A 115,343-nucleotide genomic window follows, 5' to 3' on the forward strand; every position below is an offset into this window, starting at 1 on the left:
CATGTATGGCTGAAACCTACCGCCAGGTCAAGGAACGCATCCGTGCTCTCGAGGCCGAGGCGGCACAGTTGCGACGCCAGGAATTGCGCCAGATCATCGTGGACATGCGCCGCAAGATCAGGGATTACGGTATCACACCAGACCAGCTCTTCGGCCCGGATCTGTCGGATTTCGTCAGGTATCGCAATCCCGAGACCGGTGACACATGGAATGGAATGGGACGTCCGCCGAACTGGATCAGAGGAAAAGATCGGGAGCAATTCCGCGTTGAATGATGGTATCGGCGAGCTTTAGGGCTACGTCGAAAAAGGTCAACGCCGTTAGCCGGTGAATCGTGAAATGCAGATGAAACAACAGTGACGATTGGCTCATGGAATATATCCACCAACCGACACTGGCCCAGGTGCGACACCGTCAGGAGACAAGGCGCTGGCATTGGGTTGGACGGAAACGGCGATCCGTACGCTGGACCGGGATCCCGGTCAGTCGGGGGCGCAGATGACGGGCCGCAGGGACTTCAAGACGCTGGCGGCATTTACTGAGCGCTTCACCCTATCGCAAACGCCTCGCTGCCCGGTTCGTCGCTCGGCTGGGCGGGCGTCGCATCGTAGTTCCATCGGGTTTCCACACACGGCCTGGACCCATTGCTTTCATTCAAAAACACCAATGTTGCGGTAGGCTGCTCAATGGCTCGCACGGCGACACCATGGGCCATTGGGCAGCGATACCGATTACTTACCGACCGCTTCGATGGCCGGGAATTTATAACTGCCTTCCTGCACCGCTTTGCTCGGGCCGTACATGCGCATGATGATATAGGCGTCGTTCTCGGGGATGGGCAGGTAGTTGGGATTGTTAGCGTCGCCCTTGGCGCTCATTTCGATGGTATACATGCCATCGGCGTCTGGCTTTAACGTGCGGTCGCCACGACTGTGACGGTTCAGTTCGTTGTGGGCCATCAGGCGATTGTTCGAGGAGTACACCGTGAAGGACCAGAACTGGCTGACGTCGGGCGCCTTGAAGTGCATGCGGTACTTCTGGCCATTGGCGCCGCTGATGTGCTTGCCGGTGCTATCAGTTTCCGATTTGAGGTAGACGCTTTCATCGGGCGGCAGACCCCACTGACCCAGGTATGTACCTTCGGCAAACAGGTCGCGCTCACCGTCACCCAACTGCTCCCGAGTACCCAGCAATTTGCCGGCGTTGGTCATCTTCGGCGCCAGTTCCTTGATGTGCTTCATACCCAGTTCTTCACCCTTTTTTGCCGCGGCGAGTTGGTCCTGGGTGAAGTTCTCTTTGCACGGCGCAAGCCCGATGTCTTTATACTGATCCAGCCACTTCTTGTCGGCGCTGCCCATGCTGCCGTCACAAAGCACAGCGTTGACCCGTTGCAGCCAGTTGGACTTGGCCGGATCGAGATAAGTGCGCTGTTTCTCTTTTGGCCCCGGCTCGCCCAGGTAGGCGGAAAGTGTCCGGACATTCCAGTCGTCCATGTACTTGAGCGCGACTTTTTCGTCTTCGGGACCGATGGCCATGATCCGGCCCATCACTTTCACCAGGTTGGAGTCAACCCGGATCACCTCGTCCACGCTGGGCGGGACTTCGCCTTTCCAGTCCTTGGAGGCGAACATGAAGTGACCACCCCTGGTGCCTCGGGTGCGGGCGCCGATCATGGACGTGGTGTAATGGCCCATGTCCATGGTGTGCAGCACCCAGTAACGTCCTTTGTCCATGTCGGGAACACTGATGATCACCGGTTCCGACGCCACGTCCAACCAACCCATGAGGTGCAGAGTGTCGTTATTGATGGTGGGGTGCGCGGTGTACGTGTCATCGGCCAGGTGGCGGATGTTCTGGAAGCGGTTCAACGGCGTGTTGGTTTTGACCGCCGTTTCGTAAAAAAACTTGTAGGCTTCGTCTATTGAGTAGGCGTAGATGAAAGCGTCTTCGGCGAGCTTGTCTGAAATCTTTGCAAAAGCCGGAACGGCAATTGAAAGCAGGATTGCGGTGAGTATGGCTCTTTTCATGAGTGCTCCTGATGGGTTAATGGCCTTAGCCTGTTTGCAGGCGTCGAATCTGCAAATACGATTATCCAAACGTATTTCCGGCAATCAACATCGATCCATATTGCATGAGAATTCTGGCTCTGGTCGAAACCAAAATAAGTGTAGCGCCTGATATCGAGAGCGTTCGGGAAAGTCGCGTCTGATTCCAACTGAGGCGCAGTGCGATTTCACACAAACCAGCAGGGTCGAGGTGCGCCAAAACGGGCGGCATTGGCCTGCAGTCTGCGGCCATTCTCCCCCCCCCGCCGTGGTCCTGGACAGCGAGCGTCGTTTCGCCTGACTCGATACGGGCTTCTCTGCTGGTCGCGATGGACCTCGCTCTCATTACCAATAATCGCGGTTGTCAACAAAACACACGCCCGTGTCCAAGGCCACTTATGGCTGGTTGCCGGAGACTGGAGACAGGCGCGCTGAGCACCCGGCGCGACATCTGGAGGGGGCCATTTTGAATGGTAGACCTAATGCCCCCCGCCCGCGTCGACTTAATTCAGCCTGACTACCCAGGGAGGCGTCCAGCCACCGTTGTTGACTTCCGGCTTCGGCCAATAGGTGCGGATGGTCATTTCGAACTCGCCTTTCGGCGCCGGTAGCCAGTTGGACTCCTTGTCCTTACCGGGTGAATCGTTCTGGATGTATATCGTCAGCGATCCATCGGGGTTGTACGCCATGTTCTTGAGGTTCTTGGTACCAACCGAATAACGCTTCAGGTCGTTTGCCTCGAAGAAGTGTTCCGGCCCGTACATGGTCAATGACCAGAAGCCGTTCACCGGAGGCGTCTTGCCTTTGGGAAAGGTCAATGTATAGCGATTGCTGCCGTTGAGACGTTGCCCGCTTCCATCGACCTCGATGAAGAAGTAGCGTGTCTCTTCCGGCTTGTTCGTGTACATGTTCGACTTGGCCGTCGCCGTACGCGTCAGGTAGTCGTAGCCGAAAGCGGCCGCGTTGCGAGGAGTATTCCAGCCCCCGTCAAGCGTGATCCCGTTAGTTCGGAAGTTGAATAATGGGCCTATTACGTTCTTGTCCGTATCGACGGCGGCCTGCTTAAGCACTTTCATCAATTCAGGATCCTTGGCCGCCGCATCCAGCAAGGTGTGGATCGTGGCGTACCGACTCTCTTCGCCCGGCAGTGGAGGTACCTGTTTGAGGATCTCGGGCAACTCGTCAAAGAAGGTCTCGGGATTTACCCAGGACGTCTCGGACTTCGAGTTCGGATCCGCTGACGTCGGTGCTGGGAAACTCGGCGCCTTGCTCCAATCCGTGGTCTTCTTCTTCCCGTCATACTTGCTTAGCGGATAGAAGACGACCTGATCAAGCACCGGCTGGATCGCGGCACGATCGGCATCGCTATCGTCCAGGAAGATACGTGGGCCCATCGCAACGAGGTCCATCGGCGCATGAATCACGCCGTTAATGCCTTTGGGCACCGTTCCCTTCCAGTTCGGGCCCACAATCAGGTAGTTACCCGGCTTGGTGCCGTATTGCTTGCCGACTCGCGAGAACTCGTCGCTGCGGGCGTCGTACAAAGCATAAACCCAGAACCGGGTGCCAAAGTCCGGTACCTGCACCACGACAGGATCCTTGTCAACGGCCGCATAGCCGAAGCCATACACCACATCCTGGTTCGGGTGTGCGATGAAGCGCTGTTCGGGCGCGATGTAGTGGCTCATCATCGAGACATAGCCGGTGGGCGCGACTGGGACGATTCCCCCCTGCAACCCGGGCTCCGGTGCAGCAGCGAATGATGCTCGCCGGTGGAACGAGTTGACGATTGCCCAACCCCAGAGGTAGGTATCTTTCGCGATGACCTCAGCGACTTCTTTGGTAACCACGACCCCCGACGGAACCGCTGGAACGGATGCGGCGGACTTGGGCGGGGCGCTCTGAAGCGCTGCTGGCGCTGCGTGGACTGCAGCACTCAAAGCCACAGCGGTTGCGACTATCGAGTTCCGAATGCTAACCATTGTGTATCTCTCCTGGTTGAGATCCAAGTGATTCCGTTTTCACGTTAAAGTTAGCCAGGCGCGTGACCTGGTTGGTCAACTCGTCCATGCCCGGCCTTCGCACCTTGACAGCCGCCGAAGGTCCTGTTTCGCTTGAACTCGTTGATTTCTCCTATTCCTGCTGACGATGAGAAATGTCATTCAAAATGAATACTTGGCTCGAAGAAGCCGTTTCAGATCGGGAACGACACCTCGATCGTCACGGCGTGCTTCCTTTTACGCGGTTCTGAAAGCCGCGCCTGCCCAGAAATGATTGCGCGTCTGGCGGCCGAGCCGGAATTGCGTAATGTCCGTGGCCGACGGAGCTTGCTTAGGTAAGCTAGTTGAAAACTGGCGAATGCGGTATCCAAAAAGCGAAATTGTTGGAGTAATAATGACCCAATCACCCCGTTGGACGCTCGGCGCTGTCGTTCCGAAAGTCTGCTTTTAACTTGCAGGCAGGAGGCGGCCGCGCGATCGGTCTAGAATTTTGCGCGGCGATTCGCCAAAGGCCTTGCGATACGGTTCCGAGAATCGCGACATATGGCGAAAACTCCATTTCGACGCAACTTCGGCAACGATACACGTCGGCCCAGTGAGCAGACAGTCACGCAACGTGCCGTTCAGTCGCGCGTTCATGAACTACCTTCCTGGTGTTATGCCGCGTACCGCGGCGGAAAATCAACTGGAGCGCGCTCAAGCTGTATCCGCTTTGTCGCGCGATGTCGAGCGGAATATCGGCCTCCTCATCTGGGAGGACCAGCCGTTGGCACGCGGTGTTCAAATGATAATCGCGGTGTTCGGCTGCGAAATTTTCCCACCGCGAGCGCTCCGAATCGATCAGTGCATCGGCGTACTCTGCCACCAACGAGCAGGAGAGTTCAGTTGCCAGAGCAGACGTTCTTCCGGGACGGCGAAATTGACCCACCGAGACGAGGCGAAGGCGTGGTAAAGAAGCTCCGCACCGGCCGGGTAAATCTGAATCTCGTCCTGTCCGATCAGTGCGGTGTTATAGCAGGTAACGTCGCTGCCCTGCGCCATAAAGCCGATGCAAATCGTGTCACGTGGCATGCTGCCTTGCGCAACCAGGGAGAAGCGTAGGTGCCCGTTTCCAGTCTGATCTCTCCGGTCGTCAGACGCTGATGTTCCATCGTCGTCAGCTTCGATGACAGCGGACGGTGCTCGAAGCTTCTACCATAAACCACATTGAAGGCCTGGCAGGTTCGAAGCTCAAATAGACGTGCCTCAAATAGCCCAATTGCAACGGCATGGCAATTCTTCTCAAAGATTTCGCTTTCCGGATAGCGCTCACCCCCGGCATCCGCTATTTTTAGTTCGTGCACCTCGACGTCGGGATCAAACTGATGGCTGAAAATTATCGTGATGTCAAAAAACGCATCCGTGCCCTCGAAGCCGCGGCGGAACAGTTGCGCCGTCGGGAATTACACCAGATTCTTACCGACATGCGCCAGACCATCAGACGTTACAGTATCACGCCGGACCAGTTCTTCGGCCCCGACCTCCCGGATCTTGTACGGTATCGCAATCCCGATTCAGGCGAGACGTGGAACGGGATGGGACGGCCGCCGAACTGGATTCGAGGCGGGGAACGAGGTCCTTTTCGTATCGACTGAAATATGGCATCAATATAGCGATACAGGCTGCTTATCACGCCAATCCTAGGAGAACCACGCAATGACGAAGCTCAAAATGACGATGCTGGCCACGATGCTTGTTGGCGTTTTCTCGGCTCATGCCGCAGAAAACGTTACACCGGAAAATTATGCGCGGGCGGAAGTGGACGAGTCTTTCAGTAGCATCGTCAAAGACGTTGGATCGAACCGGTTTCGGCACGACCGCTCGCTTATGCCGCTTGACAAACAGCCTGCGGTCACCATGAATCGTGACACGGTGTATTCATTTGGCATATTTTACGCGCCGGCTGGCACGACGATTACTCTGCCCAAATCGAAGGATAACCGGTACCAGTCGGCCATGATCCTTCAGAACGACGATTACACCGACCAGGTGTTCTATGCGCCAGGCACGTTCGCAATCAAGGCAAAGACGGAATTCATCGCTGTGGTGGCGAGGACGCAGGTCGACCCGGGCAATCCCGATGACATCAAGTATGTTCACGTTCTGCAGGATGGCATCGTCGTGAAATTGCCTCCTGGCAAGAAAGCGAAGGAATACAAGGCGCCCGACTGGAACCTGGACCAGCTCAAGGCATTACGGAAGAAGTATCAGGAAGAGGCCAAGGCGCTGCCTAACTTCAACAAGACCTCTGGTCCGCGCGGAGTTGTCGATCCGCACATGTTGCGGATTGGCGCTTCGATTGCGCTAGGACTGCTTCCACCGCAGGACGCAGTGTACCTTTACCGCGACTACCACCTGAGTGGCGATAAATGCTACCAGGCTACATACACCAAGCCAGACTTCAAGGAAGGAGGCTTTTTTTCATTCACGATGTACGGATCCGATAAATATCTGCATAGTGAGGACTCGAACCTTAATAATCGCGCCATCAAATTCAACGATGACGGCACCTTCACCGTTCGCTACGGGCCGAAGGCAGCATGCGGCGATGCGAAAAACTGGTTGCCAACTCCCGGTGACAACTGGTATCTCGGCATGCGCATTTATCGGCCCGGCGCATCCGTCATCGATGGCACATACACGATTCCGGAGCCCAGGCCGATTCAATAAGCCCGTTGGGCCGACGACGCAGTCGCATCGCCATGCTCAGATTGTTCTCTCGCTGATAAGGTGATTCGACGATGGGGATCTCTCGCAAGCGATCATGGACAGGATCTCCCCCGATCTACCCGTCACTATCCAGATCACCATCATGCCTCACGCGCGCGCGGGACAGGGAACGGCCGTCGCGAGCCGCTTACTATTTGATGGCGCTCAGCGACGCTAAAGGTGAGCCGCTGGCAGCCGGAAAGACTTACCGTGTGACCGTGCCTGCGAATATGCCCGTCAAACAATTCTGGGCACTGACGGTGTACGACAAAGCCACCAATTCATTCATTTACACGCCGTCCAATAAGACAACGATTTCGTCGTACGATCTCCCGAAACTGAAGAAGAATTCGGATGGCAGCGTGACGCTATATGTGGGAACTTCGGCACCGGCAGGCTTCGAAGACAATTGGATTCCGACTGGCGGAAAGCGGCCATTACCGGCAATCCGGCTCTATGGCCCCACTGATGCGTTCAACAACAGGACGTTCAAAATGCCTGACTTCGAATTGACCACAGAGTAGAAAAAGGAAAATACTCGTCCGTGCAGAAATCTGTCAGATCCGCAATGCCGCGCCGGGTGGTGCCGGGACTTTCGGCACTATCCCGACGCGCAGCTCACGAGCGATGTTCCGTACAAGCTACTAGCGCGAACCCTTTGAAAAGTCGGTGGTCCCTTGTGTCTGCCGACTTTTTTAGGCAGCCACCTCGCGAAAAAAGCCTGACGTTGCTCGTCCAGCCGCGTTGTAGTTCTCGTTTCATTAGATTGATAGATGTGTGGGTCATCTCGATTACGCAGGTGATGACTGATATCCATGCAAACCTGTGGCAGCGTCACGCGGTTTTTGTGTTCGGCGCTCATGCCACAGTAGCCCCCCCCGCAAACGAGCATTCCATCTGGGCCGTTTCAATGATTCCGCGCTACCCGGATTAAGGGGCCGGCGACAGATCGCGTCCCATACGCGAGTAAGAAGAAATCTCGCTGTGCCTCAACATGCACGCAATTGCTCAAGTGGTGATGACGTCGGGCCCCAGGGCGACGCCAATTTTTTCCGTGCGGTACGTCGGATTCCTCGCTGGATCCGCATGCCATTCGGTCTGCTGCTTGCCCATCTTGTCGAGCGCGGAAGTTGGGTAAGCTTCTGTTCTCGATCGACCGCTTAGACCGGGAAGGAGAATAGTTGATGATTCAAGACCATTCATCGCAGCGGCGCCCGCGCAGCCCATGGAAGACTCGCTATTTCATTGATACCGAATTCACCGACTTCAGTCTTGAAAGCCGTCAACTGATCAGTATTGCTATTGTGGGCGAAGACGGGCGTGAGTTTTATGGCGAATGCATGGATTTTGACAAGTCCCTTTGCACCAGCTTTGTAAGCGAAATCGTGCTCCCTCAACTTGGGCGTATCCCTGGCCGATCAATGCCGTCCGCAAGGTTACGCGAGGAACTTGTTGCGTGGTTGCTGAATACGCCGTTACGGCCGCAGCCAGTGCTTAGCTATGATTCCGATTGTGACTACCAGCTAATGGTTGGCCTGCTCGGAAAATCCTTGCCGCGCGGATGGCGCCATGAGAACGTTTTCCTCAAAATTAATCCTGAACGTTTTGCTCAGTACATTCTTGTGCACGGTGGCGAGCACCACGCATTGCAGGACGCCCGGGCGAATGCTTTCGCGTTCATCTAGTCAGCGACTACACGCGAGATATAATCTCGGCGGCTGAAAAGGAAGAGGGCGGCATACGATGCCGCCCGAACCTCCTAAGCTTCACGTCAGCTTACGGTTTACGCCACTTATCTGGGCCACCTTTGCCCGTGTGGCGTACGCGTTCGACAAGCGGTGGCGTCCCCTGATTCAACTCTGTGGCACGCTCAATCGCTTCGCGCTGCGTCGGCAAAACGTCGCTGGCGCGCTGCGAGTTTGGACGCCGCACAGCATAGTCCCCCTCGGGACGACGCTCGACGAAGATTTTTTTTGTCATACTTAGCTCCATATCAATCGATCAAGTTGGAGGGGGAATCCCCCTCCAGGTTCTACGCTGTTTTCACACCGTTACTTCGGCTGCGTATTACGCAGCACGATGCGAAACGGTTGGCCATTGGCGCGCCTGATAACGCGTCCTTTGACCGTGATGGTCATCCGATAGATGACCTGTTCTTCGCTGTTGCTAGTCGCCATATGTGGCTCCCAAATCAGCGATCTCAGCATGGAACTTGATGTTGACAGTGCTGCCCAATAGACATACTATCTCCGCTCTCACACAGTTTTAACATCAAGACGCGTCACTCATGAGATCGTTGAGTGGCTCGTTTTCGAATATCGCTTTGCTTCGAGGCCTTCAGCGCGCTAACGCTCAGGGCCTTTTTATTCGCCGTCGAAATCCAACGTCAGTTGCCTGATGGACGGGAATCCCATTCTCGAAAGCAAGTAGTCTGCGAAGGCGTCCGCCTGCCATTCCGCATCCTCCCCCTGGGAAGGCACCGCACTTTTCTCGTTGTGCAGCACCGCCTTGTGCCCAAGCATCAAATGCCCGATCTCATGACAGATGGTGCTGATCGCCGCCTCGTCCCCGTGGCACGCCTTGATATAGGTGCTCTCGGGAAGGAGGATCGTAAATGTCCCCGGCTCGCAAATTGCGTCCGTGAACAGCAACCACTCGCTGTCCGCGATCGGATCGACACAAATCGAGCGCAGCGCCAACGACTCGATGAACTCAGCGAAGTGAAGCCGTGTCTTGCCGCCGACATGGAACAGTCGGCAGAACGTCTTCGCACTGTCAGCGATCTCGACGGCAGATCGGTGTACCACTCGGTTACCTCGCATCACATACGGTCGCTTCTCAGCACCCTGCGTCATTATTCTTTTTTCCGCTTGTTGATCTTATCGAGCAACTGGGCAATCTGCTTCAGTTCCTCGGCCGTAAAACTCGACTTCGCAAAGCCCGCCACCAGCATCTGCTGCTGAAGGGGGAGGCCGTCCACCGGAATGGCCTCATTCGACACCGCGGCCAGCTCGTCCAAATCAGCGATCGGGTGTCCTTTCTGCTCGAAAAACAGTCCAATTTTCTCGACCCACTGCGCGTTCACCTTCTTGCGGCCCGTCTCCAGGGCGCTAAGAAAGGACGCCGTCGTCCCCAGATCTGCCGCCATCGACAGCAGCGTCTGCCCAATATCGACCCGCGCCTTCCGCACAGCCTTGCCAAATGCGGTGAGTGCCATTTTTCCCCCGATGCCAAAACAATCGTGCTCCAGTGTAGCAAAGATCAAGGCATCACAGCAACCGACTTCTAGAAAAAAATCAACCAAATAGGTTGAATATTTTTAGCGTAATCTTGGGTTTTGAATGACCAATTGTGCCTGAGTCAGTAGTACTATGCACAGGTTATCCACAGATGGCGCCGAATGTGGTGCCAAATATGGCACTTTCAAATGACTCCTAATCAACAACTGGAATTCTTGCAGGCCGCGAGCAACGAAGAGATTGCGAAATTTCTGGCGATGCGAGTACGCGGCGAGCGGAGCCGAAGCGGGCGGTCTCAAGCGGCCTTCGCAGAAAAGGCCGGCATTTCCCTGAGAACCTACAAGCGCTTCGAACTGAGCGGAACGGGAAGCATCGACACGCTGGTCCGGATAATGATGGCGCTTGACCATGCGCGCGGCTTCTTCACGCTGTTCCCGCATCCTAAGCCCGCATCCGCCCCCAGCTTGATCGAACGCCTCAAGATGAACGGCGCCAACCTGGCGACAGGAATCCGGGAGTAGGTGACGTCGAAAACGCGGGAAGACCCGCGCCTTGTCATTGACAGCGCAACAAGGCGACAAGTCATCAGACCTCCCTTTCAGGGCAACGCTAGCGCCCTGAAGCTGAAATGGGACTGATGATTAGTGTCATAAGCATCAGTGCCGATTTTGCTCAATATATCTGACACCAACGCAAGGTCCAAACGCTATCCTTTTGCAAATCAATGCCCTAGCGGCGTTCTACCCGACCCCGTTGGTAAGCCGGGCAGGAGGTCGTCGTGCAACGCCCCTATGGGCCGAGCCCAAACTGGGGAAGCATTCCCGCAAGACAGGTAATCCGTGCAAGACCATGCAGCACGCTACATTTCGCACCCCCGACGTGACGGATGTCGCCTTCAGCAGCACCGAAGGGCGCATCCCCCCATCCCAGGCCACTCGCGAGCACCTCGGCCTCGAGCACTTCGCGCTCTTTCGCGGCTATCTGGAAGGCCTGCCGCTCGAGCGTTTGGCCGACCAGTACTTGGAAACTGGCCTCGATCTACGTCGAGCCAAAACGACACTGCGCTGGATACGAGAGCAATTGGTCACGGCCGCACGGCGCGAACGGGATTTCACCGGCGCACGGGTGCTCGGCATCGCACCGCAAACGCTCATCGATTCATCTTTGCTCGCCGGGGACGCGACACACGCGAGCAGCATTCCTACGTTGGAAGCCTTTGCCGAAGCCTACGATCCCTACGAGTGCTTTAGCCAAAAAGAGCTGCTAGCACTCTTTCAAGAAGCCCACCCGGAGGTCCGCGCCGACCGACGTCAAGCGCGTAACGACCGATTGCGAGCGAGCCAAATGCGAGCGCTGGTGCGACTACAGCAGCTTTTGGTGGTTAAGCCTCAAATACATCACCACGTGCGCGGCTGGTTCCATCAGGCCATTGCCGGTCGGCTTGAGACCGTTGGCATCCTCACGCTGCTGGATCTGATTGCCTTTATCCGTACTCACGGACCGAGCTGGCACGCCCGCGTACACCGAATGGGACCGGTCGCAGCCACTCGCCTGCAGCGATGGTTAGACGCGCATGAGGGCTCGCTAGGACAGAGCGTACCTGCTTATGCCTTGGTGCCGCGCCGCGCTGCGGGACTTGACGTGCAGCGGTTGTTGCGGCCCCAATTGGGCGGCGTAGCGCCCCTTGAATTCCTGAGTGTGCCCACCGGATTGGGTGGGCAGGATGGCCACAATCGCATGATCGGCGGCACTTGTCGACTGATGGCCGCAGACGACCTTAGCGCCGTGCAGGCCTGGCTCGCAACGCTGCACCCGATCGGCGGCAATACATGGCGATCGTATCGCAGCCACGCCGAGCGTTTCTTGAATTGGGCTTGGTTTGAGCGGGGCAAGGCCTTGTCCGATGTGGGCGTGGAGGACTGCGCGGCGTACCGGGAGTTTCTCGCCGCACCCGCACCACACTGGATTGCGTCACGGCACCTGCCTCGCTATAGCGCCACCTGGCGCCCCTTCGCGTGGGCACTCGCACCTGCGAGCATCCGCCTATCGATGACAGTATTACAGCGCCAGTTCAACTGGCTTATGGCCGTGCAGTTCCTGCGTTACAACCCATGGTTGCTCATCGCCAAACCGAAACCGGGACACCCGCATCGTGGCGCTAATCGCGGCCGCAGTCTCTCGCAGGGCGATTGGGGTTTGCTCAAAGACTACCTAGATCGCCTGAACCCCGTCGACCCGATAGCGCAACGCCGTCAATTCGTGCTGCGCTTTGCCTACGCCACGGGCCTGCGGTTGTCTGAACTTGCCAGTGCAAGAGTAGGGGACTTGTCATGCGAGAAGCTCGATGGGCTCGGTATGCGCTGGCGTCTGGTCGTCACAGGCAAAGGCGAGAATACACGCGTGGTCGAGCTGGCCACCGTTCTGGTGCAGATGCTCCAACGCTATCTTACGCAGCGTGGACTCGGGGAGCTCATCGAGCACGTCGATCCGGATGTCCCGCTCATTGGCCGCTTGGGCAAGGATGCGCAGCGGCATCCCCGTCAGCCTTTGTCTCCCAGTGGGCTCGCCCATATGCTTCGTCAAACGCTCACAGAGGCGGCAAGCGTTTATGAAACCGTCAATCCCGGCGCTGCCAACCAAATCCGTCAAGCCACCCCCCACTGGCTGCGGCATACGTTCGGCACGCACGCCGTGGCGCGCGGTGCCGCGCTTGACGTGGTGAAAGACCAGATGGGGCATGCGAGCCTGGCCACGACATCACAATACTTGCACCCCGAGAGACGCAAGCGGGCCGAGGACATGGATAACGCGTTTGGCGCACACCTGTAGCCCGCGTTCGCCGCCTGCCGGCGCGGGCAAACGTGTGTCGGACTTGACCTTGCACGCGTTACGACCTATCGATATAGGAGACGGATCACAACGATCCGAAAGGAGACGCATACGAGCGCCAACATGAAAATACAAACGGGCTCTGCCGTTGGCGCGACAGAACCCGCTGATTACCACTAGCACACCCCCTTGACCGGTGGGGCACTCGCTTTGAACATAGGTCGCGTAAGCAGCCATGTCAAGGCTGGACTGGTGCGTCTCGCTTTCTTCACTTAGGAAGCGCTGTGGTACTGCCTTCATGAGGCGTGCGTCTTTCCACTGAGCGTGGGAGACTCGCCATGACCAGCATTTCCTCACGTCCCGCATCCAACGCACGCCCAGGGACTCGCATGCGCGCGGCACTAGCCGACGCGTACGACAAGCGTGGGCATCGTAAAGCCAACCTCTTCTACGCCTACAGTCCAAAATCGGATCGCGACTGGGTCCTCAGTGGAAAACTGGAATTGGCCCACTTTGTAGTCGCTGAGTCGACACCGGACATCGTTGCAGTGAACTACGCGCCAGCACCACGTCAATTGCCGGCTGACGTGCACAGTTCATCATTCATCTGGTGCGCGGAAGTGCTCCGACGCGATGGGACCTGGGAGTGGCGTTGCCTGGGGGATGTTACCGACCCGGCAAAGGAGCAAGCCTGCGTACGACTTGCCCAAGCATGTGAGGCCGAGCACTGTCGCCTGAGTGAGCACGACTTGCATGCCAACAGCGCACATCTTCAGAACTGGTTACGCATTATTCACTGGCTTGCGCTATACCGCGGTATTCCGTTGACGCACGAATCGATGGCCGTAGGGGCACTCCTCGACGCAGGGCAGGGCACCTCGCTAATGGATATCGCACGGTTGGACCCGATAGGCAAAGGTGACGCCTATATTGCCGCGGCGTTTCGACTCGTTCAGACCGGATGCATCACGATCGCATTGGCCAACAAACCGCTTTCGCTGCGCACCGAAATTTTGCGAGCGGGAGAGTCGTCGTGAGCCGGCCACTAACCGCTCGGACCCTCCCATGGGAGTGGCGCAACGTCGAAGACTGGCGACGTGTGGACGCAAGTCAACTCGCTGAGCCTGTGCGAGATCGCTTCGAGCGCTTGTCAGCCGGCATCGCGTTGTATGTGGAAACCGGTCACCTTACTCGTTCGGCAAAAATTGCTCAAGTGTCTCGCAGCGTATTGATAAGGCAACTCAATCGATGCGTAACGCTCGCAGATGACGGGCGTCTGTATGGCTGGGCGGGGTTACTTCACGGGATGCGCACATGCGACTATCGACGAAAAAAATCGCCACCGAATCACAATGACAATGACAGGAACGGGCACGCCGGCGCATTCACACAGTTTCTCACTGAGCATCCTGAGATTCAGGACAAGCTCGATGCGCTCATTCTTGGGCGTCGTATTTCTGGGGAAGTCGCCGAAGCTAGGGTATCTGCAAAAACAGCTTGGTCAAGGCTCTGCGGCTGGTGTTTCGACGCTGGCGTCGACCAGCAGAGCTACCCGCTGAACACGAAAAGCCAAGGACGCAGATCCGTGGCACGTTACATCGATCAGCTTGTCCAGCGCTCGCCGCACGGTGCAGTTGACACCCGATTCGGAGAGAATGCCGCTTACAAACTGCGCTTTGGTACCGCCCGCAGCTCACCGATTAGTGCATTGGCCCCCTTCGATATCGCACAGTGTGATGCACACAAAATTGATTGTATCGGCACGCTGGAGATTACCGGCCCGGTAGGACCTCAGTTTGTGCCCATTGAACGACTATGGCTCATCGCGTATCTGGACAGCTACTCACGATGCGTGTTGGGCTACTCAGTGGGCATTACCACGCAGCCGTCGGCCCAAACGATAGAAGCGGCATTTGTGGCGGCTAACGTCCCATGGCAGCCGATGGAAGCATCCATATTGGGCATAAAGTATGCCCAAGGTGCTGGATTTCCCTCGGGCCTCATCCCTGAGTTGGCCCAATGCAGCCCCTGTGTGCTTAATCTAGACAATGCTATGCAGCACTACAGCCACGTTATCGCTGAGCATCTGCGTCGTCGGCTCGGCTGCATCATTGCGTATGGGGGACTGGCCGATTGGGGACACAACGCACTGCTTGAGCGCTGGTTCAAAACGTTGGAAACGCGAGGCTTCCAACGACTCCCGTCAACCACCGGATCTCATCCGGGCGACACGCGTGCACGTACCCCAGTGCGTACCGCGAGCCGGCTGGGGATTACTTACCAGCAACTGCTCTATCTCGCGGATGTACTGTGCGCCAACTACAACGCGACCCCACATCGGTCGCTTGGAGGTCAGTCGCCTTTAGAAGTACTTCGTGCCTTCGCTCAACGCGAACTCGATGCCCCCTTGCTGCCGGCCTTGCCTGCGCCTTCGTGGAACTCACCTGCACTGGGGGTGGAAATCGTCATGCCTGTCGTACGCGGCTCAATACGGCAGGGCCGTCGACCCTATGTCGAATTTGGTGGCGCACGCTACAGCAACGAAAATCTGCAGAGCGCGTGGCATTTAATCGGCAAAAGGATTGTAGTGCATGTGCCGCGCGATGCACGCACCTGCGACGCGTATTTTAGCAATGGCTTTGCTCTTGGTGAATTGACGATACTGCACTCAGGGTGGGGGAGATATGCACACACGCTGGAGATGCGAAGGAAAATCCAAGCCAGTGATGACGTCAAAGTACTCGATGACGATCCCATCCAAGGATTTTCGCGCACGCTGGCCACTCGTGTCGAAAAACGCTCTCGCAAGCGACCCAACAAGATTTCTCATGATGCAACCTTTCTTGCCGACCTGGAGCGCGAGAGCGGCGTCACCGTTGCCACTACGACCGCCCCGAAACGATCTACCCAAGAACCGCACATTCGTCCCTTGACCCATCGACTCAAACCAGTCGTTTGGAAGGGCCGCTAGGGAAGGGGTGATGGTTATGACATCCTTGCCCGCTAACCGGCTACTGACGCTGCCTGAGCTTCTGCAACTGCGCGACGAAAAGCTGCACACTCACCCACTGATCAAGGACCAGGTGATCGCGCCAACGCCCGCGATTAAAGAAGCTTTCGATATCGTCGAAGACGCATTGCTTCATTACGAATCGGGAGTTTGCTTCGTCGCTGAGTCTCGCTTTGGCAAGACGTTCGCCATCAACCTGATAGATGCCACAGTCACGCAACATTTCGCGAACATTCCACGATTGCGTGTGAACGCGAAGGAGCACGACCACCCCACTGAGCGCTCGTTATTCACTGATCTCCTGCTTGATCTCGGCCATGGTAGTCCCAACACAGGCACCGCCATAGCACGCCGCATCCGGGTATTTTCACTGATGCTCGCTGCCGCACAGACAAGCTCGAGCGATCGAATTCTGCTATTCGTCGACGAAGCGCAGAACTGGAAAACGGCAGATCTCACGCACATGCGCGACTTGTCCAACGACCTGACGCGCCATGGTATCTCCCTCGTTGTGGTGCTGTTCGGTCACCACCAGCTCAACACGCTTCGAGCCGACCTGCGCACCGCTAGACGAACCGACTTAATTGGTAGATTCCTGCTCTCGCCCTACGCGTTTCATGGAATCCGTTCGGAACAGGATTTGCTTGCAACGCTGCAGTGCTATGACGATCCCGATATCTTTGAATTTCCGTCTCGCAGCAGGGTATGCATATCCTCGTTCTTCCTACCACGCGCCTACGATTCAGGTTGGCGGATCCACCGTGAAGCACGGGCATGCTGGGATGCTTTTAGGAGTTTCGGCATTCACCACACTGGTCCGGACGCAGAGATCGGCATGAAATGGGTTGGGGGAGCTATTCGTGACTTTCTGTGCACCCATATGGACGAGGATTGCAGCGGTTTCGAATCGTCACGAGACGCCTGGCTACACGCGGTGCAACGCAGTGGCTTCGAGGCGACACTCTCGCAAGATACGCTGGGACTATGAGAGCGTTGATCACATCAACCGGTAGTAAGACCGCTCAGTGCCCACTGCGTGACGGGTTGGCCTGGTCGCCAGCGTGGTTCGTGGTCGGCGAAAGCGCTTATGCGTGCTTAGGGAAGCTTGCGATTGCCAATGCCATGGGCGCCGCGGAATTGTGCACCGACGTATTCGGCAGACCACTAGCCCCCAACGACTATTCCCGGAGGCATCCACGTGACCTGCTGTGGGGAGAGTGGATGACGCAACGCAAATCTGAAGGTGCCTTGATCCAACAAATCCGCGAAGGGGTACTACAGCCGGAACCTGGCCGCTGGGCGAGTTGGCTGGCCAGCGACGAGGCACTCAGATTTTGTCCAACCTGCCTAAGCCTTGGGTTTCATCACGCGGCTTGCCAAATTGAAGGACTCCAAAAGTGCCCGATCCACGGGGACCCGCTATGCTCAAAGTGTGCTCACTGTGGCGCTCCCACACCTCGGTATGCACTGACACGTGCGACATTTGATGCGCCGTTCCGCTGCCCCTCATGCTGGAATTGGTATGGCGCTCCCTGGAAACCAACGTCGAAGGAAAACCCACTTTCCGACATCGTTTCCGGTAGTACATACGAATCGTTAGCGACGTGGCTAACCGGACTCTCTGCGCTGAGCCTCACCTGGCCCAATCAGTCAACTTGGTCCTGTTCATCCTCCGACGTTGAGCGAGAGCGCCGGAAGTCGACGTTTCACGCGCTATGCCTAGTAAGTGAAACACAGGTGTCCGCAGCCATTCTGGCCCCATCACACCAGATATGCATTCTCGGTACGTTGCTAACATCACAGCCGTTGAACTTTGAGCGGAGCCTGATCCGCCACCAATGTCAGATGTCGCTGTATCGTGCGTTGCGCCGATGGCTGTGGCGTACGCTAGGGTTCGGTGCCGACTCGTCGAAACGAAGCTACGTCACCCGCTGGCTGGAAGAACACGAAGACGGTGCGATGCTCATCCCCCCTGGTGATGAGCCCCCTGAAATCAGTGCTTTTATGCTCTGGCGCCAACGATTTGAAGACACACTAGGCGCACTCCCTTCTGACTCACCGACGGTCTTACGCAGTCGAATGGCTACTTGGCCTGTCGACGTTATCGCTAGCTTGGACACTTGGGTCAGGTTTTGCGCCATGAGTTTTCTGGCAGATTACGCCGTGTGCGTGCAATGGCAAAAGCGACTAACGACACTGGATTCAACAGGGCCGGGCAACCCCCGTTGGATGGAGCTGGTCAATGAGTTTCGCCCAAAACTCAATTCGTCGAATCCGCCATGGCCATGTCACTTGAGCTATGCCTATCAATCGGCGACGCCCAGCACTGCCCCGCAGCAGATCTGGATCTTCGTTTGCGCAGGGGAGGGCTATAACGAGTGGATTCACCAGGCATCACGGATTCTTGCCGCGATTCCAAGCGTAGCTGCACGTTTGTCCAAGCGGCATAAGAGTGCCAACTACGAGGCCGCCTCGCGGCAGATCAACGAGGGCAACGGCAATACTACCGCCACAACTAGGCTGAATCGCCCGCAGCACCTAACGGATATGCACCCGGGTCCAGAACTCGATGGTCATGATGGCGTGTTTCGCGCGCCGGAAGGTCCGTCGATACCGTTGCAAAACGATCTACAAGCGATCAACGCGTGGCTAGACACCTTTCGAGATCAACCTGCAGCGGCAATCAGTTACCGGCTCGCGCTCGAAAAAATCGTGAATTGGGCGTACGTGCAGCGAGGCAAGGCGATGAGCTCGCTCGACAGAGCTGATTTCGATGCGTTTGAGTCATTCCTACTGAATCCTAGTCCACGGACCTTATGGATTATGGGCAGCGGCTCCGGCGGAGAGTGGGCGCCATTTCGTGGCCCCCTCGCACCGGCAAGTATTCGCTTGACGATGATCGCGATTCGCCTGCTCTATGAGTGGTTAAGCAACATACGTTACGCAACGAACCGCTTCGAGATCCGTCCGTATCGAATAGGACCGTTGGCCGACGCGAATCCGATGACTGCTGGCACGAATCGCAAAATTCACAGCGAGCCCATAAGCAGCTCGGCAATGAGCTATCTCTGGCGTGCAATTGAAAACGACGACACGCGTGAAGGGGTGCGCCGCCAGCTAGTGATTTCACTGTGCTACTACGGTACGCTCAGCCTTCCTGAAGTTCAGGCATTGTCGGGCGAGGACATTGCTCGAAATCAAACCGTCCTTAAAGCTCAGCACAGAAAGCCTGGATGTCAAATCGTGTACGTGGTGCCGCCGTTAAGCGAGCTGCTGAGGCAATGGATCGATCTGACGGGAGTTAAAACTGCATCGGATGACTTGTGGACGACTGCCGATCCCACGCGTGAATCCACCTCAGAGCCTCTTCTCGGTATGGGGCTCGCCGGAATTCAACAGATTGCACGACATGTGTTTCGCGACGCAGCGTCACTTGCCACCATCGCTTCCGACGCTCACACAGCAGAACTACTATTGAATGCGGGGGCCCGACGACTAGCGAACACATTTTTGCAGCAGGTGGAAGATGCCGGGGGAGACAACTGGAGGCTCTTTGGGAGGGCCTACAACATTCCATCGTCGACCCTTGCATATCTGGGCCCTCGGGGCAAACTTTCGCCTGAAAATCTGTCTGCGAATCTAGACAGAATTTCGCACCTGTGGCGCCAGCGTTAGGGTGATCCGAACGAGTGAGAGGGGATAGCACGTAACCCCGACATGCGGAGGAGGGCGGACGCCCTGAACTCGAAATACAACGTATGCAGGAGGTATCAAGATCGGACTTCTGCCCAGTCTGGCCAGCCCATATGCCGAGCCGGCGCTCGACTGTTTGCCCATCCGACCAACGCCCCGTATCTGGTCGTTTGAGTCTGGACTGCTCAAACCAAATGCCCGCATGTGTACACTGGCATGTGAAGAACTTGCGGTCGACGTCCAGCATACTTTGATGGTCGGCGATTCGCGTGCATGTGATTACGAGGTCGCGACCTCTGTGGGTATTCCGGCTGCTCTCGTTGACCGTTCGGGCACACGGCATTTCGGGATCGATTGCATCAGCTCGCTAAAGCAGTTACTGCCAACCATCCACGCCACGGGAAAGCTATAAGTGCCCGTCAAACCGCCATGGACACAATTTCACTACGATTCTGCGAATGATCATTTCTGCGACAGAATTCCGCTGCAAATCTGCAAACTCAATGAAGTTGCACATTTATGTCCGAAAAAGCGGGGTTCATTACCCTAAATTGCGTCCGCCGACTGCTGTTTGCTTCAGTCTCACAGGTGCCTCCGGGAAGATTTCTGAACGGAATCTTCCTCAAAAATACGATTTAACATAATGTACATTATGCGAATATTGAGTGTGTGCTTGAACGGTAGAATCTGAGCCCGTTCGGTTAGATCACACAGGCCCGCGCCCTAATTTCGGTAAACTGTCGGTTTCCAGGACGCCTCACGTCCCGCAGCTTACTTAGTCCGCACATGTCGAATACCCACGAAATCCGCCCCGGTCAGTCTATCGAGCTGCTCAAGGAACTCCATATCCTGACGCGTGACGGCAAGATGAATCAGGACAGCCGGCGCAAGCTCAAGCAGGTCTACCACCTGTTCCAGTTCATCGAACCACTGCTGCAAGAAGTCAAAACCGAAAAAGGCCGCGTGACGCTGGCCGACCACGGTGCGGGCAAGTCGTACCTCGGCTTCATCCTCTACGATCTGTTCTTCAAAGCGCTCGCCGACGACTCGCACATCTACGGCATCGAGACCCGCGAGGAACTCGTCACGACCTCGCAAGCCCTGGCCGCACGGCTGGGCTTCTCGGGAATGTCGTTCCTCAACCTGTCAGTCGCCGATTCGATCACGTCACCCGCGCTGCCGTCGACCATCGACGTCGTTACCGCGCTGCACGCCTGCAATACCGCCACCGACGACGCCATCCGTTTCGCGCTGGCCAAGCAGGCTCGCCACATCGTGCTCGTGCCGTGCTGTCAGGCCGAAGTCGCTGGCGTGCTGCGCAAGCATAAAGGCAAGCAACTGGCGGGCAACGCACTGACCGAAATCTGGCGCCACCCGCTGCATACGCGCGAGTTCGGCAGCCAGATAACCAATGTGCTGCGCTGCCTGCAACTGGAAGCCCATGGCTACCACGTCACGGTGACCGAATTGGTCGGCTGGGAACACTCGATGAAAAACGAGCTGATCATCGCCCAGTACAAGAACCTGCCACGCCGCCGTCCCGCCGAACGCCTCGAAGAAGTGCTGGCATCGCTCGGTCTGGAAGAACTGCGCGAGCGCTTCTCCACCGCACCGGCAACGGCACCGGTGGTGCAGCCGGCGTAACCGGCATAGCCGCAATCCCCCCGAGATAGCCAAAGTCATCAGCAACGGCCGCCGCGCAAAGGCGCGATGGCCGATCGCGGGCGGCGTACCCTCAGGTACGCCCCGCTTTCAACTCCCCCGACGCCGGTAGCCCGGTTGCTCGAACGGATGTGCCAGCACAAATGCCGATAACTTGAAGCACTGCTTCCCTAATGCGGCGACCTTCGGAAACGCGATGAGGTCCATGTCGTACACATGGGCCAGCGCGATCTGGCCGGCGATCCCAATATCGGCAAGGGTTGGCGCGGCGCCCAGTGCAAATGGTTCAGCGGGACGTTGACTCAATAGCCGCTCGTACGTTGCCAGCCCTTCCCTAACCCAGTGCCGGCACCACGCCTCAATGGCCGCGCCGTCAGCGCCAAACGCCTGCCCGAGATGCTTGCGAACACGTGGCACGGTCAACGGATGCGAGTCCGCAATCGACACGGATGCCAGTGCCCGCGCATAGGCCCGTTCCTTCAAATCTTCCGGCAGCAATCGCGGCTCGGGGTACGCCTCGTCGAGGTACTCCATGATCGCCAGCGACTGAAACACACGATGGCCGTCGTGGACCAACGTGGGCACCACGTGCTCCGCGTTGACCGCCGCGTACTCGGCGTCAAACTGACGCCCCGACAAAATGTCGACTTCAATTTCTTCGAATGGCAGGTTCTTGAGCGCAAGCGCCACCCGAACGCGGAACGCCGCATTCGATCGCCAAAAACCGTAGAGCTGGATTGTCATCGGATCAGTCCTCTTTTACTTTTTAAACGGTTGCAATTGCAATCGATAAGATCATGCCACTCTACAATTGCAGTTGCAACTCACCAGATTCGAGAGGATCGACACATCGATTAAGGGACGCTTGACATTACCTGACTTATCAAATACTGTTCAGGCAATTAAAATCCGAGTCCGGATCTGGCGTGAATCACTACGACCGCAACAACTTCCAACTGACGCAGAGCGTTGGCTTCTACCTGAGCAAAGCCCGCAACCTGTTGGCGGCAGAAATGGATCAGGCACTGAAGCCGCTCGACCTCACCGGGCCGCAGATGGGCATCTTGCGCACGCTCGGGGTCGGCGAGATCACCACCCCGCTTGAAATGAGCAAGATGCTCGGGATGGATTCCGGCTCGACCACGCGGATGCTCGACAAGCTCGAAGCCAAAGGTCTGATCTCCCGCCATCGCAGTACCGATGACCGCCGCGTCGTCAAACTGGCACTGACCCCTGCCGGCAAACAGGTCGACGAACAGATTCCCGACATTGCACCGCACGTCCTGAATCACCGGCTGAAGGACTTCTCCGCCGAAGAGTTCAAGCAGTTTCTCAACTTGCTCAAAAAATTCGTGGGCGACTGATCCACGCGTTTTTTTCGGAATTTATCTGACATGTCAGACATTGATAAGACAATAAGCTCCCCTTCAGCTCCTGCGCCAGCACCGCGCAAGCCTGTCGAACTGCCACCCCTCAAAGGCGGCAAACTGGCCCTCGCCAGTTTCGCTGTGGCGCTGGCAACGTTCATGAATGTGCTGGATTCTTCGATCGCCAACGTGGCCATTCCAACCATCTCGGGAAATCTCGGGGTCTCAGTCGACGAAGGCACCTGGGTCATCACACTGTTCGCAGCGGCCAACGCCGTGTCGATTCCGCTGACCGGCTGGCTGACGCAGCGCGTCGGGCAAGTGCGGCTATTCGTGATCTCGATTCTGCTTTTCGTCTTGTCGTCGTGGCTGTGCGGCATTGCGCCGAACCTGCCGACCTTGCTTGCCGCGCGCGTGCTGCAAGGGGCCGTCGCCGGTCCGATGACACCGCTCTCGCAAGCGATCCTGCTTGGCTCTTATCCCAAGCAGAAAAGCTCGACGGCGCTAGCTCTTTGGGCCATGACCGCTACCGTCGGCCCCATTGCCGGCCCAGCCCTCGGCGGGTGGATGACCGACAACTATTCATGGTCCTGGATCTTCTATATCAACATCCCTGTCGGCCTGTTTGCCGCTGCCGCGACGTGGATCATATACCGCGATCGCGAGTCCGAGCGCCGCAAGCTGCCGATTGACGTGGTCGGCCTGTCGTTGCTGGTGATGTGGGTCGCCGCGTTGCAGATCATGCTCGACAAGGGCAAGGATCTCGACTGGTTCCACTCGACGACCGTCGTGGTGCTGGGACTGGTCGCCGTGATCGGCTTCGCCTTCTTCATCATCTGGGAATTTACCGACGCCCATCCAATTGTCGATTTGCGGCTGTTCAAAGGCCGCAACTTCCTCGCTGGCACGGTGGCGATTTCCGTGGCGTACGGCATCTTTTTCGCGAATCTCGTCGTGTTGCCGCAATGGATGCAGCAATACCTCGGCTATCCCGCCCTGCAAGCGGGTCTCGCCACCGCGCCGCTCGGGATCTTCGCCGTCCTGCTCACACCCATGCTCGGACGCATCATCCCGAAAACCGACCTGCGCATACTCGCCACGCTGGCCTTCGTGGGATTTGCCGGTGTGTTCTTCATGCGTGCGCAATTCACTACGGGCATCGACATGCACTCGCTGGTGCTTCCCACGTTATTGCAGGGCATTCCGACCGCACTCTTCTTCGTCCCGTTGACCGCGATTTTGCTGTCCGGATTGCCCCCGGAGAAGATCCCTGCAGCGGCGGGTCTGTCGAACTTTGTCCGCACATTCTGCGGGGCGATGAGCACCTCGCTGACGGCCACTGCATGGAGCGACCGCACCATCCTCCACCATGCGCGCCTCACCGAGCAGATCGTGGTCGGCAGTCCATCGGTTCAGTCCACCATCAACACTTTGCAGACCGTGAACGGGTTCTCGTACGCGCAGGCGCTGGCGTCCATCGAGAACAGCCTGAATCTTCAGGCGGTCATGCTGGGACTGGACGATATTTTCTGGATCTCCGGCGTGATCTTCGTGCTGATCATTCCGCTGATCTGGTTCACGAAACCCGACAAGAACGCTGCAAGTGGCCCGGTGGCGGCTCACTGAGGTGCCGTTGTTGATATATTTCCATGTTTCGACTATATTCGAAACATGGAAACGAATAACGCCCTCGAAGCGCTGGCTGCGCTTGCTCACTCCGTCCGTCTAACGGTGTTCCGGCTGCTGGTGCAGGCCGGACCTGACGGTTTGCCCGCTGGCCGTATCGCCGAATTGATGGACATGCCAGCGTCGTCGCTGTCGTTCCATCTCAAGGAACTGCACCGCGCCGAGCTGCTCGCGAGCCGCCAAGACGGCCGCTCCATCATCTACATGGCGCGCTTCGAGACCATGAACGGCCTGCTCGGCTATCTCACGGAAAATTGCTGCGGCGGCGTCCCGTGCTTGCCCGATTCGGCGTGCACCGTCCCGATGAAGCCGAAATCATGAGCACCACGCCAACACCCGCATCGCCAGCCTCGGCAGCCGCGTCCAATGCCATCGGTTTCTTCGAGCGCTATCTGACGGCTTGGGTCGCGCTGTGTATCGTCGCCGGCATTCTACTGGGGCAATGGCTGCCGGGCCTGTTCCGTACGGTCGGGGCCATGGAAGTCGCACAGGTGAATCTGCCCGTGGGCGTGCTCATCTGGGTGATGATCATCCCGATGCTGATCAAGATCGACTTCAGCGCGATGGGGCAAGTGACCGGCCATTGGCGGGGCATCGGCGTCACGCTGTTTGTGAACTGGTTCGTCAAACCGTTCTCGATGGCGTTTCTGGGCTGGATCTTCATACGCCATCTGTTTGCCGCGTGGCTGCCGTCCGATCAGATCGACAGTTACATCGCGGGTCTCATCTTGCTCGCCGCCGCGCCCTGCACCGCCATGGTCTTCGTGTGGGCGCAGCTTTGCAAAGGCGATCCGTACTTCACGCTGTCGCAGGTGGCGCTTAACGACGCGATCATGATCGTCGCCTTCGCCCCGGTGGTGGCGCTGCTCCTCGGGCTGTCGTCGATCACCGTCCCGTGGGACACCTTGATGACCTCGGTCGGCCTCTACATCGTCATCCCCGTGGTGATCGCTCAGATCCTGCGAAAGGCGCTGCTTGCCCGTGGAGAAGCGACGTATCAACGCGTCGTCAGTGCCTTGGGGCCGTACTCGATCACGGCACTGCTCGCCACACTCGTGCTGTTGTTTGGCTTTCAGGGCAACGCCATCGTCCGGCAGCCGCTGATCATCCTTCTGTTGGCGGTCCCGATTCTCGTGCAGGTGCTGCTCAATTCCGGGTTGGCGTACTGGCTCAACCGCAAGCTGGGCGTGGCGCACTGTGTCGCCGGTCCGTCCGCGTTGATCGGCGCGAGCAATTTCTTCGAACTGGCCGTTGCCACGGCGATCAGTCTCTTCGGTTTTCAGTCAGGGGCAGCACTCGCCACGGTCGTCGGCGTGTTGATCGAAGTGCCCGTCATGCTCCTCGTGGTCGCCGTCGTCAATCGCTCGCAACGCTGGTACGAAACGCAATAAGTCCGTGCAATAAGTCTACGCAGCAAGGCAAAGCACTAAGGAAACGTCATGTCCGTCACCATCTTTCACAATCCCGCGTGCGGCACGTCGCGCAACACGCTGGCGATGATTCGCAACGCGGGTATCGAACCCACGATCGTCGAGTACCTGAACACGCCGCCCGACCGGCATACCTTGCAAACCATGATTCGCGACGCGGGACTCACCGTGCGCGAAGCCATTCGGGAGAAAGGCACGCCCTACGACGAGTTGGGTCTTGCTGCCCCGTCGCTTAGCGATGATCAGTTGCTCGACGCCATGCTCGCGCATCCGGTCCTGATCAATCGTCCGTTCGTCGTGACGGACTTGGGCACGCGCCTCTGCCGTCCGTCCGAGCGCGTGCTCGATATCCTGCCGTCGCCGCAACAAGGCGCGTTCACCAAAGAAGACGGTGAAGCCGTCATCGACGCCCAAGGCAGGAGAATCGGATGAACCTCGATATGCCCAACGTGAACCACCCGGCGCTCGATGTGCCAGACCTTCGCAAGCTCGAACCCGCCGACGTCAGCACCCATGCGCCGCGCATTCTTTTGCTCTACGGGTCGCTGCGCGAGACGTCCTACAGTCGTTTGCTGGTACAGGAAGCCGAGCGCATCCTTCAGCACTTCGGGGCTGAGACCCGCATCTTCGATCCGCACGGGTTGCCGATGACGGACAGCGTGTCGGCCGATCATCCGAAGGTGGTCGAACTGCGCAAGCTCTCTGAGTGGTCGGAAGGTCAGGTGTGGTGCAGTCCGGAACGTCATGGCACCCTGAGCGCCGTCTTCAAGAATCAGATCGACTGGCTGCCGCTCGAAATGGGCGGTATTCGCCCGACGCAGGGCCGCACGCTTGCCGTGATGCAGGTCTGCGGCGGCTCGCAGTCGTTCAATTCGGTCAATGCGCTGCGCGTGCTCGGACGCTGGATGCGCATGGTGACGATTCCGAATCAGTCGTCGGTCGCGAAGGCGTATCAGGAGTTCGATGCGAATGGCCGCATGAAGCCGTCGCCCTATTACGACCGGGTGGTCGACGTCATGGAGGAACTGATCAAGTTCACATTGCTGGTACGTGACCGCTCCGACTACCTGACGGACCGGTACAGCGAGCGCAAGGAAGCAGCACCGGCCGTGGCAACGGCACTCGCCACGGCGGCCATGAGCCACGAGCAAGACAAATAAGCGCTGCGCCATCAAAGAGAAAGCCAACGTGGCCACCCACGTTGGCTTTCGTGCTTCATCCCGTCGTCATCGCCACGTCCACTATTTGCCGCAGACCTTCATATCGGCGGGCTTGCCTTGGCTCATGCAGCTTTTGGTCTCCGTACCGCCTTTGTAGTTGACTGAGAGACCGTCGGGCGTACCGTTGGCATCGGCATGATCGACGGCAATCAATGTCGTGCCGATGTAGAACGCCTTTTCAAGGCGCGGACCGCGCGCCGTCTTCACGGGCCGCTTCAGGAAGACTCTCGAACCGTCTCCTGTCACGAGAATCGTCGCGCTATTCATGAAATCGCCCACCGGCGCTTCGGCGCTACTGGCAACCGCCGTCGTCGGTATAGCGGTCCCGCCGCCGTCTTTCGACCCCTCGACCGATTTACGCAACTCCAGCCGATGCACCAGCTTGCCGTCTGCGATCTCCGCGACGATGCGCCCGGTCTGCTGAGAACTCCCGCGATAGCTCGGCCCCCACGACTCGCGCACCGCTTCGTAGACCAATTCGACTTGTCCGTCCAGCTTGCCGGCTTTGCAACTGGCCGACACCGGGCGAACGACCACGTTGGTGTAGCGATGACCGTAACCCGTCGGGCCGTCGCCTGCCGAGTAATCAGAGGTCCCCGTCAACGACGTCAGTTGGGCCGCAGGTACCTGACAAGGCCAATCGCCTGACTTGGCGGTGTCGACGTAGAAGAACACGTTCTGCGCATCCGCATAACGTTGGTACTGAGCGTCGGCTTCCCGCAACAATCGTGTTTGCGTTGCGTCCTTTACCGTCGGCAGTTGCAGCGGCTCGGCCTGCGCGCCGACGCTTGCCAACAGCAGGCCGGCGGCGAAAGCACCCAACACTTGTCTTGCCACATCGCGTTGTTGTACTGGCATCTCACACTCCCTGTGAATTGACATACACGACCTACGAGTTGCGGCCCTGCGTCCGGTTTGGTTTTCCGCCGTCTGCGCGCGATTCACCGAACCTGAGCACACATTACGGAACCGCAGTCACTCACGCAATACTCGCTTTCAAGGTAGTTGGTCTGGCTTTGGTGCACTACGGCTCGCTTGAGGTGCGCGCGCGTGCCCATGGTGCCCGCGCGCACCAACACGAACAAAAACTGCGCGGCCACAGCGCACCAACTTCGCCCGCAAAACCGCCAAAGCCTTTACCCGCAAGCCTTGGCACGCTTCTTGTTAATACAAATGCAAACTTGTACACAAGAAGGAGTACCAAATGCGTGGATGGACCATCGGCGAGTGGCTTGAGGCGTATCGCGGCGGGGCAACCCCGGAAGCCCTACTCACTACATTGCGTCAGACGCTGCGCTCGCCAGACCCCGCGTGGATCTCCGTGGTGTCGGAAAAGGCACTCGCAGACCAACTCTTGCGTCTTGCCGACCGGTTAGGCGCTGTGGATGGGGACATCAGCCTACTGCCGCTCTACGGCGTGCCGTTTGCCGCCAAGGACAACATTGACGCGTTCGGCTTCGACACCACGGCCGGCTGTCCAGCCTTTGCCTACACGCCGGATCGCGACGCGACGGTCATCGCACGACTGGTCGACGCCGGCGCCATCGTCATCGGCAAGACCAATCTCGATCAGTTCGCCACCGGACTCGTCGGCGTGCGCTCCCCCTACGGCATTCCCACCAACGCGTTCGATCCCGACTACATCAGCGGCGGCTCCAGTTCAGGCTCGGCCTCGGTGGTCGCACGCGGCCTGGTTCCGTTCTCGCTCGGCACCGACACGGCAGGCTCCGGGCGCGTGCCGGCAGGGCTGAACAACATCGTCGGCCTCAAGCCCACGCGCGGCGCGTTCAGCAATACCGGGGTGGTGCCCGCCTGCCGCACGCTCGACTGCGTGTCTGTTTTTGCGACGACGCTCAGCGATGCCACGCGGGTGTATGACGTCGCCGCTGCGCTCGATCCCGCCGATGGCCTGTCGCGTGAAGCGCCATCGTCCGCCTTGGTTTGGGGCGTGCCCGATGCCCCACGTTTTGCCATTCCCCAGCAGCCCGAATTCTTCGGCGACGCGTTGGCAGAACAAGCCTTCCGCGACGCAGTGGCCGCCATGCAGGCGCAAGGCGCGACCTGTGTGCCGATCGACTTCTCGCTGTTCGACGAGGTCGCGGCGTTGCTTTACGACGGCGCATGGGTCGCCGAGCGGTACGCAGCGGTGCGGGACTTCGCACAGTCCAACGAGGCCGACATTCATCCGGTCGTGCGCGACATCATCTTCAAGGCGACGCAGTTCTCCGCCGCCGATGCGTTCGACGGCGTGTATCGCCTTGCCGACCTCAAGCGGCGTGCCGACGCCCTCCTCGCGCAATTCGACGCCCTGCTCGTCCCCACAGCCCCCACGCACTACCGAATCGCCGAACTGCTCGACGACCCCGTGCGCCTGAACAGCAATCAGGGCAAGTACACCAACTTCGTCAATCTGCTGGACTGGAGCGCCATCTCCGTGCCCGCCAGTATTCGAAGCGACGGCCTGCCGTTCGGCATCACGCTGATCGCCGACGCCTGGCGCGAACGTGCGCTCGCCGCCTACGCTGCCAAGTGGCATCAACGCACCGAGCTGCCGCGCGGCGCGACCGGCCTGCCGCTGCCGAAGGACGTGTCGCTCCCTGCACGTGCCGAGGGTGCAGCAACCATTCGGGTGGCCGTCGTCGGCGCCCATCTGCGCGGCATGCCGCTCAATCACGAGCTGACGTCGCGCAACGCGCGCTTCGTCGAAGCCACGACGACCAGCGCGGACTACCGGCTTTACGCACTCGCCAACACGTCGCCACCCAAGCCCGGGCTGGCCCGTGCCGACAGCGGCGCGCCGATTCGCGTCGAGTTGTGGGATGTGCCCGCCGAAACCTTCGGCACGTTTGTCACAGGCATTCCGGCGCCGCTGGGCATCGGCACGCTGGAACTCGCCGACGGGCGACGCGTGAAGGGCTTCATCTGCGAGCCGTTTGCGCTCCGCGAGGCGAAAGACATTACCGAATTCGGCGGCTGGGCCGACTACCTGCAAGCGATGCGCAACATCGCCACCGCGACCGCGCACTGACCCCGGAGCCCGCCATGTTTCATACCGTTCTGGTCGCCAACCGTGGCGAGATCGCGTGTCGCATTGCCCGCACGCTGGCGCGCATGGGCATTAGCAGCGTGGCCGTCTATTCCGACGCCGACCGCAACAGCCTGCACGTTGGTGCCGCCGACATCGCCATCCCGCTCGGCGGCAACACGGCGGCAGAGAGTTATCTGCGCACCGACCTGATCCTTGCTGCGGCAAAGTCGAGCGGCGCGCAGGCCATCATTCCCGGTTACGGGTTCCTCTCGGAGAACGCCGAATTTGCCGCCGAGTGCGAAGCGCAAGGCATCGCGTTCGTCGGACCGACGCCCGCGCAAATGTCGCAGTTCGGTCTGAAGCACGCCGCCCGAGCGTTGGCAGAACAAGCGGGCGTGCCGCTGACGCCGGGCTCAGGCCTGCTCGAAGACATCGACGCGGCACACGCAGCGGCCGACGCCATCGGCTACCCGGTCATGCTCAAGAGCACCGCCGGAGGCGGCGGCATCGGGCTCACTCGCTGCGACGACGCAGCGGAACTGACGGCGGCCTTCGCCTCGGTGCAACGTCTGGGGAAATCGTTCTTTGCGAACGCGGGCGTTTTCGTGGAGCGCTTCGTCGACCGGGCCCGCCACGTGGAAGTGCAAATCTTCGGCGATGGCCAAGGGAACGTCATCACGCTAGGCGAGCGCGACTGCTCGTTGCAGCGGCGGAACCAGAAAGTCGTCGAAGAAACACCCGCGCCCAATCTGCCCGCCGAGATACGAGAACAATTGCTGGCCGCTGCCCGCCGACTCGGTCAATCGGTCGCTTACCGATCCGCTGGCACAGTGGAGTTCATTTACGACGCCGCGCAGGCGCAGTTCTACTTCCTCGAAGTCAACACGCGGCTTCAGGTGGAACACGCCATTACCGAGGCAGTCACCGGCATCGATCTGGTGGAATGGATGATCCGGACGGCGGCGGGTGAGCCGCCATCGCTGACGCAGGACATCACCGGGCGTGGCGCGTCCATCGAAGTGCGCGTCTACGCCGAGAATCCGCTGAAGCACTTCGCCCCGAGCCCCGGCGTATTGACGGAGGCCGTATTCCCGGCCGGCGTTCGCGTCGATACATGGGTGTCGACCGGCACGGAAGTCTCGGCACATTACGACCCGATGATCGCCAAGATCATCGCCTTTGGCGACGACCGCCCGGCCGCCATCGCCAACCTGCAACAGGCCTTGTCGCAGACACGCCTTGGCGGCATCGCGACGAACCTTGACTACCTTCGCGCCGTGGTCGCCTCCGAGACCTTCGGCACCGGCAATGTCTCGACGCGCGCGCTCGACACGTTTGCTTACGCGCCAAACGCCATCGAAGTCATCGAGCCGGGCACTTACACCACCGTTCAGGACTATCCGGGACGCGTCGGCTATTGGGACATCGGCGTGCCGCCGTCCGGCCCGATGGACGATTGGGCGTTTCGCGTGGGCAACACCATCGTGGGCAACGTGGCGCAGGCCGCTGGCATTGAGGCGACCGTCGTCGGCCCGACGCTGCGCTTCTGGCAAGACACCGTCATCGCGCTGACCGGCGCACCGACCGACGCCACGCTGGACGGCGAAACCGTCGCGTTCTGGGCCCCGATTACCGTCAAGTCTGGCCAGACGCTGCGCATGGGCAAGACACTCAGCGGCTGCCGCACCTATCTCGCCGTGCGCAATGGGCTCGACGTGCCGGTCTATCTGGGCAGTCGTGCCACGTTTGCGCTGGGGCAATTCGGTGGACACGGCGGGCGTACCTTGCGCCCCTCCGACATCCTGCCGATTGCCGACCCAACGGCTCCGGCGAGCGCCGGCCTCGCGCCCCGGCATGCACCGGTCGCGTTACCGCAAGCGTTGGTGCCGGCCTACGGCAAGACGTGGGACATCGGCGTGCTCTACGGCCCTCATGGCGCGCCGGACTTCTTTACACCCGCGTCGATTACTGCGTTCTTCGAAGCCGAATGGGAGGTGCACTACAACTCGAACCGGCTGGGCGTCCGGCTCAATGGCCCGTAACCCGAGTGGGCGCGTGCCGACGGCGGCGAAGCGGGCCTGCATCCGTCGAACATCCACGATTGCGAATACGCCGTCGGCAGCATCAACTTCACGGGCGATATGCCGGTGATCCTCACCCGTGACGGCCCCAGTCTCGGCGGCTTCGTTTGCCCCGTCACCATCGCAAAAGCCGAGTTGTGGAAGGTAGGCCAAGTCAAGCCGGGCGACAAAATCCGCTTCCGTCCGATGTCGTTTGACGATGCACTTGCCCTCGAACGCGCCCAAGATGCGCTGCTCGACCACGGCTTCGACACGGACGGCATTGCGACCGCTTTGACCCCAAGCTTCACCTCACCCGGCACGTCGCCGATCCTGCATGAGACGGCCGCCCATGGCGAGCGCCCCAAGACCGTGGTCCGGCAAGCCGGTGACAAGCACGTGCTCGTGGAATTCGGCGAGAACGTGCTCGACCTCAACCTGCGCTTTCGTATTCACGCGCTCATGACCTCGCTGCGCGAGCAGGCGCATGACGGCATTCTCGAGCTGTCGCCCGGCGTACGCTCGCTGCAAATTCGCTACGACAGCCGGGTGATCGATCAACGGGCACTCGTAGGTATCGTCGCGGCGACTGATGACGGCTTGAGCGACATCCGGACGATGCGCGTACCCAGCCGCGTCGTGTACCTGCCGATGGCCTATGAAGACTCCGCCACGCTCGACGCTGTTGCCCGCTACCGTCAGTCGGTGCGCGATACCGCACCGTGGCTGCCGAGCAATACCGAGTTCATCCGCCGCATCAATGGGCTCGCGACGCCAGACGACGTGCGTAACACCGTGTTCGAAGCCAGCTACATGGTGCTGGGGCTGGGTGACGTCTATCTCGGCGCCCCATGTGCCGTGCCGGTCGACCCGCGCCATCGCCTGATGACGTCCAAATACAACCCGGCGCGCACTTACACCGCCGAGGGCACCGTGGGCATCGGCGGCGTGTACATGTGCATCTACGGGATGGATTCGCCGGGCGGCTATCAGCTCATTGGCCGCACGCTGCCGATCTGGAACAAGTTTCTCAAGAACGAGGTGTTCATCGACGGCAAGCCGTGGTTGCTGCGGTTCTTCGATCAGGTGCGCTTCTATCCGGTCACGGAAGCCGAACTCGACAAGCTTCGGCAGGACTTCCGCGAGGGCCGTCAAAGCGTGCGTATCGAAGACGAGACCTTCGATCTGGGCGAGTACAACGCGTTTCTCGAACGCATTTCCCCCGAGCTGGCAACCTTCAAGGCCGCGCAAAAGACCGCGTTCGATGCCGAGGTCCAGCGGTGGAACCATGAATCGGCGCACGCGCCCAAGGCCACTGAGCGCGGCGACCCGGCTGCCGAGATTCGTATCGACGGCTCGGTGGTCGCAGCCGATATCAGCGGCAGCGTGTGGAAGCTGGTCGCACAACCGGGCGAACGGGTGAGCGCGGGCGATCCGCTGCTGATTCTGGAGGCAATGAAAATGGAGTTCCATATTGCCGCACCCCGCGACGGCATCGTCGACACGTTCCACTGCCGGCCCGGCATGATGATTCACGCGGGCGATCCGCTCGTCTCGATTAGCTGACCCTTTCTTAGCTGCCCCTTCACTACCTGTCTTTGCCATGAACGAAAACAATGCCCTTCTGCCGGAGAAGCAAGGTCCGGCGAGCAGTGCCCACTCGATTGCGGCACAGGTCTATGCGTCGCTCAAAGCCGACATCTTCGACTTTCGCCTGCTGCCCGGCGACCGCTTCAGCGAAGGCGACGTCGCAACCCGCATGCAAATCAGCCGGACACCCGTGCGGCAGGCGCTGTTCTGGTTGCAGCGCGAAGGGTACGTCGATGTTCATTTCAAGAGCGGGTGGCAAGTCCGCGCGTTCGACTTCAAGTATTTCGAAGACCTGTACGAGATTCGCATCGTGATGGAGTCGGCCGCCATCGCCCGCATCATCGAAGGTGCGATGGTGCCGTCGCTGGCGGCCTTGCGCGCCATCTGGTGCGTCGCGCCGGAGCAGCGCGAGGCCGACCCGGCAACGGTGGCTTCGCTCGATGAGGCCTTTCACGCCGGACTGGTCACGGCGACGGGCAACATCGAGATGTCGCGCATGCATCAGGACGTCACCGAGCGCATCCGCATCATCCGCCGACTCGACTTCACGAAAGTGCCACGCATCGCCGCCACCTACGAGGAGCACGCGGCCATTCTCGACGCCATTCAGGACGGCAACGTCGCGCTGGCGCAATCACGGATCAAGGCGCACATCGCCGAGAGTCAGGCGGAGGTGAAGCGCATCACGCTGTACATGCTGCAATCGGCCCGGCAGCGCTATGCGGCCGACGAGTGAGCGATTCAACCCAACGATGAGTCATCCACAACAGGCCATGGGCACCAAAATCCCCGACAACGCAGATAACGGACTGCTATACTCCGCACGATGAAATTCCTGCGGATTTGCTGCCTCTTTCTGCTTTGCGCCGTGCTGCCCATCAGTGGGCTGGCGGCCAGCGGCTTGACCGGCGCTTGTCCGATGCAGATGTCACCGTCGGTGGACGATGGCGACATGGCCGCGATGGCAGCCATGGCAGCAGATATGCCCGGCTGCGATTCGATGAAAGCCCCCGACGGCGTCAAACTCAAAGCGCCGTTCTGCAAGGCCACCACCCAGTGCCAACTGGGCAGCCTGTATCACCCGGTCGACCTGCCGTCGGCCACCCGCCCCTTCGGCCCCATGACCGCCGTCACGTTCGCTTACGCCGACACCCTCAGCGTGCGCGCCCCCGACGGCCCGTGGCGCCCGCCCACATCGCTCTGACCCCAGCCAGTTGTTAATCAAGGTTCGTCGCGCAAGCGGCGAAGTTGCTCCATGCGGAGCGCGAATCCCTATGGGGTTCGTCGATTCGGGGTTCTACCATGCATCCGATTCCCGGTGCGTCCATTCGCTGGCGCACCCGAACGCACTCGTGCGTTCTCTTCATCACGCTCGCTCTCGTTGGCGCCAGTGCACCCCGTGCATTCGCACAAGAGACCAGCGCGTCACAATCCGTTCCCTTCACGCTTGAGGCCGCGCTTCAGTCGGCGGTGACACGCTCTGCCAGCATGCAGGCAGCGCAGGCGTCCGTCCGGTCCAGTGCCGAGGCCGCCGTGAAAGCCGGGCAACTGCCCGATCCGACGCTCAAAGCAGGCATCGACAACCTGCCCATCAACGGCGACCAGCGCTTTACCGTCGGGCAGGACTTCATGACGATGCGCCGTATCGGCATCGAACAGGAGTGGGTCTCGTCAGAGAAGCGGGAACTGCGCACCGCGCTGGGCAACCGCAGAGTCGACCGCGATCGCGCGGCGTATCTCATGCAAGTGGCCAATGTCCGGCAGCAGACCGCGACTGCGTGGCTCAATGCCGTCTATGCCAAACGGGCCCTCACGTTGCAACAGGCGCTGGTCATGCACATGACCCACGAACTGGGCGCGACGCGGGCGTCGTATCGCGGTGCCAAAGCCTCGGCCGCCGACGTGGCGCAAGCGCAGGCGATGCTCGGTCAGGCGCAGGATCAACGCCTCAAAGCGCAGCAAACGCTCCAGTCCACGCTCATCGCCTTGTCTCGCTGGACCACGGCCACGGTCGGCGACGTGGTCGGCGACCCGCCCGCCACCGACTCGGTGGTGCCGTCGTTACCGCCGGAGCAATTGGATCGGGTGCAACCCGCCCTGATTTCGGCCGAAGCCGACATCGCCGCCGCTGACGCCGATACCTCGGTTGCACGCAGCGACCGCACACCGAACTGGAGCTGGGAGGTCGCGTATCAGCAACGCGGCAGCCAGTACTCGAACATGGTGTCGGTCGGCGTGAGCATTCCACTGCCCATTCACCGTGGCAGCCGGCAAGACCGCGATGTGGCGGAAAAGGCCGAGTTAGGCACGCGTGCACGGCTGGTGTACGAGGACACGCAACGTCAAGTGCAAGCCGACATCCACAACCTCGCCACTCTCATCGAGAACGGCCACCAGCGTCTGACTAATCTGAACGGCACGCTGCTGCCTGCTGCCGATCAGCGCGTGCAGTTAGCCACCGCGGCCTATCAGGCGGGTAACGGCGCACTGACCGACATCTTCGCGGCCAAGCGGGCGCAGTTGGAAGCGCAGTTGCAGGCGCTGGACGTGCAGCGCGACACCTCGCTGGCGTGGGCACAACTCGAATATCAAGTGGTCCCGCCCAGCATGGCGGCGGACCAATGAGGGAGACGAACATGAACAAGAAACCTCTGGTCATCGGCATCGCCGGGTTATTTGCCGCCGCTGCGCTGCTTGGCACGGGCTACGTCGCAGGCAAACGCGAAGCGGCGCCGATGTCGGTAACTGCAATGGCTGACGGCAAGGCCGACGCCGCGCCGACCGGCACTGCCGCGCGCAAAGTGCTGTACTGGCACGATCCGATGCAACCGAATCAGCACTTCGACAAGCCCGGCAAGTCGCCCTTCATGGACATGCAACTGGTACCCGTCTATGCCGACGAAGCGGCCTCGAACGGTATCAAGATCAATGCCGATCTACAGCAGAATCTGGGCATCCGCTACGCCACGGTCCGCCGGCAGGCGGTGAGCGAAAGCTTCGAGGCGGTGGGCAGTACCCAGTTCGATGAGTCGCAAGCGGATGTTGTCCAGTCGCGCGTGACCGGCTACATCGACCGACTGTATGCGAGTGCGCCGATGCAACGGGTGAAGCAAGGGGCACCGATTGCGTCGCTGTACGTGCCGGACTGGCTGCCGCCGCAAGAGGAATACCTCGCGCTCAAACGCAGCCACATGGACGACGGCATGCTCGCCGCTGCACGCGCCCGCATGCGCGCTTTGTCCATTCCAGACGGATTGATTGCGGCGCTGGATCGGACTGGCACTGTGCAAACCCATGTCGTGTTGCCCGCCCCGCGTGCCGGCGTGCTGACCGAGTTGAACGTGCGCAACGGCGCGATGGTCACGCCGGGACAGACGCTGGCGAAGGTCGCTGGCCTCGCGAAGCTCTGGGTCATCGTCGACATTCCGGAGGCGATGGCCGCCCGCGTGCAGCCGGGCATGACCGTCGACGCCACGTTGGCCACCGACGCCTCACAACACCTCACCGGCCGGATTCGCGAAATCCTGCCCGGCATCAATCCGAACAGCCGCACGCTGGCCGCCCGCCTCGAACTCGACAACGCCGACGGCAAGCTCACACCCGGCATGTGGCTCCGGGTTCGCATCGCGGGCCAAGCATCCGCCCCGCGCTTGCTCGTGCCTTCCGAGGCAATCATCGCCACCGGCAAACGCACAGTCGTCATCGTGCAGAACAGCGACGGCCGTCTGCAACCGGTCAACGTCACGGTCGGCAGCGACTTCGGCAACGACACGGAGATCGTCAGCGGACTGAGCGACGGCCAGCGCGTCGTGGCGTCGGGCCAGTTCCTCATCGACTCGGAAGCCAGCCTGAAATCGGTGTTGCCCGTTGCAGACGCCCCGCCGCCCATGATGCCCACGATGCCCATGACACCGGACAAGCCTGCCAGTGCATCGGCGGCAGCCGCGGCGAGTGCATCACCAACGTACGAAACCACGGGCAAAGTCGAATCGGTTACCCCCGAGGGCATCACGTTTTCGCATCAACCCGTACCGGCGCTCGGCTGGCCCGCGATGACGATGTCATTCGGCAAAGCATCGCCGACGGCCTTTGCCGAGGTGAAACCGGGCCAGACGCTGCACTTCGTGTTCCGGCAGACCGATGAGGGATTCCAGTTGACGAAGGTCGAGCCTGTCGGCGGAGGCCAGCGATGATTGCCCGCATCATTCATTGGTCGATCCACAACCGCTTTCTGGTGTTGCTGGCGACCGTACTCGTCGCGGCGTGGGGGGTGTACTCGCTTGCGCGAACGCCGCTCGATGCCCTCCCCGACCTGTCGGACACACAGGTCATCATCAAGGCGTCGTATCCGGGCAAGGCACCGCAGGTCATCGAAGATCAGGTGACCTATCCGCTGACGACAACGTTGCTCGGCGTGCCCGGTGCCAAGACGATTCGCGCGTATTCGTCGTTCGGCGACGCATTCATCTACGTACTCTTCGACGACAAGACCGACCAGTACTGGGCGCGCTCGCGCGTGCTCGAGTACCTCAATCAAGTGCAAAGCCGCTTGCCGCAAGGCGCGACCGTAGCACTCGGGCCGGATGCCACGGGCGTGGGCTGGGTCTACGAGTACGCACTGGTCGACCGCACCGGCAAACATGATCTGGGACAGTTGCGCGCGCTCAACGACTGGTTCATCAAGTTCGAGCTGAAGTCGGTGCCGGACGTTGCCGAGGTGGCCTCGCTTGGCGGGATGGTCCGGCAGTATCAGGTGGTCCTCGATGCGGACAAGCTGCGCGCCTACGGCATCACGCACAGCGCCGTGATCGACGCGTTGAAGAAGGCCAATCAGGCATCGGGCGGCTCGGTGGTGGAAATGGCCGAATCGGAATACATGGTCCGCTCCACCGGCTATCTGCAAACGCTCGACGATTTCCGCCACATCCCGCTGCGCAGCGACGACGCAGGCACGCCGGTACTGCTCGGCGATGTCGCACGCATCCAGATCGGTCCGGAAATGCGGCGCGGCATCGCCGAATTGAACGGCGAAGGCGAAGTGGCCGGCGGGGTCATCGTCATGCGCTCGGGCAAGAACGCGTTGACGACGATCGACGGCGTCAAGGCTCGACTGGCTGACCTGAAGAAGTCGCTGCCGCCGGGCGTCGAGGTGGTCACGACGTACGACCGGTCACAACTGATCGAGCGCGCGGTCGACAACCTCAAAGACAAGCTGATCGAAGAGTTCATCATCGTCGGGCTGGTCTGCGCGGTCTTCCTGTTTCATTTGCGCAGTGCGTTTGTCGCCATCCTGTCGTTGCCGCTGGGCGTGCTGGCCGCCTTCATCGTCATGCGCTATCAGGGCGTGAACGCCAATCTGATGTCGTTGGGCGGCATTGCCATCGCCATTGGCGCCATGATCGACGCGGCTATCGTCATGATCGAGAACGCCCACAAGCATCTGGAAGCGTTCGAGCACGCGCACCCCGGCACGCCCCTCACCGGCGCGAAACGATGGCAGTTGATCGCCGGCTCGGCGGCCGAAGTGGGGCCTGCGCTGTTCTTTTCGCTGCTCATCATCACGCTGTCGTTCATCCCGGTGTTCTCGCTCGAAGGACAGGAAGGCAAACTGTTCTCGCCGCTCGCGTTCACCAAGACCTACACGATCGCGGCGGCGGCCGGGCTGTCGGTAACGCTCGTGCCGGTGCTGATGGGCTACCTGATTCGCGGGCGCATTCCACACGAGGCGTCCAATCCCATCAACCGGGTCTTGATCCGGCTTTACCGGCCATTGCTGGAGCGAACTCTGCGGCGTCCATGGGTCACCATCGGCATCGCCGTCGTGGCGCTGATGCTGACGGCGATCCCCATTTCGCGACTGGGTGGCGAGTTTCTGCCGCCGCTCGACGAAGGCGACCTGCTCTACATGCCGACCGCGTTGCCGGGCATTTCGGCAGCCAAAGCCACGGAATTGCTCCAGCAGACGGACCGCCTGATCAAGACCGTGCCGGAAGTTGCGACCGTCTTCGGCAAATCGGGGCGAGCGGATACGGCCACGGACCCGGCGCCGCTGGAAATGTTCGAGACGACGATTCAGTTCAAGCCGCGCAGCGAATGGCGGCCGGGCATGACGCCGGAGAAGCTGGTCGACGAACTGGACCGCACGGTCAAGGTGCCGGGCTTGTCGAACGTCTGGGTGCCGCCGATCCGGAACCGGCTCGATATGCTCTCCACTGGCATCAAGACCCCCGTGGGTGTGAAGATCTCCGGCCCGGACCTGACGCAGATCGACAAGATCGCCACGCAAGTCGAGGCGGCGGTGAAACCTGTGCCGGGTGTGACGTCGGCGCTTGCCGAGCGTCTGAACGGTGGCCGCTACATCGACGTGGACGTCAACCGGCAGGCGGCGGCTCGCTATAACTTGTCGGTGGCAGACGTGCAGTCGGTGGTGTCGTCGGCGGTCGGTGGCGAGAACGTCGGTGAAGTGATTGCGGGCCGGGAGCGGTTTCCCATCAACGTGCGCTATCCCCGGGAAGTTCGCGATTCGCTTGAGTCGCTTCGGCAACTCCCGGTCGTCACCGACCGGGGCGCGCAGATCCGGCTGGCCGATGTGGCCGATATCAAGCTGACCGACGGGCCGCCGATGATCCGCAGCGAAAACGCCCGGCTGGCCGGCTATGTCTATGTGGACATTCGGGACACCGACCTCCAGTCGGCGGTCAAGGCCATGCAGCACGCGGTCGCACAGAAGGTCGTGCTGCCGCCGGGATATTCCATCGCGTGGTCCGGTCAGTTCGAATATCTGGAGCGAGCCGCCACGACACTGCGCACAGTGATTCCGATCACGCTCGCGGTCATCTTCATCCTGCTGTTCCTCACGTTCAACTCGGCGGCAGACGCCGCCCTGCTGATGTCGACGGTGCCCTTCGCACTGGTTGGCGGCTTCTGGCTCATCTGGATGCTGGGTCACGCCGTGTCGGTCGCCACGTCGGTCGGCTTCATCGCGCTGGCCGGTGTCGCGGCGGAATTCGGCGTGGTGATGCTGCTGTATCTGAAAGGCGCCCTCGACCGCCGGCTGGCCCTTGGCGAACCGTTGAGCGAAGCCATGCTCAGTGACGCCATTCGCGAAGGCGCTGTGTTGCGGGTGCGTCCGAAAGCCATGACGGTGGCCGTCGTCCTCGCCGGTCTCGTCCCGATCATGGTCGGACATGGCACCGGTTCGGAAGTCATGCAGCGTATTGCCGCACCGATGGTCGGCGGCATGGTCACGGCACCGCTGCTGTCGATGTTCGTTATTCCCGCCGCCTGGTTCTTACTCCAGCGTCGCCGCTTGCGACAAGCGCAACGCGCTGGCCCCGATGCAACACCCCCGGCTGTTTCCTCTGGCACGGACGTGCCTTCCCTTACCTCTGGAGAAATGCAATGAAGATGAAGTCAATGACGATGCTTGCGATGGCGGTACTTGCCGCGAGTTCCACCGCCGCCTTTGCAGCAGGCGACATGAGCAACATGGGCAATATGAACGGCATGGCCATGTCGCCGTCGGCGCAAGGCACCAAGCCCGCCGCCGCAGGGCAGCTCACGGATGCCGTGGTGCGCAAGACGGACACCGCGACGGGCATGGTCACCATCAAGCACGGGCCGCTGGAAAACGTCGGCATGCCGGCGATGACGATGGCGTTCAAGACCCGCGACGCCGCCATGGCCGCGCAGGTGCATGAGGGCGACAAGGTCAAGGTGCGCGTGGAAAACGTCAACGGCACCATGACCATCGTTCGGATGGAAAAGCAGAACTAAGACGAGGAACCGGGGGCGACGTGCCACAACGTGGCGTCGCCGCCTGGTTCTGTCAGTTGATGCGCAGCAACGACCGGATTAAAGCCGGTCGCTCTCGTCCCGCGACGACGCACCGGCTTCGCTGCGCGACTTGGCCTGTGTGATGTTGCTGTACGGCGGCACGTCTTGCGTGAGCCAGACGTTCCCGCCGATCACCGAACCCTGACCGATGGTCACACGACCGAGAATCGTCGCGCCCGCGTAGATGACCACGTTGTCTTCCACAATCGGATGGCGCGCGAGGCCCTTGCGCGGATTGCCGTCGTCGTCCGCCGGGAAGCGCTTGGCACCGAGCGTCACCGCCTGATACACCCGTACGCGCTGGCCCAGAATGGCCGTCTCGCCAATCACCACACCCGTGCCGTGATCGATGAAGAAACCCGCGCCGATCTGTGCGCCCGGGTGAATATCGATGCCTGTTTCGGAGTGCGCCTGCTCGGCAATGATGCGGGCGAGCAGCGGCAGTTCGAGCCGGTACAGTTCATGCGCGAGACGATGGTGAATCATCGCGAGAATGCCCGGATAGCACAGCAGTACCTCGTCGACGCTGCCCGCCGCCGGATCCCCCTGATAGGCCGCCAGCACGTCGCAGTCGAGCAGTTCGCGAATCTGCGGCAGGCGCCGTGCAAACTCCTGAACCGCCACATGGGCGCGCTCTTCCACCAGCGTCGCGTCGATGTCGGTGTCGTGCCTGTCCTTGTATCGCCACTCGAGCCGCACCTGCTCCGCCAAGCCGTTCAGTGCACTGGCAAGCGCATGACCGACGTAGTAGTTTTCGCCCTGCTGATGGAGTTCGAGCGGGCCGAGCCGCATCGGAAACAGTACGCCCTTGAGCAACCCGACAACGTCGGCGAGTCGCTCGCGCGACGGCAGGTCGCGCCCGCCGGGTTCGAGAAAACGCCGCTGCCGTTCGCGCCAGCGAACACGTGCGGCGTGCAATGAGGTAACGACGTCGTCAATATCAAACGCTGCCACGAGTGATGCTCCTGCTTTTGAAATTGCCGTCGACGGCAATCAAATGTCGAATTGATGCGCGTGCCGCTACCGGTCGCCGGGCGTGGCGCTCACTTCACGCCGTCTGCATGCCCCAGCGCCGCACGGTCACGCGCGCCAGCGTGTCGAATACGAGATGCTCGACGATGAGCCCGATCACGATCACCGTCAGCAAACCGGCAAAGACGCGATCGGTATAAAGCTCGTTGCGGTTCTGGTAGATGTACCACCCCAGTCCGCCACCGCCCGTATTCGCACCGAACACCAGTTCCGCAGCGATCAGCGTGCGCCATGCAAACGCCCAGCCGACCCGCAGCCCGGACAGTACCGAGGGCAATGCCGCCGGGGTGAGAATCCACGCCACCTGCCGCAATCCGGAGAGTCCGTAGTTGCGCCCGATCATGCGCAGCGTCGGCGAAACCGCCTCGAAACCTGTGTAGATGCTCAACGCCAGCGGCCATAGTACCGCGTGTACGAGAACAAAGAGCAGGCTGCCTGTGCCCAGCCCAAACCACAGCAGTGCCAACGGCAGCAACGCAATCGAGGGCAACGGGTTGAACATGCCGGTCAGCAGCGCCAGCAGGTCACGCCCGGTCGCGCTGGCCATCGCCAGCGACGTCAGTGCGAAGGCGCAAAGCACCCCTAGCGCATAGCCGCGAAGCAAGACCCATAGCGACGCGGCGGTACGGCTCAATAGCTCGCCGCTGACCCAGCCGTCCCACCACGCGCGGGCCGTGGCGCCCGCCCCCGGCAGGAGCAGATCGTTGTCGACCAGACGTGCTGCGACTTCCCACAGCACGATCAACACGATGCCGATGGCGAGCTTGCGCCAGACGGAGACGGGGATCGCCCAACGGTTCGGCTGGGTATCGACGGAGACGTTCGACTCAGCCGCCGTCTCGACGACCGCTTCGCGCGTGCTGGCACGACGCGGTGTACGCGGATAAATGCGCTCCTGACGCTGCGCGGGCCGCAGGCGGACGACTTCGGAGGGCAACTGGCTCACAACGCCTCCTTGGCGTACTGGCGCGGCACGGGCTCATCCTCGCCGAACAACAGATCGTGAATGCGGGTTGCGGCTCGCTGAAACGCGGGTGTGCCCACGTCGTCGAGCGCGAACGCACCCGCATCGAGTTCTGCACGCAGACGGCCGGGCTGGGCGTCGAGCAAGACAATACGGTTGCCCACGATCAGGGCCTCTTCAATGGAATGGGTGACGAAGATAAGCGTCACGCGCGTGCCGTCCCACAGTCGCAGAAGCTCCTCCTGCATGCGGGTGCGGGTCAGCGCATCGAGCGCGGCGAACGGTTCGTCCATGAGCAGCACACGCGGGCGCACCGCGAGCGCGCGGGCAATCGCCACGCGCTGCTTCATGCCGCCGGACAGCGTGTGCGGAAACGCGTTGGCGTAGCGCGAGAGTCCGACTTTATCCAGCGTCTCCAGTGCCCGCTCACGCGCGTCCGTCCGGGAAAGCCTCAACGCCGCGCGCAACGGAAACATGACGTTCTGCACGACCGTCTTCCACGGCGCCAGTTGATCGAACTCCTGAAACACGACCATGCGGTCGATGCCGGGCTTGTCGATGCGCTGTCCGTCGAGCCTAATCTCGCCGCGCGTCGGGCTCACGAACCCGGCAATCGTCTTGAGCAAGGTCGATTTGCCGCAGCCCGACGGCCCGAGCAGCACGAAGCGATCGCCGTCATGGACATCGAACGACACATCGCTCACGGCCTGCACACGCCGCCCATGGCTGCGAAATTCGATGTCGAGGCCGCTAACCTCAAGCACCGCCGCCATCTCAGCTCCCTTGCCCCAGCGCGGGTTCTGCGAAGAAGTAATCACGCCACGACGCCGGCTTGTGACGCACGGCACCCACGCGTTGCATGAACTGCGCCAGTCCCAGCGTGTTTTGCGGCGTGATCGAGAAGTCGACCTTCGGGTCTTTGATGATGCTCACCAGCAGCTTCTTGTCGGTCTTCGCCTGATTCACCCGGATGTAGATATCGGCGGCGGCCTCTGGCTGGTGTTTGACGAAGTCCGCCGCCCGGGCGAGCGCGAGCACGAAGGCGCGATACGTCTTGGGGTTGTCGTTGCGGTATTTCTCGGTCGTGTAGAGCACCGTGGCCGAACTCGGGCCGCCGAGCACCTCGTACGAATCGAGCACGATGTGGGCGTTCGGGTTGGCGGCCAGTTCCTGTTCCTGAAACGGCGGTGTGCCGAAGTGGCCCGTGATCTCGGTGCCGCCCGCAATGATCGCGGCGGCAGCATCAGGATGCGCCATGGTCTGCGTGAGCTTGTCGAGCCGGTCGAATGCCCCGTCGCCCCATTGTTTGGCTGCCGCGTATTGCAGCACGCGCGACTGGACCGAGACGCTCACGGCGGGCAGCGCGATGCGGTCCTTCTCGGTGAAGTCGGCGATCGTGCGCACCTTCGGATTGTTGCTGATGAGGTAGTACGGCAGGCTGCCCAGCGACGCCACGCCCTTCACGTTCTGGCGGCCATACGTCCGGTCCCAGACGGTGATGAGCGGCCCGACACCGGCCCCAGCGATATCGATCGCGCCCGAGAGCAAAGCGTCGTTGATGGCGGCCCCGCCCGAAAGCTTCGCCCAGTCGACCTTGACGTCCACGCCCAGCTTGCGGCCCTCCTGCTCGATGAGCTGCTGATCGCGTACCACATTGAGCAACAGATAGACGATACCGAATTGCTCGGCAATACGGATACGGCCTTCCGCGTGCGCCGCAGGCACTGCGGTGGCAAACGACAGGCCCACCAACAACAGGCGTAGCGCGTGTCGACGAATACCGGACGGTTTGAAACGTTGGATCAGATGCGAAGGCGCGAGCTTGTGCAGCGTGTGCAGGAAGGAATGGGCAAAACGCATGGCGGAGGGCGTCCTCAAGGGCGTGCGGGATGTGTGCAGAGAAGCCCGAAAGTAGCGGTGCCGCGCTGTCGCGGTCAACGAAGCAAATCAGACAAGGTTATGGCGCTCAGGCATAAGCCGTGAGCCCTTTGCCCGCACCATTCGGCCGCCCCGGCCCATCGGTCGCTCATGGCCACCGCAAAGTCGAATCGGTGCTTTGCGTAGCAGAAATCACGCGAAGGACTGTCGGCTTGGTGACAGATCGTTACGCGTCATCGCGCCCAGAATGACCTTCATCGACGCCCTCACTGATGGCGCGCAGTTGCGCCAGATCGAGCAGCGTGATGCGCCCGTACCGAATCCGCACGATGTGCCGGTCCAGAAACCAGCGGAATTCGCGATTGAGGTACTGGCGCGAGGCCATCAGCAGTGCCGCGAGGTCTTCCTGCGACAACCGCAGGCTGAGCGCGATACCGCCAGCCCCGCCGTGGGTATCAGCCGTCTCGGGCACGCCATAGCGCTTGGCCAGCGCGAGCAACTGATAGGCAAGACGCGTGCGGAACGGAGTCAGGCTATGCCGCCCCAGTCGGTCGTGAAGCCCGCGTGCACGCCCGGCAATCAGGCGCAGCAACGTGGCCGTGAGCGTCGGGTCGCGCGCCAGTTGGGTATGGAGCGTATGGGCAGGGATATGAAACAGCCGCGTGAGACCCCGCGCCCGCTGATTGTGGACTGAGGTTTCGCCGGTCAGGACGGCAATGAAGTTGGCGACCTCGCCGGGCGGGATGAAGTCTTCGACAGCACGTCCGCCCTCGGGGCTCGACCACTCCCATTCGAGCACGCCGCTGAGGATGACGTGAATGTCCGGGCAGGCCTCGCCCGCGCCGTAGATGAGCGTGCCATCGGGATAGGTCCGCAGATGGCCCGCGCAGACAAGCGCTTCGAGCACGTCGTCAGGCCAGTTGCGCAGGCCGGCGTTGTTGCGAAACGCGGTCCAGACGATGTCGCGCTGTTGCGCCGTCAGGTCGCGCCCGCTCGACTGCAACGGCAAATGGCTCGCCGCCTGAAGGGCGATTCGCTGACCGGCATTGGCGTAGCACGGTGCGGCGTGAGGGTCGGTCGTGGGGGGCGTATCAAGTGCGTCGGGTGCAGGTGCTTCCATGTCGCCACTGGCTGATAGAGAGAGGAATCGAGGGGTGCGGTGATGCGGGGAATTGACCACATTACCCCGTTTCGCGCGCCTGCCAAGTGACGAATCGGCATATGGAAATTCATGCGGGACGGGTGCCGTCCCGCGTTTCGAATAGTGATCATCAGGAGGTGGTGCCAATGAGTGAAACCAATGCGCAGGTGAGAAAACCCGCAAATGCGGTGTCCGATGCCTTCGTCGGCAAGCGTCTCGACGCCGACGTGCTGGTGATTGGCGGCGGCCCCGCCGGGACGTGGGCCGCCATCAGCGCGGCGGCCAACGGGGCGCGCGTGGTGCTGGCCGACAAGGGCTACTGCGGCACGTCCGGGGCGACAGCGCCGTCAGGGACCGCGGTTTGGTATGTGCCGCCGACGGGTGACGCCCGCGAACGGGCCAAGGCGAGTCGCTTCGAGATGGGCGGGCAACTGGCCGAATCCGTCTGGATGGACCGCGTGCTTGAACAGACATGGACCAATGTTCAGCAACTGGCGCAATGGGGTTATCCGTTTCCGGTCGATGAATTCGGCGAAGAACAGCGCACCTCGGTACAAGGGCCTGAGTACATGCGTCTGAAGCGCAAGCGCGTGAAGGAAGCCGGTGCGCGCATTCTCGATCACAGCCCTGCCCTCGAACTGCTTGTGAACGATGACGGCGCCGTCGCGGGCGCGGCGGGCGTGAACCGTCAGACCGGCGAGACGTGGCGCGTTCGCGCTGGCGCCGTCGTCATCGCCACTGGCGGCTGTGCGTTCCTGAGCCGGGCGCTGGGCTGCAACGTCCTCACCGGCGACGGCCAACTGATGGCCGCCGAAGCCGGGGCCGAGCTCTCCGGCATGGAATTCTCGAACGCCTACGGGCTCGGGCCGGCGTTCGCGTCGGTCACCAAGTCGATGTTCTACAAGTGGGCGACGTTCTACGACGAAGACGGCGTGAAGATCGACGGTGCGGGCTCGGCGCGCGGGCGCGGCGTCATTGCCCGCGAACTCCAGACGCGCAAGGTGTTCGGTTGCCTCGATCTGGCCGATGAACAGATTCGTGCGTGGATGCGCACCGCCCAGCCCAACTTCTTCCTGCCCTTTGATCGGCTGGGTATCGATCCTTTCACGCAGCATTTCCCGGTGACCTTGCGATTGGAAGGCACCGTGCGCGGCACGGGCGGCCTGAACGTCACGGGCAACGACTGCGCGACCTCCGTTGCCGGACTCTATGCCGCAGGCGACGCGGCCACGCGCGAACTGATTTGCGGTGGATTTACCGGGGGCGGCAGTCACAACGCGGCATGGGCAATGTCGTCGGGCTTCTGGGCAGGGGCCGGTGCCGCCGGTCACGCCCGGGCGAATCGCGACGCGACCCCGGGCACGCTGTATCACGCGGGCACCGTTGCCCTTCAAACCACCTCGGCGCATGCCCGCATCGACAGCGAGCACATCGTGAAAGCGGTGCAAGACGAAGTGTTTCCGTATGAGCGCAACTGGTGGCGCAGTGCCGACGGGCTCGAAGACTCGCTCGGGCGGCTCGACACGCTGTGGGCACAACTGCGCGCGAGTGCCCCGGCGCAAACGGCAGCCGAAGCCGTGCGCGCCCGCGAGGCCGCAGCCATGGTGGCGACGGCGCGCTGGATGTACCGCTCGGCGCAGCAACGAACCGAGACGCGCGGCATGCATCGCCGCGTCGACTATGCCGCCACCGACGACGGCCAGCATCACCGCCTCATCAGCGGCGGTCTCGATGACATCTGGGTGCGCCGGCAAGCGGTGAAGTCAGCGGTTCTCACCCCGGAAAACGACGGAGTGTTCGCATGATCGAAATCGTGAACGAAGCGCGCTGCACCGGCTGCAACATCTGCGTGCGCGCCTGCCCGACGAACGTGTTCGACGCGGTGAAGGACGGTATTCCGCAAATTGCCCGGCCCGACGACTGCCAGACATGCTTCATGTGCGAACTGTATTGCCCGGAAGACGCGCTGTTTGTCGCCGCCCACGCCGACCGGCACATCACGGCCGACGAGGCGAGCGTGCTGAAAGAGTCGCTGTGGGGCAGCTACCGCGATGCGGTCGGCTGGGGGCCGGGGCGGCGCTCTACGGCGGCGCTCGACGCCAGTTATGTTCTGTTGACGAAGGCACATTGATGACGCAAAACAAGCTCTCCCCGGTCTTGCTGACGGACTCGCAAACCGATGATCTGACCGCCCACGAGGCGGTCTCCACCACGCGTCGCGCCCTGCTCAAAGGCGCGCTCGCCAGTGGCCTGCTGCTCGCTGGCGGTACCGCACGCGCCGCGACCAACAACGGCAAGACGCTGCGCTTCGGCGTGATCGGCCCGGCACGGGCGCCGGCGGCACCCACCGGGTATGCGCTCTCACGCGGTTACTTGCTGCGCGAACTGGCCCCGCTCGGCTTCACGGAAGTGCGGTTCGACATGTTCCAGAACGGCCCCGATCTCAACGAAGCGTTCTTCTCTGGCACGCTAGACGTGGGCATCTACGGCGACACGCCTGCGGTCGTCGCACGCTCACAGGGGCTCAAGGGGCGCCTGATCGGCTTTGAGGAAATCGGGCTGGCGAGTTGGCTGCTGACACCGCGCGGTGGCGTCAAGAGCATCAAGGAACTGGAAGGCAAGTCAATCGGCGTGCCGCTGGGCTCTTACATCCACCGGTATCTGCTCGGTGTGCTCGATGGCGCAGGCCTCACGGGGCGCACGCGCGTGGTTCACATGCTCGGCCGCGACGCCGGTGCAGCGCTGGAACACGGCTCATTGGGGGCGTATGCGGCGCAATCGGATCTCGGGCCGACACTGGCCGCGGCAGGCTATCCAGTGATCGACCGCGCCAACGACCACCCGGAGTTGCTGGGGTCGTCAGTCATCGTAGCGTCGAACGACGTGCTGGCTCGCGCACCGCAGTTGCCCGCCGCGTGGAACCGCGCCCGGCGTGCTGCGCTCGCCGATATCGACCGCGACCCGCAGGCGTATTTCAACTTCCACAAGCAAACGAGCGGCATCGCGGAGGACGCGATCCGGATCTCGCATCCGATCTCCAACTATCCGGCCGATCCCCTGCCCGCCTCGGGAATTCAGATTCTCGACGGGGTCAAACGCTTCCTGCTGAACGGCAAACTCATTCGCAACGATTTCGCGTTGCAGCAGTGGCAAACCTGACGGCAGCCACCGGCGGCCCCACCCGGCATCAAGCCGGATGGATCGCGCCGGTCGCCACCACCGGACCGGTCGGCTGGCCGGTCGGTGATCCGCCCGGTGGCTCGATCGAGACGGCGAAGACCGCCTTCGTGTCGATCTGCGCGAGGATGGCCGGCGGCAGCGCCATGGACGCCGGTTGATCTGACGCGAAGACGCCCAGCGGAATCGGTTTCGCGTTCGGCGGAATCAGCCAGAGTTCGGTCGCGCGGTCGGCGGCGATGGCCGGCTTGTCGGCGGGTACCACCACCATGCGGGCGTTCTGGACGTCGACGGTCGCCGTCCAGTGCGCCACGCCATCGGCACGCGCCAGCGTCGCCACCATATAGGTGCTGGCCACCGTCGCGCTCGGGGCTTGCGGGCCGACATGGGTCGTTAGATTCACCGCCAGCAATGCCAGTGCCGCAACGCTCGCACCGGCACCTACCCAGCGCCAGAGCGCCAGGTTGTTCCACCAGCTTTCGCTGGCCGGACGATTAGCGCTTTGATTGCCGGTTTGATTGGCGGCCTGATCGATTCGGAAGCCCAGATCGCTCCGGATACGCAGCCAGACACGCGGCGGCACCGCTTGCGGCGGCAAGTCTTCGACGAGGGGCGCAAAGTATTGCTGCCAGCGCTCCAGCACGGCTTGCAGTTGCGGGTCGGCGTTTGCGGCCTGCTCCAGCGCACGGCGCTCGTCCAGGTCGAGAACACCCAGCGCGTACTCTGCGCAGCGCACTTCGTCATCGCGGTTGATCGGCGTATTCATTGTTCGAGGCACACTTTCAACTGCATCAGACTGCGGCGAATCCAGCTTTTCAACGTGCCGAGCGGCACGCTCAGATGCGCCGCCAGTTCGCTATACGTTGCACCGCTGAAAAAGGCCTCGCGCACGGCGGCGCGTTGCTTGCCCTCGAGCTTTTCCATGCACGACTCCAGCCGCTGGCGATCTTCGCTCGCTTCGGCAAGGGCTGCGGGGCTGGGGTTGTCGTCGGGAATTTCGATGGCCTGCTCGTCATCGAGCGCGGCCTCGCGGTGTTGGCGCAGACGGTCGATCGTCCGGTTGCGCGCCAGGGCGATCAGCCAAGTCATCGCGTTGCCACGGGTCGCGTCATACGCGTCGGCGCGTCGCCAGACGGTGACGAACACGTCCTGAAGCATGTCTTCGGCTTCTGCCTGCTCGCGAACCATGCGCAGGATCACGCCAAACAGGTGGGACGACGTCAGCTTGTACAACTCGCCGAACGCCTCCTGACTGCCCTGCCCGACCTTTAACAGCGTCTGGTTCAGGTGCTCGCGCCGCACATCTTGTGGGTCAGACGCCCCGGCGCGGGACGTCTCGACATCGCCTGGCCGTCCAGTGGTCCCTGGTATGTCAGTCATGTCGTGAGGGCGAACGGAATCGCCGTGACGTGTTGGTTTCCGGAAATATAGCACCTTCGCGTCGGACTGCCGCCGCCGGGATCGACTGGAGAGTTGGAGATCGGGCATGGTCGTCGGGGCATGGTGTGGATGCCCATACATACGTGCCGGATCCCCATTCGGATGCAACCACCGGTCACATCACGCCGATCAGAGCGTCACGACCTCCAGAATGGCGTCGGCAAAGGCTTTGGGCGCTTCCTGCGGCAAGTTATGGCCCACGCCATTGCCAATATCGCGGTGCAGGTACTTGCCGGTGAACTTCTTGGCGTAAGCGGCGGGCGGCGGATGCGGTGCGCCATTGGCCTCGCCTTCCAGCGTGATCGTCGGCACGGTGATGACCGGGGCGCCTGCCAGACGTTGCTCGAGCGCATCAAAACGCGCCTCGCCCTTCGCCAGCCCCAGCCGCCACCGGTAGTTGTGGATCACGATCGCGACGTGGTCGGGGTTGCGGAACGACGCCGCCGAACGCGCATAGGTTGCATCGTCGAAATGCCACTGCGGCGATGCGGTCTGCCAGATCAGCTTGTTGAATGCGTCGGTGTTCTCCGCATAGCCCTTGGCACCACGCTCGGTGGCGAAGTAGTACTGGTACCACCATTGCAGTTCGGCCTGTGGCGGCAACGGCTGGCGATTGGCCTCCTGGCTGCCGATCAGATAACCGCTCACGGACACCAGCGCCTTCACACGCTCGGGCCAGATCGCAGCAACGATATTGGCCGTGCGCGCGCCCCAGTCGTAACCGCCAAGCACCGCCTGATCGATTTTCAGCGCGTCCATGAGGGCAATGACGTCTGCCGCGACGACCGCCTGCTGACCGTTGCGCGGTGTCGCCGCCGACAGCAGACGCGTGGAACCGTAACCCCGCAGGTACGGCACGATCACGCGATAGCCGGCCGCCGCCAGCAACGGGGCAACGTCCACATAGCTGTAGATGTCGTACGGCCAACCGTGCAGCAGAATCACCACCTTGCCATCCTTCGGACCCGCTTCGGCATAGCCGACGTTCAGATCACCGGCGTCGATCTGACGAATGGCGTCGAACGAGGTGTGCCCGCCCGCCAGCGCGCCGGAAAGCGACGGCGTTTGTGCGCGGGCCAGATTGCTGAGACCGAGGTCGGCGAGCGTCATGCCCGCAAGGGTGGTACCGAGAATGCGACGACGGCGAAGGTTGACCGGATTCGACATGAGTGATGTCCTCTCTGAGTTGGGTGTCGGGGGCGTCCGGCGCATCGTTCGGGAGAGCCCCCGGAAAGGGCTATCGGGATGCGTCCCGGACGCCTGATCAGAGTTATATCCGGCCCCGCCGGGCCATTTATGTCCGAATGTATCTGCCGTTACCGACGACACATACGAATTCAAAAAAGCCCGTCTGGCACCTTACTTCACGCTGGCCACGGCGTCGAGAATGACCTTGGCCACATCGGCGGGACGCGATTGCTGCGGCACGTGACTGGACGGCACCTCCGTCACCTTCGCCCCGATACGCTTGGCCATGGCGCGCTGCGCATCAGGCGCGATCATGCGATCGTTCTGGCTGATGACGAACCACGACGGCTTCTGATGCCACGACGCGACGCTCACTTTTTCGCCGAATGCCGTCGCTTTGATCGGCCCCTGCGTGGCGGCCATGACGTTCGCTTGCTTGACCGGCACGTCCTGTGCGAAGTATTTCGCCACGTCTGCCGGGGGCAGGCTAAGCCAGCCGCTGGCATCGGCGGTGATGTGGTCGGTGCCCGGCGCCTTGGGCAGCGTCTCGCCCAGCGTGGCGACCGACTCACCGGCGTCCGGCGCGAATGCCGCGACGTAGACGAGGCTGGCAACCTTGGCGTCCTTGCCTGCCTCGGTAATCACGGCGCCACCCCACGAATGGCCGACCAGCACGACTTTGCCGGGTTGGTTGTCGATAGCGCGCGTGGCGGCGGCAACGTCGCCCGCCAGCGAATCGAGCGGGTTCTGTACGGCGGTAACCTTGACGCCCTTGTCCTGCAACAGGGCAACGACCTTGGCCCAGTCCGAACCGTCGGCGAACGCGCCGTGCACGATCACGACGGACGGTTGGGTCTCGGCAGCGCTGGCCGGGACGACGACACCTGCGAGGCCCATCAGGCCGGTGCTCAGCAAGAGGGCTGCGATAGAATGGCGTTTCATCGAAAACTCCTTTGATCAGGGGAACGAACCACGACGTTGGCTCGACTGGTTGCCAGTGTCGTCGCGCGGCGGTCCGCCCGGTATCGGACGATTGTCCGATGCGAGCAACGTCGCCAAGCCCCTGCCTTCACCCCCGCCACCTCGCCTGCCCCCACTCACAAATCATGTCTTCGAGCACCGCGGGACTCACCGATGCCGTTCTCGCGCTCGCCTTCATCGGCGACCTGAGCATGGGCCGTTCAACGGACCACTCGCGCCGCGCCGCCTGTCTGGCCGGTTGGCTGGCCGACGCCTCGGGCGACACGACAGCGGCACAGAACGACGCACGGGCAACAGCGCTGCTGCGCTGGTCCGGCTGCACGGCCAACGCGAGCGGGTTTGCCGAACTGCTCGGCGACGATGTCGCTTCGCGCGAAGCGATGATGGCGCAGACGCTGCCGCCGCTCAGTGCCCACACGCAATCGCTGATCGTGCCGTTGGCATTGATCCATTGCGAGATTTCGGGCGACGTGGCGGTCACGCTTGGCATGCCCGCACCGGTGGTCGACGCCTTGCGCCAGATATTCGAACGCTTCGACGGCAAGGGCATGCCAGCCGGGCGCCTTGGCGATGCCATCCCATCTACCGTCTTCATCGTCAACGTCGCCAGCGATCTGGAAATCCTCTCGCGGGCGCATGGTCGCGAACACGCTTACGCGTTCCTGCGCAGTCAGGCAGACGCCAAGTACCCCGGCAAGCTGGTGGATCTGGCACTTCGCCACGCCGATCAGTGGCTCGATGCGCTGGAGGCGTCCGAACCCGATACCGCCGCGTGGCAACTCGCCGACCCGGCATCGACCGCGCGCGTGCCGCTAAGCCTGCTCGCCGACGTCACCGAGCTCAAATTGCCGTGGATGGCGGGTTTCTCTCGCCGCGTGGCCGGGCTCGCGACACGTACCGCACAGTGTCTCGGCATGAGCGGCGACGTGCAGGCGCAACTCGACGCGGCAGCCTTGTTGCACGGTATCGGGCGCGCCGCCCTGCCGAACCGGCTTTGGGACACGCCGGGCAAACTCTCCGCCGATCAGTGGGAACAGGTGCGTCTGGTGCCGTACTGGAGCGCACGGGCGGCCAAGCAGATCGAGGGCTTGCGAACGGCGGCCGATCTCGCTTCACACGCCTACGAGCGTCTGGACGGAAATGGCTACTTCCGGGGCGTGTCGGGCGACGCGTTGAGCGCGCCGGCTCGCGTGCTTGCCACGACCGTTGCCTTCGAAGCGCTTTGTGCGGTGCGGCCATGGCGCCCCGCCTATTCGGTCGACGCCGCCGCGCGCTTACTGACAGCCGATGCGAGCGCGGGCAAATTCGATGCGGCGGTGGCGCAAGCCGTCATCGCCGTGGCAGAAGGTAAAGAAGGTCAGGCAGCGGTACGTCCTGCGCCATCGACGACCGGTTCGCTGCTCTCGCCGCGCGAAGTTGAAGTGCTGCGCCAGATCAGTACCGGCATGAGCAACAAGGAGGCCGCGCGCGCGTTGGCATTAAGCCCGAGCACGGTGCGCACGCACGTGGAAAGCATCTTTCGCAAGCTCGATTGCTCCACGCGTGCTGCCGCCACACTCAAGGCGCTGACCGCAGGTTTGCTCTGAGTCTCGTGATAGCATTCACGCTTCTTGCGGCCCCCCGGAGTCGGGCGCCGCGCAATACCCCTCTAGCCCTCGACCGAGTCCGATGACCCGCACCTCACGCAGACGCTTATGCGCATGGCTCGGCCTCGCCGCCATGTGGCTCGCTATCTGCGTGCCTGCGATCAGTCAGGTGCTCGCGGCACATCGCGCCGCCGCTGAGCGGCCCATCGATGCCGCGTTCTGTACGGTTGACGGCAAGACACAAAGTGTTGTGCTGTTCTCACGTACGCAGGCAACCGACGGCGTATCCGGCACAGCCCATCACGACCCGGCCAGTCACGCCACACATGCGTCGCACGCTTCACACGCCGATCAAGGCGATGTTTGCGGCTATTGCTCGTTGCTCGCGAATCATCCGCCGCTCACGCTGCCTGCCCTGACGGGGGCACTGTCGTTCGCGTGGATTGCACGCGCCGGCCCCGCTGTCGTCGTCACGCCCTCTGCCTCCCGCCTCGCCTTTGCGCCGCCTGCGCGCGCCCCGCCCGTCTTTTCCTGAGATTGCCTCACGAACGACCCTCCCCCGATGACGGTGGCGGTGCGTCGTTCCCTTGCTACGCCCGGTGTCGCCGCATGGCGCGACAGACCGGCGTTAGCTCACACAATCGTCTCGGAATCGACTCATGCAAGTTCCCTACACTCCGGCGCGAGAAGCGCAATCGGCCGGCGCGGCCGGTCAATATCGCACCCTCTGGCGCTGGCATTTCTACGCGGGCCTGTTCGTCATGCCATGGCTCATGGTGCTGGCGATCACCGGCACGCTGTATGTCTTCCAGCCGCAAATCGAGTCGTGGCTGTATCACGACCGTTTGATCGTCGCCGCACAGAACACACCGCAACTGGCCCAACAAACGCTGATGGAACGTGCCGCCGCGTCGTTGCCAACGGGCGCGCAAATCAGTTCGGTGGAGGTCAATCGCGACCCGGCACGCAGTGCGGAATTCATTTTTAAACTGCCCGGCGGCGAGCGCGAAAGCGTCTACGTCAATCCGTACACGGGCACTGTGCTCGGCACGCTGAGCGTGCAGAACCGGTTGATGGCACAGGTGCGTCAGTTGCATCGATCGCTCATGCTGGGCAAGCCGGGCGAATTGCTCATGGAGCTCGCCGGCTGCTGGACACTCGTGATGCTGGCGACCGGCGTCGCGCTCTGGTGGCCGCGCGGTGGCACCTCATGGGCCAATGCGTTGCGTCCTCGCTTGCAGTTGCGCGGTCGCCCGCTGCTGCGGAATCTGCACGGTGTTGCGGGCTTGTGGCTCGCGGCGGGTGGGCTCGCATTCGTGCTGACGGGCCTGCCATGGTCGGGCTCGTGGGGCAAGCAGTTCAAGGCGCTGGCGACGCAAGCGGGCATGGGCTCGCCACCCGGCGCTTGGGGCGAAGCACCGGTGCGCTCGCAAATTCCCGCCCGGCCGATGAAGATGGACGATCTTCCGCTCGCGCAAATGCCATGGGCGGTCGGCGATACGAACGTGCCGACGTCTGCGCCCATGGGCCATGAAGGCCACGCCGGGCACGAAGGTCATGCGGGTCACGAAGGCATGGGCGCGATGGGCATGTCACCGACACAACTGCGCGCCGAGGGCGCACTGCCGATCGATCGCGTCATCGATATCGCCGCACGCAACGGCGTCGCCAGCGGCTACAGCCTTGTAGTGCCGTCACGCCCCGACGGCGTCTATACGGTGTCGTACTTCCCCGCCGACCCACGCGTGGAGCGCACGCTGCACATCGATCAGTACAGCGGAAAAGTGCTGAACGACATCGATTACGACGCCTACGGCGGCGTCGCTCAAGCAATCTCGTACGGCACCTCGCTGCACATGGGACGGTATTTCGGCGCGGCCAACCAGTGGCTGTGTGCGCTGATCTCGATGGGGCTTTTTGCGATGGCGGCAACGGGGGCGGCGATGTGGTGGATCCGGCGGCCCGCACGCTCGCTGGGGGCACCGTCACGCAGTCAGACGCGTCCGCCCATGCGCGGCTGGACGCTCAGCATGTGGGTACTGGGGTGCGTGTTCCCGCTGATGGGCGTGACGATGGCAGTCGTCTGGGCCGTCGACCGGGTGATCTTCAAGCGTCAGCGCACGTCCGTGCCGCAGTGATCTCGGTGCTGCCGATCATGCGGCGTCAGTCGCCGTGCGAAGGCGGCGCACCGACGTAAGCAGCGCGGGGTCGAATCAGGCGCGTGCTCTCGCGTTGCTCAAGGGCGTGGGCAATCCAGCCGATCGTGCGGCCTAGCGCGAACAGGCCGAACGCTGCGCCCAGCGGCAGTTGCAAATGCCGACGCACCGCCACGAGTGCGAAATCGAGCGATGGCCGCTGGCCCAGCAGCGCGTCGGCGGTGTCGATGATGGTTTGCCATGCCGGATGCGCGGGCAGCACGCGTGCAAGCATCGCACTCGCGCGCACGTCACCTGCCGGATAGAGGTGATGGCCGAAGCCGGGCAACTTCTCGCCGCGCGCCAGTCGCGCGCTCATGCGTGCCGCGATATCGACTTCGCCGACCTCCTCCCACATCGCCTCGTTGCGCGCCGTCGTGCCGCCGTGACGCGTGCCGGTGAGCGCCGCGAGCCCGGCGATCACCGATGCACGCAGACTGGCGCCGGTCGACGCCACACATCGCGCCGTGAAACTCGACGCATTCAACTCGTGATCGGCGCACAGCACGAGCGCCATGCGAATCAGATCAGCGCCCTCGGCATCGTCGATCCCCCAGGCGCTTGCGCACTGCTCGTGAATCGGCGCAGTGCTTGGTGCCGTACCCAACAGACATGCCGTCATCAAGCGCAACAGCGCGCCGCTGCCCTGCGCAACGCGTGTGGGGTCGCGCTGCCAGATCGCCGTCGGCGCATCGTCACTGGCAACGGTAAAGCACGGCAGCAGCGCGGCTTCGGCGCGTCGGTCCCGGTAGCTCTCCAACGTCAACACGGGCCATTCGGACGCCTTTGGCAAGCCACCCTCACCAAACGCCGTCGCCTCGCCGCATTGCCATAACCACGCTGCCGTGGCTTCGACGGTCGCCGTTTGCGCCATCGTCAGCGCATCACGTCCCCGGTAATAGCAGCGGCCGTCTTCGATCAACGTGATCGCCGATTCGAGCACGGGCGTGCCCCAGTCCAAAGCCGCTTTGGCGACCTCTTTCGGTTTCCGTCCGCGCGTGCGCTGTGCGGCAAGTCGCTCAACGTCTACGACGCGGTAACGCCGTTCGCGATGTGTCTTGCCCGGTTCGGCATGCAGCAGCCCCCGGCTCACATAGGCGTAGAGCGTTTGCAACGACACGCCCAAGTGCTCGGCAGCTTGCTTCGCAGTGAAATAATTTGTCATGACATCAATGACTTAGCAATTTTTTTGAAGACATCACTTCACAGATGAATTCGCAATAGATTGACTAAGTTAATCAATATTGACAATAAAATCCATCGGCATAAGCTTCAATCCGCCGGCAGTCTCGCATCGCGACTCATGCGATGTTTCCATCGATTCACTCGAGGACTTCCTCATGCGTGTTACCGAATCCAGCGGACATGGCGCCACCCGGCGCCCCGATGCCGTATCGCTCGCCGAAGATTCCACCTTTGTCGTCAACTACTTGCGCGAGATGCTTCGTGCAGTCGATCAGGGCGCGTCGTTGCCTTCGCTCGCCACCCCATCGCTCACGCTCAGCGGTCATGGCGCATTGCCTTGTGCGTTTCCGTTCACCGATTTCGCGACCGCTGCCATCGCCACGGCGAGTCTCGCGGTTGCAGCGCTCGGCACAGGTGAAGCGGGCAACTATGGTCTTGCGAGCGACGTCGCACTGCCTGCCGTGAATGTCGATCGGCGTCTTGCCTCGTTCTGGTTTCAGACGTCGTTCCGGGCGCAGGGTTGGGCGTCGTCGCCCCTGTGGGACCCGATCGCGGGCGACTACCGAACCGCCGATGGCTGGATTCGGCTGCACACCAACGCCCCGCATCACCGTGCTGCCGCGCTCGCTGTGCTCGGCGTGCCGGGAGAACGCGATGCCGTGACGCAGGCCGTGTCCACATGGCAAGGCGATGCGCTGGAAGCGCAAGTCGTCGCCAACGGTGGCTGCGCTGCCGCCATGCGAACGCTCGCGCAATGGGATGCCCATCCGCAAGGTCTGGCCGTGGCGGCAGAACCGCTGCTGCACTGGCAGACGTTTGACGCGGGAGCAACGACGACGCGCACCGGCGCATGGCGACCGTTCGCGGGCCGTCCGCTCTCCGGGATTCGCGTGCTGGACCTCACACGCATTCTGGCCGGGCCGACTGCCACACGTTTTCTCGCGGGCTTCGGCGCGCAGGTACTGCGCATCGATCCGTTCGGCTGGGATGAGCCGGGCACGGTGCCGGAAGTGGTTCTGGGCAAGCGCTGTGCGCGACTGGATCTGAAGCAGGCGGACGGTCGCGCCACGCTGGAGGCGTTGCTGCGCGACGCCGACATCGTCGTCCACGGCTATCGGCCCGATGCGCTGGAAAATCTCGGACTGGGTGCCGCACGCCGGCGTGAGCTCAACCCGGGATTGATCGATGTTTCGCTGGATGCCTACGGCTGGCAAGGGCCCTGGCACGCGCGCCGGGGCTACGACAGTCTGTTGCAGATGAGTGCGGGCATTGCGGATGCGGGCATGAAAGCCGCCAACGCGGCGCGCCCGGTGCCTCTGCCCGGGCAAGGGATCGACTATGCGACGGGATATCTGATGGCAGCGGCCGCCGTGCGTGCGCTGGCGATGCGTCAGACGCAAGGGCTCGGGGTGACGATTCGCGCGTCGCTGGCGCGCACCGCGCGCCTGCTGGTGACGCACCGTACGGAAACACCCCTGCCGCCACTCGCCGACGAGACTGCCGACGATTTGTCACCGCGGATTGAAGATACATCGTGGGGCCCGGTACGTCGGGTAGCAACACCGATGACGATTGCCGGGACACCGGTCGATTGGGCGCTGCCCGCCATGGCGCTGGGCACCGCAACGCCTGAGTGGCCCTAAGCGCCCGCCCCTGCCAGCCGGGCCGCACGCAGTTGGCGTTCGGCCTGGCTGAGCAATGCGGAGATGTCCGCCACCGCCGACGACACGACGGCACGTTCACCGACGGAATCAATGTCGTCCGTCGCCGGTTCGGCCATGGCAATACCGAAGCTCGCCGAGACGGTCAACACCTCGCCGTCGCCTAGCGGCAACGTACTGGCTTCGATACGTCCGCGCAGCAGTTCGGCGAATTGCTGCGCACGCGATTCGTCGAGCACGCGCGCGAGCACGATAAACGCGTCGGCGCCCAAACGCCCTACGACGTCGCCCGGCTGACAGGTATTCAGACACACCGCACTCACGCGGCGCAGCACATCGTCGCCGACATGGTGCCCCCATGTGGCGTTGATCTGGGTGAAGTTATCGATATCGAACTTGATCAGCGCCACGCGCCCCGGCGCGGGGATGGCGCATAACGCTCGCGCATGCCGCTCGAAGGCACGCCAGTTCAGCAATCGTGTGAGCGGGTCGGTGTCGGAGAGCATTTCCAGTTCGCCGACCAACCGTGCGCGCTCGCGACGCAGTTGCATCAACTCGATGCCGCTGAGTTGCAGAATGCGCAACGCCTTGAACATCGTGCGAACTTCCGGGCGATGCATCGAGAGCTCTTCGCCGACCACCGCCAGATGCGGATCGCCCTTGGCTAGCGCGTCGATGACGCCTGCCGCGGTCTCCAGCGGATAGACGACATTGCGCCGGAAGTTGCGCATGACCAGATAGATCAACAGCACCACGGCAATCTCGGCCACAGCGGTCGCGATCAGCAAGTGCAACGCCGAGGTACGCCGGGCGTCGACCTTCTCCTGCGCCAGCGTCAGCATGGCATCGCGAAAGTCGGTGATCGAGCGCATCGTCGGGACGTACTGGCGGGCGAACGTTGCCGTCGAAAACGGCGCGGGTTTCGGCTGACTCGCCAATGTCCGTACCGTCGCGACGTAATGCAGGCCGGCACCGAAGTACTGGGAATTGAGCGCCGAGACGATGCCTGCGGGCAGCTCCGACGGATCAGACAGACGAGACGTGATCATCTCGCGCAGTTGTTCGATGCGACCGAGAATCCGCTCCATGGCGCGCTGATCGGCCTCGGTCAGCGTTTGACCGGTGGTGAGCGACGCGGTGAATTGGGAGCCGAGTTGCCCGGCGTATTCGCGCAGATCGGCCGCCAGACGGGCAAGAATGATGTAGTGCAGGGCCTCGGGGGCGCCGCGCGCAACGATATCGATTCGGGTGGAAGCAACTGGTGTGAAATCGGCGATCACGCGAATCATGCGATCGACGGCGTCTCGCACAGCGGCGTCGCTGCGCATCTCGCGCGGACGCTGCACCAGCAGGTCGACGTTGGCGCTGGCCGCCGCGAGATCCAGCCGCGCTTTCTCCACCGCGCGCAAACTGGCGCCGCAGCGCTCGCAGTGGTCGGACGAGAGCACGTAAAGGAGTCGATCGAGTTGGGAGTTCGTGGCCTCGCGCGCGGTTCTCAGGGCGGTGACGGCCTCCTGCGGCAACGGCAGGTCGGCACCCAGTACCGCATTGGCAGGCCCGCGTTCGGCAGACGCCTTCTCCATCGCCAGAAGCGTGGCACGCAGCGCGTCGAAACCCTGGGCGGCATCGCTGGCACGTTGATACGACCGCCAGGCTAAGGTCAGCAGCCCGGCGCAAAGCACGATAACGACAAAGACGATGGCCAGATTCTGCAACCGCAGACGGCCCGTCAGTGGCGAGGCAGACGGTAAATTACGCTTCATTCACGATCACACCGTCGGCCAAACGGTACGTACTCCCCTTGAAACTGTCACTGGCGGCGAGCCGTGACAGCGGCCAAACGGCTGACGGCGACAAGGCACGCCCGGCACACGGCGTTCACGCGTTGACGCCGCGAACGCCCCGGAACGGGGCATTCAGCGAGACGGCGCATTGTCTCATAGTGCGTTTCACCGTCGGGGAGACATCCCAAATTGCCGGACACCCAGATCGTCGATCACAGATCCACGGCCAGCTCGGTCCCCTGCTTGATGGCACGCTTGGCATCGAGCTCGGCGGCCACGTCGGCACCGCCGATCACATGAACGCGGGCACCTGCCGCTTTCAGACCCGCTTCCAGCTCGCGCAGCGGCTCTTGGCCAGTGCACAGCACGACATTGTCGACCGGCAGCACGTGCGGCAGCCCGTCCAGCGTCACATGGAGGCCTTCATCGTCGATGCGCTGGTAAGTCACACCGGGGATCATTTCCACACCGCGATGCTTGAGCGACGTGCGGTGAATCCAGCCGGTCGTCTTCCCCAGCCCGTCGCCGACCTTCGATGTCTTGCGCTGCATGAGATAGACCTTGCGCGGCGAGGCTTCCAGCGCAGGGGCGCGCAGACCGCCCGCGTGGGCGTAGGTCGGGTCGATGCCCCATTCCGCGTAGAACTTCTCGGGCACCAGCGTGGCGCTTTCGCCGGATTGCGTCAGAAACTCCGCCACGTCGAAACCGATACCGCCGGCGCCGAGTACCGCCACCGTCTTGCCGACCGACGCGCCACCACGCACACCACGCAGCACATCGATATAGCTGAGCACCTTCGGATGATCGATGCCTTCGATCTCCGGGGTGCGCGGCACGACGCCGGTGGCCAGCACGACGTCGTCGTAGCGGCCTGCGGTAAGCGAATCGACGCTGGCGCGGGTGTTCAACTGGACCTTGACGCCGGTCGCCGCCAGTTCATGGCGGAAGTATCGCAGCGTCTCGTAGAACTCTTCCTTGCCGGGGACACGCTTGGCCATGTTGAACTGGCCGCCGATCTCGGCATCGGCCTCGATGAGCGTGACGTCATGCCCCCGCCGGGCAGCGACCGTGGCGGCGGCAAGCCCGGCCGGTCCGGCACCGACGACGGCAACGCGACGCGCGCGCCCGGCCGGCTCGATGCGCAACTCCGTCTCGTGGCAGGCACGCGGATTGACCAGACACGACGTGATCTTGCCGCTGAACGTGTGATCGAGACACGCCTGATTGCAGCCGATACAGGTATTGATGGCGTCGGCCTGCCCGGCAGCGGCCTTGTTCACGAACTCGGGGTCGGCGAGCAACGGGCGCGCCATCGACACCATGTCGGCCTCGCCCGCCGAAAGAATGCGCTCGGCCACATCGGGCATGTTGATGCGATTGGTCGTAATGAGCGGAATGCCGACGTGGCCTTTGAGCTTGCCGGTCACCCACGCAAACGCCGCGCGCGGCACGCTGGTGGCGATGGTCGGAATGCGCGCTTCATGCCAGCCAATACCGGTATTGATCAACGTGGCGCCTGCGGCTTCGACCGCTTTGGCCAGTCGCGCAACCTCGTCGAACGTGGAGCCGCCCTCGACCAGATCGAGCATCGACAAGCGGTAGATGATGATGAACTCGCGGCCCACGCGTTCACGCACACGACGCACGATTTCCACTGGGAAACGGATGCGGTTCTCGTAGCTGCCGCCCCATTCGTCGGTGCGGTGATTGGTGCGTGCGGCGATGAATTCGTTGATCAGATACCCTTCCGAGCCCATGATTTCTACGCCGTCATAACCTGCGCGCTGCGCCAGCGCGGCGCAGTTGACGAAGTCGTCGATGGTGGCTTCGACGTCCGCACTCGACAATTCACGGGGCTTGGCGGGCGTAATGGGCGCCTGCAACGCGCTCGGCGCGACGAGATCGGGGTGGTAGGCATAGCGGCCGAAATGCAGGATCTGCAAGGCGATCTTGCCGCCGGCTGCGTGCACGGCCTCGGTCACGACGCGATGCTTGTCCGACTCGTCTTCCGTGCTGAGCTTGGCGCCGCCGGCGTAGGGCCGGCCTGCGTCGTTCGGGGCAATACCGCCGGTGACCATGAGTGCGACACCGCCGCGTGCGCGTTCGGCATAGAACTCGGCCATCCGGGCGAAACCGTTGCGCGCTTCTTCCAGCCCGACGTGCATCGAGCCCATCAGCACACGGTTACGCAAGGTGGTGAAGCCCAGATCAAGGGGTTGCAACAGGTGGGGATAGCCGCTCATCGCTGTCTCTCTCGCTTTTCGGCAGGTTTTGGGGGTGCATCCGGGAAGCATAGGACACGTCGATGCGTATCTCGGTTATGCAACCAGTTGCATAGTTTGATGGCGATTCTAAGGCGACGGCGGCCACTATGCAACGGGTTGCATAGGTGGAATAGAGTGCCTACACTGCCGGGCATGCCGCTCGCCCACGCCCTAATGACCTCGCTGTTGGAGAAATCCTCTTCGGGGTACGACCTTGCCCGCCGTTTCGACAAATCGATCGGTTTCTTCTGGCACGCCACGCATCAGCAGATCTATCGGGAACTGGCCCGCATGGAGGCGGCTGGGTGGATCGTCTCGACGGCCGCGCCGGATGGGGGGCGAACACGCAAGCGCGTCTATCGGGTGGTGGATGGCGGGCGGGACGAGTTGCTGGCGTGGGCGGCGACGCCGACGGAGCCGTCGGATCTGCGCGACGACCTGATGGTGCGTCTGCGCGCCGATGCTGCGATGGGGACGTTGGGGCTACAGCCGGAATTGCGCCGGCGTGCAGGATTGCATGCGCAAAAACTGGCGGCCTACCGGGCGATCGAAGCCCGTGATTTCCCCACGGGGGTCGACCTTTCGCGGGAGCGGGCGTTGCAGCGCCACATCCTCATGCTCGGCGTGAGGTATGAACAAGGCTGGCTGGACTGGACGCGCGAGGCGCTGGCGTTGCTGGAACAGTGGGATGGGGTGGAAGTCACGGCGGCCAGCGCGGAAAACGATCACACTTCGTCGAAATGAGCACTAATAGCGTCGCCTACCTGCCAGACGGTTCCGACGTCGATCGACAAATCGCCTAACCGCTCACATGCGTCGCTTTATCCACAATAAACGCTCACATGTGAGCGTTTATTTTTCATACATCAGCGAGATCATTGCTCGTCCCGTCGACTGCACGCCGTCCACAAACGTCGGAAAGCTCGCACTGCCGCATTCCCTTTCGTCCCATTTTCTTGTCAACGGGCCGGCCCGGTGGTGCGTTTACCTCTCAAGTCGGCGGTCCGCATCCCGGCGGAGCGTCACCGTTGTCGGCTTCATATTGGTCTTACCCTACGGCATTCATGGTGTTTTCTTCCAAGCTTTTCGGCCGCATGCGCGCTCTGGCGTCCATCTCGGCCCTGGTTGTGGGTGGTTTCCACCTCTCGCCTGCCTTCGCCAGCACGGTCATCGTGCTCGACTCCGGCGCTGCCCAACTGTCTCTGATCGATCAGGCCACGCATAAGGTCATCGGCACCATGCCCACCGGCAAGGAGCCGCACCACCTGATGATCACCCCCGACAAACGCTCGCTCATCGTCGCCAACTCGGTCTCGAACAGCCTCATGTTCCTCGACCCGTCCAGCGGCAAGCTCCAGCGTCAGGTCGCAGACATCGACGATCCGTACCAGCTCGGCTTTTCGCCCGATCGCAAATGGTTCGTGACCGCCGCACTGCGCCTCGACCGGGTGGACCTCTATCACTACGACGGCGAAAACGTCACGGTCGCCAAGCGCATTCCGCTGGCCAAGACGCCCAGCCACATGACCTTCTCGTCCGATAGCAAGACGGTCTTCGTCACCTTGCAAGACTCGGGCGAACTCGTCGCCATCGATCTGCCCACGCAGACCGTCAAGTGGCGCATGAACGTCGGCAAAACCCCCGCCGGCCTGTGGATGACGCCCGGCGATAAATATCTGCTCGTCGGCATGACCGGTGAAGACGATGTCGCCGTGGTCGACTGGCGCACGCAGAAGGTGATCAAGCGCATCCAGACCGGACGCGGCGCGCACAACTTCCGCTCGCTCTCCGATGGCCGCCACATCGCCGTGAGTAACCGCGTTGAGAGCACCATCAGCATTCTCGATTACGAATCGCTCACCAAAGTCGCCGACATCACCGGCCTGATGCCGGGCCCGGACGATATGGAACTTTCCGCCGACAAACGCTATCTTTGGGTAACGTTCCGCTTTGCCCGCCACGTCGGCGTGATCGATCTGACCACACGCCAACTGGTCGACCGCATCGCGGTGAACCGTTCGCCGCACGGCATTTTCTTTGCCGACCGAGCCCCCGTACTCTCCCCGAATCCGGACTGACGAGGCCACCCGATGATTCAGGAAGCCATCAATTTCGTCGACAGCGGCATCTCGGCCGTGCAGACGCTCATCTACGTGGACGTGATCCAGCCGTTGCTGTTTCACTTCAACTTCATGGGCTATGACGACGATATTTACGACGCGCTCTACTTCGTCCTCATCGGCGTGCTGCAAATCGGCGTGTCGTACGCGTTGCTGCGCCCGCTCGAAGCCCTGCGCCCCGTCGAGAAGTGGCAGGACCGCCGCCAAGTGCGCGCCGACGTGATCTACACATGGATCGCCAAGCTCGGCATCCTGAATCTGCTGTTCTTCGTGGTGCTCCAGCCGGTCTTCAACGAGCTGCAAAGCCAGATGGTGATCCACGGCCTGCCGAGCATCGATCTCGACGGCCTGTACCCCGGCGTCACCGATCAGCCGCTTGCCTCGTTCCTGATCTACCTGATCGTGCTCGACTTCGCGGGCTACTGGTATCACCGCTGGCAACACCGGTTCGGCGTCTGGTGGGAACTGCACGCCGTCCACCACAGCCAGCAGCAGATGTCGCTGTGGTCGGACGACCGTAACCACTTCCTCGACGACGTACTGCAAGCCGCATTCTTCGCAGGCATCGCACTCTTCATCGGCGTGCAACCGGCGCAATACGTCGTGCTGGTGGCCGTGAGCAACTTCCTGCAAAGCGTGCAGCACGTGAATGCCCGCCTGCCGTATGGCCGGGTACTGGAACGCCTGATCGTGAGCCCGACGTTCCATCGCCGCCACCACGCCATCGGCTACGGGCACGAAGGCACGCGCTACGGCTGTAACTTCGGCGTGCTGTTCCCATGGTGGGACATGGTGTTTCGCACCGCCTCGTGGGAGCACGCCGTCGAGCCGACCGGCATTCGCGACCAGTTGCCCGCACCGGAAGGCCGTTCGCGCCGCTACGGCATGGGCGTGATTGCACAGCAAGTCCGTGCGTTCGGCCGCATCGCCCGCCGTCTCATGCCCGGTCGCGCCGCAGGCCGTCCGACCGCATAACCGGGCATCGGTCACAGCACAAGGGTGCTGAAAGACCGTCCGGCGATCTTGCGCCGGATTACTTTCAGCACCCCTCAGTAACACGATGTAACAGGGGGCCTGTCACTGGCACCCTGCCCGCAAGCCCCCTTCCCACCCCCTGATTTCACTGCAATTTCCCCTGCCGTTACGGGCGTTTACGTCCCCCCGCGCCACGCCTGTGAACGCGAGCGGAGGTAAGATGCCGTAACTTCCAGCGCCTGTTCGGCCCGCCAAAACGGGCACCCCCGTCGCTAGACTGCTAAGCGTGGCAACCCGGGCCTCTCCCGGGTGCATGGGCGGCGCATTTGCGTCGCGCTGGAGGCAGAAATGGAAGCAGCACCGGATACCGGATCGCAACCGCCCAAGAAGCGGCGTCGCACCGCCCTATGGATTGGCATTGTCGTGCTCGTGCTGGTGGCATGGGTTGCCTGGCACCTCGCGCACCGGCCCAATACCAAGCGTGGTGCGCAGCCGCAAATCGTCTCGGTGGCGCAGGCGGCCTACGGCGAAATGCCGGTGACGATCACCTCGCTGGGCACGGTCACGCCCGAGGCGACGGTGACGGTACTGCCGCAGTTGAGCGGCTACCTCACGCAGGTCGGCTATCAGGAAGGTCAGGAAGTCACCAAGGGCCAGTTCCTCGCGCAGATCGACCCGCGCCAGTACGAAATCAGCAAAGAACAGGCGCAGGCCCAACTCGCCAAGGACCGCGCCGCGCTCGCCCAAGCCAAGGCCGATCTCGCGCGCTACACCCAACTGCACCAGCAGAAGTCGATTGCCGAGCAAACCTTTGCCGATCAGCAATTCCTCGTGGCGCAAGATGAAGCCGCCGTCAAAGCCGATCTGGCCAACATCGCCCAGTTCGAGCTCGATCTGACCTACTGCCGTATCACCGCCCCGGTCGCTGGCCGTGTGGGCCTGCGACTCGTCGACGCCGGCAACTATGTGACGTCAACGAGTACGACCGGTATCGCCGTCATTACCAGCGTCAAGCCGACGACGGTCGAATTCACCGTGGCGCAAAACGCACTGCCGGCCGTGATGAAGCAGTACCGCACCGGCAAACCGCTTACCGTGACCGCCTTTTCCAGCGACAACAAGGAGAAACTTGCCACCGGCGCGCTGTACGCCGTGAGCAATCAGATGGCCACGTCCACGGGTACGGTCACCTTGCGCGCACGCTTCGCCAATGACGACGAGGTGCTGTTTCCGCAGGAGTTCGTCAATGTGACGCTGCTCGTCGACACGCTCCAGCACGTGGTGCTGGTGCCGACACCCGCTGTCCAGAGCGGCGCACCGGGCGAGTTCGTCTATGTCGCCACACAGAACAACACGGCCTCGCTGCGCAAAGTCACCATCGGGCCGAGCGACGGCAAACACACGGTCATCACAGCCGGTCTGAATGCGGGCGAAACCGTGGTGACCGACGGCATGGACCGCCTAAGCGACGGCGCACACATTGCCCTGCCTGGCGCGGCGACCCCGGCAAGCGGCGCAGCCGCTGCCAGCGAACCCGGTTCCGGCGCACAGGCGTCGGGCGCGGGACGCCACGGCGGACATCGCGGCGCGTCGGCACCGGCGGCAGTTGAAGCTTCGGCGGCTTCGGGGGCATCAGGCGCATCGGCTCCGTCCGCAGCCCCGGCCTCCGCCGCTGGCGCCCAATAACGCCATGCCCGTCCGACCGAGACCCCGCACCCCCGGCGCCCGCTCATGAATTTCTCTCGCATCTTCATCCTGCGCCCGGTCGCGACCTGGCTGCTGATGATCGCGCTCGTACTCGTCGGCCTGGTGGCCGTGCGCGTACTACCGGTCTCATCGCTGCCCAGCGTCGATTACCCGACCATTCAGGTGCAGACGTTCTACCCGGGGGCCAGCCCTTCGGTGATGGCCACCACCGTGACCGCGCCGCTCGAAGTGCAGCTCGGCCAGATTCCCGGCTTGCAGCAAATGATTTCGTACAGCGCCGAAGGCTCGTCGGTCATCACGCTGCAATTCGATCTCGCGCTCAATCTCGACGTCGCGCAGCAAAACGTCCAACAGGCCATCAACGCCGCGACCAGCCTGCTGCCGAGCGGCCTGCCCGCGCCGCCGACGTACGCCAAGGTGAACCCCGCCGACCAGCCGATCATGACGCTAGCGGTCACCTCGAAGACGCTCTCGCTCACGCAGTTGCAGGACGCCGCCAACAACCGCCTCGCTGCAAAGATCTCGCAGGTGGCCGGTGTCGGTGTGGTGACGCTCGCAGGCGGCAACGTACCGGCCGTACGCGTCGAAGCCGATCCGCAGAAGCTCGCCGCTTACGGTCTCAATCTCGACGACCTGCGCACGCTGCTCGCCAACGTCAACGTCAGCCAGCCGAAGGGCAACTTCGACGGCCCCGAGCTCGACTACACGCTCGACGCCAACGATCAGATCTCCGATCCGCAGGACTATCTCGACACGGTCATCGCCTATCAGAACGGCTCGCCCGTGTATCTGCGCGACGTCGCCCACGTGTCGAAAGCCGCACAGGATGTGGAGCGCGGCGCTTGGTTCAACAAAACCCCGGCCATCGTGCTCAACGTGCAACGCCAGCCCGGTGCCAACGTGATTGCCACGGTCGACCAGATCAAGCGCGCACTGCCGCAGCTCGAAGCCACGCTGCCCGCCGGCATGGAAGTGAGCGTGGTGTCCGACAGCACGGGCGTGATCCGCTCGTCGGTGAGCGACGCCGCGTTCGAGCTCGTGCTCGCCGTGGTGCTCGTGGTGGCCGTGATCTTCGTGTTCCTGCGCAACGTGCCGGCGACCATCATTCCGAGCATTTCAGTGCCGGTCTCGCTGATCGCCACGCTCGCGGTGATGTACGAACTCGGCTACTCGATCGACAACCTCTCGCTCATGGCGCTGATCATCGCCACCGGCTTCGTGGTGGACGACTCGATCGTCATGATCGAAAACGTGGTGCGCTATCTGGAACAGGGCATGCCACCGCTGGAAGCGGCACTGGCAGGTGCCGGGCAGATCGGCTTCACGATCATGTCGCTGACGATCTCGCTGATCGCCGTGCTGATTCCGCTGCTCTTCATGGGCGGCGTGATCGGGCGGCTGTTCGGCGAGTTCGCCGTCACGCTTGCGGTCACGATCGTGATATCGGCCATCGTGTCGCTCACGGTGGTGCCGATGCTGTGCGCGCGGATTCTGCGGGCGCAGGAAGACCGCCATCCGAGCCGCTTCGAGCGGGTAAGCGAGCGGTTGTTCGACAAGACGCTCGCCGCCTATGAGCGCGGCCTGCGCTGGGTGCTCGATCACCAGTTGCTCACGTTGATCGTGGCGCTCATCACGGTGGCGCTGACCGTCGTGCTCTACGTCGTGATCCCGAAGGGGCTCTTCCCGGTGCAGGACGTGGGCGTGCTGCAAGGCATTACCGTGGCCGACAACTCGGTCTCGTACTCGGCCATGGTGAAGCGCCAGACGGCACTCGCCGAGGCCGTCCTGAAAGACCCCGATGTGACCTCGATCACCTCGTACGTCGGCATCGACGGCATCAACACCACGCTCAACAACGGCCGGTTCCTCATCAACCTGAAGGCGCGTGACGACCGGTCGGAGACGGCGGCCGAGATCGGACGCCGGATACAAACGGCGACCGCCGGGGTGCCGGGCATCAAGCTGTATGTGCAGCCCGCACAGGATCTGACGCTGGACACCACGGTATCGCCGAACCAGTACAAGTTCGTACTGCGCGGCCCCGATCAGGCGACGCTCGCCAAATACGTGCCGCCGTTGATCGCCCGCATGAAGAAGATTTCGTCGATCACCGACGTGGCGAGCGATCTGGACACCAGCGGCCTGTCGATTCAGGTGGAAGTGAACCGGCAACTGGCGGCGCGCTACGGCATCACGCCCGCGACCATCGATAACGCGCTGTACGACGCCCTCGGCCAGCGCATCGTGTCGACGATCTTCCAGCAGTCGGCCCAGTACCGGGTGATTCTGGTGGCCAAGCCCGAAAGCCTGAACACGATCAACTCGCTGGGCGCGATCTATCTGCCGAGCCAGACGAGCTCAAGCGGTCAGGTGCCGCTCTCGGCCATCGCCACGCTGAAGATCATCAGCACGCCGCTCGCGATCAGCCATTTGCAACAGTTCCCGGCGGTGACGGTGTCGTTCAATCTGGCAAGCGACGCGTCGCTCTCCAGCGCCGTGAAGGAAATTCGCGCCGCCCAGCAGGCTGTGAACTTGCCGCCCTCGATCGCTTCGTCGTTCCAAGGCGCCGCGCAGGCGTTCGAAGATTCGCTCTCCAGCGAGGTCTATCTGCTGATTGCGGCGCTCGTCGCGGTGTATATCGTGTTGGGCGTGCTGTATGAGAGCTTCATCCACCCGGTGACGATTCTCTCGACACTGCCGTCGGCAGGCATCGGGGCATTGCTGGCGTTGATGATCACCGGCAGCGACCTCGACGTGATCGGCATCATCGGGATCGTGCTGCTCATCGGTATCGTCAAGAAGAACGCCATCATGATGGTCGACTTCGCGCTCGACGCCGAGCGCAACCATCACAAGCCGCCGCGCGAGGCCATCTTCGAAGCGTCGCTGCTGCGCTTCCGGCCGATTCTGATGACGACGCTCGCGGCCATGCTCGGCGCGTTGCCGATGTTGCTCGGCACGGGCACCGGCTCGGAACTGCGCCGCCCGCTCGGGCTGGCGATCATCGGCGGGCTGATGCTCAGCCAGTTGCTCACGCTCTTCACCACGCCGGTCATCTACCTGTACTTCGACCGCATGGCCGAGCGGGTGCGCGAGCGCCGGGCGGCGCGACGTGCCGCACGCGGTGGCACCCCGCCGCCAGGCCCTGACCAGACGAGCGGCCCGAACGGCCCAAGCAGCCCAAGCGGACCGACCGCACCGAAGGCACCGGACGAACCGCCCACAGGAGATGCGCCGTGAACATGTCGGCGCTCTTCATCAAGCGCCCGGTCGCCACCACGTTGCTGGCGATCGCGGTGCTGCTCTCCGGCGTCCTCGCGTATCTGCGGCTGCCGGTGGCGCCACTGCCTAACGTGTCGTTCCCTGTCATTGCCGTGCAGGCGAGCATGGCCGGGGCCAGCCCGGAGATCATGGCCTCGACCGTGGCCGAACCGCTGGAGCGCCGGCTGGGTGTGATCGCCGACGTGACCGAACTGACGTCCACCAGCACCGTCGGCTCGGTGTCGATCCCGGTGGTATTCGGCCTGAACCGTGATATCGAAGGTGCGGCACGCGATGTCGAAGCCGCCATTCAGGCGGCCCGGGCCGACTTGCCGACCACTCTGCGCAGCAACCCGAGCTACCGCAAGTTCAACCCGGCCGATTCGCCGGTGATGGTGATTGCGCTCACCTCGGCCACGCTGACCACGGCGCAGCTCTACGACTCGGCGGACTCGGTCATCCTGCAACAACTCTCGCAGGTCGATGGCGTCGGCCAGATCACCGTCGGCGGCGGTGCGTTGCCGTCGGTGCGCGTGGAACTGGAGCCGGGCAAGCTCAACAGTTACGGCATCGGGCTGGAAGACGTGCGCGCGGCGATCTCGGCGGCCAACGCCAACAGCGCCAAGGGGCATCTGGATCAGGGCGACCAGCGTTTCGAAGTCACCTCCAACGACCAGATCAGCAAGGCGGCCGGTTACCGCGACCTCGTGGTGGCCTACCGCAACGGCGCACCGGTGATGCTGCACGACGTGGCACTCGTGCGCGACAGCAACGAGAACATCCGCAACGCGGGGCTGTTCAACAACAAGCCGTCGGTGCTGGTGATCGTCTACCCGTCGCCGGGCAGTAACGTGGTCAAGACCGTCTCGCAGATCCGCAGTATTCTGCCGCTGGTCGAAGCCACGCTGCCCAGCGATATCAAGCTGAACGTGGCGCTCGACCGCTCGGTCTCGGTCGAAGCGTCGCTCGGGGACACCGAGCGCACGCTGATGCTGGCCGTGCTGCTGGTGATCGGCGTAGTGTTCGTGTTCCTGCGCTCGCCGCGCTCGACGCTGATTCCTGCGGTGGTCCTGCCGCTGTCGATCATCGGCACGTTCGGGCCGATGTATCTGCTCGGCTACAGCCTCGACAACCTTTCGCTCATGGCGCTGACCATCGGCACCGGCTTCGTGGTGGACGACGCGGTAGTCGTGATGGAAAACATCGTGCGCCATCTGGAATTGGGCGTGCCGCCCAAGGAGGCGGCGCTGCAAGGCTCGGCGGAAGTCGGCTTTACGGTGCTCTCGATGAGCCTGTCGCTGATCGCCGTGTTCCTGCCCATTCTGTTGATGCCGGGCATCGTCGGCCTGCTGTTCCACGAATTCGCCGTCACGCTCTCGATCGCCATTCTGCTGTCGCTGGTGATCTCGCTGACGGTCACGCCGACCTTGTGCGCCTACGTGCTGACACGCGAATCGGCCACCTCGGAAGCCCGCTGGTCGGTCTGGGTCGGCCGCCAGTTCGACCGGTTCCGCGATGCCTACTCCCGTTCGCTCACGGCGGTGCTCGATCACGCCGGGCTGGTCGGGCTGGTCATGCTGGCGCTGCTGGTCGGCAACGTGTTTCTCTTCCGCCTGCTGCCGGCCACGTTCTTCCCCGAACAGGACACGGGCATTCTGATCGGCCAGATCATGGCCGATCAGAGCATCTCGTTCCCGGCGATGCGCAAGAAGCTCGAACAGTTGCAGACCATCGTCCAGACCGACCCGGCCGTCGCATCGGTCGCGGGCTTCACCGGCGGGCGCTCGCTCAACTCGGCGACGGTCTTCGTGCAGTTGAAGCCGCTGGCAGAGCGGCACCTCTCGGCGGACGCCGTCGTCAACCGGCTGCGGCCCAAGCTCAACGCGGTGTCGGGTGCGCGGCTGTTCCTTCAGGCACAGCAGGATCTGCGCATCGGGGGGCGTTCGTCGGCAGCCGAATACCAGTACACACTGACCAGCGACGATGCCGACGCCCTCTACAAATGGGTGCCCAAACTCGTCACCGAACTCAACAAGCATCGGGCCACGATGCTCGACGTGAATACCGATCTGCAACAGAACGGTTTGCAGATGTATGTGGATATCCATCGTGCGACGGCGGCACGCTTCAATCTGCAACCGAACCAGATCGATAACGTGCTCTACGACGCCTTCGGGCAGCGCACCGTCTCTACCATCTACAACCCGATCAATCAGTATTTCGTGGTGATGGAAGTCGCGCCGCAGTACTGGCAATACCCGAATTCGCTCGACCAGATCTATCTGAGTACGGCGGCGGGTAACGCCAACGGTTCGGCGCAGACGCAGATGTCGAGCAAGACGGTCAGTGGCGTCACGGCCAAAACCGCAGCATCGAGCACCAACCCGCTCAATGCGAATGCGGTGGCCAATCAGCAGAACAACGCCATCGCGAACAGCCGGGGCGGCAGCTCCAGCGGCAGTGCGGACAGTACGGCCTCGGAGACGATGGTGCCGCTCTCGGCGCTCGCCAGCTTCTACCCGCGCCATACCGCCACGCAGGTCAACCATCAGGGCGGCATGGTGGCGGCAACGGTCTCGTTCAACCTGCCGGCGGGCGGCTCGCTGAGTCAGGCGCAGGTCGCCATCGACGATGCCGCGCGGGCCATCGGCATGCCGGCGTCGATTCACGGTGCGTTTGCGGGCGCGGCGCAGGCGTTCTCGCAATCGATGGGCACCGTGCCGCTGCTGATTCTCGCGGCGCTTGGCGTGGTGTACATCGTGCTGGGGGTGCTGTACGAAAACACGATTCACCCGCTCACCATTCTCTCGACGCTGCCGTCGGCGGGAATCGGCGCAACCCTCGCGTTGCTGATCTTCGGCACCCCGTTCTCGGTGATCGCGATGATCGGCATGATTCTGCTGATCGGGATCGTCAAGAAGAACGGGATCATGATGGTGGACGTCGCGATCCAGTTGCAGCGCAATCAGGGGCTGGACGCCAAGCGCGCCATTCACGAAGCGGCCGTCGTGCGGCTGCGTCCGATCATGATGACGACTGCCGCTGCCGTGCTGGGCGCCGTGCCGCTGGCCATCGCGCTGGGGCAAGGCGCGTCGCTGCGTCAGCCGCTGGGCGTGACGGTCATGGGCGGGCTGCTGCTCAGCCAGATCTTCACGCTGTACACGACTCCCGTCATTTATCTGTATCTCGACCGGCTGCGCGAACGTGTCGCACGCTGGTCGAAACACCTGCCTTGGAACCGTCGCCAAGGCACGGAGGCATGACCATGAAACCGATGACACTCCCCTCGCAAGCCTCGCCGCCCGCGCACCGGTGGCCGCGGCTGACCTTCGCCTGTCTCGCCAGTCTGATGCTGCTGAGTGCCTGCGCCGTTGGCCCGGATTATCAACGTCCGGCGGTCGCGATGCCGACACAATTCACCGAACTGGAGGGCTGGACACAGGCCCGGCCCGATGCGGAAGGCCCGAAAGGCGAATGGTGGAAAGGCTTCCACGATCCGCTGCTCGACGAGTTGATGCCGCAGGTGGAGATTTCGAATCAGACCGTGCGGCAGAGCTACGCCAACTATCAGCAGGCACTGGCAGAAGTGCGTGTGGCGCGCGCGGGGCTGTTCCCGACGGTGGGCATCGACGGCTCGGCCACGCGCTCGCGCGGCAGCAGTGGCGGCGCCAGCACCAGTGCCGCGCTGGCGTCGCACGCGGGCGCGAATATCGTCAATGCGGCCGCCGCCGAAGGCACGGTGAGTTGGGCGCCTGACATCTGGGGACAGGTGCGTCGCACCATCGAGCAAAGCAGCACGACAGCGCAGGCTAGTGCGGCAACGTTAGCCAACGCGACGCTGTCCGCACAGATTTCGCTGGCGAACGCCGTGATCGACTTGCGCATCACCGATGCCAATATCGCCCTGCTCAAGCAGACCGTCGACGCGTACACCGATTACCTGCGCGTGGTGGCCGATCAGGATCGCGCGGGCACTGTGCCGCCGTCGGACGTGATCACGGCCCGCACGCAGCTCGAGAATGCGCGGTCGAGTCTGATTGCCTTGGGGGTATCGCGGGCGCAGTACGCGCATGCGATTGCGGTACTGGTCGGGCGCAATCCGGAGTCGCTGACGATTGCGCCGAACAACGCATTGCCGACACTCCCCGACGTGCCGATCGGTTTGCCATCCACGCTGCTGCAACGCCGTCCGGATGTCGCGGTGGCCGAACGTCAGATGGCATCGCAGAACGCCGCGATTGGCATTGCGGTCGCCGCGTACTACCCGAATATCACGCTGTCGCTGTCTGACGGCTTCTCGGCGGCACCGGTCGCCGGGTTGTTCAAAATTGCGAACTACGTCTGGTCGCTGGGGGCGAGTGCCAGCGAAACGATTTTCGACGCCGGGCAGCGCAGCGCCAAGGTGGATGCGGCAAAGGCTGGCTACGACGCGGCAGTGGCCAACTATCGCGGCACGGTACTTACGGCGTTGCAAGGCGTGGAGAATGATCTGGCGTCGCTGCGTATTCTTGAGCGGCAGTCGCAGGTACTGGACTCTGCCGTGAAGGATGCGACCGACGGTGCACGCATCGCGCTCAATGAATATCAGGCGGGCACGGTCGACTACACGACCGTCGTCACGGCAACGACCACGCAGCTCAATACGCAGCAGAATGCCCTGAACGTGCATGAGTCGCGCCTGCTGGCCGCGACCGCGTTGATCGGCGATCTCGGCGGCGGCTGGTCGGATACCTCGCTTTCGGAGAATGATCCGGTGAAGAAGTGAATTACGCCGCCTCTCGCGCCAGCCGCTCGCGCAGCCAGCGCAAGAAGTTGTCGAAATCGGGCGGCGGTGCGCCTTCCCCCGGCAGCGCCATCAGGCCGAACGGTAGTTCCATGAAGCCCCAAGGCGCCACCAACTGCCCTTCACTGAGCTCCTTTCGCACCAAGCGCCGCTCGACGAGTGCGACACCCAGCCCGGACAATGCCGCCTCGATGCACAGGTGCGTGTGCGGAAATGCAATCTCCCCGCCCGCCCCGATCTTGTCCGCCGACTGCCCATCCCAGTAGGTCCACGCGCTCGACGTGAAGTCGTGCGTGATGCGCGTGCCCGTGGCCGCCCGGCGTCGGTAGCCGGGCACGCATACCGGCCCGAAGGCCACCGGCGCCAAGCGAATCGCACGCTGGCGATCGGCTTCCGGGTACGAGGTCAGATCCCACGCAATCACCAGATCCGCGCCTTCGCTGCGAATCTCCCGGGCCGATGTCATCGACAGCCGAATCCCCACATCCGGGTACTGCCGATAGAAGTCAGCCAGATTCGGCACCAGCCACCGCATCGCAAACGTCGCACTGCAAGCCACGTGCAGCCCCGAGCGCTTTGCCTGCGTGCGAATGCGCGTGTAGCCCTGTTCCAGTTGCTCGAACACCGACGTGACGAGTGCAAACAGGCCCTGTCCGTGGGCATTGAGCTTCAACCCTGTCCCGTCCTTGTCGAACAGCGGTGCGTCCACGTGCGACTGAAGCAACTTCAACTGACGGCTGACCGCGCCGTGCGTGCGAAACAGCTCCTCGGCGGCCTTCGTCACCGATTGGTGCCGGGCCGTCGCTTCGAATGCGCGCAGCAGCGATAGCGGCGGCAAGTCTCGCATTTCGCCCTCTTTCGTTAAATAAACTATCGAATCTGACGAAAAAACTCGATTTTCGGCGCGTGCCGAAAACCCTATCCTTTCATCGCATACACGGTTGAATATCGTCACATTACGGCAAAACCGGGTCGTTACGATGACGGCATGGACCGATAGCGATTCTCACACAACGTCAGAAAACGTCAAAAAGGGCCGTTTCAATGGATAAGCGATTTAACGATGGGAGTGCCGGCGACGCGAACTACGGCACGATCGGCATCGGCTATACCCGGTACCGTCAGCCCGAACCCCATATCGAAGGGTTTATCCGGCAAGCCTTGGGCGATGCGCATTCGGTGCTCAACGTCGGTGCAGGCGCAGGCTCCTACGAGCCCGTCGACCGCAGCGTCGTCGCGGTAGAGCCGTCGGCGTCCATGCGGGCCCAGCGGCCGTCGCACCTGCCCGTCGCCATTGATGGCGTGGCGCAGAATCTGCCCTTTGCCGATGCCTCGTTCGACGCCAGCATGGCGACGTTTTCGGTTCACCAGTGGCCCGATCTCGCCGCCGGACTGCGCGAAATGCGGCGCGTGACGCGCGGCCCGGTCCTGATCCTGACCTGCGCCCCTGCCCGCCTGCATATGTCATGGCTGGCCGATTACGCGCCGGAGATGATTGCTGTCGAAGCGCGCCGATACCCGTCGATATCCGCGATCGAAGAAGGGCTGGGCGCAAGCGTAGACGTGCAGCCGGTGGAGATTCCGCTGGCCTGCACCGACGGTTTCAGCGAAGCGTATTACGGCCGCCCGGAGCGGCTGCTCGAACCGGGCGCACGCCGCGCCAATTCCGCATGGAGCTTTGTCGAACCTCACGTGGAAGACAACTTTGTCGAGCGCCTGCGCCGCGATCTCGACAACGGGACGTGGGACGAGAAATACGGCGCGCTGCGCACGCAACCGTTTTTCGACGGGTCGCTGCGGCTGATCGTCGGACATCCGGTCTGAAGCCCATGCACAGGCGGTCCCGCATCGCTGGGCCGCCGCGCCGATTGTTTTCAATCTGGCCGTGATTCCATAGGACTGCGCTTGTCTGCTGGTATTCTTCGGGGCGAACTCAAGAAATGGGTCGTACACCGCGCCGGCTGGGCCGCGTGGCCGGCAGGACAGTCAGGTTTCAGATCAGCAAAACATGGTGCAACTGCAATCTCACGCCGGCGACGCGCTCGCCGGCCATCACATCGCGTGGTACGTCTACGTGCTGCGCACCTTCCTCGCCCTCATCGTGCTGGGCGCGTGCGCCTGGGGCGCAATGGCGCTCGCCTACCAGTGCCCGGGCCCCGCGCTCGTGCGCTACGCCCTCATCGCCTTGTGGGTTGCGCTCGGCGTCCTCGCCATCGTGGCGCTGCTGCGCGTGCGGGCCGGTGCGCCGCTGCGAGGCTGGCCGCTCGCGTTCCTGATCGTGGCGATTCTGGTGATCGCCTGGTGGCAGACGCTGCGGCCATCCAATGACCGTGACTGGGCGCCCGATGTCGCGCAACTGCTCGACCCGCACTGGAACGGCTCGCAGGTCACGCTGCGCAATGTGCGCAACTTCGAATGGCGCACCGAGACCGACTTCACCCCGCGCTGGGAAACCCGCCGCTACGATCTGGACAAGCTCGTGAGTGCCGATCTCGCGCTGTCCTACTGGATGGGACCGGCCATCGCCCACACGCTGGTGTCGTTCGGTTTCTCTGACGGGCAACGCGTGGTGTTCTCGATCGAGATTCGCAAGAAGCGCGGTCAGGCCTTCTCGGCTGTCGGCGGCTTCTTCAAGGACTTCGAAGCCACGCTGGTCGCCGCCGACGAGCGCGATATCCTGCGCGTGCGCAGCAATGTGCGCGGCGAAGACGTGCATCTCTACCGCCTGAATATTCCCGCCGCCGAGTTGCGCAAGGTCTTCATCGGCTATCTGGAACGCGCCCGCGACCTGCAACGCACGCCCGAGTGGTACAACACGCTCACCAGCAACTGCACCACCATCGTGTTCGAACTGGCCCGCATCATTGCCCCCGGCCTGCCGCTGGATTACCGCCTGCTGCTGTCCGGCTATTTCGCGCAATACGCCTACGATCAGGGCGGCCTCACGCCCGGCTTTACCTACGAGCAATTGCAGACGCGCGGCGATTTCGTCAAACGCGCGCTGGCGGCCGGCGATTCCCCCGACTTCTCGACGCTGATTCGCCAAGGTGTCCCCGGCGACGACCCGAAGGTGACGCCGTGATCGTCGTGATGCGTGCCCCGGCGACGCCGGCCCCGGACGCCCCCACGCGCGCCGTCTGGCGGCGTCTCTTGCCGTATGCGGCGCTCATGGCGAGCGCGGTATGGCTCAGCGGCTGCGCCATGGTGGAAGTGCGCTCGCTCGGCCCGGATCAGTACATTGCGATGAAACGCGGTGACATCCTGTCCACGGGCAAGCTCAGCGCGGCCACCGACGAGACGATTCGCGTGGCGGGTCTGGACGAGACGATCTGCGCCAAGCCGTCGCTCGACTGCATCGACGCGCTCGGCCGTGCGAAGGAAATCGACATCGACCGGCGGCTGGCCGCCATGGCCGAAATGTCGATGCAGTTGGCGATCGCGCAAACGCCGACCGGCGATACACTCTGGAACGACTCGCAGTTCGATCTCTGGCTGCGCTCGGCGCGTTACGCCTACGCCTACCTGTTCTACGGTGACCGCCCCTCTAGCGAGCGCGCTTTCGAAGACCGCCAGACGCAGGTTCGCGACTATTACAACTACGCGGTGCAGATGTTCTCGGTGGCGCTGTTCCGCCGCGTACAGCGCACTGGCAGCGACAAGATCGCCGGCTGGACGCTGCCAGTTGACGCCAGCAGCGTGCGTTTTGCCAACAACCGCACCCAGCCACGCGAAGTGCTGCCCGCATCGACACTGCGCTTTGCAGGCCTGCGCAGCCCGTATCGCCGCGACGGTTTCGGCGCAGAACTGGTGGCCGTGCTCGATGAAAAATCGGCCGCCGAGGCGGTGGTCGCCACGGGCCGCACCCCGGCACCGCGTGGCGACGCCTCGACCGGCCCTGACAACGACAACGTTTATTCACAGAACGCGAATGACCGCCAAGGGGGCAGCAGTCGTGCCCGCACCAGTCAGGAAAGCCTCGCGTCGCGCGATTTTCACCGGGCGACCGACCCGAACGCCGGCCCCGAGTTCAGCGAAATGTCGTCGCCGTCGCTCACGCTGCTGTTGCGCTTCAACGGCAACACGCTCGACGAGATTCTGACCACCCAGGTCGCCACGCTCGTCGTGTACGACCCCTACCGTCAGACGTCGATCGAGTTGCATGGGCAGACCGTGCCGCTGGCAGGCAACTTCACGGCGGGCTACGGCCTGTGGCTCGCCCGCTCGGGCTTTGCCGAGCAATCGCTGCGCACCCTCTTCGGGCGCGACCGAGGCATCGTGCGGCCGCACATCTACCTGATGCAGCCGTTCGACCCCAGCCGCCGGGTGATCCTGATGCTGCACGGCCTCGCCAGCAGCCCGGAGGCATGGGTGAATCTGGCCAATGAAATTCAGGGCGACGCCGCACTGCGCGAGCATTTCCAGATCTGGCAGGTGTACTACCCAACCAACGCGCCGCTGCTCGTGAACGCCATGGCGATTCGCAACGCCTTCGACGCAACGCTCAAGCACTTTGACCCGGACGGCCAATCGGCCGCGTCGCACGACGCCGTGGTCATCGGCCACAGCATGGGCGGTGTGATCGCACGGCTGATGGTGTCGAGTGCCGACGACCAGCTCTGGAATGCGTTTCAGGCGGATTACCACCTCGATGGCGATCAACTGACGCGCGCCCGCGACCGGCTCGACCCGCTCTTCCACTTCGCGCCGATGCCGCAGTTCGAGCGGGCGATCTTCATCGCGGCCCCGCATCGCGGCACCCCGTTCGCGCGCAACCGGCTGGGCCGCTGGATCTCCAACCTCATCAAGCTGCCCGTCACGCTGCTCTCGGGCATCGACGACGTGCTGCACTACGCGACCGGCTCGGAAGACAACCCCTCGGAAGGCAAGACGCGCTACGTGCCCAACAGCATCGACCAACTGCGCGACAACGATCCTTATGTGGTGGCGGCGGCCGGACTCGGCATCTCGCCCAAGGTGCAATATCACTCGATCATTGCGCGCCGCAATGCCGCGGGCCCGCTTCAGGAATCGAGCGACGGCGTGGTGCCGTATGCGAGTGCTCATCTGGAAGGCGCGCAATCCGAGCGCGTGATTGTCTCGGGCCATAGCGTGCAGGAGACGCCGCAGGCGATTCTCGAAATTCGCCGCATCCTGCATGAGGATGTCGACGAACTCGATCCGGTGAAGTCGCTCAAGGGCGTGCGGGCGTTCCAGAGCATCGACCCGCCGCCGCGCGTCACGCCGACGAAGGTCACGAAGCCCAACGTCACGACGGTCCCGGCGAAGTAACGCCCGGGGCATTGCCACATCGTGACGCTCAGGAAACCGCGTTCACCTGAATGTGATACACGCCCCACGGACACAGCGTGAACTGCTCCTTGAGCGGTTTGCCTACGAGGGCCGGGATGGCGGCCGGATCGTAGACGGCCCAGAGCGGCCCGAGGCCGCCCAGCGCGAGCGGCTTGTCGTCGATATGGGTGGCCAGCAGGAATTGATAGTCGTGTAACTGACCCAGCGTCGTCGCCACCACGTAGCCGTCGATCGCACGCAACAGCACCTGCGTGGCCGGGTTGGATGGCATGCCCGTCTGCGCAAGCACCTCGGCGAGACGCGGGCCGCGCAGTGTGTGCGGCTTCGCGTCGTATTCCAGCGTCGGGCGAATCGTTTGCGCCGGCAGACGCGCCAGCGCGCCGAAATCGAACGCATAGGCCGCGTCGAACTGCACCAACTGTTTGTGGAAAAGCTGATCGAGCGCCGAATCGACCGGGCCACGGTTGTGACGATGGATGGCACCGCTGACCGTGACGAGCGGTGTAGTCGCCAAGGCCACGGGGGCCTGCGGCTTTGCCAGCACGGGTGCCGAGACGCCGAGCGCCACGGCGCTGGCCAGAAATTCACGTTTCTTCATGCGAGGTCGTGACGAGAGGTGAAAGGTGCGAAGCAACGAGCGGCGGCGCACGCGGCAACGATCTCCGCCCACCCCGCCGCAAAGTCGCCCGAGCTTATCACGCAGACGTCACGGCATCGCTCACCGCGAAGATGAGGCAGCCGCCTTCTGGAACGTGAACTGCACGCGTCCGTCGCGAATCGGCAGGATGTCGGGCCGGTCTTCACCGACTTCGGCATCGAGCCGCTCATTGAGGCGCGCGTTCATCGCCATCAACAGTTCGCCATTACCTCGCGCATCGAGTGCCAGATTGCGCGACTCCGTCGGGTCGGAATGCAAATCGTAGAGCTCGACGTCGTTGTTCGCGAACAGGGACTCCAGCGACGTGGGCCGGTTGAATTGCGTCGGCGAGAAATAGCGTGAGAACCGGTAGCGCCCGTCGAACACACTCCGGATCATGCCGCGATGGCGAAAGTCCGGCTGTCGCGCCATCACCCGCCGATGGATCTCCTCGATCGGCACGCCCTTCTCGCGCAACGTGGCGTATTCCTGCGCAAGCCATTCGCTGTCGTAGAACAGCAGCATCGCGTAGTTGAACAAGGCCGCCGGGCGCACCGCGTCGACGCCTTGCCGTGCCGGCGCGCGCAGCAGCGGCGTCAGGTTGTGCCCATGCGCGCCGTCGCCCGCAATGCGCGCAATCCCCGCCGCGTCCAGCCCGGTGAGCCCCAGCAGCGTCGGCGTGATATCGACGTGCGAACTCAGCGCCGCGCATTGCTTGCCACCCGGATACGCCGGATGCCGGATCACCAGCGGCACGTTGTTCTGTTCGCGATACGTGGTCGGCCCCTTGCCTACGAGCTTATGGGCGCCCACGTGGTCGCCATGATCTGCACTCATCACGACGATGGTGTTCTTGTCGATGCCCAGCTCGCGCAGGGTATCGAGCAGCGTCACCACATGCGTATCGCAATCGCGAATGCAGTTGAAGTAATAGTCCTGATAGACGCGCAGCCGGGCGTCGTCGATCGGGTAGTCGCCCACGAGCACGCCTTCCGCTGCGTTGTACACCCCATGCGCCGCCGGCCGTCCCGGCGCGTCGTAGGCCTGCTTGCGTGTGGCGGCCAGCGGCACGTTCCAATGCGCGTCGTACAGGGCGTCGCGCGGCGGACGGGCATTGCCGAGCGTCGGGCGGTTGGCGTTCTGCTGATCGACGCCGGCCGGATCGGTGTTCAGGAACATCGCGTCGTGCGGGTTGACCAGATTCACCGCCATGAACCACGGCTTGTTCTCGCTGCCCAGTTGCGCGCCCCGGCCACGCAGCCACGACACCGCCGACGAGGTGGTGAGACCGTCGTAGGTATAGCCACCGCGCACCCGGCCGATCAGATCGCCCACGCCGAAGTAATCGTCGAAACCGTACGACTTGATCAGTTCGTTGTATTCCTGCGTCGGCGTGTCGTACGGCGTGTGGTTGTGATGCAGCTTGCCGCTCAGATGCCACTTGCCGAGATACGCGGCGTAGTAGCCTGCGTCTCGCATCATGTCGCCGATGGTGCGAATGTTGGGCGACATATCGGGCTGCCACGGAATGCCGCAGTTATCGAACACGCGCGTGTGCTGGATGTGCTGGCCGGTGTAGACCGTCGAGCGCGACGGTGAACACACGCACGATGCAATCTGGTGATTGACGAAGGTCACGCCCTCGCGGCGCAGGCGCTCACGCCCCGGTACCGGGAACGGCCACTGGTCGAAATGCCGCTCCTGATCCGTGAGGATGAACAGGATGTTGTAACCCTTGGGCGGCACAGGCGGTGCCTCGGCAGGCATGACGTAACCGTCATCCGGCGATGCCGCTGCGCGCGGTGCGGCGGCGGACGCGGCCACGGCCGACGAGGCCAATCCGGCGGACGCCACGGCCGCACCGGCCTGCTTCAGAAAGTGGCGGCGCGACGGTTGTGTGGCGGCGGCCAAAGCCCCCGCATCGGATGCCTCGCTGGGGTAAACCGGGTCGACGGGCGCAGTCGTCGGTGGCTGTTCGCGCTCGGGCATGTCTCTCGCTCCTGTGGGGGCGTCGGCGTCGCTTTCGTGATTTGCGCCGATTGCCGGGATTGATGTTTCTCACCCCGATGCATTGGCGTTTTGTCACGCATCGGGCGGTAACGGAATCCCATTATTTGGCAAGATTCAGCACCCATCGATGAAAAGTGACGCTATATTCATTACCTGAATGACATCAATGATGCGGTAACGCGTCTACGCAGAGCCGCCTACGCCGACCACCATGAGCCCTCGTTCCACGCCGCCCGCGCCGCATGTTCCCCATTTGCCGCAGGCGGACAAAACGCACCTGTCCCCGCCGCAAGATCGTTCGTCCAGTGACAATGCTCACGTCGACGATCCGGTCCGGCTCGCGCGCCAGATACCCGCCGTGCTTCGCAAGCTGCGCATTCGCGATCTGGAAACGCTGCGCTGGCTTGGCCGCACGCGCAGCTTCGCGCGCACGGCCGAGGCCGCCGCGATCACACAGCCCGCATTGTCGAAGTGGTTGCGAGAGATAGAGCAAGCGTTAGGGGTGTCACTGTTCGAGCGCACGACGCGCCGCGTGAGTCCTACGCCCTACGGTGACGCACTGCTGGAGCGCGCCGAGCGCATGCTGACCGATCTGGCCGGGGTCACCCCAGCGCTGCAAGCTCTGCGTGACGGACTCGGACTGCCTGTGAACGTCGGCATTCTGCCGGGCATGGCGAGCGTGCTGATGCCGCAGGCGCTCGCCCGGCTCGAGCAAACCGGCCCCGCGCTGCGCGTCAACCTGTTTGAAGAAACGCTGGATCGCTTGCTGCCACGTGCCCATTGGCACGAAATCGATCTGTTGGTCTGCCGGCTCGACGCCGACGCCATGAACGCCGGGTTTGGCGTGGTCCCCTTGTATGACGATGACGTGCGGGTATTCGGGGCGCATAACCACCCCCTGACGCGGCATGCAGCACCGACATGGGCCGACGCCGCACGCTACCCGTGGATCGTGCCGCCGCCCGGCACGCCGATGCGTCGCGCCATCGACACCGAGTTCGCGCATCAGGGGCTGCCCGCTCCGCGCGTCATCATGGAATCGACCACGCTCATGACCAATGCGAGCACCGCGCAAGCGATGCCATGCCTATTTCTAGCGTCGACGCTCGGCGTCGCCCGTTCACCGCTGGGCGGCAGTCTGCACGACTTCGGCCTGCGTTTCGCTCACGTGGCGCCCACTGTCGGTGTGCTGCACGGTCAAGCCCCGAATGCCGCAGCACTGGCGCTCATCGACGTCTTGCGGGATGTCTCGCGCACGCTGACGCCGCCGTCATACGGTCGATCCGAGCGCTAACGCGAACCTCTCTCGCACGTCGAATCATGAATGAAATTAATGTGCCCATAAAATATGACAATTTTCATTCATTGATTGAATTCTCTATGATCGTCGTCACTGCTTCACTCATCTGGCGGCGAGGTCACTAGAGAACCATGGCAAAGACACACAATCTGGGATTTCCGCGCATCGGCGCGAAGCGCGAACTGAAGTTCGGTCTGGAAGCGTATTGGAAAGGCCATTCGTCGCGTGATGAACTGAAGTCGCTGGGCACCTCGCTGCGCCAGCGTCACTGGCAAGATCAGGCGAGTCTTGATCTGGCCCCGGTCGGCGACTTCGCCTTCTACGATCAAGTGCTCGACATGAGCTTCACGTTGGGCAACTTGCCCGAACGCGTGCAGAACTTCCATGGCGACGCGCTGGACAACTACTTCCGCGTCGCGCGCGGGCGCTCGGCCCAGAGCGCCGACGAGCACGCCGCCTGCTGCGGTGGCGTCGCCGCCGGTGAAATGACGAAGTGGTTCGATACGAACTACCACTACATCGTCCCCGAATTCTCGGCTGCCACGCAGTTCTCGCTCGACGCCTCGCGTCTGATCGAGCAACTCGCCGAAGCCACCGCAGCGGGCGTGAAGGCCAAGCCGGTCATCATCGGCCCGGTCACGTACCTTTGGCTCGGCAAGGCCAAGGACGACAGCGACAAGCTCGCCCTGTTGCCGCGTCTGTTGCCGGTCTACGTGAAACTGCTTGAAACCCTCGCCGCACAAGGTGTGGCGTGGGTGCAGATCGACGAGCCGATTCTCGTGACCGAATTGGGCGCCGAATGGCAAAAGGCGTTCGAGACCGCCTACGCCGCCCTCGCCGGCACGCAGGTCAAACTTCTGCTCGCGACGTACTTCGGTGAATTGCTCGAAAACCTGCCGCTGGCCTGCCGCCTGCCGGTCGACGGCCTGCACCTCGACGCCGTCAACGCCAAGGGTGAAGTCGCCAAGGCCCTCGCCGCGCTGCCCGCCGACAAGGTGGTCTCGCTGGGCGTGATCAACGGCCGCAACATCTGGAAGTCGGATCTGGCTGCCATTCTCGAATGGCTGGAGCCTATCGCCCGGCAACTCGGCGATCGCCTGTGGATTGCGCCGTCGTGCTCGCTGCTGCACGTACCCGTCGATCTGGCGAGCGAACAGAAGCTGGACGGTGAAATCCGCTCGTGGCTTGCCTTTGCCAAGCAGAAGCTGGCAGAACTCAGCGTGCTGTCGCGTGCCATCAACGAAGGCCGTGACGCCGTGGCCGCCGAGCTGAACGCGAATGCAGGCGCCATCGCCAGCCGCCGCGCGTCGCCGCGCGTGCACAACCCGGCCGTCAAGGCGGCCGTCGCCAAGATCGAAGCCTCGCTGGGCCGCCGTCAGCGTCCGTATATCGAGCGAGCCTCGAAGCAGGCCGCCAAGCTGAAACTGCCGCTGTTCCCGACCACCACCATCGGTTCGTTCCCGCAAACGGCCGAGATCCGCACCGCCCGCAGTCGGTTCAAGGCCGGCGAGCTGGATCAGGCAGGCTACGTCGCCGCCATGCGCGCCGAGATCGAGCGCAGCGTGCGCGAGCAGGAAGCGCTGGGGCTGGACGTGCTGGTGCACGGCGAAGCCGAGCGCAACGACATGGTCGAGTACTTCGGCGAGCAGTTGGAAGGCTACGCGTTCAGCCAGTTCGGCTGGGTCCAGTCGTACGGTTCGCGCTGCGTGAAACCGCCCATCATGTTCGGCGACATCCACCGGCCGAAGGCGATGACCGTCGAGTGGATCCAGTATGCGCAGTCGCTGACCGACAAGCCGATGAAGGGCATGCTGACCGGCCCCGTCACCATCCTGAACTGGTCGTTCGTGCGTGACGATCAACCGCGCTCGGTCTCGTGCTTCCAGTTGGCGCTGGCGATTCGGGAAGAGGTGCTGGATCTCGAGAAAGCCGGTGTGCGTGTGATCCAGATCGACGAGGCCGCCCTGCGCGAGGGCCTGCCGCTGCGCCGTGCGCAATGGCAAACGTATCTGGACTGGGCGGTCGAATCGTTTCGCATTACGGCGAACGGCGTGCAGGACGACACGCAGATCCATACGCACATGTGCTATTCGGAGTTCAACGACATCATTGCGGCGATCGCCGACATGGATGCCGACGTGATCACCATCGAGACGTCGCGCTCAGATATGGAACTGCTCGACGCGTTCGACTCGTTCCAGTACCCGAACGAGATCGGCCCGGGTGTGTATGACATTCACTCGCCGAACATCCCGACGCAAGAGCACATCGTGATGCTGATGCAAAAGGCGGCCGAGCGCATTCCGGCACAACGTCTGTGGGTCAACCCGGACTGCGGCCTGAAGACGCGTCAGTGGGCCGAAGTCATCCCGGCACTGCAAAACATGGTGGCGGCTGCGCAGACGCTGCGTTCGCTGTAGGCGCCCGATTCCGCGCCGGTGGCTGACAGCGATTCTTCAACTGAATCGAGGTTGCATGTTGACGATCCGCTAACGCCACCGGCGTCGCGCTATGTGATGCTGGGGTAACAGGTGTTGAGCCAATTGACATTGGGTGCCAGCGCGAGCTCTCTCGAGCCGGCAACGCTCAGCGCGCGCTGCATGGCCGCGGACGAGCCAGCGATCTGAGGTACCTGCCGACCGGGAGGGTTTGGCCGTTCGGACTGGGTTGCCATTATCAGCGCGCGCCGCTCGTCGTCAATGCCTCGAGAGCGATCCACCCCGTAGCCAGCCCAGCGAAAATGCGGACCCGCACCGGAGCCGGCGAAGCGAAAATGCATCAACGCGCCACTTATATAGCGAACAAACCTGTGCAGCAGTTCCTCGAACCGGGCGTCGTCCAGAAAACTCCCGACCTCGGACGCCGGATCGCTGAATGCGTCTTCGACCTCCGGACCGAATACATCGCCGCCAAAATTGAGCCACCCCTCTGGTTCAGGCCGGGATACCGGGCGACTGGCCTGCATCGCCGCCGCATACCGGCGCTCCCCGATTGCCGCAAGGCCGTCTGCCAGCCACAACACATCGGGATTCAATCGTGCCCGAACCCGATCTTGCGTGAGACGCATCAACGCTCTGCCAGCAAGCCCTTCCGACAACGGGATCAATGGATCGATCAAGTTGAGGCCCAGTGAGTTCTCCACTACATGTAAAAAGCGCGAACGATCGGCTTCGGACATCTCATCTGGCGTGAACACCTCATTGCCAATCTCAAAACCCTGATCATCGAAGCGGGTGAGCGCGCCCAGAATCTGAGAGCAAATGGCGTTTAACGTCTGTTCGATTCGACGCGACGGCTCAGCCGGCAAGGTTTGCGTCTGCGCATCCACTGTCAGGGCAGACGGTCCGGCAGCCGATGGGCTCTCGCGCGGCGGTGCCATTGTTTGCCATTTCACTGCCGCTCCGGCAGCGCCTGGCGTGGCATTTATCATGTCGATCTCCTTGCGCTTGTGTTTACGATGACGAATCAATAGTCAGGGCAGCGCTCACCCGTCACTTTCACATTTCGCCGGGCAACGGCGCGTCGATCGGGTCGCCTATCGCGTTTGTGAATCAACCTAAGTGCCCCCATCACGCGCCTCAGCGCAATCGACATAAAAAAGATCGTCTAAGTGTTTGTTTAATCGTGTCATTTCATGGCATAGTCGCGCCGGCACGTGCCGATCTTCACTAAGTTTCTCCTAAGTTTCGCGCGCTATCGTGCTCCCCAGCCGTCGCCAAACGCGACGGCCGGTGAATTGGCGCCTTCCACAGTCGCGCCGTGAACATTTCAGAGAACCATGCGGATATTGCTCGTAGAAGACGACGAGATGATCGGTGAGGCCATGATGCAGGCGCTCAAAGACGCCTCGTATGCCGCCGATTGGTGTCGCGACGGCGAGTCGGCCCTCTCGGCGCTGGCCGCCCATACCTATGACCTGATGCTGCTCGACCTCGGCTTGCCCGGGCGCGACGGCTGGGACGTGCTGCGCGCCCATCGCGGCGCGGGCGGCCGCACGCCGATCATCGTCGTGACCGCACGCGACGGCGCCGAAGACATCATTCAGGGCCTCGATCTCGGTGCTGACGACTTCGTCGTCAAGCCCTTCGAAGTCGGTGAACTGCTCGCGCGCATGCGCGCCGTCATTCGCCGCAATGCCGGTGTGGCCGTCCCCGTGCTCACCAACGGGGCGCTGGCGCTCGACCCGGCCACGCATGAAGCGACTTACGGCGACAACAAATGTGTGCTCTCCGCCCGTGAATACGCGCTGCTGCATGCCCTGATGCTGCGCCCCGGCACGATCCTCTCGCGCGACGCGCTGGAGCATCGCCTTTACGGCTGGGGCGAGGAGATCGAGAGCAACATGATCGACTTCCTGATTCACTCGATTCGCAAGAAGCTCGGCGCCGACGTCATCCGCAATATTCGCGGCGCCGGCTGGCTGGTGCCCAAGGCATGACGATGCGCTCGTTGCAGTCGCGACTGGTCGTCACGCTCTCCGCTTGTGCGGTGGGGCTGGGCATCGTCGCCGGTCTGGTGTCGTATGCGGCCGCCTTTAGCGAGGCGTATCGCTTTCAGGACGACCAACTGCTGCAACTCGCCGCGCTCGTCGACACCCGCAACCTGTCGAGTGCCGACGACGCCGTGCACGGCCTGCCCATCAAGGATCACGATTACCGCCTCACCGTGCAGACACTCGGCGGCACGTTTCCGGTCACGCTGACCGACGGCTTCCACACTGTCGAAGGAACGGCACGGGGCGACCACACGTGGCGCGCCTTTGTCCGCACGATCACGCCGGAACTGCGCATCGTGGTGGCGCAGCCGACCGAAGGCCGCAACGAGATTGCCCGCAATAGCGGTCTGCGCACCGCGCTGCCGTTCGTGGTCTTCGTGCCGCTGCTGATCGGGGCGATCGTGCTGACCGTGCGCCGGGCGTTCCGGCCGCTTCAACGACTGGCCGATGGCGTCGATGCGCGGCGCGAGACCGATCTGCACGCGCTCGATACGGTCAGTGCCCCCAAGGAGATCGAACCGTTCATCGTGTCGATCAACCGGCTGCTGGCCCGTCTGGCGAAAGCGCTCGACGAGCAGCGCCGCTTTGTCGCGGACGCCGCCCACGAATTGCGCTCGCCGGTCACGGCGCTGGTGATTCAATCGGAAAACCTCGACCGGGCCCTCGCGCCGGTGGAACTCGAGACAGAGACACGCGCGCGCCTCACCAAACTGAAAAGCGGCTTGCAGCGTACGCGCGGGCTGCTGGAACAACTGCTGACCCTCGCCCGTGCCCAGAGTGCACCGACGGCCGAGGCCACACCGCTCGCGCTGCTGCCGGCGGTACACGAGGCACTGGAAGACGTATTCGTACTGGCAGACCGCAAGATGATCGTGCTCGACCTGATCGACACCGCGCCGGGGTTGCGGGTCGCGAGCACCAAGCGCGACATCGTCACGTTGCTGAGTAATCTGGTTGGCAACGCCGTGCGTTATACCCCGGGCGGCGGCACGGTGTCGGTGCGGTTGTCGGCGACGGGTACCGACGCCGCCATCGACGTCATCGATTCCGGCCCGGGCATCGACGCCGACAAACGCGAGCGTGTATTCGACGCGTTTTACCGGGCCACCGAGGTGCGTGACTCTCATGCGCCCGGGCTCAGCACGGAAGGTACCGGCCTGGGGCTGGCCATCGTGCGGGCCATTGTCGATCGCCTCGGCGGTCAGGTATATCTGAAGGACGCCAACCTGGTGCCGCCGCGCGGACTGCATGTGCGCGTGACGCTGCCGAACCCTGACGTTTCGTAACACCCGTTCCATTCATCCAACAAGACCGGAAGTTTCGCATTCATGTCCACACGCCCTCAACGTGACGCCGGGTTAGAACCCTGGCCGATCTCTCCCGCCGCCCTCCTCTGGCTGCTGGCCGCGTTCGCGCTGGTCTGGTTCGGCCTGCTGAACTGGCGGCATCTGATCTCCAGCGACGAAGGCCGCTATGCGGAGATGGCTCGCGAAATGCTGGCCACCGGCGATTGGGTCACGCCGCGCTACAACGGCTATCTCTATTTCGAGAAGCCGCCACTGCAAACGTGGATGAACGCGCTCACCTTCATGGTGTTCGGTCTGGGTGACTGGCAGGCGCGCCTGTGGACGGCACTCACCGGCTTTGGCGGCGTGCTGCTGGTGGGCTACACAGGGCGCCGGATCTTCGGCGCCCGTGCGGGACTGTTCGCGGCCATCGCACTGGCGAGCGCGCCGTTGTGGGCCTTGCTGGGGCACTTCAACGTGCTGGACATGGGCCTGTCGTTCATGATGGCCGTTGTGCTGTGCGCCTTGTTGCTGGCGCAACGCCCGGGACTCACGGACACGCAGACACGCAACTGGATGTGGCTGTGCTGGGCCGCGATGGGCCTGTCGATTCTGAGCAAGGGGCTGATCGGCATCGTGCTGCCCGGTGCGGTGCTGGTGGTCTACACGCTGGTGGCGCGCGACTGGGCGTTGTGGAAGCGCCTGTATATCGTGAGCGGATTGATCGTGCTGCTGGCGGTCACCGTGCCGTGGTTCGCGGCCGTGATGGCGCGTAACCCGTCGTTCTTCGACTTCTTCTTCGTGAACGAGCACTTCAACCGTTTCCTGAAGCCGGACCACAATCGCAACGGGCCGCTGTACTACTTTGTGCCGGTGTTCATCGTGGGCTTCCTGCCGTGGCTGTCGATGCTGCCGCGTGCGATTTCGGCCTCGCGCGCGACGCCGCGTCAGGCGAACGGCTTCCGCCCGGTGACGATGCTGTGGGTCTGGGCGATCCTGATTTTCTGCTTCTTCTCGGCCTCGCATTCGAAGTTGATTTCGTATGTGCTGCCGATCGCACCGGCCGTCGCCATACTCATCGGGCTGGGGCTGGCCGGGATGACGCGCGAAAGCCTGCGCAAGCATCTGATCGTGTCGGTAGTGTTTTTCGTGGCCACCATCGTGACGTGTCTGGTGTTTCTGTCGCATCACTCGGACAGCCGCAACCCGGTCGAGGCGTATCGCGCGTTCTCGTACTACCTGTACGCGGCGAGCATTGCCGGCTTGATCGGCATCGGCTTGACGCGCTGGCTGGCCAAGCGCAGCACGAAGCAGGCGCTGATCGCGTTTGCCGGTACGTGGCTGGCCTTCACGATGATCGGTGGCTCGGGGCATGAGGCGTTCGGGCGGGGCAGCTCGGGCGTCGATCTGGTACCGGCGGTGCGTGCGGAGATGCAGCGTCTCGGCCCGGATACGCCGTTCTACTCGGTGGGCACACTCGATCACACGATGCCCTACTACCTGCAACAGCCCATGATCATGGTCGCGGTACAGGACGAGCTGGAGTTCGGCATCTCGCAAGCCCCGGATAGCTGGGTTCCGACACTCGCCAAGTTCGCCGATGTGTGGATGGCGGCCCCCAAGGCGCTCGCGCTGGTCGACCCGGAGAAGTTCACGGTGCTCGAAACGCTCGGCCTGCCGATGAAGATCATCGCTCGCGATAACCGTCGCGTGATGATCGAAAAGCCGATGGCGGGCGATGCGCCGGCACCGGCATCTGCCCCTGCGGCGAACTGACCCGTTCCGTTTCCGTTGTTCTCGTGCCAGCGCGGCGACTTGAAGCCGCCCGCTGGCACCGTCTGGCCGCGAAGAACTCAAATCGCGTACACTTGGCGACGCACGATCCTTCTCCGTGCCTCCCCGTAGCTATCCCGCAGTTTGTCGATCGTTGTTGTCGGCGAGGGTCTTCCGTCGCCATGTGAACAAGGACGTTTCAACATGCAGACGCAGGACCAGGCGGCACGCCAGACACCCACCGACGCTCCCGAGCAACGCAAGGCGTCAGATCAGGCTGGCGAGATTACCGACAACAGGCCGGCGGCTGCCGTACAACGTCGTATCGATCAGCTGGCCGAGAACCACGTTGCCGACTCGTCACAGCAGCAACTCTCCCAAGCCATTCAGAACAGTCCGCGCATGCAGATGCAGCGGCAACAGCGCGACTCGACGATCGGCACGGCCAGTGCACCTCGCGCATCCGCAGGCGTGGTTCAGGCGAAATGGGATTCGACCGGGGTCAGTCCCGAAGATGAGGAGCAGATCCGCGCACTGGCAGCCAGGGGGGAGAAATACATTCAGGCGGCATTCCGCAAGCTCACCGCCGGCTCCGCAGAGCTCACTCGACGCTTCGAAGCCGTCGTCGGCGATGCCCTGACGGGCACCACAAAGCCCATCATCGACAAGCTGCTGCTCAATGCCTTCAACGACGGCGAAAAACACACGGCGGCGGAGTTGATGGCCATGGTCGAAGAGGCAGCGGTCAAGTCTCCCCAGATCCGGGGCGCACATCAACAGACGCCTGCGTTGGCTGAGCGCATGGACGAGTGGACCGAGCGTCTGGGACGCCGCGGCGACAAGTCGTCCACCGCCGTTACGAAACGCCAGAAGGCGCGTGCTGCAACCGGCAGTTACCCCCTGCTGATGCTCACGCATACGGCGCCGATGTCCGACACAGGCGATAACCCCCATCGCCAAGGCAAGGAGGTTTACCCACCGGCAAGCAGCGTCGACTACTACCGGACAGGAGACAACCGGCAAAGCCTGCTCCTCGCCATGCCGGGGTCGAAGAAAAAGCAATACGTCTTCGTCAAGCCGGTCTACGACTTCTACAAGCAACTGGACAGCTCCCTGACATTCGCACCCGGCAATACTTCAACGCTGGCGCCCGGCGTCATGTATGCCCATAGCGGCACCGGACGATACCTGCATTCGGGCTATGGATCGGAAGTCAATTCCTATACCAAGGAAAAGCTGCTGGCCGCTGCCGGCACGCCGGTCAGTGGCGAACGGCTGGCGGCGTCGAGCGCCATGCCGAAAACGTACTTCGATGCGGGCAATCCATTGCGGACATCCGCCTATCTCGATGCCGCAGGCAATGTCGATGCCGAAGGCCAATTCTCGCAAAGCTACCCCACGATCATTCTCCAACACTGCCGCGAGATCGTGGCGGCGCTGGCGGGCATTCGCGGGACGCACTTCCGCACCGTTGTGGCCGACGTACGAAGCGGCTACCTCACGTATCCGTGCCCCATCATCGAGCCGGTCTCGGCCCGGACGCTGACGAAAGCCGAGATTGCACCGCACATGAAATTCATCATGGACGAGTTCAATGCGGGTTCGAAGGTCAAGATGTATCAGCGCAACAGCTTCGGCTTCCTGTACCCGACGATTTCCGATCTGGAGCGATCCATCCGCTTGTGGCCGGGGCAGCTCGACGCACCGTACTTCATTGCCAAGGTCATGGAGGTACTCAAGCGCTACGACGCCTGGGTTGCGCGCTCGCGACTGGCGGGCGGCGATGCTGCATTGCCTGCGGCGGCACCGCGCGTTATCCCGTCGGCTGCCATGACACAGGGGCAAACACCGAACGCCACCCTATATGCCACGTTGGTCCGCGCCATGGGTTACGTTCGGAGCGTGTGCCTCAAAGGCGGGTTCGCGCCGGGCCGGAAGCTCGATTTCCTGCAACAACGCCTGGTCGTCAATCTGAACAAAGGGCAGTGGCTGCTGCGCATGCGGCGCTACGGCAACTTTCTCGGCGCAGACAAGGCCGATCTGTTCCTCGAGATCACACAGGTCGTCGAGAATCTGAACGAGTACGGCCTTCAACTGGTGGAACTGCAAAGCTGGGCGCCGAGCGCCGACGAGTTCTCGAGCGTCGTCAGGCAAGGCTACGGCACGGCGGCGGCACCGTCCGGGCACCACATGACGGGCGCCGCCCTCACGCACAGCGGCATGCAGGCCGGCATGGTCGCCATGAGCCTTCGCAAGGCGTCGAGATTCCGGCTGGGTCCGGCCTATTTCGAATTTCCGCGCGACGTGCTCAATAGCAACCTCGCCAAGACGCCATCGCAAAAAAACACCTTGCATTACGACCCGGCTTACAACTTCACGCACCGCGACGAAATCGCCACGCACGGTGTGGTGCCGTCGCACCGGGCTGACGATCTCTGCGCGATCATCGACGTCACCAACGTCAAGCCGTCCGAGTTACCCGGGATCCTGGCCCGGCACGCCGAGACGCCCTCGATATTTCTGTACGCCAGTCTGTCGAAGCACTTCCAGTTCGGTATGGACAGGTTCACGCTGGGGCTGATCGTGGAACTGAACAAGAACAGCGCTACGGCGTCGGCGCTCGGATCTTATTCGATACCTGTGGAGCTGATTCGCTACTACATTCAAATGCAAGCGGCCCACAATCTGGGTCTGAAGGCCGAACTCGACAAGGCATTGGAAGCGCCCTGACGACCGAGCGCATCGCCCGAAATCCGCTCGCGACGAAACGACAAAAAAACACCGGCCGGGCAACGACGCCCACCGGTGTTCTTGTTTCTACGGCCCTGTGCGACCCGTCTTACTTCGCCTTTGCCGTCTTAGCCGGCGCGCCCGGGGCGACCGACACGCTGGCTTCGGCCGTCAGCATCAGGAACGTGAACGTTTCTTCCAGATACAGGCGGACCGTCTCGGCGGTGTGGTCGAGATAGCCGATCGACACGTCCTGACCGATGTGCATCTCGTAGTCGCCGCCACGCGTCGACACGATGGCACCGCCGTCGATCGCCGGGGCCCAGATGATTTCGCCGCTCACGATGTGACCGATGTGCTCGAGAATCGGGTAACCCTGATCGTTGGCTTCGGCCACGGCCGTGTAGGCATCCGCGCCCAGCAACACACTGTACGGACCATCGACACCCTCAAGGCGCAGTTGCTCCAGTGCCTTGGCGATGACGGTCGGGTAGTCGGCGATGCTCTTCGGCAACGGCAGGACCGGGTTCGACGTGCCTTCGCGCACGCCCGTGATCTGCGCAGCCTTGTAGCCGTCGAAAATGGCGCGGTCTTCGGCGTACGCCAGCTTGATGGCGGCGTCCTTCGCCGGCTGCCAGTCCGAATCGTTGGCGCCGCGCTCGACGTCGTCGATCGCTTCACGCGAGAGCTCGAACGGCACGCGCAATACCACCAGCGGCAACACGGTACGTTGACGCGCATCCACGCCCTTGAGCGGCGATGCGATCGACTTCTGATGCCCCGTGCCTACGCCGGCCAGCGCCAGACCGCCCGGCCCCTTGACGTCGACCACGCGGCGAGCCGCGACGGTGCGCTTGAACGTACGCGCCACTTCTTCTTCGATCTGCTCCCATGCGGCGTTCGAAATGGGGGCCAGTTCGCGATGCAGGTTATTCATGCCTGAGAAACTCCTTTGAGCGATCCGATATTCAGCGAACCCGCCACCGGGGCGGTGCTCGCATTGGTGAGAGAGGAAACGGTAGCGTCGACCACGGCCGTGTTGCGCGACTCGCGCGGCTGCGTGTCGATCAGCGTCTTGACGACGGGCGACTCGGTGGCTTCGGCCACCGGTTCGCGATCGGCCAGCTCTTCCAGCAACGCGGCCGACGGGACGAAGAACAATCCGCCCGTCACCGCCGTGCTGAAGTCGAGCAGCCGGTCATAGTTGCCCGGCGGCTTGCCGACGAACATGTTTTCCAGCATCTGCTCGATGGGCGCCGGCGAGCGCGCATAGCCGATGAAGAAGGTGCCGAACTCAGCAGAACCGGGCCGGCCGAACGGCATGTTGTCGCGCAGAATCTTGATTTCCTTGCCGTTTTCTTCCAGCGTGGTCAGCGCGCTGTGCGAATTGCTCGGCTTCACGTCTTCATCGAGCTCGACATCCGAGAGCTTGGTGCGCCCGATGATGCGCTCCTGCACTTCCACCGGCAGCGCATTCCAGCCGGTCATGTCGTGCAGATACTTCTGCACCAGCACGTAGCTGCCGCCGGCAAAGTCGGGATCTTCGTCGCCCATGACGGTGAAGTCGATGGCTTCCTGACCCGTCGGGTTCTCGGTGCCGTCGACAAAACCGACCATGCTGCGCATGTCGAAGTAACGGAAACCATGCACTTCGTCGACCACGGTGACCGCATCGCCGAGCTTGTTCAGCATCAGCGTTGCGAGATCGAAACAGAGATCCATCTGGTCGGCACGAATGTGCAGCAGCACATCGCCGGGTGTCGCCGGGGCGTGCCGTTTGCCCGCACCGAACTCGCGGAACGGATGCAGCTCGGCCGGGGCCGGGTCGCCGAACAGGCGGTCCCACGCGTTGTCGCTGAAACCGACAACGCACGAGAGATTGCCCGACGGCACGCGCTTGCCCACGGCACGCACGTACGCGGCGGCATCGGCGCACCAGGCACGCACAGTCGCATGCGCAGCGGCGTCATCGCGAACGGTGGCGACGAGAAAAATGGCACTACGGGTGACGGTGCCGGAGACCGGCTGTGGTTCAGGGGGACGTTCAGTCATTGCTTTCCTGCTTGGGGCTGGGGTTCTCGACTGCGTCGCGCCCGCATCGGGACAGCCATGACCGGTGAAGGGCACGCTGAACGCTATCGGGCGGCGACTTTTGGTGTGCCTGATTTATAACGCAACACACCGTAATATGCCACTCCCTTTGCACGCTCCTCGCGCAGAGCCTTGCCGGGCGGGCCTCGGCGGGTCGTTCGCCGGAATATGGCAATTGCGCCATTTTGGCGTCATTTTGGCGTTGGCAGTGCGCCACTACCATGGCGTCGTCCCGGGGCCCCGTCCGGTGCGCAGTCATGCGCGCCGGCAGACAACAAGGCCCTAGCCCGGACCGACGCTGCGCGCCCACAGGCTCACGGCCGTCGACCGGCCCTTGACCGTACGTCTGCGACTGCGCCCGAGCGCGTCTGAACCATGTGGATTGTTAACGTTGCGCTCAAACGGCCTTACACGTTCATCGTGATGGCCATCATGATTCTGCTCGCCACGCCGCTGACGCTCATGCGCACGCCCGTGGACGTGCTGCCGGAAATCAACATCCCGGTCATCAGCGTGATCTGGACGTATACCGGGTTGTCCGCCCAAGACATTGCCGACCGGATGATCTCCGGCAACGAGCGTGGCCTGACGACCACGGTCAACAACATCGAGCATATCGAGTCGCAGTCGCTGCCCGGTATCGGCATCATCAAGATCTTCCTGCAACCGACGGCCAACGTGCAGACCGCCATCGCGCAGGTGGTGGCCGTGGAGCAGGCGCAGGTCAAGCAGATGCCGCCCGGGGCCACGCCGCCGCTGGTAATCAGCTACTCGGCGTCGTCGATTCCCGTGATGCAGCTCGGCCTGTCGAGCCCGAGCCTGTCGGAACCCGCCCTCAACGATACGGCGCTCAACTTCCTGCGTCCGCAACTGGTGACGATCCCCGGCGCGGCGGTGCCGTATCCATACGGCGGCAAGACGCGCCTGATTTCGGTCGACATCGACTCGCGCGCGCTGCTCGCCAAAGGCCTGACGGCGCAAGACGTGGTCGCCGCCGTGAACGCCCAGAATCTGATTCTGCCGACAGGTACGGCGAAGATCGGACCGCGCGAATACAACGTGGACATGAACGGGTCGCCGCCGACGGTCGAAGGCCTGAACAATATTCCGGTGCGCACGGTGGGCGGTGCCACGACGTATCTGCGCGAAGTCGCCCACGTGCGTACTGGCTTCTCGCCGCAAACCAATATCGTGCGTCAGAACGGCCAGCGCGGCGTGCTGATGTCGATCATGAAGACCGGTGACGCCTCGACGCTGTCGGTGGTCGATTCACTCAAGGCATTGCTGCCGGAAGCCCGCGCCGCCCTGCCCTCCGACTTGAAGATCTCAGCGCTGTTCGACCAGTCGGTGTTCGTGAAAGCGGCCGTGCAGGGCGTGATTCACGAGGCGCTGATCGCGGCGGCCCTCACGGCCGCGATGATTCTGCTGTTCCTCGGCAACTGGCGCAGCACCTGCATCATCGCCATCTCCATTCCGCTGTCGATCCTGTCGTCGTTGCTCGCTCTGCACGCACTCGGCCAGACGATCAACATCATGACGCTCGGGGGGCTGGCGCTGGCGGTCGGTATTCTGGTGGACGATGCGACGGTGACGATCGAGAACATCGAGCGGCACTTGCACATGGGCACCCCACTGCACGAGGCGATTCTGGAGGGTGCGGGCGAAATTGCCGTGCCGGCGCTGGTCTCGACGCTGTGTATCTGTATCGTGTTCGTGCCGATGTTCTTCCTGACCGGCGTGGCACGTTACCTGTTCGTGCCGCTGGCCGAAGCCGTGGTGTTCGCCATGCTTGCGTCGTACGTGCTCTCGCGTACGCTCGTGCCCACGCTCGCCATGCTGCTGATGGGCAATGCGCATCACCCTGACCCGAACGCGAAGCCCGGCGTGTTCCGCCGTATCTACCTGCGGTTCGACGCCGGTTTCGAGCGCATGCGCGGCGCCTACATCGTGGTGCTCTCCAACTTGCTGGTCCGCCGCCGCATGTTCGCGCTGAGTTTCCTGGCGTTCTGCGTGCTGTCGATGGGGCTCGTGTTTGCGCTAGGCGCCGACTTCTTCCCGACGGTCGATGCGGGCGACATCCGCATGCACATGCGCGCGCCGACCGGCACTCGTATCGAAGAAACGGCGCGGCTGGCGGACGAAGTGGAAAAGGTCGTGCGCGAAGTCGTGCCCCCGAAGGAACTCGAGACGATTCTCGACAACCTCGGGCTGCCGTATAGCGGTATCAACCTCTCGTACAGCAATGCCGGCACGATCGGTACGCTCGACGGCGAAATTCAGATCGCCCTCAGCCCCGATCATCAACCGACCGCTGGCTATATCGACAAGCTGCGCGCGATCCTGCCGCAACGCTTCCCCGGCGTGGAGTTCTTCTTCCAGCCAGCCGACATCGTCACGCAGATTCTCAACTTCGGTCTGCCCGCCGCCATCGACATCCAGATCAGCGGCAATCAGCAACTGGCCAATTTCGACATCGCGACGAAGCTGCTCAAGCAGGTGCGGCAGGTGCCGGGCACGGTGGACACCCATATCCAGCAACGCGTGAACGCGCCGACGCTGCACCTCGATATGGACCGCACGCGCCTTCAGCAACTGAACCTGAACGCGAACGCGGTCGCACAGAACGTGCTGATCTCGCTCTCGGGCAGCTCGCAAACGTCGCCGGGGTTCTGGTTCAACAGTCAGAACGGCGTGGAGTACAGCCTCTCTGTGCAAGCGCCGCAGTACCGCGTCAGCTCGATCGACGACCTGCTGCGCACGCCTGTGGCCGGCACGGCCAATAACGGTCAGCCGCAGTTGCTCGCCAACTTCGTGAAGGTGGTGCCGACCGAGCAGTTCGCGGTGGTCAGCCACTACAACATCCGGCCGGTGATCGACTTGTACGTGAGCGTGGAAGGCCGTGACCTCGGCAGCGTGGCGGGCGACATCAACAAACTCGTGGCCAAGGCCCGACAGGACCTGCCGCGCGGCAGCCAGATCGTGGTGCGCGGTCAGGTGAGCACGATGCAAAGCTCGTATCTGGGGCTGGGCGTCGGCGTGGCGATGGCCATCGTGCTGGTCTACCTGCTGATCGTGGTGAATTTCCAGTCGTGGGTCGACCCGCTCATCATCGTGAGCGCCCTGCCCGCCGCCCTTGCCGGCATTGTCTGGATGCTGTTCCTGACCGGCACGCGGCTGTCGGTGCCGGCTCTCACGGGCGCCATCATGACCATGGGTGTGGCCACCGCCAACAGTATTCTCGTGGTCGCCTTCGCCCGGCAGCGCATGGAATCGGGCATGGCACCGCTCAAGGCGGCGCTGGAGGCCGGTGCGGGCCGTATCCGGCCGGTGCTGATGACCGCGCTCGCCATGATCATCGGCATGGTGCCGATGGCGCTGGGTCTCGGCGAAGGCGCAGAGCAAAACGCGCCGCTGGGACGCGCCGTGATCGGCGGCCTGATGTTCGCTACGGTTTCGACACTGTTCTTCGTGCCGCTCGTGTTCGCCGGGATTCACACCCGCCTCGCGCGTCGCAAAAAAATTGCTTCTTGATGGGTTGACTGACATGACCGAGAAACATCACGCCGAACTGGCCCTTCCCGAGCACGACCCGGCCGACGGACGGCAATTGCCGCCGCGCAAGGGCGAATTCCGCCGCGCCAAGATCGCACTGATCGTCGTGGCCGTGCTGCTGATCGCCGGTGCCGCCCGCACCACCGTGTCGAACGCCCTGCAACGGCGCGACGTCGCCAACGTGACGGTGGAGAACGCCAAACAATATGTGAGCGTCGTCACGCCGGAGACCACGTCGGCCAGCGAAACCCTGCTGCCCGCCACGTTGCGCGGCGCGGTCGAATCGCCGATCTACGCCCGCGCGACCGGCTATTTGCTGCGCCGCTACGTCGACATCGGTGCCCGCGTGAAACAAGGTCAGTTGCTGGCCGATCTCGATACGCCGGAAATCGATCAGGAGCTTGCTCAGGCCATCGCCCAGCGCAACCAGATCAACGCAAGCCTCGGGCTGGCGAAGTCGTCGCTCGATCGTTGGCAGCAACTGCGCCAGCGCGACGCCGTCTCGCAGCAGGAGCTCGATGAGCGCCAAAGCACCTACACACAGGGCATCGCCAATCTGGCCGCCGCTGACGCCAACGTGAAGCGCCTGCAACAACTCGAATCGTTCAAGCGCATCGTGGCACCGTTCGACGGCGTGATCACCCAGCGCAATGTCGACGTGGGCGACCTGATCGACGCCGGTAGCGGCACCAGCCGTGCGCTGTTCTCGCTCGCACAGACCGACCCGTTGCGCGTCTACGTGCAAGTGCCGCAGGCCTATGCACAGGGCGTGACCGTGGGTCAGCCCGTGGTGGTGACGCAGGCCGAACTGCCCGGCGAGCACTTCCAGGGCAAGATCACGCATGTGTCCGGTGCCATCGACGTGGCCACGCGTTCGCTGCAAATCGAAGCGTCGCTGCCCAACCCGGACGGCAAGCTTCGCCCCGGCGCTTACGTACAACTGGCGCTGCCGAGCGCGGCGCGAGCCCATCTGAGCGTGCCGTCCAACGCGCTGCTGTTCCGTGCGGAAGGCCCGCGCGTGGCCGTGGTGGACGATCAGGGCGTGGTGCATCTGCACAAGATCGTGATCGCTCAGGATCTGGGGCAGTCGCTGGAACTGGCCGACGGCGTCGCACCGACGGACCGCGTCATCATCAACCCGAGCGACTCCATCGACGACGGCGACCACGTGCAGGCCAAGGCGCTGGCGGTCAAGGCGGCACCGGGCGGCAAAGCCGGTGGCAAGCCCGCCGAGAAGTCGGAAGACGCGGCTAACGGTAAGGCGCAAGGAGCGCAATCGTGATCGCCAGCGAACGCATGGGTCCGGCGTCGGCGATACGGCAGCGCGTGCCTCGCATGACCGATGGCCGCAGTCTGCGGCTCGGTGCCGTGGTGCTAGGCGTCGCCACACTGCTCAGCGCCTGCGCCGTCGGGCCGGACTATCAGCGCCCCGAAGTCTCCACGCCGCCCGACTGGAAAACCGACAGCTACTGGCGGCTGGCCCAGCCGTCACACGCGCCGTTGCAGCCCGACTGGTGGACCTCGTTCCACGAGCCCGCGCTCGACGATCTCGAGAAGCAGGCACTGGCGCAGAGCCAGACGCTGGCGGCCGCCGTCGCCCATTACGAACAGGCCCGGGCAACGCTTGCCGGTACGTCCGCGCAACGTCTGCCGGAAGTCGACGCGTCGTTCGGGCTGGCACGTCAGCGCATCTCGGCCAACCGCCCGCTCACGAGTTATTCGTCGTCGATGATGTCGACGGTGCAGAACAACGTTCAGCTCGGCCTCGGTGTGAACTACGACACCGACCTGTTCGGACGCATCCGCCGTCAGGTCGAAGGCGCGCAGGCGTCGGCCGAGCAGGCTGGCGACGATCTCGCCAACGCCCGGCTGGTGCTAACCACCCAACTCGCTACGGCCTACTTCCAGTTGCGCGCCCTCGACGCTGAGATTCACGTGCTCGACGAGTCGGTCAAGTTGCAGCAGAAGGCGCTCGACTATGTCAGTGCACAGCACGATCTGGGCGCGGTCTCCGGGCTCGATGTGTTGCAACAGCAGTCGGAACTCGACACCACGCGCGTGCAGGCCAAGCTGCTGCATCAGCAGCGCGATCAGTACGAACATGCGATTGCAGCGCTCGTCGGCGTGCCCGCCCCGGCATTCTCCGTGCCGGTCGGCACGCTGACCGACGCGCTGCCGGGCATCCCGCTGGGGGTGCCGAGCGACGTGCTGCAACGGCGCCCCGACATCGCGTCGGCCGAACGGGCCATGGCGGCGGCCAACGCTCAGATCGGCGTCGCCAAGGCCGCCTTCTTCCCGAGCCTGATGCTCAACCCGTCCATCGGCTGGCAAGCGACGGACTTTGCCAACCTGCTCTCCGCACCGAGCCTGCTCTGGACGCTGGGCACGGCGGCCTCGCAAGTCATCTTCGACGGCGGACGCCGGCAGGCCGGTGTGGATTACGCGAGCGCCGGATATCGCGCGGTTGAAGCCAACTACCGCCAGACGGTACTCACCGCCTTCCAGCAGGTGCAGGACGGTGTGACCGGCCTGTCGGTGCTTGACGGTGCGGCGCACGAATCCCATGCGGCAGTGGTCGATGCACAGCGCTTGCTGAGCCTCGCCAACGACCGTTACTCGGGTGGCCTGACCGCCTATCTGAGTGTCATTACGGCACAACAGAGTCTGCTCGCCAGCGAGCGGCAGGATGTGCAGATTCGCGGGCAGCAACTGGTGTTGTCGGTTGCGTTGGTCAAGGCGTTAGGCGGCGGATGGCTGCCGTCGGATTCATCCACTGACTCGTATAATGCGCAAAGGTGAGGTGACGACATGAAAGTACTGATCGTTGAAGACGAACATAAGGTAGTGGACTATCTGCGCTCGGGGTTGACCGAGCAAGGCTGGGTGGTCGACGTCGCGCTCGATGGCGAAGAAGGCACCCATCTCGCGCTGGAGTTCGACTACGACGTGATCGTGCTCGATGTCATGCTCCCCAAGCGCGATGGCTTTGCTGTGCTCGGCTCGTTGCGTGAACGCAAGTCGACGCCGGTCATCATGCTGACGGCCCGCGATCACGTGAACGACCGCGTGCGCGGCCTGCGCGAAGGAGCCGATGACTACCTGACCAAGCCGTTCTCGTTCATCGAACTGGTCGAGCGCCTGCATGCACTCGCGCGCCGCACCCGTGTGCAGGAATCCACACTGATTTCGGTCGGCGACCTGTACGTCGACCTGATCGGACGCCGCGCCACGCGCGACGGCCAACGGCTGGATCTCACCGCGAAGGAATTTCAGCTGCTCTCCGTACTCGCCCGTCGTCAGGGCGACATTCTCTCGAAGACCGCCATTACCGAACTGGTCTGGGACGTCAACTTCGACAGCCACACGAACGTGGTGGAGACAGCGATCAAACGCCTGCGCGCCAAGCTGGACGGCCCCTTCCACACCAAGCTGCTGCACACCGTGCGCGGCATGGGTTACGTGCTGGAGGTGCGCGAGGCGTAAGCCGAGCGCATTGCCGCCGCGCTCACCATGGTCAAACACTCGATCTCCCGCCGGCTCGCCGCGATGTTCGCGGTGGTGGCGCTATCGGTGTTCGCGCTGGTGGGCACCGCGCTATATATGATGCTTCGCGTGCAGTTGGAACGGCACCTGCGCGAGTCGCTCGACGATCGCGCGCAGATCGCGCACATCATCGTCTATCACGGCGGCACGCCCGAGAAGTGGCAGATCGTGCGCGAGAAACTGAGCGACATGACACCGCGCGATGGCACGACGACCTACGCCGTGTCGAGCGACGACCCACGGTTTACCTTCGGCACCCCCGTGGGCGGCATGTTCGTGAAGCGGCTATCGAACGGCTACGTACGCCTGCGCCCTGACGGCGGCGGCGACGACATGCTGACCACTCGCGAGATATTGCCGCCCTACGGCTCGCGCCCGGCCGTGACGCTTCAGGTGTCGGCCAGCTATTCGCCCAACGAGCGCACGCTGCGCGCCTTCGGCCTCGGACTCGCGGCGCTGTCGGCGCTCGGCAGTCTGGGTGTGCTGCTGCTCAGCTACTCGGTCACGCGACTCGGTCTTTCACCGCTGACACGGCTCACGCGCGAAGCCTCGCAAATCAGTCCGGACAACCGCTCGCAGCGACTGGATACCCGTTCGCTGCCGGTCGAACTCGACGATCTCGCGCATTCGTTCAACGGCGCCCTCGCCCGGCTTGACGGCGCGTACGAGCGGCTGGAATCGTTCAACGCCGACGTCGCACACGAGTTGCGCACGCCGGTGACGATCCTGATCGGGCAGACCGAAGTGGCGCTCACGCGCGACCGGCCGGTCGAAGACCTCCGTGCCCTGCTGCAATCGAATCTCGAAGAACTGGGCCGCATGCGCACGATCATCAACGACATGCTGTTCCTCTCGCGGGCCGATCAGGGCGAGCGGGCGACGGGCCTGACGGGCGTGTCGATCGCGAGCGAAGCCGCACACACGCTGGAGTTTCTGGAGATTCCGCTGGAAGAGGCGCAGGTGGCGGCGCGGCTGCATGGCAGCGCCTTTGCCCATGTGAACAAGGCACTCGTGGGGCGCGCTGTCGCGAATCTGGTGATGAACGCCATCGAGCATTGCGCCCCGGGCGCCACCATCGACGTGCGGATATCGCAACCGGCCAAATCAGCACACGACGCCGATCAGGTGCGCATTGAAGTCGCCAATCCGGGCGCGCCGATTCCGCCCGACGTGCTGCGGCATTTGTTCGACCGCTTCTACCGCGCCGAGCCGTCGCGCACCAACAGCCGCGAGAATCACGGGCTGGGGCTGGCCATCGTCAAGGCCATCGCCGAAATGCACGGCGGCACCGTGTGGGCACACAGTGCGGGCGGCCTCAATACGTTTGGTTTCTCGGTGTCGAAGGGACCGGCGGCACCTGTCGACCCGCTGGGGACGGGCCCCATGGCACAGGCGGGCCCGGCAAGTCCGGCAGTCGCTGGTTCGTCAGAGGCCCTGCCGACCGTGGTTGCCCGCTCGCGATAGGGTCTGCGGCGCAAAGCCGGTCAGCGTTTCACCCAGCGCTTCGCGCGCATAGGCAGCTGCGACAGTCATCTGTGCGAGCCGTGCCCGCAACTCCAGATTCTCCCGTTCCAGATGTTGTACGCGCCGCATGGCATCGGCCACGTCGGCACTCGCATGCCCGTGGGAGAGTTGACCTTCAGGCAGGGCATCGAGCAATGTCATGGCCCTCGCCAGGTTTTGCTCAAGCTGCTGCGCCCAGACGGAATGGGCATTGACGGGCAACGATGCCGATGTCGGCACGGCCGGCATTTCGTAGGCGGTGCGCGCACGAACGATGGCCTTTTGCACGGTGCCGGCACTCGGGCGTCGGGCCACACCGGCCAACCCCATCAGCTTCAGATACGTTTGCGCACCGTAAATGCGATGTGCGGCAGACCAGGCGTCGTGCAGGAAAGCGTCGAGAAAGGCCGGATTGTTATGGGGATTTGCCGTGTCCGCGTCGCGGGCGGCGGCGAGCAATGCGGCGTATGTCGCATCGTCAAATTTAAGAGCGGACCGTGCCATGGCGACCTCCGGTCGTGGGCGCTTGCCGTTTGGGGGGATCAGGCGCCGGTCGTGGTGTCACCGGCGCCCAATGGTCAAACCGACTGATCGTCCGCCGCGTGTCTTACGGCTTGGGAGCCGGCGGCGGCGGCGGCGGAGCCCACTTGCGCTTGGCATCCGGGTCTTGCGTCACGGCCACGGCAATCGCTTCGGTGTAATCCACATTGACGGAATCGCCCACCTTCACGCCATTGAGCAGCGAGGGGTCCTGCACGGCGATATCGACGGTGCGCTTCGGACCGCGCAGCGTGATGACGTTGGCCGTGCGGTCGATCTTCTGCACGGTCGCCACGACCTTGATGTTGCGCGCCGCATCGGCAGCCGGACGATTGCCCGGCGTGGCACGGTTCGCTTCTTCAGTGACGACGCTGCTGCGAATGCCACCGCCCGGTGCGACCGAGATGGCAATCGCCCGCTCATACGCCACCACCACCTTGTCGCCCTTGCGCATCTGCTCGAAGTTTCTCACTTCGGGCCCGACCACGAAGGTCACCGGTTTGCCGTGATCGTCGGCAACCTGAATGGTGCGGTTCTTGACGTCCACGCCAAGCAGTGTCGTTCGGAACTCGACGACACCGCCGCGCACGATCGGTGCGGGCGGGGGGGCAGCCTGCGTTTGTGCATAGGCGGCCTGCCCCAGCGACAACAGACCGGCCAGAATCATCGCTTGCGTGAGCTTCATGGTGTGTCCTTTTTGTTATCGCCGAATGAGAATCCGTCATTCGAATTCGGCAAATAGTTAATTATCCGAAACAAATTTCCGATGACCGGCGACCTGCGCCAATTACCGAATGTTTCACGGCGATAGTAACAAAATAATTCATTTCGGCAAGATAATTTTGTTTTGCATACCAAATACCGTTAGCCACCGGATAATTAAAATTACCCACCCCCCGACCTCGCCAAGCCTACAGGCCTTGAGCCCCATAGCCTCCATTGAATTCCGTTGATGAAAATCAATAAACCATTCATGTATGGACGATAAGTACATACCCATTTTCAATCAAATTAGAAACAACTTGTTACAAAGTCATTCATTGAAGTTACGTAATTCTTAATCCGTTCGGATGATGCATTTCGTCTTGACAGTTTGCAATCCGAATCACTAATCTTGTTCCTACCCGACCCGATGGTCACGCGGCCTTGCCGGTATATTTGTGCGGGTCAACGATTCGTGACCCGCCCTGCCTCCCTTGCGCCGATATGCGGCGCCCCAGCACGTTGTTGTCGTCCCGTTCACACCCGCCCTTTGAATGAGGTCACACAGTGCCATCCATGTCTTCCCGACGAACGCTTCCCCATGGCCCGGATCACCCTGATTGCGGGCTGACGCGCATGCTGACTCGCACACTGACATTCGGTGCGGCGGCCGCCATTGCGCTGGCGTCTTACTCGGTCTCCGCACAGGCCCCCGCCTCGGACAGCACGCTCCCGGTGCAAGGCATGCCGGAGAAACAGCAAGGCGCCGTCGATGCGTTGACGAAAATGAGTCGTTACCTGAGAACCTTGCAGCGCTTTCACGTGGAGGCAGATTCGGTCACCGACGCCGTGTTGAGCACCGGCCAGAACGTAGGCTTCCTGCATCACACTGACATGTCGGTGCAGCGCCCCGACAAGGTCCGCGCAGTGGTCACCGGCCAAGCGCGCAATCGCGGCTTTGTCTATAACGGCAAAACGTTCACGCTCTACGACGAATCACTGGGCAAGCGCTTCTACAGCCGGGTCGACGCGCCGCCGACCATCGATGCACTGGCACGGGATATCGATCAGAAGTACGGCATCGGACTCCCGCTGGCCGATCTGTTTTATTGGGGCATGGACCCTGACGACGCCGCTCAATTGCGCTCGGCGCTGTTCATCGGGCTCGATCGCGTGAATGGTGAATGGTGCAATCACTACGCGTATCAGCAACCCGATGTTGATTGGGAACTGTGGATTCGAGCCGGTTCGCGGCCCCTGCCTTGCCGGTTCGTCATTACCGATACCACCCAGCCGTCGCGACCGCGGCATTCCGTGAATTACCGGTGGAACGTCAATCCGGCGTTCGCGGCGGGAACGTTCACCTATCAGGTGCCCGCCGGTGCGCAGCGTATTGAGATGCGTCCGCCCGGGCCGCCGCAAGACGGACCCGAGCGCCAGACTGGACAAACGCAGGGAGGTCGACAATGACCCGGATGACTTCCTTGCCTTCAGGCACGCCAACACCGGCGATTCACCGCAAGCCCGCAAGCCGCCCCGCGATGCGAGCGATCTGCCTGACGGTCGCGGCCACCTTCGCCGTCGTCTCGACCCATAGCTTCGGATTCGGATTTCGTGGCGGTGCGCGGACCAGTCTGCATGGTGGCGGCGGCGGCGGTTTTCACGGTGGCGGCATGGCAAATGCCGGCGCTGGCGCGGGTGGCATGCAGCGTGGCGGTGCACCGGGTGGCAACACGCCCATGCACGCCAATGCGGGCGGGCCTTCCGGTGGACCGCCCCACAACGGCGGCCAGCCGCCCGGGCCGGGGCCCGGACCTAACCCATCGCCGCAGCCGGGGCCGGGGCCACACCCCGCGCCACCCGGCCCGGGTCCAGGCCCGGGACCGGGACCGGGGCCCCATCCGCCGGGCCCGGGGCCGGGGCCCGGACCTGATCCGCATCCGCCGCCACCGCCTCCCGGTCCTGGTCCTGGTCCCCGGTCCGCATCCCCCGCCGCCTCCGCCGGGGCCCGGACCCGGGCCGGGGCCGCATCCGCCGCCCCCGCCACCGCCACCTCCGCCGCCTCCGCCCCCACCGTATTGGGGAGGTGGCTGGTACGATCCGGTGGCCGCCGCGGTCACGATCGGCGTGTCGGCGGCGATCATCGGCTCGACGGTAGCCAGCTTGCCCCCGAGTTGCGTCAGTACTGTAGTGGGCACCGTGGCGTATCAGCATTGCGGCTCGACCTGGTATCAGCCCGTGTACTCGGGCACGGTCGTCCAGTTCGTGGTGGTGTCGCCGCCACGCTGATCTCACCGGCACGCATCGTGCCCGCGTCCATGCCGGCGATCTCGCGTCTCTCGATGCGACATCGCCGGCATGCGCTTATTGATCGCTTATTGATCGCTTATGGGTCTCAACACGATCATGGGCTTTGCCGTTTATGTGCTCACCCGCTTGTGAGCCGCATGGCCGGGACGTTATCCTTCCCCCATGAACCGTCGCATTCTCATCGCCCCCGAAGACGTCGAACTCACTGCCATGCGCGCTCAAGGCGCTGGCGGGCAGAACGTCAACAAAGTCTCAAGTGCCATCCATCTCCGCTTCGACGTCATGCGCTCGTCGCTGCCCGATGACGTCAAGGCGCGCCTGCTTTCCCGTCTCGATCAGCGCATCACCCAAGATGGCGTCATCGTGCTCAAAGCTCAGCAGCACCGCTCTCAGGAACTCAATCGCGCCGATGCATTGGCACGCTTGCAGGCACTGGTCGATGCCGCCGCCATTCCTCCGCGTCGCCGCATTCCCACGCGTCCAACGCTCGGCAGCCAGATGCGACGCCGGGATGCCAAGCAAGTGCGTTCGCGGGTGAAAGCGACGCGGGGCAAGTTCCACGACGAGTGAGAAGCGCCAATCACACAAAAGATAACTATCATTATCTTTTTTACGAATAAGCTATCTTTTATTATCTTTTCTAGCAAACCTGCGTGTGCGATGCTAAGATAAAGCATCATTTCTTTGAAAAAGCACATCAAGATGAGCTTTCTCGACACACTGATCGCCGCACGCAAAGAAGCAGGTCTCACGCAATCCGACCTCGGAGAACGCGCCGGCCTATCGCGCATGACTGTCCAGAAGGCCGAGTCAGGCGCGCTGGATCCGCGGATGTCGACGGTACTGGAAATGGCGCGCGCGCTCGATCTCGAACCGATGCTCGTCCCCGCGAGTCTGCGTCAGGAAGTCGAAGCGTTTCTGCGCTCCGGCGGCAAGTATCTGGGCCAGCCCAGCGGTGTATCTGCCCCGCCATCTATCGTTGAAACGCTGGCCTCGTCCGGCACGACACCGCGTCCCACGCCCTCCCGCTCATGAACATCAAGTACCTGCGCGCCTATCTGCATATGCCCGACGGGAGCCGCCGCCCCGTCGGCTATCTGTCGCAATACGGTGACATTCTGCGCATGTCGTTCGACGAGGATTACATCGCCGACGCGCGCCGCCCGACGCTCTCGCTCGCCTATCGCGGCGCCAGCGAAAACGCCACTCGTGACATTCTCAGATCCCCGCAGGACGCCCGGCTGGTGCGCACGGACGGCCGGTGGCCCGTGTACTTCGAGAATCTGCTGCCCGAAGGCCACAATCGCGAGCGCCTCGCCGCCGAACGGCGTTGCAGCCCCGATGATGAATTCGAGTTGCTCGCTGCGGCGGGCCACGATCTGATGGGGGCGCTCGAAGTCGAACCCGTGCCGCCGCGCGAAGGCGTGCCCGACGTCGTGCATCGCTGGCACACGGCACTCGGGCTCGAAATGATCGAGCCCGGTTTTGTCGACACGCCGGTTGAAGACGCCGCGTCATTGCCGGGCGTCGTCACCAAGTTCTCGGCGGTACGCGATGGCCGCCGCTATGTCGTCAAGCGTCAAGGCCGCGCCGGGTCGGTCATTCTCAAATTGCCCACGACGCGTCACCCCGATCTGGTCGAAAACGAATTCACCGGCTATCGGCTGTGCGAAGCGTTGGGGCTCGACTGCGCCAAGGCAGAGATCATCTCGCGCCGTGACGCCGATCTGCCCGAGCAGGTCCCGTTCGAACATATTCTGGCCGTGCCGCGCTTCGACCGGCTGCCCGACGGGCGGCGCGTGCATATGGAAGAGTTTGCGCAAGTGCTTCAGTACCCGCCGCGCAGCAAGTACGGACGCGGGCTCGACGTCGACTATACGACGATGCTGCGTGTGCTCGACCAACTCTCGGCACAGCCCGTGCAGGATGTGCGGGAATTCATGCGGCGTCTGATTGCCTTCATCCTGCTGGGCAATACCGACGCGCACCTCAAGAACTGGGCGCTGACCTATCCCGACGCCCACACACCGCAACTCGCGCCGGTCTATGACCCGGTATGCGTGGCGGCGTTTTTCCACGACGTGCCCGCATCGCACTACGGTGTGAATCGCGCCATCGACAAGACGCTGCGTGCGTTCGGTTGGCCGGCCCTCGAAGCGCTGTTGAAGGGCGCCGGTCTGCTGCGCGTCTCGCGGATGATGACGATTGCCCGCGAAACCGTCTCCGAAGCACAGGCCGCATGGCCCAAGCTGCTGGACGACGCCCCCGCCGCCGTGCGCGCCACCGTGCTCGAACGCCTCTCGGGCGGCGTGGCATTGACCGCCTGACACGCCTTCACTCAATCACTGCCCGCCAAAAACAGCGATCAAAATTATTACCCGGGTAATATTGCAATTCAAATAACACCCGGGTAATATTCGCCGGTACCTGATTCATTACCGGAGATTCGCCGTGTCCGTCACGCCCGCTGCCGTCCCGCCCGCTACCGTCCCTACCTATACCGTCTTTCGCGGCATGCGCCGCATTGCCGTCGGCTCGCTGGCCGACGCCGCCATTGCCTTCCAGCAGGCGTCCCTCATCGACACGCACCTGCCGGTGCTGATCTTCGACGACCTGACCGGCGACACGCGCGATGTGGATGTTCGCGGCACCGCTGCCGACATTCGGGAACGCTATCGCCCCGTCGCGGCACCTGTCGCAGCGAGTGATGCGACGCTTGCGCAACCCGTTTCCGGCGCCATCGACACCACCGACGCCCCCCAAGCTCCCGCCAAAAGCCGTGGCCGCCCGAAGCTCGGTGTCGTCGCGCGCGAAGTCACGCTGCTCCCGCGTCATTGGGACTGGCTGGCCGAGCAGCCCGGCGGCGCGTCCGTCGTCTTGCGCAAGCTGGTTGAAGAAGCCCGCCGCAAGTTCGCCAGTCGCGACCTGATCCGTCGAGCACAGGAGCGCGCCTATCGCTTCATGTCGACGATGGCAGGTGATCTGCCGGAATTCGAAGAAGCCTCGCGCGCGCTGTTTGCCAACGACTTCGACGCCCTCGGCAAACGCATCGCCGGCTGGCCGGACGACGTGCGCGAGTATCTGCTGCGCCTGACGTCAACCGACGATCTCGCCGAACGCATCACCGAATAACCCGCCGGGCCCGCACGCCCGTCTCCCTGCGATTCCCCGCTCACCGGTCGGACTGCCGCACCGGAGGGCCCCGCTTTGCCCGAAATTCCCCTGAAATTTCATCGCAAGCTTGCCTTGAGAAAACCATGACAACCGAAATCAAAGCACCACCGCCCCCCTCACCGGCACCGCCGCGCCCGCTCTGGCGGACGTGGCTCCTGATCGCCGTGCCGATGATGCTGACCAACGCGCTGCAATCCATCGCGGGTACCGTCGACGGCATCTATCTCGGCCACCTGATCGGCACGCAGGCGATTGCCGCCGTATCCGCATTCTTCCCGGTGTTCTTCTTTCTGCTCGCCATCGTCATTGGGCTGTCGGCCGGTGCCACCGTGATGATCGGACAGGCATGGGGGGCACGGGATTTGGTCCGCGTTAGAAACATCGCGGCGACGGCGTTGTTGATGATGCTCGTCGCGGGCGTCGTCACCAGCGTGCTCGGCGGGTGGCTTGCCACGCCGCTCATGCGAGCCCTCGGTACTCCGCTGGAAGTGATCGACGACGCTACGCGTTATGCGCGGTGGATGCTCATCGGCATGCCCATCGTGTATTTGCTCTGGCTGACGACGTCGATGAGCCGCGGCACGGGCGACGCGGTGTCGCCGCTCTTCACGTTGCTGATCGCGACCGTGCTCGCGCTGTGCCTCACGCCCGCCTTCATCGATGGATGGGGGCCGCTCCCGAAGCTGGGCGTGGCGAGCGCCGCCGCGTCGACCCTGATCGCGTTTTCCGTCGCCCTGCTCTGGATGGCGATGTACTGGCGACGCAAGGCGCACGCCCTCGCACCGGGTGCCGGTCTGTGGCGCAACGTCCAATTTCGACCTGATCTTGCCCGGGGCATCCTGCGCATCGGCGTGCCTGCCGCGATGCAGATGCTGACGATGGCCATCGCAGAAATGGCGTTGCTCGGCATGGTGAATCGCCACGGTGCGAACGCTACCGCCGCGTATGGTGCCGTCACGCAAGTGATGAGCTGGCTGCAACTGCCGATCATGACGTTCGGCATCACCGCCTCGATCCTGTGCGCGCATGCCATCGGCGCAGGCAGAAGCGATCGCATCGATGCGATCGTGCGGACGGGTTTCCTGTGCAATCTGGGAATGACGGGGGTGCTGACGGCGTTGGTCTGTCTGGCGGCGCCGCTGATCATGCGCGGCTTTCTGACCGACCCGGAAGTCTTGGCGCTCGCGACGCACCTGCTTTACGTCACGGCGTGGAGCGTGCCGGTGATGGGCCTGACAGCGGTCATGACGGGCGCCATGCGCGCTGGCGGCAAGGTATGGGTGCCGATGGTGCTGGGGATGATCGGGCTGCTCGGCATCGAAGTGCCGGCTGCCCTGATCTTCGAGCGGATGGCCGGGCTGACCGGCATCTGGTGGGCTTATCCGCTCGCTTTCGTCGCGATGTTCATGATGCAGGGGCTGTGTTACCGGGCCTTCCGGCGAGCGTCGTGGCGCGCCCAGAAGAACATCAGCATGCCCGCGCAAGACAGCAAGGCACCGACCCAGCCGGTGGAAGTCCAGCCATAACCGGCCGTAATGGCCACGCCGCCGAGCCATGCGCCGGCGGCGTTGGCCATATTGAAGGCGGAGTGATTGAGCGCCGCCGCCAGTGTCTGCGCTTCA

The 115,343-nt window shown here is 62.8% G+C and carries 91 protein-coding genes and 1 pseudogene (1 of these 92 running past the window's edge); 62 read left to right on the plus strand and 30 right to left on the minus strand.

The window, feature by feature from the left end; translation table 11 throughout:
- A partial coding sequence (locus tag CDV44_RS16005; RefSeq protein WP_249277582.1) for an H-NS family nucleoid-associated regulatory protein occupies window positions 1-275 on the plus strand: 275 nt, incomplete at its 5' end.
- 456 nt (window positions 276-731) lie between these two features.
- Here CDV44_RS16005 and CDV44_RS16015 read toward each other — a convergent pair.
- From CDV44_RS16015 to CDV44_RS28475, 3 genes are all read right to left on the minus strand, one after another.
- Window positions 732-2,027, minus strand: coding sequence for a DUF1254 domain-containing protein (locus CDV44_RS16015; RefSeq protein WP_087688920.1), 1,296 nt, complete (start codon window positions 2,025-2,027; stop codon window positions 732-734).
- Window positions 2,028-2,548: 521 nt separating this feature from the next.
- Window positions 2,549-3,895, minus strand: a complete 1,347-nt coding sequence (locus CDV44_RS16020) for a DUF1254 domain-containing protein (protein ID WP_249277583.1) — start codon at window positions 3,893-3,895, stop codon at window positions 2,549-2,551.
- Window positions 3,896-4,885: 990 nt separating this feature from the next.
- Window positions 4,886-5,116 carry a hypothetical protein gene (locus CDV44_RS28475; protein WP_249277584.1) on the minus strand — a complete coding sequence of 77 codons (231 nt, stop codon included), beginning with the start codon at window positions 5,114-5,116 and terminating at the stop codon, window positions 4,886-4,888.
- A gap of 293 nt (window positions 5,117-5,409) precedes the next feature.
- Between CDV44_RS28475 and CDV44_RS16030 the strand changes: the two genes are divergently transcribed.
- The 4 genes from CDV44_RS16030 (at window position 5,410) to CDV44_RS16045 (ending at window position 8,478) form a co-directional block, all read left to right on the plus strand.
- On the plus strand, window positions 5,410-5,679 hold the full coding sequence (locus tag CDV44_RS16030) for an H-NS family nucleoid-associated regulatory protein (RefSeq protein ID WP_087689109.1): 270 nt from the start codon (window positions 5,410-5,412) through the stop codon (window positions 5,677-5,679).
- 61 nt (window positions 5,680-5,740) lie between these two features.
- Window positions 5,741-6,754 carry a DUF1214 domain-containing protein gene (locus CDV44_RS16035; RefSeq protein WP_212677121.1) on the plus strand — a complete coding sequence of 338 codons (1,014 nt, stop codon included), beginning with the start codon at window positions 5,741-5,743 and terminating at the stop codon, window positions 6,752-6,754.
- Between the two features lie 197 nt (window positions 6,755-6,951).
- Entirely contained in the window at window positions 6,952-7,317 is a 366-nt protein-coding gene (locus CDV44_RS16040) for a DUF1214 domain-containing protein (protein WP_249277585.1), read from the plus strand.
- 660 nt (window positions 7,318-7,977) lie between these two features.
- On the plus strand, window positions 7,978-8,478 hold the full coding sequence (locus tag CDV44_RS16045) for a 3'-5' exoribonuclease (protein WP_087688923.1): 501 nt from the start codon (window positions 7,978-7,980) through the stop codon (window positions 8,476-8,478).
- A 91-nt stretch (window positions 8,479-8,569) separates the two neighbouring features.
- Here CDV44_RS16045 and CDV44_RS16050 read toward each other — a convergent pair whose 3' ends face one another.
- The 4 genes from CDV44_RS16050 to CDV44_RS16060 form a co-directional block, all read right to left on the minus strand.
- Complete coding sequence (locus CDV44_RS16050) at window positions 8,570-8,785, minus strand: DUF2188 domain-containing protein (protein ID WP_371328775.1); 216 nt, start codon at window positions 8,783-8,785, stop codon at window positions 8,570-8,572.
- 59 nt (window positions 8,786-8,844) lie between these two features.
- Window positions 8,845-8,970 (minus strand): hypothetical protein, encoded by a 126-nt coding sequence (locus CDV44_RS28620; RefSeq protein WP_256388454.1) that lies wholly within the window; start codon window positions 8,968-8,970, stop codon window positions 8,845-8,847.
- A 186-nt stretch (window positions 8,971-9,156) separates the two neighbouring features.
- Window positions 9,157-9,648, minus strand: a complete 492-nt coding sequence (locus CDV44_RS16055; protein WP_087688925.1) for an ImmA/IrrE family metallo-endopeptidase — start codon at window positions 9,646-9,648, stop codon at window positions 9,157-9,159.
- On the minus strand, window positions 9,648-10,010 hold the full coding sequence (locus CDV44_RS16060; RefSeq protein ID WP_087688926.1) for a helix-turn-helix transcriptional regulator: 363 nt from the start codon (window positions 10,008-10,010) through the stop codon (window positions 9,648-9,650). Before CDV44_RS16060 ends, CDV44_RS16055 begins: the two co-directional genes overlap by 1 nt.
- Window positions 10,011-10,220: 210 nt before the next feature.
- Here CDV44_RS16060 and CDV44_RS16065 point away from each other — a divergent pair, with 210 nt between their 5' ends.
- The 8 genes from CDV44_RS16065 (at window position 10,221) to CDV44_RS16095 (ending at window position 21,208) form a co-directional block, all read left to right on the plus strand.
- Complete coding sequence (locus CDV44_RS16065; protein WP_087688927.1) at window positions 10,221-10,553, plus strand: helix-turn-helix domain-containing protein; 333 nt, start codon at window positions 10,221-10,223, stop codon at window positions 10,551-10,553.
- 328 nt (window positions 10,554-10,881) lie between these two features.
- Window positions 10,882-12,861 carry a tyrosine-type recombinase/integrase gene (locus CDV44_RS16070; RefSeq protein ID WP_087688928.1) on the plus strand — a complete coding sequence of 660 codons (1,980 nt, stop codon included), beginning with the start codon at window positions 10,882-10,884 and terminating at the stop codon, window positions 12,859-12,861.
- A gap of 338 nt (window positions 12,862-13,199) precedes the next feature.
- Complete coding sequence (locus tag CDV44_RS16075) at window positions 13,200-13,898, plus strand: hypothetical protein (protein ID WP_141118751.1); 699 nt, start codon at window positions 13,200-13,202, stop codon at window positions 13,896-13,898.
- A gap of 62 nt (window positions 13,899-13,960) precedes the next feature.
- Entirely contained in the window at window positions 13,961-15,832 is a 1,872-nt protein-coding gene (locus CDV44_RS27830; protein ID WP_141118752.1) for a hypothetical protein, read from the plus strand.
- A 16-nt stretch (window positions 15,833-15,848) separates the two neighbouring features.
- Window positions 15,849-16,859 carry an ATP-binding protein gene (locus CDV44_RS16080; RefSeq protein ID WP_170936012.1) on the plus strand — a complete coding sequence of 337 codons (1,011 nt, stop codon included), beginning with the start codon at window positions 15,849-15,851 and terminating at the stop codon, window positions 16,857-16,859.
- Window positions 16,860-18,010: 1,151 nt separating this feature from the next.
- Window positions 18,011-19,546: a hypothetical protein gene (locus CDV44_RS16085; RefSeq protein ID WP_141118753.1), complete on the plus strand. Its 1,536-nt coding sequence runs from the start codon at window positions 18,011-18,013 to the stop codon at window positions 19,544-19,546.
- A gap of 154 nt (window positions 19,547-19,700) precedes the next feature.
- Complete coding sequence (locus CDV44_RS28750) at window positions 19,701-19,976, plus strand: HAD hydrolase-like protein (protein ID WP_371328776.1); 276 nt, start codon at window positions 19,701-19,703, stop codon at window positions 19,974-19,976.
- Window positions 19,977-20,350: 374 nt separating this feature from the next.
- Entirely contained in the window at window positions 20,351-21,208 is an 858-nt protein-coding gene (locus CDV44_RS16095) for an SAM-dependent methyltransferase (RefSeq protein ID WP_087688933.1), read from the plus strand.
- Between the two features lie 108 nt (window positions 21,209-21,316).
- On the opposite strand, the gene maiA is transcribed toward CDV44_RS16095, so the two are convergent.
- Window positions 21,317-21,970, minus strand: coding sequence for a maleylacetoacetate isomerase (gene maiA / locus CDV44_RS16100; RefSeq protein ID WP_087688934.1), 654 nt, complete (start codon window positions 21,968-21,970; stop codon window positions 21,317-21,319).
- A gap of 182 nt (window positions 21,971-22,152) precedes the next feature.
- On the opposite strand from maiA, the gene CDV44_RS16105 reads away from it, so the two are divergent.
- Genes CDV44_RS16105 through arsH form a run of 6 tightly spaced genes read left to right on the plus strand, consistent with a single transcriptional unit; the run spans window position 22,153 to window position 26,869 of the window.
- Window positions 22,153-22,590, plus strand: coding sequence for a MarR family winged helix-turn-helix transcriptional regulator (locus CDV44_RS16105; protein WP_249277586.1), 438 nt, complete (start codon window positions 22,153-22,155; stop codon window positions 22,588-22,590).
- 30 nt (window positions 22,591-22,620) lie between these two features.
- Window positions 22,621-24,219, plus strand: coding sequence for a DHA2 family efflux MFS transporter permease subunit (locus CDV44_RS16110; RefSeq protein ID WP_087688935.1), 1,599 nt, complete (start codon window positions 22,621-22,623; stop codon window positions 24,217-24,219).
- A 45-nt stretch (window positions 24,220-24,264) separates the two neighbouring features.
- Window positions 24,265-24,600, plus strand: a complete 336-nt coding sequence (locus CDV44_RS16115; protein ID WP_087688936.1) for a helix-turn-helix transcriptional regulator — start codon at window positions 24,265-24,267, stop codon at window positions 24,598-24,600.
- Window positions 24,597-25,670 carry an ACR3 family arsenite efflux transporter gene (gene arsB / locus CDV44_RS16120; RefSeq protein ID WP_087688937.1) on the plus strand — a complete coding sequence of 358 codons (1,074 nt, stop codon included), beginning with the start codon at window positions 24,597-24,599 and terminating at the stop codon, window positions 25,668-25,670. The genes CDV44_RS16115 and arsB overlap by 4 nt, the downstream gene beginning before the upstream one ends.
- A gap of 48 nt (window positions 25,671-25,718) precedes the next feature.
- Window positions 25,719-26,141: an arsenate reductase (glutaredoxin) gene (gene arsC, locus CDV44_RS16125; RefSeq protein WP_087688938.1), complete on the plus strand. Its 423-nt coding sequence runs from the start codon at window positions 25,719-25,721 to the stop codon at window positions 26,139-26,141.
- On the plus strand, window positions 26,138-26,869 hold the full coding sequence (gene arsH / locus CDV44_RS16130; protein ID WP_087688939.1) for an arsenical resistance protein ArsH: 732 nt from the start codon (window positions 26,138-26,140) through the stop codon (window positions 26,867-26,869). Before arsC ends, arsH begins: the two co-directional genes overlap by 4 nt.
- Window positions 26,870-26,950: 81 nt before the next feature.
- Here the strand turns inward: arsH and CDV44_RS16135 are convergent, their stop codons facing one another.
- Window positions 26,951-27,787, minus strand: a complete 837-nt coding sequence (locus tag CDV44_RS16135) for a hypothetical protein (protein WP_140413487.1) — start codon at window positions 27,785-27,787, stop codon at window positions 26,951-26,953.
- A gap of 346 nt (window positions 27,788-28,133) precedes the next feature.
- Between CDV44_RS16135 and atzF the strand changes: the two genes are divergently transcribed.
- The 8 genes and pseudogenes from atzF (at window position 28,134) to CDV44_RS16175 (ending at window position 41,383) form a co-directional block, all read left to right on the plus strand.
- A complete protein-coding gene (gene atzF / locus CDV44_RS16140; RefSeq protein WP_087688941.1) occupies window positions 28,134-29,957 on the plus strand; it encodes an allophanate hydrolase in 1,824 nt (607 codons plus the stop codon).
- Window positions 29,958-29,971: 14 nt separating this feature from the next.
- Window positions 29,972-33,583, plus strand: a pseudogene (gene uca, locus CDV44_RS16145) (urea carboxylase).
- A gap of 37 nt (window positions 33,584-33,620) precedes the next feature.
- On the plus strand, window positions 33,621-34,343 hold the full coding sequence (locus CDV44_RS16150; RefSeq protein ID WP_087688942.1) for a GntR family transcriptional regulator: 723 nt from the start codon (window positions 33,621-33,623) through the stop codon (window positions 34,341-34,343).
- A gap of 90 nt (window positions 34,344-34,433) precedes the next feature.
- Complete coding sequence (locus CDV44_RS16155; RefSeq protein ID WP_087688943.1) at window positions 34,434-34,811, plus strand: hypothetical protein; 378 nt, start codon at window positions 34,434-34,436, stop codon at window positions 34,809-34,811.
- Window positions 34,812-34,909: 98 nt separating this feature from the next.
- Window positions 34,910-36,232 (plus strand): TolC family protein, encoded by a 1,323-nt coding sequence (locus CDV44_RS16160; protein WP_087688944.1) that lies wholly within the window; start codon window positions 34,910-34,912, stop codon window positions 36,230-36,232.
- Between the two features lie 11 nt (window positions 36,233-36,243).
- Complete coding sequence (locus CDV44_RS16165; protein ID WP_087688945.1) at window positions 36,244-37,800, plus strand: efflux RND transporter periplasmic adaptor subunit; 1,557 nt, start codon at window positions 36,244-36,246, stop codon at window positions 37,798-37,800.
- Window positions 37,797-41,012 (plus strand): efflux RND transporter permease subunit, encoded by a 3,216-nt coding sequence (locus CDV44_RS16170; protein WP_087688946.1) that lies wholly within the window; start codon window positions 37,797-37,799, stop codon window positions 41,010-41,012. The genes CDV44_RS16165 and CDV44_RS16170 overlap by 4 nt, the downstream gene beginning before the upstream one ends.
- On the plus strand, window positions 41,009-41,383 hold the full coding sequence (locus CDV44_RS16175) for a copper-binding protein (protein WP_249277587.1): 375 nt from the start codon (window positions 41,009-41,011) through the stop codon (window positions 41,381-41,383). The genes CDV44_RS16170 and CDV44_RS16175 overlap by 4 nt, the downstream gene beginning before the upstream one ends.
- A gap of 78 nt (window positions 41,384-41,461) precedes the next feature.
- Here CDV44_RS16175 and epsC read toward each other — a convergent pair whose 3' ends face one another.
- The 5 genes from epsC to CDV44_RS16200 form a co-directional block, all read right to left on the minus strand.
- Window positions 41,462-42,397, minus strand: coding sequence for a serine O-acetyltransferase EpsC (gene epsC, locus CDV44_RS16180; protein WP_087688947.1), 936 nt, complete (start codon window positions 42,395-42,397; stop codon window positions 41,462-41,464).
- A gap of 94 nt (window positions 42,398-42,491) precedes the next feature.
- Window positions 42,492-43,364: an ABC transporter permease gene (locus CDV44_RS16185; RefSeq protein WP_087689113.1), complete on the minus strand. Its 873-nt coding sequence runs from the start codon at window positions 43,362-43,364 to the stop codon at window positions 42,492-42,494.
- Window positions 43,365-43,417: 53 nt separating this feature from the next.
- Complete coding sequence (locus CDV44_RS16190; RefSeq protein ID WP_087688948.1) at window positions 43,418-44,212, minus strand: ABC transporter ATP-binding protein; 795 nt, start codon at window positions 44,210-44,212, stop codon at window positions 43,418-43,420.
- 1 nt (window position 44,213) lies between these two features.
- A complete protein-coding gene (locus CDV44_RS16195) occupies window positions 44,214-45,245 on the minus strand; it encodes an ABC transporter substrate-binding protein (protein WP_371328781.1) in 1,032 nt (343 codons plus the stop codon).
- A gap of 298 nt (window positions 45,246-45,543) precedes the next feature.
- Window positions 45,544-46,437 (minus strand): Crp/Fnr family transcriptional regulator, encoded by an 894-nt coding sequence (locus tag CDV44_RS16200; protein WP_087688950.1) that lies wholly within the window; start codon window positions 46,435-46,437, stop codon window positions 45,544-45,546.
- A gap of 167 nt (window positions 46,438-46,604) precedes the next feature.
- On the opposite strand from CDV44_RS16200, the gene CDV44_RS16205 reads away from it, so the two are divergent.
- From CDV44_RS16205 to CDV44_RS16215, 3 genes are read left to right on the plus strand one after another with little or no spacing between them, the layout of a single operon-like run.
- The gene (locus CDV44_RS16205) at window positions 46,605-48,263 is read left to right on the plus strand and encodes an FAD-binding protein (protein WP_087688951.1); all 1,659 of its coding nucleotides are present in this window, start codon (window positions 46,605-46,607) and stop codon (window positions 48,261-48,263) included.
- Window positions 48,260-48,589, plus strand: a complete 330-nt coding sequence (locus tag CDV44_RS16210) for a ferredoxin family protein (RefSeq protein ID WP_087688952.1) — start codon at window positions 48,260-48,262, stop codon at window positions 48,587-48,589. Before CDV44_RS16205 ends, CDV44_RS16210 begins: the two co-directional genes overlap by 4 nt.
- Window positions 48,589-49,617: an ABC transporter substrate-binding protein gene (locus tag CDV44_RS16215; protein ID WP_140413488.1), complete on the plus strand. Its 1,029-nt coding sequence runs from the start codon at window positions 48,589-48,591 to the stop codon at window positions 49,615-49,617. Before CDV44_RS16210 ends, CDV44_RS16215 begins: the two co-directional genes overlap by 1 nt.
- A gap of 28 nt (window positions 49,618-49,645) precedes the next feature.
- On the opposite strand, the gene CDV44_RS16220 is transcribed toward CDV44_RS16215, so the two are convergent.
- From CDV44_RS16220 to CDV44_RS16235, 4 genes are all read right to left on the minus strand, one after another.
- Window positions 49,646-50,401, minus strand: coding sequence for an anti-sigma factor domain-containing protein (locus CDV44_RS16220; protein WP_087688953.1), 756 nt, complete (start codon window positions 50,399-50,401; stop codon window positions 49,646-49,648).
- A complete protein-coding gene (locus CDV44_RS16225; protein ID WP_087688954.1) occupies window positions 50,398-51,015 on the minus strand; it encodes a sigma-70 family RNA polymerase sigma factor in 618 nt (205 codons plus the stop codon). Before CDV44_RS16225 ends, CDV44_RS16220 begins: the two co-directional genes overlap by 4 nt.
- 189 nt (window positions 51,016-51,204) lie before the next feature.
- Window positions 51,205-52,242: an alpha/beta fold hydrolase gene (locus CDV44_RS16230; protein WP_087688955.1), complete on the minus strand. Its 1,038-nt coding sequence runs from the start codon at window positions 52,240-52,242 to the stop codon at window positions 51,205-51,207.
- A gap of 192 nt (window positions 52,243-52,434) precedes the next feature.
- Window positions 52,435-53,205, minus strand: coding sequence for an alpha/beta fold hydrolase (locus CDV44_RS16235; RefSeq protein WP_087688956.1), 771 nt, complete (start codon window positions 53,203-53,205; stop codon window positions 52,435-52,437).
- Between the two features lie 164 nt (window positions 53,206-53,369).
- Between CDV44_RS16235 and CDV44_RS16240 the strand changes: the two genes are divergently transcribed.
- The 3 genes from CDV44_RS16240 to CDV44_RS16250 all read left to right on the plus strand — a co-directional run bounded on the left by CDV44_RS16240 (window position 53,370) and on the right by CDV44_RS16250 (window position 56,968).
- Window positions 53,370-54,830: an HD domain-containing phosphohydrolase gene (locus CDV44_RS16240; protein WP_087688957.1), complete on the plus strand. Its 1,461-nt coding sequence runs from the start codon at window positions 53,370-53,372 to the stop codon at window positions 54,828-54,830.
- Between the two features lie 82 nt (window positions 54,831-54,912).
- Window positions 54,913-55,365, plus strand: coding sequence for a DUF2946 domain-containing protein (locus tag CDV44_RS16245; RefSeq protein ID WP_087688958.1), 453 nt, complete (start codon window positions 54,913-54,915; stop codon window positions 55,363-55,365).
- 124 nt (window positions 55,366-55,489) lie between these two features.
- Window positions 55,490-56,968, plus strand: coding sequence for a PepSY domain-containing protein (locus CDV44_RS16250; RefSeq protein ID WP_087688959.1), 1,479 nt, complete (start codon window positions 55,490-55,492; stop codon window positions 56,966-56,968).
- Window positions 56,969-56,993: 25 nt separating this feature from the next.
- Here CDV44_RS16250 and CDV44_RS16255 read toward each other — a convergent pair whose 3' ends face one another.
- Entirely contained in the window at window positions 56,994-58,190 is a 1,197-nt protein-coding gene (locus tag CDV44_RS16255; RefSeq protein ID WP_087688960.1) for a citrate synthase family protein, read from the minus strand.
- A gap of 274 nt (window positions 58,191-58,464) precedes the next feature.
- Between CDV44_RS16255 and CDV44_RS16260 the strand changes: the two genes are divergently transcribed.
- Window positions 58,465-59,853, plus strand: a complete 1,389-nt coding sequence (locus CDV44_RS16260) for a CoA transferase (RefSeq protein WP_087689115.1) — start codon at window positions 58,465-58,467, stop codon at window positions 59,851-59,853.
- Here the strand turns inward: CDV44_RS16260 and CDV44_RS16265 are convergent.
- Together CDV44_RS16265 and CDV44_RS16270 are read right to left on the minus strand one after the other, a co-directional pair.
- On the minus strand, window positions 59,850-61,634 hold the full coding sequence (locus tag CDV44_RS16265) for a diguanylate cyclase (RefSeq protein WP_087688961.1): 1,785 nt from the start codon (window positions 61,632-61,634) through the stop codon (window positions 59,850-59,852). The genes CDV44_RS16260 and CDV44_RS16265 overlap by 4 nt on opposite strands.
- 233 nt (window positions 61,635-61,867) lie before the next feature.
- Window positions 61,868-63,898 (minus strand): NADPH-dependent 2,4-dienoyl-CoA reductase, encoded by a 2,031-nt coding sequence (locus CDV44_RS16270; RefSeq protein WP_087688962.1) that lies wholly within the window; start codon window positions 63,896-63,898, stop codon window positions 61,868-61,870.
- A 174-nt stretch (window positions 63,899-64,072) separates the two neighbouring features.
- Between CDV44_RS16270 and CDV44_RS16275 the strand changes: the two genes are divergently transcribed.
- From CDV44_RS16275 to CDV44_RS16305, 7 genes are all read left to right on the plus strand, one after another.
- Window positions 64,073-64,663 carry a PadR family transcriptional regulator gene (locus tag CDV44_RS16275; RefSeq protein ID WP_087688963.1) on the plus strand — a complete coding sequence of 197 codons (591 nt, stop codon included), beginning with the start codon at window positions 64,073-64,075 and terminating at the stop codon, window positions 64,661-64,663.
- 320 nt (window positions 64,664-64,983) lie between these two features.
- Window positions 64,984-65,997: a beta-propeller fold lactonase family protein gene (locus CDV44_RS16280; protein WP_087688964.1), complete on the plus strand. Its 1,014-nt coding sequence runs from the start codon at window positions 64,984-64,986 to the stop codon at window positions 65,995-65,997.
- 12 nt (window positions 65,998-66,009) lie between these two features.
- Window positions 66,010-67,014, plus strand: a complete 1,005-nt coding sequence (locus tag CDV44_RS16285; protein WP_087688965.1) for a sterol desaturase family protein — start codon at window positions 66,010-66,012, stop codon at window positions 67,012-67,014.
- Between the two features lie 348 nt (window positions 67,015-67,362).
- Window positions 67,363-68,700, plus strand: coding sequence for an efflux RND transporter periplasmic adaptor subunit (locus CDV44_RS16290; RefSeq protein ID WP_087688966.1), 1,338 nt, complete (start codon window positions 67,363-67,365; stop codon window positions 68,698-68,700).
- 45 nt (window positions 68,701-68,745) lie between these two features.
- Window positions 68,746-71,961, plus strand: a complete 3,216-nt coding sequence (locus CDV44_RS16295) for an efflux RND transporter permease subunit (protein WP_087688967.1) — start codon at window positions 68,746-68,748, stop codon at window positions 71,959-71,961.
- The gene (locus CDV44_RS16300; protein ID WP_087688968.1) at window positions 71,958-75,245 is read left to right on the plus strand and encodes an efflux RND transporter permease subunit; all 3,288 of its coding nucleotides are present in this window, start codon (window positions 71,958-71,960) and stop codon (window positions 75,243-75,245) included. The genes CDV44_RS16295 and CDV44_RS16300 overlap by 4 nt, the downstream gene beginning before the upstream one ends.
- Entirely contained in the window at window positions 75,242-76,747 is a 1,506-nt protein-coding gene (locus CDV44_RS16305; RefSeq protein ID WP_371328777.1) for an efflux transporter outer membrane subunit, read from the plus strand. Before CDV44_RS16300 ends, CDV44_RS16305 begins: the two co-directional genes overlap by 4 nt.
- 1 nt (window position 76,748) lies before the next feature.
- Here CDV44_RS16305 and CDV44_RS16310 read toward each other — a convergent pair whose 3' ends face one another.
- Entirely contained in the window at window positions 76,749-77,612 is an 864-nt protein-coding gene (locus CDV44_RS16310; protein ID WP_087688969.1) for a LysR substrate-binding domain-containing protein, read from the minus strand.
- 197 nt (window positions 77,613-77,809) lie between these two features.
- Between CDV44_RS16310 and CDV44_RS16315 the strand changes: the two genes are divergently transcribed.
- The 3 genes from CDV44_RS16315 (at window position 77,810) to CDV44_RS16325 (ending at window position 82,054) form a co-directional block, all read left to right on the plus strand.
- Window positions 77,810-78,589, plus strand: a complete 780-nt coding sequence (locus CDV44_RS16315) for a class I SAM-dependent methyltransferase (protein WP_087688970.1) — start codon at window positions 77,810-77,812, stop codon at window positions 78,587-78,589.
- A 184-nt stretch (window positions 78,590-78,773) separates the two neighbouring features.
- Window positions 78,774-79,847, plus strand: a complete 1,074-nt coding sequence (locus tag CDV44_RS16320) for a DUF4105 domain-containing protein (protein ID WP_087688971.1) — start codon at window positions 78,774-78,776, stop codon at window positions 79,845-79,847.
- Window positions 79,844-82,054: a triacylglycerol lipase gene (locus CDV44_RS16325; RefSeq protein ID WP_249277590.1), complete on the plus strand. Its 2,211-nt coding sequence runs from the start codon at window positions 79,844-79,846 to the stop codon at window positions 82,052-82,054. Before CDV44_RS16320 ends, CDV44_RS16325 begins: the two co-directional genes overlap by 4 nt.
- Before the next feature lie 28 nt (window positions 82,055-82,082).
- Here CDV44_RS16325 and CDV44_RS16330 read toward each other — a convergent pair whose 3' ends face one another.
- Together CDV44_RS16330 and CDV44_RS16335 are read right to left on the minus strand one after the other, a co-directional pair.
- Window positions 82,083-82,673, minus strand: a complete 591-nt coding sequence (locus CDV44_RS16330; protein ID WP_087688972.1) for a molybdopterin-dependent oxidoreductase — start codon at window positions 82,671-82,673, stop codon at window positions 82,083-82,085.
- A gap of 120 nt (window positions 82,674-82,793) precedes the next feature.
- Window positions 82,794-84,701, minus strand: coding sequence for a sulfatase-like hydrolase/transferase (locus CDV44_RS16335; protein ID WP_087688973.1), 1,908 nt, complete (start codon window positions 84,699-84,701; stop codon window positions 82,794-82,796).
- A gap of 232 nt (window positions 84,702-84,933) precedes the next feature.
- On the opposite strand from CDV44_RS16335, the gene CDV44_RS16340 reads away from it, so the two are divergent.
- Window positions 84,934-86,016 (plus strand): LysR family transcriptional regulator, encoded by a 1,083-nt coding sequence (locus tag CDV44_RS16340; protein WP_087688974.1) that lies wholly within the window; start codon window positions 84,934-84,936, stop codon window positions 86,014-86,016.
- A 137-nt stretch (window positions 86,017-86,153) separates the two neighbouring features.
- The gene (metE, locus tag CDV44_RS16345) at window positions 86,154-88,442 is read left to right on the plus strand and encodes a 5-methyltetrahydropteroyltriglutamate--homocysteine S-methyltransferase (RefSeq protein ID WP_087688975.1); all 2,289 of its coding nucleotides are present in this window, start codon (window positions 86,154-86,156) and stop codon (window positions 88,440-88,442) included.
- A gap of 89 nt (window positions 88,443-88,531) precedes the next feature.
- On the opposite strand, the gene CDV44_RS16350 is transcribed toward metE, so the two are convergent.
- Window positions 88,532-89,452, minus strand: a complete 921-nt coding sequence (locus tag CDV44_RS16350; RefSeq protein ID WP_087688976.1) for a hypothetical protein — start codon at window positions 89,450-89,452, stop codon at window positions 88,532-88,534.
- A 348-nt stretch (window positions 89,453-89,800) separates the two neighbouring features.
- Here CDV44_RS16350 and CDV44_RS16355 point away from each other — a divergent pair, with 348 nt between their 5' ends.
- The 4 genes from CDV44_RS16355 (at window position 89,801) to CDV44_RS16370 (ending at window position 96,306) form a co-directional block, all read left to right on the plus strand.
- The gene (locus tag CDV44_RS16355) at window positions 89,801-90,460 is read left to right on the plus strand and encodes a response regulator transcription factor (protein ID WP_087688977.1); all 660 of its coding nucleotides are present in this window, start codon (window positions 89,801-89,803) and stop codon (window positions 90,458-90,460) included.
- A complete protein-coding gene (locus tag CDV44_RS16360; protein WP_087688978.1) occupies window positions 90,457-91,803 on the plus strand; it encodes a HAMP domain-containing sensor histidine kinase in 1,347 nt (448 codons plus the stop codon). Before CDV44_RS16355 ends, CDV44_RS16360 begins: the two co-directional genes overlap by 4 nt.
- 42 nt (window positions 91,804-91,845) lie before the next feature.
- Window positions 91,846-93,579 carry a glycosyltransferase family 39 protein gene (locus CDV44_RS16365; protein WP_087688979.1) on the plus strand — a complete coding sequence of 578 codons (1,734 nt, stop codon included), beginning with the start codon at window positions 91,846-91,848 and terminating at the stop codon, window positions 93,577-93,579.
- A 201-nt stretch (window positions 93,580-93,780) separates the two neighbouring features.
- Window positions 93,781-96,306, plus strand: a complete 2,526-nt coding sequence (locus CDV44_RS16370; RefSeq protein ID WP_087688980.1) for a hypothetical protein — start codon at window positions 93,781-93,783, stop codon at window positions 96,304-96,306.
- A 109-nt stretch (window positions 96,307-96,415) separates the two neighbouring features.
- On the opposite strand, the gene CDV44_RS16375 is transcribed toward CDV44_RS16370, so the two are convergent.
- Window positions 96,416-97,243, minus strand: a complete 828-nt coding sequence (locus CDV44_RS16375; RefSeq protein WP_058378827.1) for a family 1 encapsulin nanocompartment shell protein — start codon at window positions 97,241-97,243, stop codon at window positions 96,416-96,418.
- Window positions 97,240-98,358, minus strand: a complete 1,119-nt coding sequence (locus CDV44_RS16380) for a Dyp-type peroxidase (RefSeq protein WP_087688981.1) — start codon at window positions 98,356-98,358, stop codon at window positions 97,240-97,242. Before CDV44_RS16380 ends, CDV44_RS16375 begins: the two co-directional genes overlap by 4 nt.
- Window positions 98,359-98,772: 414 nt before the next feature.
- Here CDV44_RS16380 and CDV44_RS16385 point away from each other — a divergent pair, with 414 nt between their 5' ends.
- From CDV44_RS16385 to CDV44_RS16405, 5 genes are read left to right on the plus strand one after another with little or no spacing between them, the layout of a single operon-like run.
- Window positions 98,773-101,928, plus strand: coding sequence for an efflux RND transporter permease subunit (locus tag CDV44_RS16385; RefSeq protein WP_087688982.1), 3,156 nt, complete (start codon window positions 98,773-98,775; stop codon window positions 101,926-101,928).
- Window positions 101,929-101,941: 13 nt separating this feature from the next.
- Window positions 101,942-103,231 carry an efflux RND transporter periplasmic adaptor subunit gene (locus CDV44_RS16390; protein ID WP_087688983.1) on the plus strand — a complete coding sequence of 430 codons (1,290 nt, stop codon included), beginning with the start codon at window positions 101,942-101,944 and terminating at the stop codon, window positions 103,229-103,231.
- Window positions 103,232-103,284: 53 nt separating this feature from the next.
- Entirely contained in the window at window positions 103,285-104,748 is a 1,464-nt protein-coding gene (locus CDV44_RS16395; protein ID WP_087689117.1) for an efflux transporter outer membrane subunit, read from the plus strand.
- A 9-nt stretch (window positions 104,749-104,757) separates the two neighbouring features.
- Window positions 104,758-105,432 (plus strand): heavy metal response regulator transcription factor, encoded by a 675-nt coding sequence (locus CDV44_RS16400; RefSeq protein WP_039375692.1) that lies wholly within the window; start codon window positions 104,758-104,760, stop codon window positions 105,430-105,432.
- A 27-nt stretch (window positions 105,433-105,459) separates the two neighbouring features.
- Window positions 105,460-106,956 (plus strand): heavy metal sensor histidine kinase, encoded by a 1,497-nt coding sequence (locus CDV44_RS16405; RefSeq protein WP_087688984.1) that lies wholly within the window; start codon window positions 105,460-105,462, stop codon window positions 106,954-106,956.
- On the opposite strand, the gene CDV44_RS16410 is transcribed toward CDV44_RS16405, so the two are convergent.
- Together CDV44_RS16410 and CDV44_RS16415 are read right to left on the minus strand one after the other, a co-directional pair.
- Window positions 106,918-107,499 (minus strand): hypothetical protein, encoded by a 582-nt coding sequence (locus CDV44_RS16410; protein ID WP_087688985.1) that lies wholly within the window; start codon window positions 107,497-107,499, stop codon window positions 106,918-106,920. The two genes, CDV44_RS16405 and CDV44_RS16410, sit on opposite strands and share 39 nt — an antisense overlap.
- A 103-nt stretch (window positions 107,500-107,602) precedes the next feature.
- Window positions 107,603-108,220, minus strand: coding sequence for a hypothetical protein (locus CDV44_RS16415; protein WP_087688986.1), 618 nt, complete (start codon window positions 108,218-108,220; stop codon window positions 107,603-107,605).
- 653 nt (window positions 108,221-108,873) lie between these two features.
- Between CDV44_RS16415 and CDV44_RS16420 the strand changes: the two genes are divergently transcribed.
- The 7 genes from CDV44_RS16420 (at window position 108,874) to CDV44_RS16455 (ending at window position 115,247) form a co-directional block, all read left to right on the plus strand.
- Window positions 108,874-109,707, plus strand: coding sequence for a DUF2092 domain-containing protein (locus tag CDV44_RS16420; protein WP_170936013.1), 834 nt, complete (start codon window positions 108,874-108,876; stop codon window positions 109,705-109,707).
- A gap of 633 nt (window positions 109,708-110,340) precedes the next feature.
- Window positions 110,341-110,526, plus strand: a complete 186-nt coding sequence (locus CDV44_RS28075) for a hypothetical protein (protein ID WP_150685537.1) — start codon at window positions 110,341-110,343, stop codon at window positions 110,524-110,526.
- 183 nt (window positions 110,527-110,709) lie between these two features.
- A complete protein-coding gene (arfB, locus tag CDV44_RS16435; protein WP_058378835.1) occupies window positions 110,710-111,117 on the plus strand; it encodes an alternative ribosome rescue aminoacyl-tRNA hydrolase ArfB in 408 nt (135 codons plus the stop codon).
- A gap of 132 nt (window positions 111,118-111,249) precedes the next feature.
- Complete coding sequence (locus CDV44_RS16440) at window positions 111,250-111,582, plus strand: helix-turn-helix domain-containing protein (RefSeq protein ID WP_170936014.1); 333 nt, start codon at window positions 111,250-111,252, stop codon at window positions 111,580-111,582.
- Window positions 111,579-112,874, plus strand: a complete 1,296-nt coding sequence (locus tag CDV44_RS16445) for a type II toxin-antitoxin system HipA family toxin (protein WP_087688991.1) — start codon at window positions 111,579-111,581, stop codon at window positions 112,872-112,874. The genes CDV44_RS16440 and CDV44_RS16445 overlap by 4 nt, the downstream gene beginning before the upstream one ends.
- 124 nt (window positions 112,875-112,998) lie before the next feature.
- Window positions 112,999-113,679: a DUF2239 family protein gene (locus CDV44_RS16450; protein WP_254916232.1), complete on the plus strand. Its 681-nt coding sequence runs from the start codon at window positions 112,999-113,001 to the stop codon at window positions 113,677-113,679.
- Between the two features lie 125 nt (window positions 113,680-113,804).
- Complete coding sequence (locus tag CDV44_RS16455) at window positions 113,805-115,247, plus strand: MATE family efflux transporter (protein ID WP_212677122.1); 1,443 nt, start codon at window positions 113,805-113,807, stop codon at window positions 115,245-115,247.
- Here the strand turns inward: CDV44_RS16455 and CDV44_RS16460 are convergent.
- A protein-coding gene (locus tag CDV44_RS16460; protein WP_058378838.1) for an MFS transporter crosses the window boundary here: on the minus strand, window positions 115,145-115,343 show its end. 1,016 nt of this gene lie beyond the right edge of the window; only the last 199 of its 1,215 coding nucleotides appear in the window; its start codon lies off the right edge, out of view; it ends in the stop codon at window positions 115,145-115,147. The two genes, CDV44_RS16455 and CDV44_RS16460, sit on opposite strands and share 103 nt — an antisense overlap.

The organism is Pandoraea sp. PE-S2R-1 (assembly GCF_002179865.1).
GTDB lineage: Bacteria > Pseudomonadota > Gammaproteobacteria > Burkholderiales > Burkholderiaceae > Pandoraea.

What these genes read in the sequence shown, in the direction of transcription:
- CDV44_RS16410 (WP_087688985.1), bottom strand. Translation starts at nt 107,499, where the DNA reads ATGGCACGGTCCGCTCTTAAATTTGACGATGCGACATACGCCGCATTG.
- CDV44_RS16220 (WP_087688953.1), bottom strand. Translation starts at nt 50,401, where the DNA reads ATGAATACGCCGATCAACCGCGATGACGAAGTGCGCTGCGCAGAGTAC.
- arsH (WP_087688939.1), top strand. Translation starts at nt 26,138, where the DNA reads ATGAACCTCGATATGCCCAACGTGAACCACCCGGCGCTCGATGTGCCA.
- CDV44_RS16285 (WP_087688965.1), top strand. Translation starts at nt 66,010, where the DNA reads ATGATTCAGGAAGCCATCAATTTCGTCGACAGCGGCATCTCGGCCGTG.
- CDV44_RS16255 (WP_087688960.1), bottom strand. Translation starts at nt 58,190, where the DNA reads ATGACAAATTATTTCACTGCGAAGCAAGCTGCCGAGCACTTGGGCGTG.
- atzF (WP_087688941.1), top strand. Translation starts at nt 28,134, where the DNA reads ATGCGTGGATGGACCATCGGCGAGTGGCTTGAGGCGTATCGCGGCGGG.
- CDV44_RS16175 (WP_249277587.1), top strand. Translation starts at nt 41,009, where the DNA reads ATGAAGATGAAGTCAATGACGATGCTTGCGATGGCGGTACTTGCCGCG.
- CDV44_RS16305 (WP_371328777.1), top strand. Translation starts at nt 75,242, where the DNA reads ATGACCATGAAACCGATGACACTCCCCTCGCAAGCCTCGCCGCCCGCG.
- CDV44_RS16395 (WP_087689117.1), top strand. Translation starts at nt 103,285, where the DNA reads ATGACCGATGGCCGCAGTCTGCGGCTCGGTGCCGTGGTGCTAGGCGTC.
- CDV44_RS16075 (WP_141118751.1), top strand. Translation starts at nt 13,200, where the DNA reads ATGACCAGCATTTCCTCACGTCCCGCATCCAACGCACGCCCAGGGACT.
- CDV44_RS16250 (WP_087688959.1), top strand. Translation starts at nt 55,490, where the DNA reads ATGCAAGTTCCCTACACTCCGGCGCGAGAAGCGCAATCGGCCGGCGCG.
- CDV44_RS16275 (WP_087688963.1), top strand. Translation starts at nt 64,073, where the DNA reads ATGCCGCTCGCCCACGCCCTAATGACCTCGCTGTTGGAGAAATCCTCT.
- CDV44_RS16155 (WP_087688943.1), top strand. Translation starts at nt 34,434, where the DNA reads ATGAAATTCCTGCGGATTTGCTGCCTCTTTCTGCTTTGCGCCGTGCTG.
- CDV44_RS16375 (WP_058378827.1), bottom strand. Translation starts at nt 97,243, where the DNA reads ATGAATAACCTGCATCGCGAACTGGCCCCCATTTCGAACGCCGCATGG.
- CDV44_RS16445 (WP_087688991.1), top strand. Translation starts at nt 111,579, where the DNA reads ATGAACATCAAGTACCTGCGCGCCTATCTGCATATGCCCGACGGGAGC.
- CDV44_RS16205 (WP_087688951.1), top strand. Translation starts at nt 46,605, where the DNA reads ATGAGTGAAACCAATGCGCAGGTGAGAAAACCCGCAAATGCGGTGTCC.
- CDV44_RS16040 (WP_249277585.1), top strand. Translation starts at nt 6,952, where the DNA reads ATGGCGCTCAGCGACGCTAAAGGTGAGCCGCTGGCAGCCGGAAAGACT.
- CDV44_RS16045 (WP_087688923.1), top strand. Translation starts at nt 7,978, where the DNA reads ATGATTCAAGACCATTCATCGCAGCGGCGCCCGCGCAGCCCATGGAAG.
- CDV44_RS16190 (WP_087688948.1), bottom strand. Translation starts at nt 44,212, where the DNA reads ATGGCGGCGGTGCTTGAGGTTAGCGGCCTCGACATCGAATTTCGCAGC.
- CDV44_RS16030 (WP_087689109.1), top strand. Translation starts at nt 5,410, where the DNA reads ATGGCTGAAAATTATCGTGATGTCAAAAAACGCATCCGTGCCCTCGAA.
- CDV44_RS16085 (WP_141118753.1), top strand. Translation starts at nt 18,011, where the DNA reads ATGAGTTTTCTGGCAGATTACGCCGTGTGCGTGCAATGGCAAAAGCGA.
- CDV44_RS16385 (WP_087688982.1), top strand. Translation starts at nt 98,773, where the DNA reads ATGTGGATTGTTAACGTTGCGCTCAAACGGCCTTACACGTTCATCGTG.
- CDV44_RS16225 (WP_087688954.1), bottom strand. Translation starts at nt 51,015, where the DNA reads ATGACTGACATACCAGGGACCACTGGACGGCCAGGCGATGTCGAGACG.
- CDV44_RS16360 (WP_087688978.1), top strand. Translation starts at nt 90,457, where the DNA reads ATGACGATGCGCTCGTTGCAGTCGCGACTGGTCGTCACGCTCTCCGCT.
- CDV44_RS16230 (WP_087688955.1), bottom strand. Translation starts at nt 52,242, where the DNA reads ATGTCGAATCCGGTCAACCTTCGCCGTCGTCGCATTCTCGGTACCACC.
- CDV44_RS16355 (WP_087688977.1), top strand. Translation starts at nt 89,801, where the DNA reads ATGCGGATATTGCTCGTAGAAGACGACGAGATGATCGGTGAGGCCATG.
- CDV44_RS16245 (WP_087688958.1), top strand. Translation starts at nt 54,913, where the DNA reads ATGACCCGCACCTCACGCAGACGCTTATGCGCATGGCTCGGCCTCGCC.
- CDV44_RS16060 (WP_087688926.1), bottom strand. Translation starts at nt 10,010, where the DNA reads ATGGCACTCACCGCATTTGGCAAGGCTGTGCGGAAGGCGCGGGTCGAT.
- CDV44_RS16280 (WP_087688964.1), top strand. Translation starts at nt 64,984, where the DNA reads ATGGTGTTTTCTTCCAAGCTTTTCGGCCGCATGCGCGCTCTGGCGTCC.
- CDV44_RS16210 (WP_087688952.1), top strand. Translation starts at nt 48,260, where the DNA reads ATGATCGAAATCGTGAACGAAGCGCGCTGCACCGGCTGCAACATCTGC.
- CDV44_RS16015 (WP_087688920.1), bottom strand. Translation starts at nt 2,027, where the DNA reads ATGAAAAGAGCCATACTCACCGCAATCCTGCTTTCAATTGCCGTTCCG.
- CDV44_RS16050 (WP_371328775.1), bottom strand. Translation starts at nt 8,785, where the DNA reads ATGGAGCTAAGTATGACAAAAAAAATCTTCGTCGAGCGTCGTCCCGAG.
- CDV44_RS16095 (WP_087688933.1), top strand. Translation starts at nt 20,351, where the DNA reads ATGTCGAATACCCACGAAATCCGCCCCGGTCAGTCTATCGAGCTGCTC.
- CDV44_RS16080 (WP_170936012.1), top strand. Translation starts at nt 15,849, where the DNA reads ATGACATCCTTGCCCGCTAACCGGCTACTGACGCTGCCTGAGCTTCTG.
- CDV44_RS16165 (WP_087688945.1), top strand. Translation starts at nt 36,244, where the DNA reads ATGAACAAGAAACCTCTGGTCATCGGCATCGCCGGGTTATTTGCCGCC.
- CDV44_RS16415 (WP_087688986.1), bottom strand. Translation starts at nt 108,220, where the DNA reads ATGAAGCTCACGCAAGCGATGATTCTGGCCGGTCTGTTGTCGCTGGGG.
- CDV44_RS16065 (WP_087688927.1), top strand. Translation starts at nt 10,221, where the DNA reads ATGACTCCTAATCAACAACTGGAATTCTTGCAGGCCGCGAGCAACGAA.
- CDV44_RS16340 (WP_087688974.1), top strand. Translation starts at nt 84,934, where the DNA reads ATGAGCCCTCGTTCCACGCCGCCCGCGCCGCATGTTCCCCATTTGCCG.
- CDV44_RS16160 (WP_087688944.1), top strand. Translation starts at nt 34,910, where the DNA reads ATGCATCCGATTCCCGGTGCGTCCATTCGCTGGCGCACCCGAACGCAC.
- CDV44_RS16070 (WP_087688928.1), top strand. Translation starts at nt 10,882, where the DNA reads ATGCAGCACGCTACATTTCGCACCCCCGACGTGACGGATGTCGCCTTC.
- CDV44_RS16370 (WP_087688980.1), top strand. Translation starts at nt 93,781, where the DNA reads ATGCAGACGCAGGACCAGGCGGCACGCCAGACACCCACCGACGCTCCC.
- CDV44_RS16335 (WP_087688973.1), bottom strand. Translation starts at nt 84,701, where the DNA reads ATGCCCGAGCGCGAACAGCCACCGACGACTGCGCCCGTCGACCCGGTT.
- CDV44_RS16455 (WP_212677122.1), top strand. Translation starts at nt 113,805, where the DNA reads ATGACAACCGAAATCAAAGCACCACCGCCCCCCTCACCGGCACCGCCG.
- arsB (WP_087688937.1), top strand. Translation starts at nt 24,597, where the DNA reads ATGAGCACCACGCCAACACCCGCATCGCCAGCCTCGGCAGCCGCGTCC.
- CDV44_RS16170 (WP_087688946.1), top strand. Translation starts at nt 37,797, where the DNA reads ATGATTGCCCGCATCATTCATTGGTCGATCCACAACCGCTTTCTGGTG.
- CDV44_RS16315 (WP_087688970.1), top strand. Translation starts at nt 77,810, where the DNA reads ATGGATAAGCGATTTAACGATGGGAGTGCCGGCGACGCGAACTACGGC.
- CDV44_RS16295 (WP_087688967.1), top strand. Translation starts at nt 68,746, where the DNA reads ATGAATTTCTCTCGCATCTTCATCCTGCGCCCGGTCGCGACCTGGCTG.
- CDV44_RS16035 (WP_212677121.1), top strand. Translation starts at nt 5,741, where the DNA reads ATGACGAAGCTCAAAATGACGATGCTGGCCACGATGCTTGTTGGCGTT.
- CDV44_RS28475 (WP_249277584.1), bottom strand. Translation starts at nt 5,116, where the DNA reads ATGCCACGTGACACGATTTGCATCGGCTTTATGGCGCAGGGCAGCGAC.
- CDV44_RS16440 (WP_170936014.1), top strand. Translation starts at nt 111,250, where the DNA reads ATGAGCTTTCTCGACACACTGATCGCCGCACGCAAAGAAGCAGGTCTC.
- CDV44_RS16115 (WP_087688936.1), top strand. Translation starts at nt 24,265, where the DNA reads ATGGAAACGAATAACGCCCTCGAAGCGCTGGCTGCGCTTGCTCACTCC.
- arfB (WP_058378835.1), top strand. Translation starts at nt 110,710, where the DNA reads ATGAACCGTCGCATTCTCATCGCCCCCGAAGACGTCGAACTCACTGCC.
- CDV44_RS16110 (WP_087688935.1), top strand. Translation starts at nt 22,621, where the DNA reads ATGTCAGACATTGATAAGACAATAAGCTCCCCTTCAGCTCCTGCGCCA.
- CDV44_RS16215 (WP_140413488.1), top strand. Translation starts at nt 48,589, where the DNA reads ATGACGCAAAACAAGCTCTCCCCGGTCTTGCTGACGGACTCGCAAACC.
- CDV44_RS16400 (WP_039375692.1), top strand. Translation starts at nt 104,758, where the DNA reads ATGAAAGTACTGATCGTTGAAGACGAACATAAGGTAGTGGACTATCTG.
- CDV44_RS16290 (WP_087688966.1), top strand. Translation starts at nt 67,363, where the DNA reads ATGGAAGCAGCACCGGATACCGGATCGCAACCGCCCAAGAAGCGGCGT.
- CDV44_RS16200 (WP_087688950.1), bottom strand. Translation starts at nt 46,437, where the DNA reads ATGGAAGCACCTGCACCCGACGCACTTGATACGCCCCCCACGACCGAC.
- CDV44_RS16380 (WP_087688981.1), bottom strand. Translation starts at nt 98,358, where the DNA reads ATGACTGAACGTCCCCCTGAACCACAGCCGGTCTCCGGCACCGTCACC.
- CDV44_RS16235 (WP_087688956.1), bottom strand. Translation starts at nt 53,205, where the DNA reads ATGAAACGCCATTCTATCGCAGCCCTCTTGCTGAGCACCGGCCTGATG.
- arsC (WP_087688938.1), top strand. Translation starts at nt 25,719, where the DNA reads ATGTCCGTCACCATCTTTCACAATCCCGCGTGCGGCACGTCGCGCAAC.
- CDV44_RS16420 (WP_170936013.1), top strand. Translation starts at nt 108,874, where the DNA reads ATGCTGACTCGCACACTGACATTCGGTGCGGCGGCCGCCATTGCGCTG.
- CDV44_RS16135 (WP_140413487.1), bottom strand. Translation starts at nt 27,787, where the DNA reads ATGCCAGTACAACAACGCGATGTGGCAAGACAAGTGTTGGGTGCTTTC.
- metE (WP_087688975.1), top strand. Translation starts at nt 86,154, where the DNA reads ATGGCAAAGACACACAATCTGGGATTTCCGCGCATCGGCGCGAAGCGC.
- CDV44_RS16405 (WP_087688984.1), top strand. Translation starts at nt 105,460, where the DNA reads ATGGTCAAACACTCGATCTCCCGCCGGCTCGCCGCGATGTTCGCGGTG.
- CDV44_RS16390 (WP_087688983.1), top strand. Translation starts at nt 101,942, where the DNA reads ATGACCGAGAAACATCACGCCGAACTGGCCCTTCCCGAGCACGACCCG.
- CDV44_RS16150 (WP_087688942.1), top strand. Translation starts at nt 33,621, where the DNA reads ATGAACGAAAACAATGCCCTTCTGCCGGAGAAGCAAGGTCCGGCGAGC.
- CDV44_RS16350 (WP_087688976.1), bottom strand. Translation starts at nt 89,452, where the DNA reads ATGATAAATGCCACGCCAGGCGCTGCCGGAGCGGCAGTGAAATGGCAA.
- CDV44_RS16270 (WP_087688962.1), bottom strand. Translation starts at nt 63,898, where the DNA reads ATGAGCGGCTATCCCCACCTGTTGCAACCCCTTGATCTGGGCTTCACC.
- CDV44_RS16260 (WP_087689115.1), top strand. Translation starts at nt 58,465, where the DNA reads ATGCTTCGTGCAGTCGATCAGGGCGCGTCGTTGCCTTCGCTCGCCACC.
- CDV44_RS28620 (WP_256388454.1), bottom strand. Translation starts at nt 8,970, where the DNA reads ATGGCGACTAGCAACAGCGAAGAACAGGTCATCTATCGGATGACCATC.
- CDV44_RS16265 (WP_087688961.1), bottom strand. Translation starts at nt 61,634, where the DNA reads ATGAAGCGTAATTTACCGTCTGCCTCGCCACTGACGGGCCGTCTGCGG.
- CDV44_RS16310 (WP_087688969.1), bottom strand. Translation starts at nt 77,612, where the DNA reads ATGCGAGACTTGCCGCCGCTATCGCTGCTGCGCGCATTCGAAGCGACG.
- CDV44_RS16240 (WP_087688957.1), top strand. Translation starts at nt 53,370, where the DNA reads ATGTCTTCGAGCACCGCGGGACTCACCGATGCCGTTCTCGCGCTCGCC.
- CDV44_RS16320 (WP_087688971.1), top strand. Translation starts at nt 78,774, where the DNA reads ATGGTGCAACTGCAATCTCACGCCGGCGACGCGCTCGCCGGCCATCAC.
- CDV44_RS16330 (WP_087688972.1), bottom strand. Translation starts at nt 82,673, where the DNA reads ATGAAGAAACGTGAATTTCTGGCCAGCGCCGTGGCGCTCGGCGTCTCG.
- CDV44_RS16365 (WP_087688979.1), top strand. Translation starts at nt 91,846, where the DNA reads ATGTCCACACGCCCTCAACGTGACGCCGGGTTAGAACCCTGGCCGATC.
- maiA (WP_087688934.1), bottom strand. Translation starts at nt 21,970, where the DNA reads ATGACAATCCAGCTCTACGGTTTTTGGCGATCGAATGCGGCGTTCCGC.
- CDV44_RS16055 (WP_087688925.1), bottom strand. Translation starts at nt 9,648, where the DNA reads ATGACGCAGGGTGCTGAGAAGCGACCGTATGTGATGCGAGGTAACCGA.